The sequence below is a fragment of the Vibrio sp. 2-Bac 85 genome, assembly GCF_037546705.1.
GTDB lineage: Bacteria > Pseudomonadota > Gammaproteobacteria > Enterobacterales > Psychromonadaceae > Psychromonas.
Window position 1 is genome coordinate 115,344 of the sequence record NZ_JALAAB010000002.1, and the last position, 115,343, is coordinate 230,686.

General features: G+C 36.9%; 87 protein-coding genes, 2 pseudogenes and 1 riboswitch (1 of these 90 only partly in view). Of the genes and pseudogenes, 49 read left to right on the forward strand and 40 right to left on the reverse strand.

The genetic code is table 11. The features are described 5' to 3' along the window. Positions 1-118, forward strand: partial view of an alternative ribosome-rescue factor A gene (locus tag MT390_RS03455; RefSeq protein ID WP_166371401.1) — the 3' portion only. It extends 101 nt beyond the left edge of the window; the window shows 118 of its 219 coding nt (coding positions 102-219); the start codon falls outside the window, past its left edge; the stop codon is at positions 116-118. Between the two features lie 421 nt (positions 119-539). Beyond that, positions 540-1,184, forward strand: coding sequence for a pyrimidine 5'-nucleotidase (locus MT390_RS03460; protein ID WP_499439626.1), 645 nt, complete (start codon positions 540-542; stop codon positions 1,182-1,184). A 1,157-nt stretch (positions 1,185-2,341) separates the two neighbouring features. Here the strand turns inward: MT390_RS03460 and MT390_RS03465 are convergent. Together MT390_RS03465 and MT390_RS03470 are read right to left on the reverse strand one after the other, a co-directional pair. Further along, positions 2,342-2,620, reverse strand: a complete 279-nt coding sequence (locus tag MT390_RS03465) for a hypothetical protein (RefSeq protein WP_166371398.1) — start codon at positions 2,618-2,620, stop codon at positions 2,342-2,344. Between the two features lie 138 nt (positions 2,621-2,758). Further along, positions 2,759-3,235 (reverse strand): hypothetical protein, encoded by a 477-nt coding sequence (locus tag MT390_RS03470; protein ID WP_499439628.1) that lies wholly within the window; start codon positions 3,233-3,235, stop codon positions 2,759-2,761. A 461-nt stretch (positions 3,236-3,696) separates the two neighbouring features. Here MT390_RS03470 and MT390_RS03475 point away from each other — a divergent pair, with 461 nt between their 5' ends. Then, positions 3,697-4,098, forward strand: a complete 402-nt coding sequence (locus MT390_RS03475) for a hypothetical protein (RefSeq protein WP_499439629.1) — start codon at positions 3,697-3,699, stop codon at positions 4,096-4,098. Positions 4,099-4,356: 258 nt separating this feature from the next. Here the strand turns inward: MT390_RS03475 and MT390_RS03480 are convergent, their stop codons facing one another. The 3 genes from MT390_RS03480 to MT390_RS03490 all read right to left on the reverse strand — a co-directional run bounded on the left by MT390_RS03480 (position 4,357) and on the right by MT390_RS03490 (position 7,501). Further along, a complete protein-coding gene (locus MT390_RS03480; protein WP_299662173.1) occupies positions 4,357-4,929 on the reverse strand; it encodes a TRAP transporter small permease in 573 nt (190 codons plus the stop codon). Beyond that, on the reverse strand, positions 4,929-6,227 hold the full coding sequence (locus tag MT390_RS03485) for a TRAP transporter large permease (RefSeq protein ID WP_166371393.1): 1,299 nt from the start codon (positions 6,225-6,227) through the stop codon (positions 4,929-4,931). The genes MT390_RS03480 and MT390_RS03485 overlap by 1 nt, the downstream gene beginning before the upstream one ends. Positions 6,228-6,517: 290 nt before the next feature. Next, entirely contained in the window at positions 6,518-7,501 is a 984-nt protein-coding gene (locus tag MT390_RS03490; RefSeq protein ID WP_299662176.1) for a TRAP transporter substrate-binding protein, read from the reverse strand. A gap of 852 nt (positions 7,502-8,353) precedes the next feature. Here MT390_RS03490 and MT390_RS03495 point away from each other — a divergent pair. Continuing rightward, the gene (locus tag MT390_RS03495) at positions 8,354-9,304 is read left to right on the forward strand and encodes a DMT family transporter (protein ID WP_499439630.1); all 951 of its coding nucleotides are present in this window, start codon (positions 8,354-8,356) and stop codon (positions 9,302-9,304) included. A gap of 516 nt (positions 9,305-9,820) precedes the next feature. Then, on the forward strand, positions 9,821-10,633 hold the full coding sequence (locus tag MT390_RS03500; RefSeq protein WP_166371389.1) for a mechanosensitive ion channel family protein: 813 nt from the start codon (positions 9,821-9,823) through the stop codon (positions 10,631-10,633). A gap of 390 nt (positions 10,634-11,023) precedes the next feature. Here the strand turns inward: MT390_RS03500 and MT390_RS03505 are convergent, their stop codons facing one another. Further along, on the reverse strand, positions 11,024-13,189 hold the full coding sequence (locus MT390_RS03505; protein WP_499439631.1) for a sensor domain-containing protein: 2,166 nt from the start codon (positions 13,187-13,189) through the stop codon (positions 11,024-11,026). Between the two features lie 864 nt (positions 13,190-14,053). On the opposite strand from MT390_RS03505, the gene MT390_RS03510 reads away from it, so the two are divergent. The 3 genes from MT390_RS03510 (at position 14,054) to MT390_RS03520 (ending at position 18,765) form a co-directional block, all read left to right on the forward strand. Beyond that, on the forward strand, positions 14,054-14,662 hold the full coding sequence (locus MT390_RS03510) for a 3'-5' exonuclease (protein ID WP_166371385.1): 609 nt from the start codon (positions 14,054-14,056) through the stop codon (positions 14,660-14,662). Positions 14,663-14,785: 123 nt separating this feature from the next. Further along, positions 14,786-16,129 carry a DEAD/DEAH box helicase gene (locus tag MT390_RS03515; protein WP_499439634.1) on the forward strand — a complete coding sequence of 448 codons (1,344 nt, stop codon included), beginning with the start codon at positions 14,786-14,788 and terminating at the stop codon, positions 16,127-16,129. A 767-nt stretch (positions 16,130-16,896) separates the two neighbouring features. After that, positions 16,897-18,765, forward strand: a complete 1,869-nt coding sequence (locus MT390_RS03520) for a methyl-accepting chemotaxis protein (RefSeq protein ID WP_499439636.1) — start codon at positions 16,897-16,899, stop codon at positions 18,763-18,765. Between the two features lie 235 nt (positions 18,766-19,000). On the opposite strand, the gene MT390_RS03525 is transcribed toward MT390_RS03520, so the two are convergent. The 4 genes from MT390_RS03525 to MT390_RS03540 form a co-directional block, all read right to left on the reverse strand. Continuing rightward, positions 19,001-19,459 carry a hypothetical protein gene (locus MT390_RS03525; protein WP_166371379.1) on the reverse strand — a complete coding sequence of 153 codons (459 nt, stop codon included), beginning with the start codon at positions 19,457-19,459 and terminating at the stop codon, positions 19,001-19,003. A gap of 263 nt (positions 19,460-19,722) precedes the next feature. Next, complete coding sequence (locus MT390_RS03530) at positions 19,723-21,108, reverse strand: class II fumarate hydratase (RefSeq protein ID WP_499439637.1); 1,386 nt, start codon at positions 21,106-21,108, stop codon at positions 19,723-19,725. A gap of 623 nt (positions 21,109-21,731) precedes the next feature. Further along, positions 21,732-23,201, reverse strand: coding sequence for a fibronectin type III domain-containing protein (locus tag MT390_RS03535; RefSeq protein WP_499439638.1), 1,470 nt, complete (start codon positions 23,199-23,201; stop codon positions 21,732-21,734). Positions 23,202-23,284: 83 nt separating this feature from the next. Next, positions 23,285-23,373: riboswitch (cyclic di-GMP riboswitch) on the reverse strand. 405 nt (positions 23,374-23,778) lie between these two features. Next, positions 23,779-24,648, reverse strand: a complete 870-nt coding sequence (locus MT390_RS03540; protein WP_499439640.1) for an MYG1 family protein — start codon at positions 24,646-24,648, stop codon at positions 23,779-23,781. A gap of 379 nt (positions 24,649-25,027) precedes the next feature. On the opposite strand from MT390_RS03540, the gene MT390_RS03545 reads away from it, so the two are divergent. Beyond that, on the forward strand, positions 25,028-25,612 hold the full coding sequence (locus tag MT390_RS03545) for a hypothetical protein (RefSeq protein WP_166371371.1): 585 nt from the start codon (positions 25,028-25,030) through the stop codon (positions 25,610-25,612). Positions 25,613-25,870: 258 nt separating this feature from the next. On the opposite strand, the gene MT390_RS03550 is transcribed toward MT390_RS03545, so the two are convergent. Continuing rightward, entirely contained in the window at positions 25,871-26,338 is a 468-nt protein-coding gene (locus tag MT390_RS03550) for a hypothetical protein (protein WP_166371369.1), read from the reverse strand. A gap of 547 nt (positions 26,339-26,885) precedes the next feature. Here MT390_RS03550 and MT390_RS03555 point away from each other — a divergent pair. Next, a complete protein-coding gene (locus MT390_RS03555; protein WP_299662224.1) occupies positions 26,886-27,674 on the forward strand; it encodes an LEA/WHy family protein in 789 nt (262 codons plus the stop codon). 145 nt (positions 27,675-27,819) lie between these two features. Here MT390_RS03555 and MT390_RS03560 read toward each other — a convergent pair whose 3' ends face one another. Continuing rightward, complete coding sequence (locus tag MT390_RS03560; protein WP_499439642.1) at positions 27,820-29,313, reverse strand: MATE family efflux transporter; 1,494 nt, start codon at positions 29,311-29,313, stop codon at positions 27,820-27,822. A gap of 588 nt (positions 29,314-29,901) precedes the next feature. Next, positions 29,902-31,485, reverse strand: coding sequence for a polysaccharide lyase family 7 protein (locus MT390_RS03565; RefSeq protein ID WP_166371363.1), 1,584 nt, complete (start codon positions 31,483-31,485; stop codon positions 29,902-29,904). 890 nt (positions 31,486-32,375) lie between these two features. Between MT390_RS03565 and MT390_RS03570 the strand changes: the two genes are divergently transcribed. From MT390_RS03570 to MT390_RS03595, 6 genes are all read left to right on the forward strand, one after another. Beyond that, positions 32,376-34,427 carry a bifunctional 2',3'-cyclic-nucleotide 2'-phosphodiesterase/3'-nucleotidase gene (locus MT390_RS03570; RefSeq protein WP_499439643.1) on the forward strand — a complete coding sequence of 684 codons (2,052 nt, stop codon included), beginning with the start codon at positions 32,376-32,378 and terminating at the stop codon, positions 34,425-34,427. A 694-nt stretch (positions 34,428-35,121) separates the two neighbouring features. Continuing rightward, entirely contained in the window at positions 35,122-38,331 is a 3,210-nt protein-coding gene (gene pulA / locus MT390_RS03575; protein WP_499439644.1) for a pullulanase-type alpha-1,6-glucosidase, read from the forward strand. 553 nt (positions 38,332-38,884) lie between these two features. After that, the gene (locus tag MT390_RS03580; protein WP_499439810.1) at positions 38,885-40,309 is read left to right on the forward strand and encodes an alpha-amylase family glycosyl hydrolase; all 1,425 of its coding nucleotides are present in this window, start codon (positions 38,885-38,887) and stop codon (positions 40,307-40,309) included. A gap of 699 nt (positions 40,310-41,008) precedes the next feature. Next, positions 41,009-42,307: a maltoporin gene (locus MT390_RS03585; RefSeq protein WP_499439645.1), complete on the forward strand. Its 1,299-nt coding sequence runs from the start codon at positions 41,009-41,011 to the stop codon at positions 42,305-42,307. A gap of 282 nt (positions 42,308-42,589) precedes the next feature. Continuing rightward, on the forward strand, positions 42,590-43,402 hold the full coding sequence (locus MT390_RS03590; protein ID WP_499439647.1) for a MalM family protein: 813 nt from the start codon (positions 42,590-42,592) through the stop codon (positions 43,400-43,402). 64 nt (positions 43,403-43,466) lie between these two features. Then, complete coding sequence (locus MT390_RS03595; RefSeq protein WP_499439649.1) at positions 43,467-44,426, forward strand: glucokinase; 960 nt, start codon at positions 43,467-43,469, stop codon at positions 44,424-44,426. A 125-nt stretch (positions 44,427-44,551) separates the two neighbouring features. On the opposite strand, the gene MT390_RS03600 is transcribed toward MT390_RS03595, so the two are convergent. Further along, positions 44,552-45,127: a hypothetical protein gene (locus tag MT390_RS03600; RefSeq protein ID WP_166371352.1), complete on the reverse strand. Its 576-nt coding sequence runs from the start codon at positions 45,125-45,127 to the stop codon at positions 44,552-44,554. Between the two features lie 235 nt (positions 45,128-45,362). Between MT390_RS03600 and MT390_RS03605 the strand changes: the two genes are divergently transcribed. After that, entirely contained in the window at positions 45,363-47,423 is a 2,061-nt protein-coding gene (locus MT390_RS03605; protein WP_499439651.1) for an alpha-amylase, read from the forward strand. A 706-nt stretch (positions 47,424-48,129) separates the two neighbouring features. On the opposite strand, the gene malG is transcribed toward MT390_RS03605, so the two are convergent. The 3 genes from malG to malE all read right to left on the reverse strand — a co-directional run bounded on the left by malG (position 48,130) and on the right by malE (position 51,946). After that, positions 48,130-49,020, reverse strand: coding sequence for a maltose ABC transporter permease MalG (gene malG, locus MT390_RS03610; protein ID WP_166371348.1), 891 nt, complete (start codon positions 49,018-49,020; stop codon positions 48,130-48,132). Positions 49,021-49,031: 11 nt separating this feature from the next. Further along, positions 49,032-50,600 carry a maltose ABC transporter permease MalF gene (gene malF / locus MT390_RS03615; protein WP_499439653.1) on the reverse strand — a complete coding sequence of 523 codons (1,569 nt, stop codon included), beginning with the start codon at positions 50,598-50,600 and terminating at the stop codon, positions 49,032-49,034. A 164-nt stretch (positions 50,601-50,764) separates the two neighbouring features. Continuing rightward, on the reverse strand, positions 50,765-51,946 hold the full coding sequence (gene malE / locus MT390_RS03620; RefSeq protein ID WP_499439654.1) for a maltose/maltodextrin ABC transporter substrate-binding protein MalE: 1,182 nt from the start codon (positions 51,944-51,946) through the stop codon (positions 50,765-50,767). Positions 51,947-52,627: 681 nt separating this feature from the next. Here malE and malK point away from each other — a divergent pair. Continuing rightward, positions 52,628-53,764 carry a maltose/maltodextrin ABC transporter ATP-binding protein MalK gene (gene malK, locus MT390_RS03625; RefSeq protein WP_166371342.1) on the forward strand — a complete coding sequence of 379 codons (1,137 nt, stop codon included), beginning with the start codon at positions 52,628-52,630 and terminating at the stop codon, positions 53,762-53,764. A 723-nt stretch (positions 53,765-54,487) separates the two neighbouring features. Here the strand turns inward: malK and malQ are convergent. Both malQ and MT390_RS03635 read right to left on the reverse strand, forming a co-directional pair. Continuing rightward, complete coding sequence (gene malQ, locus MT390_RS03630) at positions 54,488-56,665, reverse strand: 4-alpha-glucanotransferase (protein WP_499439656.1); 2,178 nt, start codon at positions 56,663-56,665, stop codon at positions 54,488-54,490. A 402-nt stretch (positions 56,666-57,067) separates the two neighbouring features. Beyond that, positions 57,068-59,521 (reverse strand): glycogen/starch/alpha-glucan phosphorylase, encoded by a 2,454-nt coding sequence (locus tag MT390_RS03635; RefSeq protein ID WP_499439657.1) that lies wholly within the window; start codon positions 59,519-59,521, stop codon positions 57,068-57,070. A gap of 605 nt (positions 59,522-60,126) precedes the next feature. Here MT390_RS03635 and malT point away from each other — a divergent pair. Next, on the forward strand, positions 60,127-62,835 hold the full coding sequence (gene malT / locus MT390_RS03640; protein WP_499439658.1) for an HTH-type transcriptional regulator MalT: 2,709 nt from the start codon (positions 60,127-60,129) through the stop codon (positions 62,833-62,835). Positions 62,836-63,029: 194 nt separating this feature from the next. On the opposite strand, the gene torD is transcribed toward malT, so the two are convergent. Genes torD through torE form a run of 4 tightly spaced genes read right to left on the reverse strand, consistent with a single transcriptional unit; the run spans position 63,030 to position 67,589 of the window. Further along, positions 63,030-63,698, reverse strand: a complete 669-nt coding sequence (torD, locus tag MT390_RS03645; protein WP_499439659.1) for a molecular chaperone TorD — start codon at positions 63,696-63,698, stop codon at positions 63,030-63,032. After that, positions 63,695-66,187 (reverse strand): trimethylamine-N-oxide reductase TorA, encoded by a 2,493-nt coding sequence (gene torA / locus MT390_RS03650; RefSeq protein WP_499439660.1) that lies wholly within the window; start codon positions 66,185-66,187, stop codon positions 63,695-63,697. The genes torD and torA overlap by 4 nt, the downstream gene beginning before the upstream one ends. A 15-nt stretch (positions 66,188-66,202) precedes the next feature. Then, the gene (gene torC, locus MT390_RS03655; protein WP_028870297.1) at positions 66,203-67,381 is read right to left on the reverse strand and encodes a pentaheme c-type cytochrome TorC; all 1,179 of its coding nucleotides are present in this window, start codon (positions 67,379-67,381) and stop codon (positions 66,203-66,205) included. A gap of 34 nt (positions 67,382-67,415) precedes the next feature. Then, positions 67,416-67,589, reverse strand: a complete 174-nt coding sequence (gene torE, locus MT390_RS03660) for a trimethylamine N-oxide reductase system protein TorE (protein ID WP_028870298.1) — start codon at positions 67,587-67,589, stop codon at positions 67,416-67,418. Between the two features lie 481 nt (positions 67,590-68,070). On the opposite strand from torE, the gene torR reads away from it, so the two are divergent. Next, positions 68,071-68,787, forward strand: a complete 717-nt coding sequence (torR, locus tag MT390_RS03665; protein ID WP_240923602.1) for a two-component system response regulator TorR — start codon at positions 68,071-68,073, stop codon at positions 68,785-68,787. Between the two features lie 60 nt (positions 68,788-68,847). Here the strand turns inward: torR and torT are convergent, their stop codons facing one another. Next, positions 68,848-69,867, reverse strand: coding sequence for a TMAO reductase system periplasmic protein TorT (gene torT, locus MT390_RS03670; RefSeq protein WP_499439661.1), 1,020 nt, complete (start codon positions 69,865-69,867; stop codon positions 68,848-68,850). Positions 69,868-69,913: 46 nt separating this feature from the next. Here torT and torS point away from each other — a divergent pair, with 46 nt between their 5' ends. Continuing rightward, positions 69,914-72,844, forward strand: coding sequence for a TMAO reductase system sensor histidine kinase/response regulator TorS (torS, locus tag MT390_RS03675; RefSeq protein ID WP_499439663.1), 2,931 nt, complete (start codon positions 69,914-69,916; stop codon positions 72,842-72,844). A 225-nt stretch (positions 72,845-73,069) separates the two neighbouring features. Here torS and MT390_RS03680 read toward each other — a convergent pair whose 3' ends face one another. Further along, entirely contained in the window at positions 73,070-73,720 is a 651-nt protein-coding gene (locus MT390_RS03680; RefSeq protein WP_499439664.1) for a GntR family transcriptional regulator, read from the reverse strand. Between the two features lie 150 nt (positions 73,721-73,870). Between MT390_RS03680 and MT390_RS03685 the strand changes: the two genes are divergently transcribed. The 11 genes from MT390_RS03685 (at position 73,871) to cdd (ending at position 85,950) form a co-directional block, all read left to right on the forward strand. Beyond that, on the forward strand, positions 73,871-75,229 hold the full coding sequence (locus tag MT390_RS03685; protein WP_499439665.1) for an FAD-dependent oxidoreductase: 1,359 nt from the start codon (positions 73,871-73,873) through the stop codon (positions 75,227-75,229). 58 nt (positions 75,230-75,287) lie between these two features. Further along, positions 75,288-76,415: a mandelate racemase/muconate lactonizing enzyme family protein gene (locus MT390_RS03690; RefSeq protein WP_499439666.1), complete on the forward strand. Its 1,128-nt coding sequence runs from the start codon at positions 75,288-75,290 to the stop codon at positions 76,413-76,415. Between the two features lie 64 nt (positions 76,416-76,479). Further along, positions 76,480-78,093 (forward strand): BCCT family transporter, encoded by a 1,614-nt coding sequence (locus tag MT390_RS03695; protein ID WP_499439668.1) that lies wholly within the window; start codon positions 76,480-76,482, stop codon positions 78,091-78,093. 119 nt (positions 78,094-78,212) lie between these two features. Then, a complete protein-coding gene (locus tag MT390_RS03700; RefSeq protein ID WP_499439669.1) occupies positions 78,213-78,527 on the forward strand; it encodes a DUF3861 domain-containing protein in 315 nt (104 codons plus the stop codon). A gap of 68 nt (positions 78,528-78,595) precedes the next feature. Then, positions 78,596-79,084, forward strand: a complete 489-nt coding sequence (locus tag MT390_RS03705) for a DUF4405 domain-containing protein (protein ID WP_499439670.1) — start codon at positions 78,596-78,598, stop codon at positions 79,082-79,084. Then, positions 79,081-80,397 carry an FAD-binding oxidoreductase gene (locus MT390_RS03710; RefSeq protein ID WP_499439672.1) on the forward strand — a complete coding sequence of 439 codons (1,317 nt, stop codon included), beginning with the start codon at positions 79,081-79,083 and terminating at the stop codon, positions 80,395-80,397. The genes MT390_RS03705 and MT390_RS03710 overlap by 4 nt, the downstream gene beginning before the upstream one ends. 306 nt (positions 80,398-80,703) lie before the next feature. After that, entirely contained in the window at positions 80,704-81,642 is a 939-nt protein-coding gene (locus MT390_RS03715; protein ID WP_499439673.1) for a LysR family transcriptional regulator, read from the forward strand. A 343-nt stretch (positions 81,643-81,985) separates the two neighbouring features. Further along, a complete protein-coding gene (gene deoC / locus MT390_RS03720) occupies positions 81,986-82,762 on the forward strand; it encodes a deoxyribose-phosphate aldolase (protein WP_499439674.1) in 777 nt (258 codons plus the stop codon). A gap of 91 nt (positions 82,763-82,853) precedes the next feature. Next, entirely contained in the window at positions 82,854-84,185 is a 1,332-nt protein-coding gene (deoA, locus tag MT390_RS03725) for a thymidine phosphorylase (RefSeq protein ID WP_499439675.1), read from the forward strand. Between the two features lie 319 nt (positions 84,186-84,504). Then, a complete protein-coding gene (locus tag MT390_RS03730) occupies positions 84,505-85,035 on the forward strand; it encodes a DUF1097 domain-containing protein (protein WP_166371310.1) in 531 nt (176 codons plus the stop codon). A 27-nt stretch (positions 85,036-85,062) separates the two neighbouring features. Beyond that, positions 85,063-85,950, forward strand: coding sequence for a cytidine deaminase (cdd, locus tag MT390_RS03735; RefSeq protein ID WP_499439676.1), 888 nt, complete (start codon positions 85,063-85,065; stop codon positions 85,948-85,950). A gap of 204 nt (positions 85,951-86,154) precedes the next feature. On the opposite strand, the gene MT390_RS03740 is transcribed toward cdd, so the two are convergent. Both MT390_RS03740 and MT390_RS03745 read right to left on the reverse strand, forming a co-directional pair. Continuing rightward, positions 86,155-86,616 carry a lysozyme inhibitor LprI family protein gene (locus MT390_RS03740; RefSeq protein ID WP_499439677.1) on the reverse strand — a complete coding sequence of 154 codons (462 nt, stop codon included), beginning with the start codon at positions 86,614-86,616 and terminating at the stop codon, positions 86,155-86,157. Further along, positions 86,610-87,374 carry a glycoside hydrolase family protein gene (locus MT390_RS03745; protein ID WP_499439678.1) on the reverse strand — a complete coding sequence of 255 codons (765 nt, stop codon included), beginning with the start codon at positions 87,372-87,374 and terminating at the stop codon, positions 86,610-86,612. Before MT390_RS03745 ends, MT390_RS03740 begins: the two co-directional genes overlap by 7 nt. 490 nt (positions 87,375-87,864) lie before the next feature. Between MT390_RS03745 and MT390_RS03750 the strand changes: the two genes are divergently transcribed. Further along, positions 87,865-88,689, forward strand: coding sequence for a Cof-type HAD-IIB family hydrolase (locus tag MT390_RS03750; protein WP_499439680.1), 825 nt, complete (start codon positions 87,865-87,867; stop codon positions 88,687-88,689). A gap of 306 nt (positions 88,690-88,995) precedes the next feature. On the opposite strand, the gene MT390_RS03755 is transcribed toward MT390_RS03750, so the two are convergent. Both MT390_RS03755 and MT390_RS03760 read right to left on the reverse strand, forming a co-directional pair. Beyond that, on the reverse strand, positions 88,996-90,405 hold the full coding sequence (locus MT390_RS03755; protein WP_499439681.1) for an amidohydrolase: 1,410 nt from the start codon (positions 90,403-90,405) through the stop codon (positions 88,996-88,998). A gap of 405 nt (positions 90,406-90,810) precedes the next feature. After that, on the reverse strand, positions 90,811-91,398 hold the full coding sequence (locus tag MT390_RS03760; protein WP_499439682.1) for a uracil-DNA glycosylase family protein: 588 nt from the start codon (positions 91,396-91,398) through the stop codon (positions 90,811-90,813). Between the two features lie 276 nt (positions 91,399-91,674). Between MT390_RS03760 and MT390_RS03765 the strand changes: the two genes are divergently transcribed. Continuing rightward, positions 91,675-91,998 carry a hypothetical protein gene (locus MT390_RS03765; RefSeq protein ID WP_499439683.1) on the forward strand — a complete coding sequence of 108 codons (324 nt, stop codon included), beginning with the start codon at positions 91,675-91,677 and terminating at the stop codon, positions 91,996-91,998. A gap of 221 nt (positions 91,999-92,219) precedes the next feature. Here the strand turns inward: MT390_RS03765 and MT390_RS03770 are convergent, their stop codons facing one another. From MT390_RS03770 to MT390_RS03790, 5 genes and pseudogenes are all read right to left on the reverse strand, one after another. Beyond that, entirely contained in the window at positions 92,220-92,600 is a 381-nt protein-coding gene (locus MT390_RS03770) for a VOC family protein (RefSeq protein ID WP_499439685.1), read from the reverse strand. 206 nt (positions 92,601-92,806) lie between these two features. After that, a pseudogene (locus MT390_RS03775) lies at positions 92,807-92,926 on the reverse strand (IS982 family transposase); the annotation flags it as partial. 519 nt (positions 92,927-93,445) lie between these two features. Further along, positions 93,446-94,081 carry a DsbA family oxidoreductase gene (locus tag MT390_RS03780; RefSeq protein WP_499439686.1) on the reverse strand — a complete coding sequence of 212 codons (636 nt, stop codon included), beginning with the start codon at positions 94,079-94,081 and terminating at the stop codon, positions 93,446-93,448. Positions 94,082-94,194: 113 nt separating this feature from the next. Beyond that, complete coding sequence (locus MT390_RS03785; RefSeq protein ID WP_499439687.1) at positions 94,195-95,049, reverse strand: hypothetical protein; 855 nt, start codon at positions 95,047-95,049, stop codon at positions 94,195-94,197. 145 nt (positions 95,050-95,194) lie between these two features. After that, positions 95,195-96,052: an SMP-30/gluconolactonase/LRE family protein gene (locus MT390_RS03790; RefSeq protein ID WP_499439688.1), complete on the reverse strand. Its 858-nt coding sequence runs from the start codon at positions 96,050-96,052 to the stop codon at positions 95,195-95,197. Between the two features lie 223 nt (positions 96,053-96,275). Here MT390_RS03790 and MT390_RS03795 point away from each other — a divergent pair, with 223 nt between their 5' ends. The 4 genes from MT390_RS03795 to MT390_RS03810 all read left to right on the forward strand — a co-directional run bounded on the left by MT390_RS03795 (position 96,276) and on the right by MT390_RS03810 (position 99,849). Then, on the forward strand, positions 96,276-97,253 hold the full coding sequence (locus MT390_RS03795) for an alpha/beta fold hydrolase (protein WP_499439689.1): 978 nt from the start codon (positions 96,276-96,278) through the stop codon (positions 97,251-97,253). A 43-nt stretch (positions 97,254-97,296) separates the two neighbouring features. Next, the gene (locus MT390_RS03800; RefSeq protein WP_499439690.1) at positions 97,297-97,956 is read left to right on the forward strand and encodes a nitroreductase family protein; all 660 of its coding nucleotides are present in this window, start codon (positions 97,297-97,299) and stop codon (positions 97,954-97,956) included. 95 nt (positions 97,957-98,051) lie between these two features. Continuing rightward, complete coding sequence (locus tag MT390_RS03805) at positions 98,052-98,999, forward strand: LysR family transcriptional regulator (protein ID WP_299662385.1); 948 nt, start codon at positions 98,052-98,054, stop codon at positions 98,997-98,999. Positions 99,000-99,240: 241 nt separating this feature from the next. Beyond that, the gene (locus tag MT390_RS03810) at positions 99,241-99,849 is read left to right on the forward strand and encodes a copper homeostasis protein CutC (protein ID WP_499439691.1); all 609 of its coding nucleotides are present in this window, start codon (positions 99,241-99,243) and stop codon (positions 99,847-99,849) included. 381 nt (positions 99,850-100,230) lie between these two features. Here MT390_RS03810 and MT390_RS03815 read toward each other — a convergent pair whose 3' ends face one another. Further along, positions 100,231-102,018 carry a TRAP transporter permease gene (locus MT390_RS03815; protein ID WP_499439693.1) on the reverse strand — a complete coding sequence of 596 codons (1,788 nt, stop codon included), beginning with the start codon at positions 102,016-102,018 and terminating at the stop codon, positions 100,231-100,233. 69 nt (positions 102,019-102,087) lie between these two features. Beyond that, on the reverse strand, positions 102,088-103,047 hold the full coding sequence (locus MT390_RS03820; RefSeq protein ID WP_499439694.1) for a TAXI family TRAP transporter solute-binding subunit: 960 nt from the start codon (positions 103,045-103,047) through the stop codon (positions 102,088-102,090). A 573-nt stretch (positions 103,048-103,620) separates the two neighbouring features. Between MT390_RS03820 and iscR the strand changes: the two genes are divergently transcribed. The 8 genes from iscR to MT390_RS03860 all read left to right on the forward strand — a co-directional run bounded on the left by iscR (position 103,621) and on the right by MT390_RS03860 (position 110,299). After that, positions 103,621-104,070 (forward strand): Fe-S cluster assembly transcriptional regulator IscR, encoded by a 450-nt coding sequence (iscR, locus tag MT390_RS03825; protein ID WP_166371275.1) that lies wholly within the window; start codon positions 103,621-103,623, stop codon positions 104,068-104,070. A 71-nt stretch (positions 104,071-104,141) separates the two neighbouring features. After that, positions 104,142-105,584: a Fe-S cluster assembly protein SufB gene (sufB, locus tag MT390_RS03830; protein ID WP_166371273.1), complete on the forward strand. Its 1,443-nt coding sequence runs from the start codon at positions 104,142-104,144 to the stop codon at positions 105,582-105,584. 12 nt (positions 105,585-105,596) lie between these two features. Beyond that, a complete protein-coding gene (sufC, locus tag MT390_RS03835) occupies positions 105,597-106,382 on the forward strand; it encodes a Fe-S cluster assembly ATPase SufC (RefSeq protein ID WP_499439697.1) in 786 nt (261 codons plus the stop codon). 3 nt (positions 106,383-106,385) lie between these two features. Continuing rightward, positions 106,386-107,648: a Fe-S cluster assembly protein SufD gene (gene sufD / locus MT390_RS03840; protein ID WP_499439698.1), complete on the forward strand. Its 1,263-nt coding sequence runs from the start codon at positions 106,386-106,388 to the stop codon at positions 107,646-107,648. Continuing rightward, the gene (locus MT390_RS03845; RefSeq protein WP_499439699.1) at positions 107,648-108,865 is read left to right on the forward strand and encodes an aminotransferase class V-fold PLP-dependent enzyme; all 1,218 of its coding nucleotides are present in this window, start codon (positions 107,648-107,650) and stop codon (positions 108,863-108,865) included. The genes sufD and MT390_RS03845 overlap by 1 nt, the downstream gene beginning before the upstream one ends. Positions 108,866-108,874: 9 nt before the next feature. After that, on the forward strand, positions 108,875-109,225 hold the full coding sequence (locus MT390_RS03850) for a HesB/IscA family protein (protein WP_166371265.1): 351 nt from the start codon (positions 108,875-108,877) through the stop codon (positions 109,223-109,225). 3 nt (positions 109,226-109,228) lie between these two features. Then, complete coding sequence (gene sufT, locus MT390_RS03855; protein ID WP_499439701.1) at positions 109,229-109,762, forward strand: putative Fe-S cluster assembly protein SufT; 534 nt, start codon at positions 109,229-109,231, stop codon at positions 109,760-109,762. A gap of 126 nt (positions 109,763-109,888) precedes the next feature. Next, on the forward strand, positions 109,889-110,299 hold the full coding sequence (locus tag MT390_RS03860) for a SufE family protein (RefSeq protein ID WP_166371261.1): 411 nt from the start codon (positions 109,889-109,891) through the stop codon (positions 110,297-110,299). A gap of 180 nt (positions 110,300-110,479) precedes the next feature. On the opposite strand, the gene MT390_RS03865 is transcribed toward MT390_RS03860, so the two are convergent. The 3 genes from MT390_RS03865 to MT390_RS03875 all read right to left on the reverse strand — a co-directional run bounded on the left by MT390_RS03865 (position 110,480) and on the right by MT390_RS03875 (position 112,586). Continuing rightward, the gene (locus tag MT390_RS03865) at positions 110,480-110,707 is read right to left on the reverse strand and encodes a HipA N-terminal domain-containing protein (protein WP_499439703.1); all 228 of its coding nucleotides are present in this window, start codon (positions 110,705-110,707) and stop codon (positions 110,480-110,482) included. Between the two features lie 9 nt (positions 110,708-110,716). Then, positions 110,717-111,007 carry a helix-turn-helix transcriptional regulator gene (locus MT390_RS03870; protein ID WP_499439705.1) on the reverse strand — a complete coding sequence of 97 codons (291 nt, stop codon included), beginning with the start codon at positions 111,005-111,007 and terminating at the stop codon, positions 110,717-110,719. Positions 111,008-111,659: 652 nt separating this feature from the next. Further along, a complete protein-coding gene (locus MT390_RS03875) occupies positions 111,660-112,586 on the reverse strand; it encodes a DMT family transporter (RefSeq protein WP_166371259.1) in 927 nt (308 codons plus the stop codon). Positions 112,587-112,670: 84 nt separating this feature from the next. Here MT390_RS03875 and MT390_RS03880 point away from each other — a divergent pair. After that, positions 112,671-112,841: pseudogene (locus MT390_RS03880) on the forward strand (LysR family transcriptional regulator); the annotation flags it as partial. Positions 112,842-112,889: 48 nt separating this feature from the next. After that, positions 112,890-113,561 (forward strand): LysR family transcriptional regulator substrate-binding protein, encoded by a 672-nt coding sequence (locus tag MT390_RS03885; RefSeq protein ID WP_499439811.1) that lies wholly within the window; start codon positions 112,890-112,892, stop codon positions 113,559-113,561. A 193-nt stretch (positions 113,562-113,754) separates the two neighbouring features. On the opposite strand, the gene MT390_RS03890 is transcribed toward MT390_RS03885, so the two are convergent. After that, a complete protein-coding gene (locus tag MT390_RS03890; RefSeq protein WP_166371255.1) occupies positions 113,755-113,931 on the reverse strand; it encodes a hypothetical protein in 177 nt (58 codons plus the stop codon). A gap of 593 nt (positions 113,932-114,524) precedes the next feature. Here MT390_RS03890 and MT390_RS03895 point away from each other — a divergent pair. Further along, positions 114,525-115,244: a PHP-associated domain-containing protein gene (locus MT390_RS03895; RefSeq protein ID WP_499439708.1), complete on the forward strand. Its 720-nt coding sequence runs from the start codon at positions 114,525-114,527 to the stop codon at positions 115,242-115,244. Positions 115,245-115,343 lie beyond the last annotated feature (99 nt).

Sequence of the window (115,343 nt, forward strand, 5' to 3'; positions counted from 1 at the left end):
TGCGTTAGTAACAAGTAAAGTATTTAGCATGCGAGTAGAAAAAGCGAAAAAGGGAAAAGGTTCATTTAGCCGTAAAGGTAAACATACTGGTAAAGAGTGTTATCAAATAGCGGCTTAATTTGCGAGTTTTTACATTAACTCATTCGCTCTTATCTGATAGCATTCTTTAACTCAGTAACATGAACAGCTAAATCTTAAACATAGCTAAACAGCTACATAAATACGTACGACCATAGCTACCTAGCTACTACCTAAATAAGTTGAGTTGCTCTTAATGACCCATAAGAGCAGCATTATTTAAATACTCGCTAATAAGTTGCGTATATATCTACTTAGTTATCACCCATATGAAAACCTAAGCATGACAATCAAAAAATACATTTAAAAGCATCTAAATAAGAAAATAGCTTGTTACTGTAGCATTTCATACTCAAGCAACAGTGGTTATTTCACATAACGACAATGCTAATCGCACTACATTTTGCTTTTAAAAAATAGTGATAGTATCCCCATTTATAGATAAATAAAAAGGTATCAATTTGACCCCATTATTAGAGCGAGATGTCCATCTGTTTGACCTTGATAATACCTTGTATGCTCCTGAAAACGGCATTTTGGAGCAAATCGCACCTAGAATGCGTCATTTTATCAGTGATGCGTTAGGTATTTCTCTTGAAGAGTCTAATACGTTATGTGATCTTTATTATCAACAATATGGCGGGACAATACGTGGAATTCAATTACATTACCCTAATGTCGACCTGAACAAATTTTCTGAGTTCTCTCATCAAGTAAACTTGGATAAAGTAGCAAAGGCAACAAAGCTCAAAGATGCGTTACATGCCTTTAAAAAATCACGCTATGTATTTACTAACTCCCCATTATCTTATGCAACAAGAGTTTTAAAACATATTGATTTGTATGACTGTTTCGATGGAATTTTTAGTGTGGAGCTAACAGGTTATAAAATGAAACCTGATCCGCATGCATTTAATACTATTTGTAAACACTTTGGTTTCAAAGCCAATGAAGCAGCCTTTTACGATGATCAAGTTGCAAATATTACTACTGCAAAATCCTTAGGTATGCGCACTATTTTAGTTAACAGAAGCGATGTTGATAAACACGATGCTTGTTATAAAACAGAAGATTTACCAAGCTTTGTTACATCATTGGTAAAATAACTCCAACACTAAGCGACACGTTAGGGATTTGACAGTGCCGTTTAGTTTAGATTGCACCTGTTTGTTGTATAGCCTTTGCGATCAAGTAGTGAAAAAGTAGATTTTTCAGTTAATTAATGAGGCATAAATAGCTATTAAACATACTATTAGCAATAGTTTGCTCTACTATTATCTAAGTTAATAGGTTTTCACTTCAAATAACTTTAATATAAAAACATTCACAGACTCAGCTAACATTTGCGCCATAAGTTTTGATACTTTAATACTTGGCATAAATATTTTCTATAATTGAATAAACGACTAAGTGTAAGACGCGACTTAATACCAATGTAAGGATAGGCATAAGGAAATAAGAAAATAAGAAAAACAGGTTAGATTTTCTCCCCCGTTTTCGAATTTAATCCTTAAATCGATTATCTATTAGCAATTACCTTTTTTGGCTTGTCCTGGAGGACAAAAAGAACCTTTATTCTTCTCGGAAACTTTCCCCTTTGAGCTATCATCAACAATAACTTCTGGGCCAGATACTGTTATTGAAGGGCCTCTTAATGTACATCCTGTTAATAAAATTAATGTTGCAGCGAAGCTATTATCGATATTTTCATTTTTATACCTATTTCTGTTTAAGTAATTAACATCATAAATGACTCTATTTAGTTATTATTGATATTAGAGTTTTATAGTATTGGTCATGGATAAAATTGGATTTTGATCTTTCATTGTAACACCAATGACAAGTGCAGAAGTATTTAGAACCTGATAAATAACCATCATTGATTTATGTTAACCCTGTGACAAATATAACTAAGATTTGTTCATTTTTATTAGGGGCTGTTCATGTTTCAAGTTTTTTTTGCAACGAGTTTTGCTGGCTTTATATACAAGGCTAAGCTTATGATGTGTGGTTATTCCCATAAATAAGCGAAAACGCAGTAGAAATAGTCAGCAAACGTTGCCCTAATATTCTTTAACAATTGAGGTTAAATTTCTTACAGGATTTTCGAGTTGATGACTCACAGGGTAGTTTGTAAAATAAGCATCAACACAGGTCTTAAATAAAGCGATGTTTACTTCAATATCAAGAGTAGTTAATAAATATATCAAGCACAATTTACTAGCTTTGATGACAAAATATTTTAATTGTTTTTCTAATAAGATTAAATTATTTTCAATAAACCAATCAATAGAATCGTTCCAGACAAAGCCATTGCGATCAATGATAAGCGCTTAGTGTTTTTCGTTTTCGCATTGATAAAAGCAAAAACAGCCCAGAATAAAGATAAGGGTACAGTTAATATTCCGGAAGCCACGTACGCGTAACGTGCAGTACTATCAGGTAATGTGAAATTTACGCCTATATAAAATAAAGCTTCACCAATCACTAATAATAAAATACTTAATATAACTGCCCTATTGTACTTATTAGGTTCTTCCATAAACCAGCCTCCGTTGTGAAAAACTAACCAGACAGTAAACTTTATAGATTTTCTATCCACATTTGTAATGCGCTTTAATGATCAATAACTTTTAATGCTCATTGAGCATAAAGGTAATTAAAACTTGATAATAACCAACTATCTGCGCAGGTCAAATGCTAAATAATTGACAGATCCGTAATGGGCATCCTGTTTTCTCTTATGTTGGTTAATTTTTTGTTGTTTATGTCTGTTTTTATGGTGCTGAACACTATGATTTTGACGTTTAATAATATTATTCTTTGAAACAATAATAGACAACAATGGTATATAGCTTGTATTAATTTCAATAAAGCTGACGACTGGTTTATGTTTCGTCTTTAGTTTTGCATGCTGCTGGTTATTGTTGTGATGCGGTTTTTTATAATTACTGTTGTTGAGATGGTGGTTAATGTTTTGGTGACCGCCACGATGAATTACATTCTTAACCTGTTCCCGTTTATGTTCAATTCTTTGAATATTGTGTCCTTTATGATTTTTAATATCATTGCGTTGTTCGTTTGCGACAGCAGGCGCTGCTACTGCAAAGTTAAAAGCAAATAATGCACTTAGTAATCCCATTATTTTATTTTTCATATTGTTCTCCTAGCTTATAAAGCACAAAAACTCTAACAATTTGAATTGTTGTGGTATTACCTTTATGTGTTGTTCATGTAGTCCATATACTGACTCTGCTTTGAATGCCACTTGGTTTGAATAACTAAACTATAAAGATAAAATGTGCAGAAAATTTGTAGAGAATATGAAGATTGTCATTTTAGACTGATATTTGAAAAATGACGCGAATATTAAAAGTGATAAATAATACTTTAACTGAGTGACATTTAGAGTTGATACTGTTTGTAGTTAATAATGTGTGTGGTTAACTATAAAATTGAATTCAGTTAGGCCCAACTTATTCCATCTGGTAAATATCGATTCAATCTGTTTAGATTAGAGCCATGTAACACACTTACTGCTTGGCAGTATGTAATATCAGCCTAAGCTTTTTTTATTAAATCATTATTAACATAATCAAAACATAACAAGGATAGTTTATGAAACAGTTAATTTTCGTATTTGTTATCTCCTTTTTGCTTCAAGGCTGCGCAGGAGAAAGACACAGTTATACAGAGTTAGTTGAAAATGATAATGGCATTTTGGTTATAAAGTTACACCAGGGCGATGTTAGAGAAGTACTAGCAATTGGTGATGGATTTCCAGGCAGGTGGGGATATTACCCTTGGATAATGTCGTCTTCTCCAGACGTTGCCAGTATAAGTTGTGAAGCATCTAGAAGTTTAGTTCCATTTCGGGAACCAGGGATTATATTTGGTGGTGAAGTTTGTAAGCTCACGGCACATAAGCAAGGACAAACAACTCTCTATTTTGGTAATAAGTACCCACTTAATGAAGAAAACTACCGTGATAAAGTTGATGTAATTGTTAACGAGAAATAAACAAGATAAACGGTGATGGAAAGTGAATGTGGAACAAGTAGTTGTTGTATTTAGAGTGATCTATTAGGACACCCAAAAGTGCTAGCTATAGACTAATTTGTTGTTTATAAGATGCTTTTATGAAAAATGGCTTCAATTGCTGTTTAAATTATTGCTTAAATTGTTACTTAAATTCTCGTTACAATTGGCATAGCTCAAACACAATCGAGGCCATTTTCTACATATACAGAACTAATTCATAAATAGCGATACAAACAGTTATGCTTCTTCAACCGTTCCTTTTACCCACCTTTTAGCGGCAATAATAACGTCAGCGATTGAGTAAGTGAGCATAATTGCTGAAGAAATTGGTATACACGAATAAAGTATCCACTGCTTTATCTGAAATGCTGTGGTTACTTGATTTGTTTTTAAAGTTAATTTCAGGGAATACCAAAACAATATTGCCATAAAAGTGGCAGAAATTAACAAGATCAATAAGGTATAGAAGTGTTTCAAGCGAACATTTTTGATTCTAGGACTTATCCAATCACCCACAGAAAAGTGCAGTTTTGCACACCACAGTGCGGCAGCACCATAAAATACCAGTGCAGCAAAACTTAACTCGATCACTTCATCAAACCAATAAAAAGAGTTAATCGTCACTATACTTTGAATTACGTTGGCGACTCCTTCCATCCCATGCTCAATTAAAAACTGAACAAAATCGTTGATCAAACGTAACCCTATATTAGCAATCAACAAAACAGCGAGTACCGTAAACATAGTCATCGCAATATAGCGAAGAATGCGTTGAACCCAGATATCAACTGTTTTTATTAAGTTAATCATTACATTTCTCCCATGATAAGATTAGGTAAAAACAGCGAAATACTTGGTACAAATGCAATTAATACTGTAATTAAAAATATCATTAATAAATATGGCCACACCCGTTTAGCTAACGCAGGCATCCCTACTTTTGCGAAGCTATCCACGGCAAATAAACACATTCCCACAGGTGGCGTTAAATTCCCAATCATGATCAATAAGACCATTACAACACCGAAGTTAACTAGGTCTATATCAAACATTGTTGCTATCGGCATAAACAATGGAAGCGTGATCAAGAAGATCGCATTTCCTTCCAAAAATAGCCCCATGGTTAATACAACACCGATAACAATCCACATTACAATTGACTGCGTTGCACCGTAACCAACTAGTGTTTCTATGACACTATCTGGAATTTTTTGATGGATAATTAACCATCCGAAAAAATTTGCCGATGAAATAATAAATAACAGGCTAACCGATTGAGTAATTGATTTATAAACGATCCCTGGTATTGCTTTTAGTTTTAAATCTTTATAATAAAAACCAAGTAAAGCAGCATAAACACATACAACAACTGAAGCTTCTGTCGGCGTAAAAAAACCACTCATAATCCCACCAACAATGATGACAGGTGCCATCAAAGGCCAAAAGGCACCATTGAATGAAGCAAGGCGTTCTTTAAAAGGAGCCTTATGTTCGGCGCGAGGATAATTTCTGCGTTTAGCTAAAATACCCAACGCAATCATCATGCCGATCGCCATCAACAGGCCTGGAATAAAACCCGCCAAGAATAAACGAGCTACAGATACGCTAGTAATGGATCCATATAAAACAAAAGGAATACTAGGAGGTATAACAGGCCCTATAACGGAAGAAGCTGCAACCAGAGTTGCTGAGTCAGCAGGATCATAACCTTGGTCAACCATCGCTTTGTGTTCTATCTGTCCAAGCCCAGCCGCATCTGCAACTGCAGAACCAGACATACCTGAAAAAATAACACTCGCAACGATATTAACTTGACCAATACCTCCTGCAATATGCCCCACCATTGATTGCGCAAAACGGAATATACGATCGGTGATCCCGCCCGTATTCATTAAATTCCCCGCTAAAATGAAAAATGGAATAGCCAGTAGTGTAAAACCAGTTGTTCCGTAATACATACGATGTGGAAGCATCGCGAGTAAACGTGCATCACCAAGGCCAACAAAAAAAGCTACTGATGTTAGGCCAATTGCAACAACAACTGGCACATTAATTAAGAGGAGGAAAATAAGAACGCCGAATATCGCTAAGGTCAACATACCTGTCATTACCTATCAATAAAACAACTGAATAAAAGTTAATGCTTTTAGGTCAAAGCCCATGACAATGTATTGTACTCAACACATTGTAATTAAGAGCCGAGTAATAAATTTTCTCAAATCCTAATAATCCGCGAATATGACAGATTCTTAGCGAATCAAAATTCTACTCTATCTTCGGCCGCATTATTAATTCAATTGTTGTAAAAAGAAAGATTTCGCCTTTAAAAGACGAAATCAAAGAGGTTAGTACATCTAAACATTGGATTATTTAACAGACTGATTTTAAACTAACTGAGCTATTTAACAGACTTCGTCATTTCAATCCATTTATCAAAATTAGCTGCACCCACTTTCTTTTTAATTTGCTCATAGGCAGGTCCCATCATTGCTTGGAAAGGTGCAAGATCAGGCTCGTCAATTACAATGCCTTTAGCACGCATATCTTCAATTTGTTTCAACTCTTCAGCGCGCATTAATTTACGCATTAACAAACGAGCTGAATCTGACTCTTCACGAACAATAACTTGCTGCTCCTCAGTTAAACGGTCCCAAGCGTCTTGAGAAACAACGTGAACCATTGAACTGTACAAGTAATTAATAATTGAAATAAATTTTTGTGATTCATACAGTTTCAAATTGTAAATAACACCAATGGGATTTTCTTGTCCATCAACAACACCTTGACGCATTGCCATCACAAGTTCACTAAACGAAATAGTTTGAACATTTGCGCCAATTGCTTGCATTGCAGCTTGATAAGTCATTGCAGGTGGAGTACGAATTTTTAGCCCTTTAACATCTGCAGGAGTCAAAATAGGACGAACAGAGTTAGTCAACTGGCGGAAGCCCCAATCCCAACTAGATAAGTAAACAAGCCCTACTTTTTCAAGTTCTGGTGCCGCCCACTCTTTAAATGGCCCATCTAAAACACGGTCTGCATGAGCAGAGTTACTAAGAGAAAAAGGAATACTTACGGTGTCGAACAATGGTACATGTTTAGCTAATTGATCTTGCCCAGACAGGCTCATATCAACAACTCCCATGACTACTTGCTCTAATACTTCTGGTGGGCTGCCTAATGCATTATTAGGATAAAGCTCAACGGTTACTTCGCCTTTTGTTCGATCCTCAACTTGCTTAGCAAATTGCATCGCGGCAATGTGTGAAGGATGATTTTCAGAACCGAAGTGGCCAAGCTTGAACTCTACAGCTGAATACGCTGAAGATGCCCAAACAAGACACAAAGCTGATACTAACTTCTTTTTAAAACTAGAACGCATAGTTAACTCCTAATATATTATAAAAATCCATTTCAATTATCAGGCATTCAATTGTACGGCTTAAAATAAATGACCAAGTCAGACCCCTTTTCATATAAAAAGTATGTCTCTAGGTTATCTATTAATTTGCGTTGCACGACTGAACAAATGATTAACTGTTTTGGCTTAAGTTTTCTTGTTTTGAATGTTTATTAAATGAAAAACATTCTCCTTGAACATTGTTATTGGAACTAGGTAAAACACTTCAAATATACTTCCATGTATAAATATGCCGAGCATCTAAAACTTAAAGGGTAATATATTGTTGAAGTCAACAAAAACGCATTGATTAAATTAACCATGGGCTAATAATTTAATATTGTATTTACAGTTTAATTAATAAAGTGCTTTTTGTATTACAATAACATAACAAAAATACCGCCTATAATGCATGCTGTTATGTCTCATTTTGAACCTAAATATTAATACACATGTATCAAAAATTGACATTACAATAAAAAACAAGGGCAATATATAGCATCTATTTAAGTTGATTTCATTACTCAACTGGCTCAATTAATAAACAACAGTTGGGTTTCCTATGAAAAATAACTTAAGTATTTTTGCTTATAGCAATTATCGAAACAGTTATTTTTTAATTAATTTTTTGGCTATAAAGTATCGTTAGTTTTGCGTAGTTCAAGACGAATTCTCCTTGTTATTACTACGCTAATATTTTAGCCTTCTCTCAGCGTCAGGCTAGTATTCTAAGTGCGCTCTCTTAAACAAGTTATGTGTCTTTTGTGCAACGTAAGTATTTTGTTTTATTTATATAAGCTATCCTATCTACGCTATTAACGAACGAGTTATAAAATGCCAGTGAATACAATCTCAAGATTTCGATTATCAAACAATAATGCAGCCAAAGGCCAAACAGCTATTTTATTCGCAGCGGTGCTCTGGGGAACAACAGGTACCGTCGCAAGTTTTGCATCGCAATTAAGTGCTTTAGCAATAGGTGCTTTTGCTATGGGTATAGGTGGAGTGTTACTTGCGACGATGGCGAGAAAGAAACTGCTCAGTGATGCGGGGAAATTAACTTTCCTGAAAAAAGAATTAATAATTGGCGCGCTAGCTGTAGCAACTTATCCGCTTGCATTTTATAGTTCGATGCAATTTGCTGGTGTGGCGATCGGAACCGTTGTATCGATTGGTTCAGCACCCTTTGCAACAGCGCTACTTGAACGTCTTTTTAGCAAAAACTCCACGCTTGATAAACGTTGGTTTTTAAGTGTTGTCATTGGTTTAATAGGCATCATTTTACTAACCTACTCCGAGGATGCTGGCTCTCTACAAGATGGATCTAATTCAGTTAAAATCATAGGTGTTTTACTTGGGATGCTCGCTGGGGTTACCTATGCTGTATATTCTTGGGTAGCCAGATCTATGATTGAAAAAGGGATTCAGTCTGAATCTGCAATGGGCAGTTTAATTGCTCTTAGTGCCTTAATATTACTCCCTTCTTTATTATTTACCGGGGAACATTTATTTTCAAATATGACCAATATTATGGTGGTTTGTTATATGGCCGTTATACCAATGTTTATAGGGTATCTAGCCTTTGGTTTTGGTTTACGTTACGTTCACGCCAGTAAGGCAACGTTATTAACATTGTTTGAACCCGTTGTGGCCGCTCTGTTAGCTGTTCTGATTGTTGGAGAGTCGATTTCTTTGGTTGGATGGTTTGGAATAGTGCTAGTTATTACCTGTCTTTTTTTACAGTCACAGAACAAAACTAAGATGATTAAAGTAAACAGAAGTTAATAGATACGAAATATTAAAAAATAGCTCTCTGAATAAACCGTTATCTAAATGCACTGCTATCTAAAAACGGCAGTAAACTAAAAATATAAACTTTAAAAATAAACCGCTTCTCATTTTATTGTCAAATAATATAGTTAAAGAGACTGTAATAAACACCATCATTTTGTATATAAGCCATTAGTCATCTCATCTAAACCTTTGATAACGATATTGAACTGAACCAATCTTATCTATCCTTGAATCCAAGTAATAGATTATATTATCTCCCCTAACTGTCTTTGTTATGTTGCTTTCCTAAGCACTTCTACTTCTTATAAAAGTGTTATTTTTCTCATTTCTTAATTAAATACAAATTTTCAGTATTAATCCGTTACAAATTTAATGTAAAATATCGAAGCTTGTTTAATGGTCAAATATTAATCAAAGGACTGGTACGGGTATAACTATTTACAAATTTAAACTTTGTTTAGTTAAACCGAGTAATTAATACTATTTTAAAACTAAAGGAATAAAATTATGACGGCAGAAGAAGTAATTACGATGGCGCAAACAATGGCGCTTGAATATGGCCCTAAATTAATCGGTGCAATTGTTGTATGGATTATCGGTAGCTGGTTGATCAAAATTTTGGTCAAGACTTTCGGTAAAATCTTAGACAAAAGCAATATGGATGTGTCACTCAAACCTTTCCTATGCAGTATAGTGGGCACATTACTTAAGGTTATGTTAGTTATATCTGTATTAGGTATGCTTAGCATTGAAATGACATCGTTTGTTGCTATTTTAGCTGCTGCTGGCTTAGCTGTTGGTATGGCACTTTCAGGTACATTACAAAACTTTGCTGGTGGTGTAATGTTATTAATCTTCAAACCATTTAAAGTTGGCCAAGTCATTGATGCACAAGGTCATGTTGGTACGGTAAATGAAATCCAAATTTTTAATACTATTTTAAAAACACCTGATAACAAAACAATCATTTTACCTAATGCTGCATTGTCTTCTGGTTCAATGGTTAACTTTTCAACTGAAGCAAAACGTCGCGTAGATTGGACTGTTGGTGTTGCTTATGGTGATGACCTTGATGTTGCTCGTGCTGCAATTAAAGCACTTTGCGATGCAGATACTCGTATCTTACAAGATACACCTGTCGTTATTGCTGTTGCAGAGTTAGCAGACAGCTCAGTTAACTTCACGGTTCGCGCATGGGTTAATGCTGCAGATTATTGGGGAGTATTCTTTGATATGAATGAAAATATATACAAAACATTCCCTAAACAAGGATTAAATATTCCTTTCCCACAAATGGATGTTCACCTACACAAAGATTAATTTTTGTGGTGTATCTATTTGTCAAAGCCAGGTTTTTTAAGCCTGGCTTTTTTGTATGTAAAGATCTTGGTTAAAATAAAGAGTAGTAAAAACATTGCTATTTACCCATTGATAATTGCTGGCTGGGATTGAGAAAAGCTTTATTGATTTTATTATGAGAGTAATTGATTCTATTATGAAAATAGGTTGTTGAATCTATCTTTTACTATGCTCTATTCCCACTTATCTGAATGAAGATAAAGGCATTTAAGTAATGTACTCCGTCGTGATGAAAATCACTCAGAAATGATGAGGAAGCCACTAACAAGTGCTGCTGGAATGAGCAACACATTACAACTATCTATTACCTCTACAAACAAAATCTAGTGATACCACTAAATCACATAAACCTCACTTAAGCTTCCAAGCAATGTCAGGTTTCCATTCATTTACCCATTTAGGTATTTCGCTCTCAGGCATCGGTTTCGCTATGCCATAACCTTGTGCAAGTTCACAACCTAATTTTAGCAATGCAGTACCATGTTCAATAGATTCAACGCCTTCGGCAATCACTTCTCGTTTAAAAGATTTTGCTAAAGCTATCACACCTTCTACGATCGCCAAATCATCTGGATCATCAAGCATATCTCGAATAAAACTTTGATCTATTTTGATTAAATTAACGGGTAATCGTCTCAAATAGGTTAACGAAGAATAACCCGTACCAAAATCATCTAAAGCAAAATTAACACCTAGCTTAATGCAGGCATTCATTATTTTCGAAACATGCATCACATCATCTATAGCGCTTGTTTCTAATACTTCAAGTTCTAAATAACTAGGATCAACATCGGAGTGTCGCGCTAATAACTCAGATAATCTTGTAGTAAACATTGATTGCTGTAATTGCACTGCTGCAATATTAACACTGGTGCTAATCGGTAAGTTCAACCCCATTTTTTGCCATTCACTGATTTGTGATAATGCAGTGTCAATAACCCACTCACCCATTTCTATGCTCATGGGGTTATTTTCAATAACAGGTAAAAATTCCATTGGATTGAGTAAACCACGAGTAGGATGTTGCCAACGGATCAGTGCTTCTACTCCCATAACCTTGCCACTACGCATGTTAACTTTAGGCTGATAATATAGGACAAATTGTTGCTCATCTAAGGCAATCCTAATTGCTTCTAAGCTTTCCCTTTGCACTTTTACTGCATCATCTTGCGTTGTATCAAATAAGTGATAACAATTTTTACCCGATCCTTTTGCTACATACATCGCTTGATCTGCATGACGCATTAATTGATCGGCATCTACATTATCTTGCGGGTAGATAGTCACGCCAATACTTGCCGATACTTTGAAAATAACATCATTAATAGTAACGGCTTCAGATGAAGCTAAAAGTAATCGATCTAGAATGACCTTACAATCTTCCGGTTTTACCAAATCCGCTAATACTGCAACAAATTCATCACCACCGATACGGGCTAAACTATCTCCCTCGCGTAATGCTTGCTTCATTCTCATCGACAGCGCGATCAACAATTGATCACCAACATCATGTCCGTAGGCATCATTAACAGCTTTGAAACCATCTAAATCAATAAAGGTGACGGCCAATGATTGTTTATGGCGATGGCATTGCAACATGGCTTGCGTTAATCGATCAGCTAACAGTGAACGATTAGGCAAGTTCGTCAACATATCGTAATGTGCAATATGCTCTAGCTGGTCTTGTTGGGTTTTGATCGGCGTAATATCATTACCTAAAGAAACATAATGTGTGGTTACTCCGTTATCGTCATAAATTGCACTAATTGTTTTCATTAGCACATAGGTTTCGCCATTTTTACGTCGGTGCCACACTTCACCATGCCAGGCGCCTTCTTCGTGCAATAGATCCCACATTTCTTTGTTAGATTCTGACGAATGTCTTTTTGACTGTAAAAAACTTAAATGCTGGCCAAACACTTCTTTTCGGCTAAACCCAGTCACCCGTGTAAAAGCATTATTAACTTCTATTATTCTGGCATTGTGATCGGTTATGCATATTTCTTCACCTGAATGAGAAAAAACACTGGCTGCAAGTTTGAGATGTTCTTCGATTTTTTTACGTTCGCTGATGTCGTGGGTCATTCCTACTAAAAAGTAATTACCTTTGGAATCTACAAATCGATTTTTTTTAGTAAGAACGGTTTTGGTTAGACAGCCGCCAATGGTTAATGTTTCTTCACTTAATACCTCTTGACCACTTTCCAATACTTGTTTGTCTATCGATAAAAAATGCTCACGCTCATTGGTGGGAACCCTTTCTGCTAATGTTTTCCCAATAATTTGATCTCGGGGTAAGTTAAACATGTTACAAAAAGCATCATTAACTAATAATAATCGGCATGATTCGTCTTTAACAAAAATGGGATCGCCCATGTTATTAAAAACAGCATCAAGATACCCCTCAATATCGTGTAAGGATTCTTCAAAGCGTTTACTTGAATCATCATTATCTGAGCCTTTGCTGTCAGATTTATCTGAATCAGAATTGTCATCACTATTACTTATTCGGGTCATATTAAAACATTCCTTGTTAGATATTACTTAATCATTCAAGCAAGCGATAAATATGTGAGTTGAATAAACTCAATTAAAAACATCTTAGCTAAACCTTAACTGTATATTTAAGATGATTGTTTAGAGTTAATCTACTTTTAAAATCCATTTTTTAATAAATTAATATGTGAATGATAAGTGTTATTATCCCAATCATTACACATAACCTATATCAAATGATTCATAGTTGGACTAAAACTAATGTATCAGATACAAGTCAAGATGAGGGAATAGGATATTCCTTTTATGATTGCTGTCATTGCGTTTAGTCTGAATATCTACTGAGCCAAGCATATGCAGGAGTCAACAAGTTCTGATTAATTTCAGTAATTGCATGAAATGACAACTTTAACCTTAGAGAATAAAACCTGAGGAATCCCCTCGAATATTAAGAAATAATGAATGTGGGGAGATCTACTTCCATGGCAATTTATGATCAAATAATTTCACCACAAAAAAACAAATCAGTCATCACCATGAAAGTCATCTAAATCATACAGAATGAAATATCACTTGCCCACCCTGAAATGCATAAAACCAGGTTAAATAGCTTATTTACTTTTGTTCACTCCGGGTTAAAAGACCAAAGGCTCACAGAAACATTCCCAATATTCTTTGTCATAGCTGATTGTTCATCTGTTATAACCGCACAAAAACTATATATCCTTTATTCAAGACTCAAACTATCGGCTGCTAATTGTTATGGATTTATACTAAGTATGTGTTTTATGTTAATTTAACTCCCTTTATAATTAAGGAAAGTGCCATATCTCAATAAGGCGATCCACAATTTCTATTTATACAGCAAAAGGAAGATTTTTAGATATGCGAGCAGATACTGTGGTTATCTTTGACTTTGAAACAACAGGGTTATCGCCAAATGAAGGCGATAGAGCCATTGAGATTGGAGCAGTCCGCCTCGTGAACGGCGAAGTAAAAGATCAATTCCAATCATTGATGAATCCAGGTTTTGCAGTTAATTCATTTATTGAGCAATACACAGGCATCACTAATAATATGTTATCTCAAGCAGCGTCATGCCGCCAAGTTATGACAGAGTTTTCTGATTATATTGGAAATGATAATTTGATTGCACATAACGCTTCTTTTGATAAACGTTTTTTATCATCAGAATTGGCGCAAATAAACCGACAACATTTAGGTGATATAGGCTGTTCACTACTGTTATCTCGTCGTATTTTTCAAGAAGCGCCTAGCCATAAACTTGGCGAGTTAATCCGCTTTGCTAATATAGCCAATACTGGCGACTTTCATCGCGCATTATACGATGCTCAAATGACTAGCCACCTCTGGTTAGCAATGCTTGATAATATAGGTGAAAGATACAATTTATTTGATTTAAGTTTTCAACAAATACAGCTGCTTTGTAGAACCCCAAAAAAATCAGTGCACCGACTACTCGCTAGTTGGTGATCTATTAACTACAAGTTTAATGTAAATTGTAGTGTGATTATTTTTATTCTATTTAATTCACTTCTAACGTACTAAATACGTTAAAATGGATGGTTATTATTTAGCAACGAGTCTTTTATATTAATGAGCAATGATACAAACCCAGTGATAACGATCAATACTGCAACCAACTTTCTTGAACTTGGTCTTATTTCACCTTTGTTAGGGCGCTTAACAGAGTTGAATTATGAGCATCCTACACCTATCCAAGCGCAAGTCATTCCAAGCATATTAGATGGCCAGGATTTAATTGCAGGAGCCAATACCGGATCCGGTAAAACGGCAGCTTTTGCATTGCCATTACTACAAAAGATTCATAAGTTACAACTTCAACAACAATTACCTGCTTACAAAAAAGTATCAAAAAATACGAACCAAGTACGAAGTAATGATGTTACTGGGCTCATTTTAGTGCCAACACGTGAACTTGCAAAACAAGTTGCAGATAGTATTAAATCTTATGCAGTGCATTTTAACGGAGCAATTAAAACTGTTGCTGTATTTGGTGGCGTCTCTGCTAACACACAAATGCTTGCATTAAGAGGTGGTGCAGACATTCTTGTTGCTACACCAGGTAGACTACTAGACCTAATTTCAAGCAATGCGCTCAAACTTGATAATGTACAATGTTTAATTCTTGATGAAGCAGACCGCATGTTAAGTTTAGGTTTTACTGAAGAACTAGAAAAGATATTAGCTCTTCTTCCAAAAACTAAACAAACCTTATTGTTTTCAGCAACCTTCCCAGATCAAGTCACCTCATTGACTAAAACCTTGTTAAACAACCCCGCTGAAATACAGTTACAAAGTGCCGATGCCAGTACATTGGTGCAACGTGTATTTACCGTTGATAAGGGACAAAAAACAGCATTATTAGCACATTTAATTAAACAACATCAATGGCAGCAATCTTTAATTTTTGTTAATGCTAAGAATGCATGTAACCACCTAGCAGACAAACTTGCTAAGCGAGGTATCAAGGCAGAGGTGTTTCACGGGGACAAAGGTCAAGGTGCACGAACACGAGTACTAAAAGCTTTTAAAGACGGTGAAATCCAAGTGTTAATTGCAACTGACATCGCCGCGCGTGGCTTAGATATTGAAAAATTGCCAGTAGTGATTAATTTTGACTTACCAAGAAGTCCATCTGATTATATGCATCGTATTGGTCGAAGTGGTCGAGCAGGAGAAATTGGATTAGCATTATCAATTATTGACCATGACGATTACCACCATTTTAATGTCATCGAGAAAAAGAACAAATTGCGTTTGGATAGAGAGCAAGTTGCAGGTTTTGAAACAACTGAATTTATCAACAATGTATTTGGCAGCGCTGAAAAACCGAAGGCTAAACCCGCAGGCACCGGTAAGAAAAAACACAAAAAAGAACCACAGATTAATGCAGATATATGGTTAGGTAACGTTTAATTAATTTGAATTTATATTAATGACAACAGGATCATATTTATTAACGCTTATAAGTTGCCAATATTTATGATCGCTTTCATTCAATCATCGACCTAATAAGCTGTATTGTGTCGATGACTAAATTCCAAACGAAAAGCTTTCTGTTATTCTAAATTTATAATGGGCCTCAGTTTACTCAAAAATTATTTCTTTCTTTGATACAATAAGTTAGATGTAATACCCTTCAGGAAAAGTTACCAGTTATTATTTAATAGCGCCATTTAGTGGCACCACTAAAATTTAACTCTTAGTGGCGCGACTAAGCAGCGACATTTAAGGCCAAGCTCAAGTGCAGCATTCCGCGCTCAATTAACCTTTTTAAAATGGGTAACATTGATCCATTATTTAATGTGTTCTTCTTTATTCACCTTTATTTACTTCATCTTTAATACTCAATTTTGTGAGATTTAGAGATAAAGACACGCTATAAATTGTCAATTTATCTTACTTTCAGATGTACTTAACCGAGCTGATAATCAGTTAAGTTAATGTAAATAATACAGGATAAAATACCTATAATTTTCTTAAAAAAAATATTAATAAAAATATCTTCAATTAATGGTTAACTATTTACTAAGTGCTACACTTCTACCTCTATTGAGCAATTCTATTGATATTTATAGTAATTTTAATGCTACGAATGTTACTTTACCTGCTCTTTTTAAGTCCTAATATCTATATAAATTAAGGTTTTTATGCGCTCACTTTCTATCAAAAATAGATTAATATTGACGATTTTACTTGCCGTCATTGTATCGACCAGTGTGATTGCATTTGTTGCTCAAATGAAATCACGAGACCAATTGCTTAATCGTTTGGAAAACTCTGAACTTCCTAACTTAGTACAACGAGTTGAGGAAGCCGTTAATGGTGAAATATCCCAAATGAAAGCGTTAACCAAAGCAATTGCCAGTAATGCTTTTATTGCCTCTTGGGTAGATAACGGTGAAGATGCGGCAGGTGAAAAAATGTTGGTTAAGTATTTAGGAGACGTAGCCAAAGCTAATGGATTAAGTAATGCCTCATACATCGACCTCAATACAGCTAAATATTGGAATCAAGAAGGTTTTTTACGTCAATTACAAAATAACGATCATGACAGTTGGTTTTTCAAATTTAAGCAAAGTGGTATAGAAGAGTCTGCAAGTAGTTATACTAACTCTGACGGTTCTATCGATATCTTTGTTAACTATCAGCAGGTTAATGGCCGTGGATCTTCAGGTGTTTCTAAATCCTTTGATGAAATCGCTAAATTCTTAACAAACTTCAAGATTGAACAAAGTGGTTTTGTCTACTTAGCGGATCAAGATGGCTTAGTTAAAGTTCATAGAAACAGAGACTATGCTGAGAATAAAAATATCCAGGATATATATGCAAATATTGACAAGGATAAACTATTTAACAAGCAAAATTTTGCTTTCCAAGAAGTAGGTGATTTTGTTATTTCGACCAGTTATATAAACAGTTTAGGTTGGTATGTAATAGCCGAAGTACCTAAATCTGAACTGTATGCAGGCTTGGATGAGTCTCGAAACTATATGCTAATGATGTTTGTTATCGTGACCATATTATTTGTGTTAATAAGTATTGTTATAGGCAACCGTTTAGTACTGCCAATTAAAGAAATGGCTGTTACCTTTCGTGAATTAGGTGAAGGAGAAGGAGATCTCACCTATAAAATTAACGAAAATGGTGCTTATGAGATATCCGAGTTGGCAAAAGGCTTTAATGCATTTGTAGCTAATATCCGCACTGTTGTTCAAGATGTTAAGTCAACATCAACTGACATAAAGAATGCTTCTGAGAATGTTTATCAAGATGCTAACGCCTCTAAAGTATCATTAGACAAACAACGTGATGAAGCACATCAGGTGTCCGTTGCTATTAACGAAATGGGCAGTACTATCGCGGAGATAGCTAATAATGCAGGTGTAGCGGCGCAAACAACCAATGAAGCTACTAACATGACAGCCCAAGCACAGATAGTTGTTAATGAATCGACAGCTACCATAAGCCATATGGCTGACGATATGGAAAGTGTAACCTCTAGTATTGAAAATTTAGCTAAACGCAGTGATTCGATCAGCGGTATTCTTGATGTGATACGTGGTCTATCAGATCAAACTAATCTACTAGCACTAAATGCCGCAATTGAAGCAGCACGAGCAGGAGAACACGGTCGAGGTTTCTCTGTAGTAGCCGATGAAGTCAGAAATCTTGCTAAGAAAACGAACGAATCAACCGATGAAATTCATAAAATGATATCTGAATTACAAGATGGTTCGAAAATGGCAGTGGATTCAGTGCATAAAAGTAGAGAGCAAGCAATTCTTGGACTAAAAGCGACACATAAAACAAATGAAGTCTTGGGTGAAATTGTTATAAATGTTCAACATATTTCAGATCTTAATATGCAAATTGCGACCGCTACTGAAGAGCAATCTGCCGTGATCAATGAAATTAATATCCATGTGGTGAATATCAGTGACAGTACAGAACAAAGTGCGCAAGCCTCTCAGAATATTGAATCATCAACGGACTCATTAAAATGTATGGCGTCAAGTTTAGATGATTTAGTAAAACGTTTTAAATCGTAAACGTACTAGATTATAAACAGAGGTCAATAGTACTTAACTCGCAGTTCATTGATAGTGGTATTTACCTATAAGTCACTTACAATTTACTGCGTATTTTATATTTTCAGTAGATAACAAAAAGCCTTCAAAACTTAATGGGGTCACTTCAGACCTATTAAATTTTGAAGGCTTTTTTACTATGTCGTTGAATAATTTCTAGATTTATTTTTTTAAGCTGTAATAACTAATTAAATATTTATTTTTGTTTATCAGTTAAATACAAGAAAAGGGCCAGTGATGATAAAAGCAATGCAGTGCTGGTAATGATCGCTACGGGATAATACAAGTTACCAGCTAAATCTAGTTGGCTATATTTAATAACCATGATCAAACCTTCTAAAGATAATGCCACGCATACAGTACCAATGAACCTTGGTAAGGTACCACGTAAAGTTTCAATTGCATTTTTATTATCATCTTCACCAGGCTCTGAGTACTCTTTATTAATAATGAGCGCAAGTTCAAATACGGCCAAAGCAATGATCCCAGTGTTAATACTTTTGAGCAGGATTTCAGTTAAATCAGATTGTGCTATCAAACCTTGTACTGCGTTCGTAAATAGTGAAATAACAAGAATAATAGCTAAACCAAAAAAGATGATGGTTAACGCTCTTGAGAAAAAGTTTCTCATAAAAGATGTAATTGAACTGTTCATTCGTTCCTCTAAAAATTATAAAAAAATGCTACATATACCCGTTGTAACCCAAGGTGCAAAAAACAGCAAATCATGAGGTAAACAGGTTCTAGGCATAAAAATGACGTATAAAGGACATTACTCGATACGTTTATGCGGCCATAACCAAAATTAGGTTAGCATATTTACGTTGAGTTATTACAAATACACTTCAAATATGATTTGGTTTTATTTAACAATTAACAATTAACAATTAACAATTAACAATTAATTTTTATCATTGCTTAATGAGGGATACCACCTTCGGTTAACTTGATAGGATTAAGTAAAACCTCCAATTTATCTCTGGTAAGATCGGTGTGTTGTTCTGCTACATCAATAATTGGCCGCCCTTCTTGATAGGCTATTTTTGCAATCACAGCAGCTTTTTCGTAACCAATTAGCGAGTTTAACGCAGTTACCAATATTGGGTTTCGAGCTAATGTGTCGTTTATTTTTTGTGTATTAACCGTGAAGGTTTTAATCGCTTTATCTGCTAATAACACACTGACATTGGATAAAAGGTCGATACTCGACATTAGATTATGAGCAATTAGGGGTAACATTACATTTAATTCAAAATTCCCCGATTGCCCAGCAATGGTTATAGCTGCATCATGGCCGATCACTTGCGCACCGACCATACATGCAGATTCAGGGATCACAGGGTTAACTTTACCGGGCATAATAGAAGAACCAGGCTGTAATGCTTCGAGTTTAATTTCACCCAATCCAGCTAAAGGTCCCGAATTCATCCAGCGCAAATCATTGGAAATTTTAATAATAGATACCGCGGTTGTTTTAAGTTGTCCTGATAATGCGACGGCAGTATCCTGAGTACCGATTGCAGCAAAAAAATCATTGCTAGGTTTAAATGTAATTCCAGTTATATCTGACAGAGCGGTATTAAATACTTTAGCAAAAGCAGGATCAGCATTGATACCCGTTCCGACGGCCGTTCCACCTTGAGCTAAACGTTGAATACTCGGTTGTAACAACTCTAAGTGCTTAATGTTTTGCTCTATTTGCGTTGCCCAGCTATTTAAGCTTTGGCTAAAACGTATCGGCATTGCATCCATTAAATGCGTGCGTCCATTCTTAGTGTAAGCATCAAGTTCTTGCGCTTTAATATGAATAGTACTAGATAATGATTTTAACGCAGGAATAAGGTTATTATGCAATGCAATTGATGCACTAACATGGATAGCTGTTGGTATCACATCATTACTACTTTGGCCAAAATTAACATGGTCATTTGCATGTATTTTTTCGCCACAAATTTGACTCGCTACATTTGCAATGACTTCATTAGCATTCATATTAGTACTAGTACCAGACCCTGTTTGATAAATATCAACGGGAAAATGGTCCATTAGATTTGCATCTGCTAATAACTTATCAATAGCGAGATTAATCGCTTTCCCTTTCTCTTTAGATAAATGTGCTAACGTCATATTTGCAGTCGCGGCCGCTGACTTAATTAATAACAAAGCACTAATAAATGATTCCGGTAATTTAAGGCCACTTACAGGGAAGTTATTAATTGCTCGTTGTGTTTGCGCTCCATATAAAGCATTAATGTCAACTTCAAGCTCTCCCATACTGTCAGATTCTGTGCGCGTTTTTTTCATGTTCTATCCCCCTATTAGTTAACTGTGTCATCTATATAAGCAATCAAAACTAGTTAAACACTATCATAATGCGGTTAGTGAGTAACAACAAAAATTCTACCGCTATAAAAAAGGGTTTATTTGACATTGAAGGGCTGAATTATCATAAATTTTTAATCTTTAGAATGGTTAGTAGGATGTACAACATTAAATATGGATATGTTTAATTTTTTTATCACTACGAATAACTAGTTTTTTTGAGCAATTCCATTCCGCTTAATTACATGGTCAAAAATTGCGAAGTAAAAAATAATGAGGGCAAGGCGTTTGATTGAATAATAGTTAGTAATTGGGATTGAGAACAAGGAGTTTTTATTGATTTTGACCAGCAATATTGTTCAGATGTTTATATGGTTCGGAATAAATATTGTGAAATTAGTTTTATAACGTTAAAGGTAAATTAACCAATCAAGAGTAGATATTGCTAGTGAGGGTTTAACACTGCCACACATTTTTATTACAGTCTCTTTTTATTACAGGGCAATTAAGGAGCTGTATCAATTCTCGAATACTTGATGAGTTCATAAAACAAAAAAACCGAAGCTATTAAGCTTCGGTTTTTAATGTTGGGTTTTAAACTTTGATTAGTTCAATGTAACACCAGCAAAGTTGAAGGCGCTGTAACCACCTATCGTACCTACTGGATGAATATCAATATCTAACTCACCTTCAAATTCAACGTCTACCTGCATATATTTCCAAGAATAACCTGAACTTAACTCGATAATCTCGCTTACCCCGTTAATCACAACTTCAACAGCAGCAGTTTCTCTAGTCCAAGCACCCGCTGAAAAGTATAGAGAAGCTACATTAACTTGAGACTCACCACTTTTAAGTTTAAGTGCAACACCATTCTCTTCCTTCCAGCTCATACCTTTATAGCCGACGAAGTCATTACCATTCTGGTCAGTGAAGGTGTAACGTTTCGTAACATCATAAGTTTTGCCAGAAAATGAGATTGATTCAACTTGTGCATCTGTAAGATCATGATTTCCTGATTGCATATCGTGTGTCATAAACTCTGCGTCTGCAACATCAATTGTATAGCCGGCTTTGGCATCAACAGAAAGAAGCGCCGCATATTTTACAGCCTCTACAGCTTCAACTTCTTCTACAGCTGTTATTGCATTGTTTAATACAATACCAGCAAACATTACTGAACTATAACCACCTACGTCGCTATCGGTGCTAATAGAAACGGGTGTTGAACCGTCATATGCAATAGAAACAGAAAAGTAGGTCCAAGCGTAACCTCTTGGTAACGTAATAGTCTCTACTTCATTACCTACAGTGACAATAACGCTTGATGCATTGTGGCTCCATGCACCTGCTTGCATATACAAAGTTGCATTTTGTTCTTGGCCATTTCCTACTAAATCAAATGATAATTTATTACCTGTATTAAATTTCATTGACGCATAACCATTAGTCAACTCAGTTCCATTCTCCTGAAAACTAAAGTAGTTACGGTCCTTATAACCGACGTTACCTGCATTAACTGAAAATTGACTATTTGCAATACTATCGTCGCTATATCCTTCGTTATAAGCAGCTTCACTTCTAAATGAATATAACTCTTTTTCACCCACTTCAATGATACTTGGTTTACTTGTAAACTCATGTGAGATGGCGATGTCAGTCGCTGTGTAAATGATACCTGTATCTGCTGGAGTATCTGTTTCAATTGGAGTTGTAGTATCTGCTGGTGTAGTTGGTTCTACTGGCGTTTCTGAGCTTGCAACTTCATAGACTTCTAAACATGATTCATCAGAAGTACTTTGTCCTGCTTGATTAAATGCAGCAATGCGGTAGCAGTAAGTTTGATTAACAATAACGTTAGAATCTGTAAAATTGCTAGCGTTAGCTGGAAGAGTAGAAACAATCTCAAATAGGTCACTTTCTTGAATTCTTTTTTCAATAATGAAGCCATCTTCATTAGTAGAGTTATCGGTCCAATTTATTTTTAGGTTTTCAGCAGAAGCCATTGAGCTACCTGCTAAAAGTGAAAATAAAACAAGAGATGATTTTTTTACGCTAAAAAGGTGCTGATTCATTTTTGCCTCCACAAAAGTGATCATTCAGCGTCCAGTGACATTGTATTATATGTTTAAAAAAGTGGAGGGATAATATTTACCGCCTCGGTAACCCCGCTGCCATAGACAATTAATTGTCCACAGGCCGGTGGTTTTGCGTCCTAAAGTTTCCCTTAGTTTGCCTTTTTCTAGCTACAATATGTAAACATCTAAATGAGAAAAGTTTATAAGTATTCGGTAAATCTTTACCGCCCAGAAAATATAGAACAGAAAAAAAATAATACCAAAGGAATAGACAAATATTTTCAACTTTTATTTTATTTATCGCAAAATCAATATGTTAACATTTAATTTATTTTTGGATTAAAAATCAACTAATCAAATATGTAGTAAATAAAATGATACAAATCAATTTACCGCCTTGGAGCAACCAATTCGTTTTTCGTGATGCGCATATATATTTGCTTCATTTAAGGAACTTCGATCAAAGAATGGAGTTGAATAGAACAATTAAAGAAGGTGTTGAAGGGCTAAATTGAAATCTTAAGCAGTTAACAAGCGAGACAAATACTCAGCTTGTTAACTTATGGCTAAAAAACTATTCAGAAAGTGCCATTGATGCCATTTTCATGGTGTTTTCAAAAGATTCACAACCAGCAATGAATAAACCATTATGGCAAAACATAGCGTCTGTCAGGCCTGTTTCTTGTTGTAATGCTTCATCCGATAAACCAGCCCATGACTTAGGTAGCGACTTCCTATCTTCAAAAGAACCAAGTTCAACAGGAACAGTTTGAATTCTCCAATGTCCCGATTGAGATGGATAAACCATAAACAATGCTTCTTTAGACAAATTAAGCACCGTTCTTTTCCATGGCGTATATTGTTGCAGTACAATAAGGCGGGGATCTGCTGCTTCGGTAATAGCTTTCGCAACAATAGCTTTAGCGCTTATTCCACCATTAGCAGAGGCAATAAAACGAGATAGAACGACGTGAGCAAACTCTACCGCTTGGTCAAAACAGCTATCAAAATCACCATCTTCTTGCCAGGTAGGGTTAAACATCGAAATAGTTTGGCTTAAACTAATGCCTTGAGCAACCCCTTCTACATGTCCACAATCTATTGCATCAATGGTAGAAACTAAACCGGCATCCACTGAATTTGCAACATCTTGATCATTATTACAAATCGTTAGCCCATACTTTTTCCAAATTAGGCCAAATGATGAATATGGAATACCATTTTCACGCTCCCCGGCTCCACCGCGTTGATGATGGTCAAAGCGCCCTTCTTCTGGGTCATATTCGTCACCCACATCAATCACTAAATCAGCCTCTTGAATAACATCTAAGTTACGTGTTCTTACTAGTTCAAAAGTTGGAAAGATATATTTAAGGGCTGCGATACTGAACACATCGTCCGCATGAAAGTTACCATTGTGCGTTGCTATCGTTATATTTTTCATAGTTGTTTTCATTATTTGTTATAGAAGAAAAAGGATAAGAAAGCATCAAATAATAACGCTTTAAATTCTGATATTTTTATTGCAAGTTATTCAAAAATAAAGGCGGGATTCTACACTAAACTCGCTCATAAAAATAGGTTGAAATCTTTTTATTAACCCTGCGCAGATAGTATCTGCTGTTCCTTGATTCCCAAAAGCAATTGTAACCATGAGATTAAATTGTTATCGATTTTAATAAGTAAAATACCACGATCAAAACTGCTACTTACATTTGTCATACAAAATATAGTAAAAACGAGAAGTGAAGTATATTTTTAGCCTGTATATACCTGTTAAACCTAGGTAAGATAGGTACCTTAATTTTATCAAGGAGTTACAAATGAACATGTTGGATGAAGTAATAAATATTTTGACTTATTACCATGGTGAAAATAATTTTAATATGAATCCTCTTGTGCCACAAGAAATCGAGCATTATGCACGCGCTGTTTTAGATATTCCTGACCAAGAATATATCTTAGCCGCAATGCGTACCTCATTTACTCAGTTTCATAGGGGGTTAATCATTGGTAAAGATGCAATATATTGGCGCAATGACCATAAAATACTTACCACCGTTAATCAATTAAGTTGGAAAGAACTCAGCCAGCAAAGAAAAGATTTCCGTGCCCGTAGGCGGATTGTGGAATTAGGTAATGGTGCAGTGTTTGATAATATAGGTTCACTCAATAAAACCAGTACTATCATCAATATACTGGATTTATTAATCGATAAATATGATCAGCAAGAGAATGATAGTAATGGGTTCATTTTTGACGAAGACAGTTTATCAAAATTGATAAAATCTATTCCAGACAATAAAGCCGCCATTAAAGCTGAAAGTGCAGATAGCGCCTCAAATGCTGAAACAATTAGTTTTGCCTCCATCATTTCAAGCATGTTTAAAAAACTACTAGGTCGTTAGTACATAACTTAATAGTCCGCCTACTATTTCCACTATGTCTAATATAGATAGGAACGCGTTAAACACGGTTCCTTAACGGTTATTAGTTTGCTAAAAATAGCGGTCATGTCAACGTAATGCATGCTTTAAATCGCATTGACTCAATATAAACCTTACATTTTTCCTTATACTGAATATCCACAGTACTAGGAATGCACGCACTGTAATATTTGCTTTTATTAAATAATAAATGTGTTGTTATTACTTGAATTCAATAAATTAAAAAAATAAACCATGTGCGCCAGCTACACCACAAAAAACAGCAATTAAACTAACTGAAAGCAATATAGTATGCATCAACTGTAAATAGAAAAATGCTTTTTCAGTATTCTTTTCAGCTTGTTGATGAAACCACCGATGTAAAATAAGCGGCTCCAAGAGAAACAATACTAAGGTAAAAATAAACCAGACAAAAATCATAATATGAATCCACCAGTTCATTGTTGACCATGCATTCATCACATCTAGCATGTAAAAACCGGAAATACCTGTTATAACCGTTGTTAATTTAGCCTGAAAGCCAAACTTACCCTCAAGCATTTCAAATAGATGCAATTTATTATCGATAGACTTTGCACTACGGATAGATGGAATCAAAACCGTAGTAACAAATGCAACACCACCAATCCACATTACAATTGCAACAATATGCAATGCTCTTGCAATGATAAAATTATTGTACTCCATGACGATCTCCTAAAAGCTGTAAGTTATAATCGTTTTTATTTAGGCAACAATAACAAAAACTGCTTTTTAATCAATTGACTAAGTAACGTATCATTGATTAAAAACAAACTTATGGTCAATACAGGATCTGAACTCAAGTAATAAGATAAATGAAGTTTTATTTTTATACTTGGTTAGGCTCTATTGACCATCAGGTTTATTTGTAAAGAACGATAGGTTTCCCGGACACAAGTGAGCATATAAAGTTGACCTTATATCGCAAGTCAATCACTTAAGTGGACAAAGATTCTATATAAGTAATGAAGAAATTATTATTTTTCATAACAATTGTTTATAACTAGGTTGAGCTTTTGACTTGTTTAATTCATGCAATATTTTTATCTTGTTCTTATTTCAATTCAAAGAACTAACTATTGATTCTGTTATAATAAATGTTGAAAACTATAAATAATAAGTTGTAACTCATGATATGGGGTATCAACATTGCGCTATTCAACAACGAGTTGTAAATACTGCTTTACTAGAACTTAAATTAACAGGAAAAATTATGATTAAAAATTTAATAGTTGTTGCCATGATAACTTTGGTATCAGGATGTTCAACATTAACAGAAGGTCTTTTTAAACAACCACAAGTAGGTTACAAATCAATTGCACTAGGTGAAGTATCAATGGATCGTATTGAACTGAACCCTACATTTACTATTACCAACGAGAATGGTTATCCTATTCCTGTGAATTCAATTAGCTATGAACTTTCACTGAATAATGAAAAAATGTTGAATGGTGAAACCGATGCCATAGGCACTTTACCTGCAAATGGAGATAAAGATGTCAGTCTTTCGATTGCACTTACTCAAGAAACGCTAACATCCTTACAGCAGTTATTATTTAAAAATAGAAAATTAGATTATCAAGTGAAGGGTAATGTAAATACTCTCGGTCTACCAATTCCATTTGAAAAATCTGCGACTTTATATATACCAGAATTAACTATCGCAGATATGAAAGTGGTTAACGCTAGCTTTTCACAATTAGACATTGTTTTAAGTGTTGATGTAGACAACCAAAATGATTTCAATTTACCACTTGATGACCTAACATATTCAGTGTCTTCAAAGGGTAATGATCTTTTTAAAGGCGCACTAACGAGTCAAAAAATTAGTACTGGTAAAAGCAGCTTACAACTACCACTAAGTATCAAACCAAGTGATATGTTTAGCAATGTATTTTCTATGCTGACGAATCCAGATTTACCGTTACACTTTGAAATTAGCTCGCCATTGTTTACTAAATCTTATGATCAGACAATCAACCTTAGTAGTCTTTTAAAGTAGCAGCCTTTTAAATTAATTTAGAAGATTGGGGTCATTTTTGATGACACCTTATAAAAAGGTATTGATCATTAATATTCATCGTAGATCCTTGCGATGAATATTATTTTTAACGGATTTTATTTTTCAAATAGCAAATTAATCTTAATCAGCTTTTAGTTGTTTCTTTTCCCTCAATAACTTCGATATCCTTTAATTGCTGTTCAGTTAGGCATTCATCAGTATCGGAACACAGATAGATACGGCTAGAAGAAAATGGGGTTAAAGGGAGTACAGAATTAAGACTTATATCATCCTCTTGCTCACATTGCATTTTCGGATCATCACCTAATTTATTTAATATACGTAATGACCAACACCATGCAATTAAACCGAACAATATAGACCCAACGGCCTGCCCAGCAACAACACCTAACGCACCAAACCATTGTCCTCCAAAATAAACAAATGGAATAGTACCTATTGTTGCCTTGCCTATATTCATCATTGTCGATGTACTAGGAAAGCCTAAATTATTAAATGTTGCATTAGCAATAAAGATTAGGCCGTTAAAAACAAACACAATAGATAGCCATGTACAATAGAAACGAATCATCTCTTCGGCATCGCCCTGCGCACCAAAAATAGAGATTATTTGATTTTGTATCAGAAAAATAATCAAGGCGACAATAATTACGTATGCAGCTGTAAACTCGATAGCTCGTTTGCTAGTTAGGCGAACTCTATCATATAACAAGGCACCAAAATTTTGTCCGATAATCGGGCCAACAGCACCGGAAATGGAAAAGATCATTCCAAATGCAACCGGTAATAAACGCCCTATTACTGCCCATCCAGCAACAAATCCATCTCCGAATCCAGCAATCATCATAGTGACATAAGCATTACCAATAGGCGTGGCAATATTGGTACTCATTGCAGGAATGGCGACATTGAAAATTTCTTTTTGATCCGCTAACCAATGTTTAACATTAAATGTGCCCATTAGTTTATGTACTTTAGTCACCCCATAAATGGCAACAAAAGCAACAGCAAAGCGAGCGATAACTGAAGCAATTGCCGCACCGTGTAAGCCAAGATCAAAGGTAAATATAAATAACGGATCTAACAGTGCATTAACACCCCCACCAGCTAACGTTGTATACATTGCAAGTTTTGCATCTCCTACCGAACGTAAAGCAGCACCAGCATTCATGCCCAAACATAAAATAGGCAGTGACGGTAATAATATGCGTAAATATTCAACCGCTAGTTGATGTGTTTCTCCCTTTGCGCCAATTAAACTGACTAATTCAGGCGTGAAGTACCAAGTTACTGCTGCCACTAATGCACTGATAATGAACCCTGTACCGAGTATGTTAATGACTAATCGTCGTGCCTTTTCTCGATCTTGCTGCCCGATAGCTTTTGATACCAAAGCCGACATTGCAATTGATAAACCAATACTGATAGAAGTTGTGAAAAATGCAATTGTGCCGGCATAACCAACCGCTGCAGCTAGTTCGGTTTCACCTAACAAACTGATAAAGAAAAGGTCCGCTAAATCGACCAAAAATAATGCTGTTAATCCAATTGCATTAGTCGATGACATAACAATAATATGGTTAAAAATATTACCTGTAACAAACTTACCTTTTACCATTTGCGCACTACCATTTAAGAATGAATTTAATAAAACAATTTGAAGAAATGCTATTACAGCACTTTTAATGTTGTATTTGAATGAATAGATAACAATTAAAATGCTGAGCATAGAAGACAAAGACGGTAATTATCGCAATTTAATTAAATATTAGAGCAAATACTGGACATAAAAAACTGAATTTATTTAACGCATAAATAGTGTAGGATCTTTATTTTTTATATAAAAACATTAATGCAGAAGTGATAAATTTAAGCAACAAAATTGATAAGATCTTTAACGGATTTGATATAACTTATAAGTACACTTTTATTCAGAATCTTAGATTCAAATAATAAGTAACAAGTATCTAAATCATCTATAAAGAGTGAAATGAAGAATGAGAAATTATCGTAGCTAGTCCAAAGCAATTTAAAATATAAAGCCAGTAAAGGTACTGGCTTTATGTTCATTATTAGTAAAATATTCAATATTAGTTAAATAATCAATAGTTAAATAATCAATAGTTAAACGTTATCAAAAATTAAGACCCTGTAATGATTAATAGGGTCTTATTTACAGATTCATTATTTACAAAGTCGATTGTTACTATTTATATTGATCATGTGATGCTTTAATTTTGTAGAATGTTGCTTGAACATAATCTTCTGGGTCACCACTATTATTTTGGTTATATGCCCCTACTTTAAAGTACATGTAACGACCACCTTGGTCATAACCACTTTTGCTCATATCAACAACTTGAACTGCATCTTCTTTTCCATCACGTTTTACTGTCACCGTCATGGTATTACCTTCAACTTTGATTTGGTACGAGAATACTTCACCTAACGCAATACCATCGTCAACTTCACCACTTAAATCACCTACTAAACTAAAGTAATTATCTGAACCTTCCAAGGTATTTTCATGTGCAAAGTAAACAGAACCAGTATCTCTGTTTGGTAATTTACGGTAGTAAAGACGAATAGGTTCATCATCTTGATCATGGATTTGACCGATAATAAAACGACCTACTTGGCCTAATTCACCTGTTGAAGTGGTACTATCAACTTTCATTGTGACATCTAACACACCGTCTACACCGCCAGCGGCTTTAAGATCAGCTTCTGGTGCACTGCCAAATACCCAGTTGTTTTTGTTAACACCTTTGGTAGAAATAGATTTATCTCCTCGGCGTAACATTTCGCGCAACTCTGTACGAGTGTATTTAGTATTTTTAGACGTACGAGTACCTTTAACAAAAGTTTTAATCACTAAACCGCCATCATCCGCAGTATAAAAAAGTTCAGGTTGTTCATAACCTTGGTTTAAATACCACTCATTAACGTCGTCAGGTTTTCCATTTTTATCATGGTCAAAGGGTTGTGATAAATACCAAGTGGTTAAATCGAAGTTTTCTCCAGGTTTGTTACCCGCTAATGGCACGGCTGGAATAGTCGGTGATTTTAACGGTACATCCCACCATACTTTTTTACTACAATCAGAGATGGCTGAATCACATTTTAATGGCACGTGCGTACCAAAATCTCCCAATCGTAATGCTTTCATTTTTGCTTTTTCTTTCGCTTTTTTGGCTTTTGCAGCCTTATCTAAAATTTTGTTTTCAGCTTCATTAGCAGCAATTACATCAGGTGTAATAAACTCATTAGCAAGACATGTATTCACAGCACAATTTACCGCATAAAATTCAGTAACGCTGTTCCACATGTTTTTAGTATTACCATGGCCAACATACTTAACATAACGGGCTTTTACTGCTGTAAATGGAAAACGCTCTATCGAAGTAACTTTACCCGATGATTTAACACCTTCTAGCACCGTTTTCCATGTACTCCCATCTTCACTGACCAAAATATCGAAGTTACTAGAACGCTGATGGCCTTTAGAAAAAGCAATACGCACTGCATCAAATTCTGCCACTTGACCATAATCAAGCACAGCCCAAGAATTATCACCACTAGCAGACCAACGCGTTGAAATATCACCATCAATTAAACGATCTGGGCCGTTGCCATCATGCACACTTGATTCAGTTGCTACCACAGATAGCGGTGCCTGTGTACCAGCAAGGTTAATTGGACCTGTTAGTGCATTATCCGTTGTCGCACAACCAGACAATGCGATAGCAATAGAAGTACTTAGTACAAAACTCAATTTTCCGTTTTTCATTGTATCCCTCATTTTCTTATCTTTTAATAATTAAATAATACTTTTAAATTAGATTATGTATTTACTCTGCCATACTTAAAGTTGATCAATCTATTGGATTTTATTTTTCAACAACTAGCGTACCGCAAGATTTTATACACAGCATTGTTGTTTGTTAGAAAGTCTTAACTAGATCTCAATTTAGAGATTCAAAGGGTAAAGAAGTTAGACTAGCACCTCACAAAAACTCAATAAATACAGCATTCCACATAAGATAAAAACAAATTTTCAAATATTATCACTTGAAAAGTGATCATTAAAATTACATTAATTATAAACAATTTATGAATTTAAAATAGATAATATCTATCATTCAATAAGGAGTAATAATTAATATGATAATCCATAAAATGATACTTTAGTTGATACAACTGTCATCTAATGCGAATCAAAAAACCCTTATTTGTAGTACTAATAAGGTTTTTTGTTTGTAATTAATTATTGAAGGTAAGTATTAAAGTTAAGTACTAAGGTTAACTAATGAGGGTAAGTAATAAAGTTATTAAACGAGGTTGGTTGTACATTAACGGCTATTGAGAATTACATTATTATTAAATATATGCCCTGACTTTACCTACCAAGGAACATTGAGTTGAAAAATTTACCCACATATTTTGTTATGCTTTGTAATTAAAAAGATAGCAAAATTCATTAATATAAACTTCCTCACGTTTTATCTTGTATTGCTAGTGAACAATCACCTGCAGCGATAAACGATCAAAAGTAACCGATTAACAATCACAATTTAATAATGAATCGGTAATAAAAAGAAACGTATCATTCTTCGACTTTCTACGAACTAATAACCGTTTAGTAACAGGCCCTTATCTTTCAATAAAAAGGAATATACTTTGAACAAAACACTTCTCGCCGTAATGATTTCATCAGCATTTGCAATGTCAGGATGTCAGTCTTTAGATAATACCTATTCTGCACAATTACGTGTACTTGAAACCTCCGATATTCATGCCAATGTCATGGATTATGATTACTATCAAACCAAACAAGATATCACCATTGGTTTAGCTCGCACAGCAAGCCTAATCAAAGTCGCACGTGCAGAGTCTGAAAATACCTTGCTTGTGGATAATGGAGACCTTTTACAAGGCAGCCCGATGGGGGATTATATTGCCAGTGAATTTAAAAAAGGTAATGAGTTCTCCACCCACCCTACTCACAAAGCTATGAATTTATTGAATTACGAGGTCGGTAATATTGGTAACCATGAGTTTAACTACGGTCTCAACTTTCTAAACAAAGCAATTAACAAAGCAAATTTCCCTTACATTAACGCTAACGTTTATTGTGAATCCGATTGTTGGGAGGGTAAAAAAACAGGTGATAACCTTTTTACTCCTTTCATAATCAAAAAGACTCCTATTATCGATGATCAAGATATTGAAAGAACTATTAACATCGGTTACATCGGCTTTGTTCCACCTCAAATATTACAATGGGATAAACAAAATCTTGAAGGTAAAGTAACAGTAAAAGGGATCGTAGAATCGGCTGAAAAGTTCATTCCCGAAATGAAAGCACAAGGTGCTGACATTATTATCGCTATTCCTCACTCAGGTATTGGTTCCAGCGAAAATCCAAGTGATATTCATGCTGAAAATGCAACCTACGCATTAACCACCGTAAAAGGCATTGATGCAATTATGTTTGGGCATAGTCACTCTGTTTTTCCAAGTCAACAATTTGCTGATTTACCTAACGTAGACATTGCTAAAGGCCTCATTAATGGTGTACCTGCGGTAATGCCTGGTCGATGGGGTGATAACCTAGGGGTGATTGATTTTGATCTACAATACAGTAATCAAACTTGGTCAATTAAAAGTGCTAAATCAGAATCACGCCAAATCTATCAACGTAATGAAGCGGGGAGTAAAGTAGCAGTTGTAGAGGCTGATAAAGCTATCCATGATGCTGTTGCTGATGAACATAAAGGTACTTTAGCCTTTGTAAATGCACCCATTGGTAAAGCCACCAGTGATATGTATAGCTTTCTAACCTTGGTGCAAGATGATCCAACAGTGCAAATTGTATCAAATGCGCAACTACAATATGTTAAGGATCAAGTCGCTGCATCAGATAACAGTTCGCTTAAAGGATTGCCTATATTATCTGCGGCGGCACCATTTAAAGCCGGTGGCCGTCATAGTGCTGCTTCAGATGGTGATGCTTTTGTACAAGTGCCAAAGGGAGCATTGACCTATAAAAATGCAGCGGATTTATATCTGTATCCTAATACCGTGGTAGCACTTAAAATTACAGGGGCTCAATTAAAAGATTGGTTAGAATGCAGCGCCAATCAATTTAATCAAATCGACAAACACAGTAGCTCGCCGCAATATTTAATTAACTGGAAAGATCACCGTACCTATAACTTCGACGTGATCGATGGTGTCACCTACAAAATAGATGTCACCCAAGCCAGTAAGTTTGACAGTAATTGTACAGTGATTGACCCTACGGCAGAAAGAATTGTTGGGCTGACTTACACGGATCAGCAAGGCAAAAAGATAACGGGTGAGCAATTAGAAAAACAACAGTTTATTGTCGGTACCAATAACTACAGAGCCTTTGGTGGGAAATTTGCTGGTACAGGTGCTAACTATGTTGTAATGGAACAACCCGATACCAACCGCGATGTGCTTGCCGCTTATATCACTTCACAAACCAATACTCAGGGTGCGGTTAATCCTTCAGCTGACAATAACTGGGATTTTGTAGATATTATAACGCCTACAAAACTTGATATTCGCTTTGAAACTCAAGACAGTGAAACGGCGGATCACTTCATCAAAACCTATGCTCAACGTTCACTCACTAAAAGAGCAAAGCAAGACGAACTAGGTTTTGCGGTCTACAATATCCAACTGAGTAAAAAAGCGCAGTAAAGTATCAGCTATAGCAATTACTATTTAAGGTACTAAATCATGCTCTAACTGAGTAATGGCTTTAGGTTGATAAGTCATTAGATGAGTAACGGAAAGTCATTTCCGTTACTCATTCTATTAAATCTTCTATTAAGTGTCTGAGTAAACATTGCAGAGTACAAATTCAATTGATTTATATCTGGATACTCCTGAATTGATAGCGCCCTTTCCACAGCGTCTAACTCCAATAAATTCATTAAAAGCAATAATCAATTATAAATAGCAATCACCTATTTCAAGTAATAATCTATTGTAGATAGCGATCTATTATTAGTACAAACCACCTTCGGCCTTTTATTCGTCATTCCACCTACCATATAAATGTTTATCGATGGGAGATGACTTACATGTTTAAAAAATAGTAAAGCTCACATATTTACTTGTTCCTAAGCCTTCAATAAGTGATACAAACAACATTTTCAATTTTTTGCATCATATATCCCCCCTTCTACACCTCCTCAATATTAGCTAACAATGGAGGAGGTCCACCAATTAAAATCCCAATAACATAATGCCTGATACAAGGAAGATGAAGTAACAGTACTTATGACTTGATCCACTTCACTAAGGGAGCTAATCAGCGCTTTCTTTACGATCAAAAAAAGTCGTTATCTTTACTTCATTCAATATTTATTTATGCCAATGGGACATCTATATGAAATTTAAACTCAGTACGTTAGCACGCTATACCATGCCTTTATTAATAGCTTCAACACTGACAGCATGTATCGAGAGTAGTAACTCCACGGATAAAATACCTATTGAAAAAGATCCAATTGATCAAACGTCTATAGATGCAATTAAAGCAAAGGAAAATGAGGCGGTAATCTATGTCATGTCGGACGCAGTAAATCGCTTAGAGACCACGCTACACGTCTGGAATAATGAGGCTTGTAGTGCCCTTGATGGTGAGAAAATTAAAGGATTTGAAATTTGGGATCAAGGTGTTGCTGCAACCGGTGAAGATGAAAACGGTGTCTATTGGGTTTTGCCATTATCAAAACAAACCGCACAAGATTGCGTTAATTTTATTGTCAGAGCGAATGGTAGCCAATCAGCTGACTTAACATTATCTTTTGCCAATATTGCAGATCGTCAAGGTTTTGTAAGCGCAGATTTAACCACAATTTTAGATGATCCCAACGATACTATTACCGCAAAATTAGAAGATCTAAAAGGTGCATTGATTAATGCTAACACTATCGCATGGGAAGTCGGTGAAGCCGCTTCTTATGAATTGCATTACCTCGCCGATGGTGGCTTTAGCATCGACAATGCGAGTGGTGAAATAAAGTCATCAACCATCGCCATGACATTAACAGAAAATGCGCAGCTACCTGCTAATGCAAGTAAACGCTATAACAATTACCGTGCATTTGAATTTACTATTCCAGATGAGATAACTTTGCCCATTGACACATTAGTGTCAGGTCAATTAGTGCTCGTTGCTAAAAATACCAAAGGCACAATCCTTGAAGTTACAGGCGTACAACTTGCACCTGCATTAGATGGAATTTATGCCACGGGCGATACTGGTGCACAAACCGAACAATTAGGTGCCATCGTCAATGGTGATAGTACAACATTTAAACTATGGGCTCCAACAGCAAAAGAAGTATCACTCTACCTCTATGATCAAAATTTCGTTCAAGTCGGTCAAGCTATATCAATGACACGAAAAGCCAATGGCACATGGAATACAGATGACATCTCCAATACCCTTGGCCTTTATTATCGTTATCAAGTCAGTGTTTATCATGCTGCGTTAAATAACGTTGAAACATTACAAGTGACGGACCCGTATTCACTGAGTTTATCGGCTAACAGCCACTATTCACAGATAGTTGATTTAGAAAACCAAGCTAAACCTAGCGGTTGGGATGCTCAATCTATTACATCTGTTGCAGAGCCAGAGCAGTTACTCATTTATGAAACACACCTTCGTGATTTAACCTCAGCAGTTGATGATGGCGGCACTGATGCATTAGACGGTAAATACCTTGCCATCACAGAGCAAGATAGAGCGAGTTATAAACAATTAGTATCACTGGCTGATAATGGAATGAATGTTATTCACTTGATGAATATGTTCGATATCGCCACGGTCAATGAAGATCCGGCACAGCAAGTTCAATTAGATGACACAGTCGCTAAATTATGTGAAATAAATGACTCTGCAGCGATTTGTAATCAAGGAATAAGCGGTTCAACAATACGTGATGTGCTTGCAGGATATGATCCTTCGACAGGAGATGCGCAAGCTTTACTCAACGACTTAAGGGCTTATGACAGTTTTAACTGGGGGTATGATCCTTTTCATTACACAACACCTGAAGGCAGTTATGCAACAAATGCAAACGGCATCACAAGGGTCAAAGAATATCGCACGTTGATTATGCAACTACATGAAATGGGTTATCGAGTAGTGATGGATGTTGTTTACAATCATACCAACTCAGCAGGCACTAATGATAAATCAGTATTGGATAAAATAGTGCCTGGCTATTATCAACGCCTTAATGCAGCTGGCGCAATTGAAACCTCAACCTGTTGTTCGAATACAGCCACAGAACATATCATGATGGGCAAGCTAATGACTGACTCATTAGTTACTTGGGCAACGCAATACAAAATTGATGGTTTCCGTTTCGACTTAATGGGACATCAACCAAAACAGTTAATGATTGATTCACTTAATGCTGTTCAAGCCGTTGATCAAGATAATTACTTTTATGGTGAAGGTTGGAACTTTGGGGAGGTAGCTAATGATGCTTTATTCGTACAAGCTACACAGTCAAATATGGCGAGTACCGGCATTGGCACATTTTCAGACCGCTTACGTGATGCAGTTCGAGGAGGAGGCCCCTTCGATAGCGGAAATGATCTACGTAAAAACCAGGGATTTACCACCGCAGGATTATGGAATGAACTTCAAGAAGATCTTACTGCAGCTTCACTCAAGGTTAGAAAAGACGGAGATATGATCCGTTTAGGTATGGCAGGCAACCTCGCTAACTTTAAATTGATAGATCAAACGGGCGCAGTTAAACAAGGTAAAGAGATTGATTACAACGGTCAGCAAGCAGGTTATACCTTAGATCCGCAAGAAAACATATCCTATGTTTCAAAGCATGATAACCAAACACTTTGGGATAATAATATGTACAAAGTAGCATCACAGGTAACTTCTGAGCAACGAGCACAAATGCAAATATTATCACTCAGTATCAATGTGTTGGGTCAAGGAATTCCGTTTCTACACATGGGGTCTGAATTATTGCGCTCAAAATCAATGCAACGCGATAGTTATGATTCAGGCGACTGGTTTAATACAGTCAATTTCGATATGAGTAATAATAATTGGAATGTGGGTTTACCAAGACAAGATAAAGATGGTGATAACTGGCCATTAATCCAAACAATTATTGAAGATCCACAGGCTCAACCTACCAGTGCTGATATAAAATGGACCGATACACGATTTAAAGAACTTTTGAAAATTCGTACTAGTTCCCCTTTATTTAGCTTGACCACTGAAGAAGAAATACAAGCACGCGTTGATTTCCAAAATACAGGTTCAGATTCAATAACAGGATTAATAGTAATGAGTATTGATGATGGGACAACAGCAGGCATAGATTTAGACCCTAATATAGAAGCTATCGTGACTATTATTAATGCGACTAATGAACAACAGGTATTTCCCATTTCAGACGCGAATAGCTTTACATTACATCCTAACTTAGTCGACAGTAGTGCATCATTTATAGAAGGTACATTTACTGTACCGGCCTTATCGACTGCGGTATATATTAAACCACAGGACGAATCTCAAGGGTTGGGACTTTCTGTTAAACAAAAGTAGAAAACGCATTATTTCAATTACGAATTTAAGCTTTTATTAAAAAATAGCCGCTTAGATCAGAAAATATTAATTAAATTAAAAGGAGTAAATAATAATATTTTATAACCTATGCGAGTAGGTTATAAAGTATTGATAATAAATAAATTAAGCCTTCACCACCTTAACGATGAGTTAATGATTATTTAATATTAAGTACTTTTTCACTGGTTAAAAATAGTTAAAATATCAACTAAAAATTACTTAACATCATACTCCCTCTACTTCTACGCCCGCTTATTCAACCTACTAATATCAATCTCAGGTGGATTGCTTCCGTTGTGCAGTGTTTATAATAAGACATATTCTAATAAAAAAATGTACTTAAAAATAATTGTACTGTTGTTCTGAAAATTATTTATGATGAACGGGAGTAAAACAAACTACATTAGATTTTTTGTTTATATAAAAATAAAAAAATTAAGTGATTGAGTCTAGGTAGAGTTGAATTTTATTTAGGTTTTATTGCAATTAACTGCAATAGCCAAGGAGAACTAAAATGATGTATCAATCTAACATGAACACTATTGAACTGGATATATCAACACCCGAAGTATCAACCAATACAGACAGTTCTAAACAGGTAAATAATAAAAGTAACCAGCTAGGCAATGAAAATGTCATTTTACATGCCTTTGATTGGTCATACGCAGAGGTTGCTAAGCAGGCAAAAATTATCAGCCAAATGGGTTATCACTCAGTCTTAGTATCACCACCACTAAAATCTTTTAAACATGAAAATGGAACAGAATGGTGGCAACGCTATCAACCACAGGATTACCGTATTATCGATAATCAGCTTGGTAATACCCTCGATTTTTCTAATATGATCAAAAAACTCGCTAAATATGACCTTCATGTTTATGCTGATATTGTATTTAATCACATGGCCAATGAAGCCTATCTTCGCAATGATCTTCAGTATCCAAGTCAGGAAGATCTTCAAGACTATGCTGACAATCAATCTTACTATCAATCTTTGCTTCTTTTTGGTGATTTAAGTAAACCCTTGTTTAACAGCACACACTTTGTTGATGGTTTTGGCATTACAGACTGGAAAAATTGCTGGGAAGTACAAAATGGGAGAATAACCGGCGGCGCAGAAGACCCAGGATTACCCACACTTAAAGTATGTGACTATGTGATTAAACAACAACAGTCATACTTAAAAGCACTTAAAGGGTTAGGCGTAAAAGGCTTTAGGATCGATGCAGCAAAACACATGACACTCGAACACTTGCAACGCGTTTGGAGTAAAGATATCACCGAAAATATGCATGTATTTGGTGAAATCATAACCGACGGCGGTGCGACGGAAGAAGAGTATGAGTTATTTCTGCAACCCTATCTTGAAAAAACAAGCTTAGGATCCTACGACTTTCCATTATTTAACACTATTTTTGACGTGTTTCAGGAAAATGGCAATATCGAATCACTGATCGACCCCTATTGCTTTGGGCAAGCGTTAGTAAACTTTAGAGCAATTACCTTTGTAATAACCCATGATATTCCCAATAACGATAGCTTCAAGGATTTGATTTTATCAGAACAAAACGAATACTTAGCCTATGCCTATATATTAGGTAGAGATGGTGGCGTGCCATTGATTTATGCTGATTTAAATACCAGCGGTATCGAAGGTGAAAATCATCAACCACGTTGGGTAAACGCTTGGAAAAATAAACGCATGCAACAAATGATTAAATTTCATAATTATGTCCATGGGGAGAAAATGATCCCTATTTTATCTAATCAAGATCTGCTGATTTTTGCACGAGGCGATAAAGGGATCGTTGCCATAAACAAATCCGATGCTGATACCTGTATCGATTTTCAATGGCATCGAACAATGCAAGATATATTAACTGAGCAGCAGTTTAAAATTGAATCAGAAAAACTACACTTAATCTTAGAAGGAAATTCTTATTTAATGTTAATTTAATACCATCAAAGGTTATCTTGATAACCCCGTTAGCTTTCAAGGCTAAAGGGGTTATCTACTTAGCAACTTAACTAACTACTAACTACTAACTACTAACTACTAACTACTAACTACTAACTACTAACTACTAACTATCATGCTAACCGCTAACCGCTAACCATTAGAAGTCTTTACCTAGAGGCTTGCAACGTAAATTTTCATATAAGTACTTTCCAATTTTGTACTCTTATTTTAGGATTAATTTCAATCTAGTTTGCTCAGTCCATTTTAGCAATTTCATCTGCTTTGATTTAACGCAATATTATCGTCATTAGCAAATTATTAGTCTTCTAAATCGTCATAAATTAGTTACAAATTTCGCTCAAATTTAAGAATCGGAGGCGCATTAATATTACCTTGATCACTATTTTTTAACTGTCTCCTCCCTAAATCCGTGACCCCTTCTGCATTTTTATTTTAATGGCGTAACTCTACTCCTTTCTCCCCCCCCCTAAATAAAATAAAGGTGGAGGAAGTCAGCCATCTTTATCTCACCTAACATAGTCAACGTTGAGTCACCTTGAAGGGAGGAAACTCCTAAACACTAACCTGTTGTTGCTTAAACTTTTTACAGTCTATCTAACAAGTTAAAGGAATAACGGAGGAATAATAAATAACCAATCGTTTTAAAATTAGCGAGTTAAAAATGGAGTTGATAACATGAAAAAAATAAGTTTAATCGCAGCAGCAGTATCCACCGCATTGCTTTCTAGCTCAGCATTTGCAGTAGATTTTCACGGTTATGCTCGTGCAGGTGTTGGCATGAACGCAGATGGCGGACAACAAATTGCTCACGAGAAAAATAAAATTGGTCGTTTAGGTAATGAGGACGATGTTTATGGTGAAATTCAGCTAGGGTCTGAAGTTTATAATGATAATGGCAAAACTTTTTATCTCGATTCAATGGTTGCGATGACCTCTAACGGATCAAATGATTGGGAAAGTACTGGTACTTCTTGTGAGCTTGTCACTTCAGGCACCCCTCCTGAAGACGCAGTAAAATGTAAAGATGATGCTCAATTTGCCTTACGTCAGTTTAACGTACAAGCAAAAGGTTTAATTTCTGCTGCTCCGGAAGCAACGTTATGGGCCGGTAAGCGTTTTTACCAACGCCATGATGTGCACCATACGGATTTTTACTACTGGGATATTTCAGGTGCGGGTGCGGGTGTTGAAAACATTCAAGTAGGACCAGGTAAATTATCTTTAGCTTGGGTACGTAACGACCGTAGTCATATCGAGTCTGACAATAATCTTAACGATAGTGGTAATAATGGTGGATCAGTAAACGTTAATACTTTTGATGTTCGTTATGCTGGGATTTCATTATGGGAAAAAGCGAGCTTAGAAGTTGGTCTTGATTATGCGATGGTCAATGACACCGATGATATCGTTGGAGATCCTCAAGACGGAGTCATGACTACTTTTGAGTTAACACAAGGTTTAGATAATGGCTTCAACAAAACAGTATTCCAATATGGTACTGAAGGCTACAGTAAATCTTTAGCCTTTTACGGTAGTGGTAACTGGTATGGTGCTGAAGCAAAAGACGGTGCTTCTGGCTACCGTATAATCAACTGGGGTGTACTTGGTTTTGGTGAAAACATTGAGATGTTGCATCAGTTAGTTTATGCCGTTGGTGAAGATATGTGGAAAGGTCATGATAAAACAAAAACCATGTCCGCGGTTATTCGTCCAGTCTACAAATGGGATGAAAATCATAAAACTATCCTAGAGCTAGGTTATAACATTGATGACACAGACGGTGATAAAACCAAAAATAGTAAAGTAACTATTGCGCAAGCATGGACAGCCGGTTCAAGCATCTGGGCTCGTCCTGAAATCCGTGTTTATGCAAGCTACATTAACCAAGACGCAGATAGTGGTGCGAATGCCTTTAACGGTGGTCGTGACGACAGTACTATGCAGTTTGGTGTACAAGCTGAAGCTTGGTGGTAAGCCACTAACTTCTTAATCTACAACACAGTCGATGTCTGGCTGTGTTGTTTACTTGCTTGACTGAGCATTATTTTTTAAAGCAATATTATTTTTAAACCAACCAATTTTGCAATCCAGCTATCAATTTTCAATCCAAGTAGATGGATGGTTTAAAAATAATATACAAGAATAAAGACAAATCACCTTTTAAAATACAGGTATAATTAACACTTATTTTTCTCATTTTTAATCAGTAAAGATATAAAGTGGCAGAAATGATACTCACAATTAGGATAATCAATTATGAAAAAATGGATAGCACCAATTATTTTATCAACTTTAATTGTAGGTTGTGCAAAAACACAAACAGTAACTCTCGACGTTCCTCAAGAAAATCAAGTTGCCATGAATATATCAGAGATCACATGGTCAGCCCTGGATATCCCTACTAACATTAAATTTTCTATTGATAAATCAAACCAATTATTACTAAACGGAGAAAGTGCAGGTCCTATTGCCAGCTTCACGTTACCCGGCAATAAAGGTTCATTAGATATAGAAATTGAAAGTTTTGTCGATAGCAAAAATACTTTTTATGCACCTACTGTTGTGATCCTAAATAAAGCCGGTGACCTTATTGACCAAAAGTCCTTCAGTGACTTTACCTACGAGCCAGCAAAATTGTTAGATAACGATAAATTTACCATCGCGTTTAATGTCATGCCTGATATGAGTGGTGATAACCTTAAATTATTGGTATATACCACTGCAAAAGATTTAGTTGGTTCAACACCAATTTTACACCCTGCAAAAGCCTTTGCTATTGCTAAGCATACAGTACAACCTATTATCGACGATCCGCTTGCTAAACATGTTGCCTACGGTAATTTCAGCTTAACGCTTACTAGCAATCAAGTTGTGACTACACGCATCATTAACACCACTGATAATATTCCTGCAGGAACTGACCTTGAAAGTTTCTATAAAAAATCAATCCAAAATGCCGTTGCAAACGAAGATATCCCAAAAGCATTAAAGCTTTTGGAAGAAGCTAAAAATCTGCAAGTAGAAGGCGCACAAACAATTTTTGTTGATGCTATCAATAGTTATAAATAACAAATTATAAAGAAAAGATAAACGTAAATTAAAGTTGAAAGTTAACAATTATTTAGGAGAAAAAATGTCAGCTGTTGTAGTCGACCTTGGCGGCACAAATATTAGATTTTCAGTTTGTGATCTTGAAACGGGTAAATTGAGCAAACTGGTCGAGTATGTTTGTGCGGACTTTGACTCTATAGAACAAGCTTTGTTAGCTTATTTTTCAACATTGGACAGTGCAGTTAATGATCTTTGTATCGGTATTGCCTGCCCCGTGGAAAATGATCAAGTAACCATGACCAACTTAAGTTGGTCATTTTCACAAAAAGCACTTAAAGAACAATTAAACTTAAACACTTTGTATGTAATAAATGATTATACTGCGATCTCTTTGGCAGTGCCTTTCTTAGCTGCATCAGATAAGTTTCAAATCGGTACAGGTACTGTTCAGGAAAATGCTAACACTGCTGTTTTTGGACCTGGTACCGGATTAGGTGTATCACATATCATAAAAGTAATTGATAAGTGGATCAGCCTAGAAGGTGAAGCGGGTCATGTTAGCTTTACAGCAAACACTCGCCAACAATCGGATATTTTATTTCAATTACAAGCTAAGTTTGGCCATGTTTCTGCAGAACAAGTGATGTCAGGACAAGGTATCGTTAATTTATATCAAAGTCTCTGCAACTTTTCGCAACAAGCCCCTCAATTTATTCAGCCTAAACAAATAACACAAGCAGCACTGAATAATGAATGTGTGATAGCACGACAAACTTTAGATATCTTTTGTCAAATAATGGGCAGCTTTGCCGGTAATCTCGCGATGAGTTTGAACTGTACTGGTGGTGTTTATATTGCTGGTGGCATCGTGCCGCGTTTTCTTGATTTTTTTGAAGCGAGTGAATTCAGACAATATTTTGAAGAGAAAGGACGTTTAAAAGACTATTTAACTAAAATACCTACTTTTGTTATTACTCACAAGAACCCAGGTTTACTAGGTGCAGCAACTTACCTACGCCAAGAGTTAAAATACATTCACTAATCACTTAAAAAGGTGCTAGTTCTAGAACAAAATCAACGTCAGCGCATATTTTTTCTGACGTTGATAGCAATCGCATCAGCCTTACAATTGGTAGTTCAGTTGATGGTTCGCTCCTGTCATCAAGCTTAAAGCTTAAAAAAGTTAACATTTATTACTACACCATCACTTACAAACTCAACGTATCGGCTTGGGTTGGCTTGTTGTTGTTGCGTCTCAGGGTACCATAGCAACCTCCTAGGCGAAGAGATTCTGCCCTTATTCATAAACATCATCACCTCTCTATCAACGATATGAAACGGCTTTGTCTTAAGTTGCTCTGTGATATCAATATGCTTGCCTGCTATTTCAACCCAAACTAAAACATAGCCATCCTTACGAATATTGAGTTGAAGTTGGGAATAATTGCTGGCCGTAAATGGCGCGTTTAATTGTATTTTGTTTACATTTTCCTTTGCTAACCATAAATAGCCCTGTACAGGCGTTGTATAATAATTAACAACATCAGAGCAAAATTCTTTCCCTTCTTCTTTTTCGCCGCAATCAAATAGCTCCTGACTTTTGTTTAATAGATCAACAGACCATGCCGGAATATCGTCATCTAACATAGGCGATAACCAAGGCAAGCTTAAAGCATTCGGATAAGCTATTAACGTAGAACAAAATAGGCTACAGATTAGCGAAGTAAAAACATTTTTTTTCATAAATGACTCGTGCGTCCTTTATTGTTGGATAAGTTAATAGCTGAATAATTGAATAGCTGTATAACTAAATGATCAAGATGATATTAGTTTACCTGTTTACATAAACAGAAGTATCATCCTTAAAAAATTGACAATAGAGGTCTACGTTGAAAGCAAGGGGCGTAGATGTACGGTTGATGTATCGAGGGAAACTATTTTATATGATGTCTGAAGGTAATTAAAAGAAGGTAAAATAATGAAACTCAATACTCTTTTTCTCACATTATTAATTGGTGCTCCGAACGTTTTTGCGGCCAATATTGCAATTTCTACCACGACAAATAGTCGACAGTTTGCACTCGATGATGAGCGCCCCTTGATTGTCCAGCTTTCTAAAGATAATTACACCATAACTATCTCTGAGATTGATGGTAAATGTGCTCCTGACAGCGTGAAAAAAGTAAAATTTAATAAACCCTTAGCATTAAATTGTGGTTCACCGACAGAACTTGATTTACAGATCCGTTTTAGCGGGGATTATGCATTCACATTTAATGAAAGCCCCCCTTCTTTAAGAATTAATCGGCAACCTAAAACGGCTCAAAAGACTACGTTTAAACGCCCTCTTCCCAATGTGCAATGCGAAGCCTATTCAGGTGGCGAAGTTACTATTAATCTGAACAATCTATACAAAGAATCCACAAAATTACGAGATGCTTACTCAGGCCGTGTTGTCGAGGTTAAGAATAATAAGGTAACACTTACACCTTCACCCGATAGCAGTGGATTAGTTTTACTTGAAAAGTTACCCGCAGCAGGCGCGACTCAACAACAAGCTCCATTAAATTGGAAAAACGCAAATATTTACTTTGTAATGATTGACCGCTTTAATAATGCAGATACCAGTAATGATCAATCCTATGGACGCGATAAGGATAGCCTAGATGAAGTCGGTACATTTCATGGTGGCGATATTAAAGGTGTCACTCAAAAACTGGATTACATCAAAAGTTTAGGCACTGACGCCATTTGGCTATCTCCGATTGTTGAGCAGGTACATGGGTTTGTAGGCGGTGGAGATAAAGGCAGTTTTCCCTTTTATGCATACCATGGTTACTGGACACGGGACTTTACTAAAATTGACCAAAATTTTGGAGATGACGAAGACTTAAATGAGTTAGTCAAACAGGCGCATAAACGCGGAATGAAAATACTACTAGACGTAGTCATTAACCATGCTGGTTATGCTACCTTAGCCGATCTTCAATTCGATAAAATCGATGTTGTGACACCTCAGCCCAATTGGCCGCCTCAATGGTCTGCTTGGAAGCCCATGTCAGGACAAAACTGGCATAGCTTTCACCAGCAAATAAATTATAAAAGTTCACAATGGCAACATTGGTGGGGAAAAGATTGGATAAGAGCAACATTTCCCGGTTATCAGTCACCAGGGAATAGTGATATCACATCCTCTTTAGCAGGGTTACCCGATATGATAACAGAGTCCACCAAAGCGGTAACACCTCCTGAATGGCTACTCAATAACCCAGGTACGCGTGTTGCTAAACGCGCTAATTTTACTGTTTCAGATTATTTAATCGAATGGCAAACCGATTGGGTGAAACGATTTGGTATCGATGGATTTAGGATCGACACCCTCAAGCATGTTCAACCTAGTGTTTGGAAAAAGTTGAAATCAGAAAGTATTAACAGCCTAGAAACTTGGCGTAACAATAATGATGAATCTGGTTTACCCTTTTTTATGATGGGTGAAGTGTGGGGACATACAGCTTATCGTAGTCCTTACTTTGATGATGGATTTGATGCTTTGATTAATTTCGATTTGCAAAAGAAAATGGATAAAGGCGCAGCTTGTTTCAGCCAAATGAATGCTACCTATCAAAACTATGCTAATACTATACAAGAAAACAAAGACTTCAATCCTGTCAGTTATATGTCGTCACATGATACTGAGCTATTTTTCAGTCGCTTTAACTCTCTAGATATGCAAAGAAATGCTGCAAACGCATTGCTGCTGACTCCCGGCGCGATACAAATTTATTATGGAGATGAAGTGGCGAGAAAAATTGGTCCATATGCTGATGATTTTCATCAAGGCACACGCTCTGACATGGTGTGGGATTTAGATAAAGACCGTCAATCCTTGCTAACTCATTGGAAAACTATTGCTAAATTCAGAAAGGATCATTCTGCAATAGGAGCAGGAAAACATAACGTAATCAAACATGACAATGCTTACGTATTTAGTAGAATTTTGAAAGACGATACCGTTGTGGTTGCTTTTTTCGGCCATTAACCGATTACATCAATTGTCTCAATGAAGTAAAAAGACTGACAATATTGAGACAATTCACTTCTTTGTTTATAAGCAACTGCTTATAAACAAAGAGCCCTCTATAATTAATAGTCATAAATCAAGGCCTATTAATGCCCTCATGATGCTAAAGCCACTGCAATAACGCCATCAAGATAGTGTGAGTGTGTAAATGAGTAACAATACAATCGAACTGTTCTAGTTCATTTAGAGATTAATAAAAGCCAACCTTGAATCTAGTTCTATCAATAGCCTTAATACCAATCCTAAACCAATCTCAACATACCAAACCTTTCCATAACTTGACGAAGAAATCTTCACTTTCAATAGTATTTTCTTTTAGCGCCTTTAGTACAGCGATATATATACATTCAGAACTACTCTGAACGAGGCTATTTACGTTTTTTTTCTTAAAAAAGCATTCATTCACACTACCAATAAAATAAATTGTATAGATAAAAAAGAAGGGAAATATACAACTGTTTAGTTTATAGCTGCGCAGAAAAGCAATTATAAGGTTAATAAGCTCGTACAATTAAAAATTAAGAGGGAGTACCGCCATTTATAAAATCAATTAGTAAGTGAGTCAATCAATGATGATTAAAGTAGGCTTAAAATAGTTAAAAAAAACGCAATTTACAAGGTGGGATAAATTGCGTTTATTAAATCGTTCTAAAAGTTAAGAATACTACCCTTTAACACCTCCAGCCGTTAATCCGCCCACTAACCAACGCTGTGCTAGTAAAAACACACCAGTAATAGGTAATGCCGAGAGTACCGCTGCTGCTGCAAAATCACCCCATAAATAGTTTTGAGGATATAAGTACTGTTGCATGCCGACTGCTAACGTATAGTTATCAACATCGGATAATAAGAGTGAAGCTACAGGCACCTCACCAACTACAGCAATAAACGAAAGGATAAACACAACTGCTAATATCGGAACCGATAAAGGCAACAACACTAAGCGGAACGCTTGCCAAGGTGTAGCACCATCTAAAGCGGCCGCTTCTTCAAGTGAGTTATCGATGGTCTCAAAGTATCCTTTGATGGTCCAAACATGCAGAGCAATCCCGCCTAAATAAGCAAAAATCAATCCACCATGGGTATTTAATCCAAGAAATGGAATGTATTGTCCTAATTTATCGAATAAGGCATACAGAGCAACTAATGCCAATACTGCGGGAAACATTTGGAAAATCATCATCGCTTTCAAAATGGCACTTTTACCACCAAACTTCATACGCGCAAAAGCATAAGCAGAAGTTGTTGAAAGAGCGACAATTAAAATTGAAGAGATACTCGCAATTTTAATTGAATTCCACAACCAGGTTAATACTGGAAACGGAGGCGGCGTGATACTACCATCGGCATTAGTAACAGAAAAACCTAACGCCAGCTTCCAGTGCTCTAGTGATGGATTTTCGGGGATCAAGCTGCCTGTTGCAAAGTTGCCTTCACGTAATGAGATCGCGACTACCATTAATAATGGGAAGATAATAAATGATAGAAAAACCCAAAGTCCTATATGTGTTGCCCATACTCTGTATTTTAAATTTTTGCCTTGTACTATAGCCATCGAAAGTCCCCTTAATCTTGTTCGAGTTTTGTGAAGCGAAGATTTAGCAATGCTAAGCCGCCCACTAATAGGAAAATAATTGTTGCAATGGCACTTGCTAGACCAAAGTCTTGTCCGCCAGTTCCTTCAAATGCAATACGGTAGGTATAGCTCACTAATAAGTCTGTATAACCTGCTGGCTCAGTAGTGCCAATCATATTCGGTCCACCACCCGTTAATAGGTAAATCATTACAAAGTTATTAAAGTTAAAAGCAAAACTTGCAATTAATAACGGTGTTAATGGTTTAATCATTAGAGGGAAAGTAATCTTAGTAAAGTTTTTTAATGGTCCAGCACCATCGATTGCAGACGCCTCATAAAGATCTTGCGGTATAGCTTTTAAAAGCCCCATACACAGGATCATCATATAAGGGAAACCAAGCCAAGTATTAACAATTACTACCATGGTTCTTGCGGTTATTGGGTCTGAAAACCAAGCTGGACTGATGCCGAATAAGGCTTCTAATACCATATTTATTTCACCAAAACTTTGGTTAAATAACCCTTTAAAAATAAGAATAGAGATAAAGGCAGGAACTGCATAAGGCAATATCAATAATACTCGATATACTGCACGCCCTTTTAGTGCTTCCCATTGCACTACACTCGCTAACACCAAACCGATAATTAAGGTCAAAAAAACTGACAATGCTGAAAATACAACGGTCCAAATAAAGATCCCTATAAAAGGTTCTTTAATCCCTTCATCTTTCCATACCTTCTCAAAATTTGCAGTACTGACATTAACTACAAAACCAGGTGAAATAGGGTCACCTATAAACGCATTATTTTCATTAACGACTTGATAGAATCCTATTTCCATATTCGCTTTAAGTCGCTGCTCGGTTTCATTGTTTAATAATGTTTCGCCATCGGATTGCATACTATAAAGAGGTTGTATCGCGGCAAATTTTCGTAGCCCACTCATGCCCACCACTTTGCCGTCTGGCAAAGTTAAATTGATGTTGTTGAGCTTCGCCCTATTCTTGATGATCGATTTTATTTTTTGTTTTTTACCATCAACTTTTTGTACAGCCTTAAGATCAACATTTTGTCCGGCAGCAACATCCATTGAAAAATCATCTGTCGCCAGTGTTTCGCCATTAACAATGACCGCTATACGGAAACCTTGCTCTGTCTGATAGAGATTAAATGGATAACTTTGACCGCTCTGAAATGTTCTATCCAACAAGACACTTTGTGCCCGCTCTATAGTTAATTGGTTTTTTGCACTGTAGTTAGTAAATGCGAGGCTAGTGGTATAAACCAATGGAAACAAAATAAATAGGATCATGCCCGCAATACCAGGATATATATAGCGATGAGCATAGGTTTTTTTACTACCAAAAATATACAGTGCCAATGACGTTAATATGACCGTAAGTAATGCAAATGCAAGCTCTCCACGAGAGTACATTACAATCGACGCATAACCGTTTACGATAGCAACTGAAACTAGAATGGCCCATTTTATTATCACTCCCCAACTGATAGGAAGTGGAGATGGTGCAATGGCACCAGAACCTTGAACTGACTGCATATAGAACCCTGTTAACTAAAATCAACTCCATCACTAACTATTTTTCATCATTATTCATTAGTGATGCATTATTGATGGTGTCGATAAAAAATTAAAATGAGGAGAAAGCAATGCTTTCTCCAGTGTTAAGGAATAAACTTGATGTTCACTCCTTAACAACGTCATTATTTGACCATTCGTTTTTCTGCATCTGCAAGCGCTGCATCTACTGCTTGACGACCATCAACGATATTGATAATTGCATTTTTTGCACTTTCCCAGAAAGCACCCATTTGTGGAATATTTGGCATTATTTCACCATTTTTTGCATTATTCATGGTTGCCGCAATGCGAGCATCTGTAGCTAACTCTTTTTGAAATGAATTCAATGCAACAGCACCAAGCGGTTTATCATTATTAATATTACGTAAACCCTCGTTAGTAAGTAGGTAGTTTTCTATAAACTCAACAGCAAGGTCTTTATTAGGTGAAGCAGTACTAATACCCGCGGTCAATACACCAACAAATGGTTTAGAATCTTTACCATTAAATTTAGGTAACGTAGTCACACCATAATTAATGCCGGCTTTCTCAATATTTCCCCAAGACCAAGGACCGTTAATGGTCATTGCTACATTGCCTTTGGTAAATTCAGATTCAGACACGGAATAATCCATATCAGGAGAAATAACCTTGTTATCGATCAATTTTTTAACAAACGTCATTGCTCCTTTTACACCCGCATTATTAATACCAGCGTTTTTAATATCATAACCGGTAGACGTTGGCTTAAAAGCATAGCCCCCATCAGCTGCCATTAAAGGCCAAGTAAAGTAAGGTTCTTTTAAGTTCCACATAATCGCAGATTTACCATCTTTTTGAAGTTTAGTATTCAGCGCGGTGATGTCTTCCCAATTCTCTGGAGGTGTAGCAATTAAATCTTTATTATAAATAAGTGATAACGCTTCAATAGCCACAGGGTAACCAATGAATTTACCTTTATACTGCACAGCATCCCATGCAAAATCGACAATACCGTTTTTCACTTCTTTAGAAGGGGTAACTTCAACTAGCAAACCTGCTTCTGCGTATCCACCAAAACGGTCATGAGCCCAAAAAACGATATCAGGACCATCGCCCGTTGATGCCGTTTGTGGAAATTTTTCTTGTAGTGCATCAGGGTGAGCAACAGTAACTTTAATACCAGTATCTTCTTCAAAACGTTGGCCGACTTCAGCAAGTCCATTGTACCCTTTGTCACCGTTGATCCAGATAGTAAGCTGCCCCTCTTCAATCGCCGCGTTGGCATTAAAAGAACCCAATGCAGCCATGGTGCAAAGCGCAACGATACTTAGATTTTTTTTCATGTTAATATCCTTTTTAGTTGTGATGAAGGGCTAGCCGTTGGGTAAGCCATATTTCGAACTTTATTATCTAGAAGTTAAAACGCTTAATCATCCTCCTATCCACTACGCCCCATGGGTTCGACTCTATTTTCGTGACACAGCTCCACCTATAACCTCGATCAAGATCTCAAATTCCATGTTTATGTGATAGCAATCATCATAATTAATACAATTTATTGGAATGACATCTGTATTTTGTTGAACAAGATTTGTCAGCCCCCTCCTCCCTCCTCCTCCTATAAATTATTGCACTAGGATGATGTGTAGGTGGTCTAAAATAAGCAAACTATCAACCACTAGTAATAGATTGTAATCGTGTTATTTACATTTTTGTTTTAACGATTCCTAACAGCGGTCATAAATAGCCAATAAAATCTATTTATCGCTAATATTTAGACTTTTTTACTACCATTTACATAACAAATTATGCAACCTAGGTATTTATAAAGTGTATTTAGTTAGTTCGTTGTTAATAAAAAGAAATGTTGTAATAAGGATACATCAACGGCAGCAATTATTTATTAATATAAAACACAATTAATGATTTCAAATTTCAGAAATAAAAAATTCCGAAATAAGAGTTCAGGAATAAACAACAGAAATCATGAGCGTAAACATAAAAATTAATCGAGGACAAACTACATGACCAGTGTCACCTTAAAAAATGTATGTAAAGCTTACGACAAGCTACTTATCTCTAAAAATGTCGATCTTGAAATAAAAGAAGGCGAACTGGTCGTCTTTGTTGGTCCATCGGGTTGTGGTAAATCCACACTTTTACGATGTATAGCAGGCCTTGAAGAAATTACTTCTGGTGATTTATACATCGGTGAAGAACGTATGAATGATGTTGAACCATCAAAACGTGGTGTTGGTATGGTATTTCAATCCTACGCACTCTATCCGCATCTCAACCTCTACGACAACATGTCCTTTGGTTTAAAGTTAGCTAAAGCCAAAAAATCTGAAATAGATACACGTGTTCATCATGTGGCGGATATTTTACAATTAACTCACTTACTTGAACGTCAACCTAAAGCACTTTCAGGTGGGCAACGACAACGTGTTGCCATTGGCAGAACACTGGTATCACAGCCAAACGTCTTTTTGCTTGATGAACCGCTGTCTAATTTGGATGCCGCATTGCGTGTCAATATGCGCAGTGAAATTACTAAACTGCAACGTAAACTTGGTTGCACCATGATCTACGTGACTCATGATCAAGTAGAAGCAATGACAATGGCCGATAAAATCGTAGTATTAGATGCGGGTTCAGTATCACAAGTGGGTCGCCCTCTTGAACTATATCACTATCCAATCAATCGTTTTGTAGCCGGCTTTATTGGGTCGCCTAAAATGAACTTCATGAGCGTATCGATTGAAGATACTGAGGATGAACGGGTCAAAGTCAAACTAGCAAATAATGAAAGCTTTTGGATATCTGTCGAAGGTAAAACCGTGAATATAGGCGATCGAATGTCACTGGGTATTCGCCCTGAACATTTACTCAATGCAGAACAAGCCGATGCCACTATCGAGGGTAAAGTACAGATTGTAGAAAAGTTAGGTAATGAAACCCAAATTTACATGAACCTTGCCAGTGCAGATGCCGATGTCATATATAGAGCAGCAGATACACTGGATGTGGAAGTAGGCCAAAAATACAATGTTGGTTTAACTGCACATCGCTGTCATTTATTCCATAGAGATGGCATAGCCTGTCGCCGTCTGCACCGTGAAAGCGGTGTTGATTATGATGCGATGATCGCTGAAAAATAAAGACAAGATTAACAATAATATAAATTCAATAGTAAATGCTCACAGATACTGAGCAAATAGTGCAGCATTTACTATTCCAACACCTTTTGTTCCAACATTGGCAATTCAATATATATTAATAACTTACAACTGATGATTTCACCCTTCCCGCACACAAAAGCCAATAACCCATAACCGACACACTCTATAAACAATCAGAAACTCGATATCGCTTATAATTCAACAATTACCTTTATTACAACAGACTCTATTTACAACGCTTATGTTATTTATTCTGTAGGAAATGACTAGATAGAATGACGACATCAAATTATTTGATGAAGCCACTTATTATACGAATCTAGGCTTGCACTTAAGTAATTGCACTTAAGCTGCTGTATTAATTAAGTATTTAAGTGGCTGAATACTGACCCAGCTTAATGATAATGTGAATTAAGGAACTGGATGTGTTGAATGATTAATGTTGAAAATTGAATTGATAGCTAAATTGATAGCTAAATTGATAGCTAAATTGATAGCTAAATTGATAACTAAGTTGATAGTTAAGTTGATAGTTAAGTTGATAGTTAAGTGAATATTTAAATAAGGGCTTAAATTGATAGGAAAATCCCAAACGAATAGCAATTTTAAACGGGTAATAAAGCTTTGCTAAGCAAGGCTTTATTACCGATTATATTGATCTGCGATGACAGCTAGAGAGAATATGCTCTCCAGCACAAACAATTAATGGCTAGCTTTTAAGCGCAATTGGGTCATTTGTTTAGCTAAGCGATTTACCGACTGTTTTTGAAAAATATCATCGATGTTAACTGATAATTTACGTCGCCAATTAGGATATTCATTGACCGTTCCAGGTATATTGACAGGCATATCCATTTCTAACAAATCTTCAAGTTGCACACTAAACAACGCAGATGAACCGGCAGCGAGGTGCAAATGTAGTGCTTCACTCAAGTAGCTGTCCATTGGAACAAAGGCAGCGTCTCTGCCCACACCCTCAGGTAGAAAGCCATGCCAGGCAAGACTATTTAATATTTCTTGTTTAGACCGTAGTCGTTCATCATATAAAGCTTTTAATTGTACAGGATCTGGATACAAGCCAAGTTCTTTACCCATACGTAGGTCTTCACAATGCCAGAACCCTCTAACCGTTGGCATATCGTGCGTGCAAAGTGCTGACATTGATTGTTCTGTATAATGAGTAGGCGAAAAAAAACCGCCGTCTTCAGCGAATTCGAAAAAAAACAATTTATAAGAGTGGATACCTGCGCTTGCCAGTATATCGACAATTTCGTCTGGCACTGTACCTAAATCCTCACCAATGACAGCACATTGATGACGATGCGACTCAAGCGCTAAAATAGCTAATAAATCTTCAACGGGATAATAAATATATGCCCCTTCTGCCGCAGTTTTATTTTTAGGAACCCACCATAAGCGTAATAAACCCAAAACATGATCAATTCTTAAGGCTCCACAATGTTTCATATTAGCCCTTAATAACGCAATGAAAGGAGCATAACCTGAATCCTTAAGTACTTGAGGATTCAGAGGTGGTAGCCCCCAATTTTGCCCTAATGGCCCAAACACATCCGGTGGCGCACCAATGCTTGCATCAAGGACTAACGATCCATTGTCCGCCCAACTTGCCGAACCTGAACTTGCTTCTCCTACTGCCAAATCACGGTATAAGCCGACCGACATTCCACATTCTTCTGCAAACTGTTGAGCTTCATTAATCTGTGTATCTGCAATCCATTGATAATATAAATAAGACTCAACCAGTGATCTATTTTGTGTAATGAACTGATGTACTTCGATATTATTGAACTTACTATATTTATTTGGAAATACTGGGCAACCCCAAATAGAAGGATCCTGTTGATACAAGTGAGCATGTAGCGCATCAAATACCGCTTGATGCTGTAAGCTTTCTCCCCCCTGCGCGACAAAATCATTAAAAGCCTCCGCACGTTCTGTTTCTTTAGCAAGATGTCTAATTTCAAATTCTTTAAATAAAAGGGGCAATACACTTAATTTTAATGCCGCTACTTCGCTGTAGTTAACCCATTCATCTTTACGCACACTTTTGAGACGTTGCTGAAATTCGATACAACCCACTTTCTGCTGCGCCGCACTACTCAATACAAACTCGGGGATGGCTGTCACATCAATATACATAATGTTCAACCAATGACGAGAAGAAGGACTATATGGACTGGCTCCCTCTGGATTGGCAGGAAAAAGTGCATGAATCGGGTTTAGGCCAATAAAATCTCCACCACGGGAAGCGACTTCTGTTATTAGTTGCTTGAGATCGCCAAAATCTCCTATTCCCCAGTTATACGCAGTACGAACAGTATAAAGTTGAATGCTTGGTCCCCATAATTTTTCACCTTTATGTAAACTCGACTGCTTGTAACAAGATTCGGGCGTAATGATGATAGTCATTTGATACGGGTTTTTACGGCGTTTACGAGTAACCGTTAACTGGTGATACCCTAAAGGTAATTTAGGCAATTGAAAAATAAGCGCTCCACCATTTATGCGCTCATCTTTGATCACCTGTGACTGTAAATAACCTTCTAAAACATCGCCACTTTCGGTAATAACTTGCCAACTAAATTCGCTTTCTCGAACAGTTAAACCAAGGTTTAATTCAATTTCAATAGGTTGTTGTAGATCCTTAATCACTTTGACCGGGGCTAATATTTTACTTTTATGCCTTTTCTGTGCAGATTTCAACAACGTTTTATCATCAGTCGTATCGTAGCCTAACGCACTTAACAGTTGTTCGATGGTTTCATCTTTAACATAAGCCTCATTTCCCCAAGCACTAATATAGTGGTCTGAGATTTTAGCCATTTTGGCTACTTTTTTTAATACTGATTGTTCGTTCATTGCTCTCTCCGTGGGTATAATATCAAGACTCGTTAATAAAAATCATGACCAACCATTAGCTCGTTGCTGTTAATAAGGATATTGAAGGGTATTCTCTCTATCCAAATGTAAAAACACTCAGCAAAAACCGATTATAAAAAATAATTATAAAAACCGATTGTAAAAACTAATTGCAAAACCATGGCCAATTTATTGACTAAAAGACTATCAACCCTACTCAATCTTGATGCGTAATATCAATGCATGTCAGCTAATCAATATCACTGTTTAATGTGAGCCCATTACTTTTTGATCCTTTTTTATAAATGAATTAAGCATTTATAATGGCGACTATTATGAAATGGGCATATAAATTAATAAAAAATAAAAGTGAAGCGTGACAACATACTTCACTCAATGGGACTAACGATGCACTGCTGATAACTTCCAAATATTATTAGCATAGTCACGAATAGAACGGTCTGAGCTAAACTTACCTACCAAGGCAGTATTCATAATCGCTTTACGCGCCCAGCCTTTTTTATCTCGGTATTGTTTATCCATCGCTTCATGCGCATGAATATAAGATGCAAAGTCCGCTAAACACAGGTAAGGATCACCGCCATCCAACAACGCATCATAAATAGTACGCAATCTTCCTGGCTCTTTAGGTGTAAATATATCTCCAAGTAACAAGTCCAATGACGCTTTTAATAACGGGTTAGTATGATAGTAATCGAAGGGGTTATAACCTCGTCTTAATACCGCTTCAACGCCATCAACATCGAGCCCAAAAATATAAATATTATCGTCGCCTACTTCTTCACGAATTTCTACATTTGCACCATCCATTGTGCCGATAGTGAGTGCACCATTTAATGCCATTTTCATGTTCCCGGTGCCTGATGCTTCTTTACCTGCCGTTGATATTTGCTCAGAAACATCTGCCGCCGGAATAATGATTTCTGCGATGCTGACACGATAATCAGGGATAAATACCACTTTCAACTTACCGTCGATGCGCTGATCATTATTAATAGTTTCAGCAATTTTATTTATTGCAAATATGATCTCTTTTGCAAGGTGGTAACCCGGTGCTGCTTTTGCAGCAAAGAATACAACGCGAGGTACCATGTCAAAGGTAGGCTCGTTTAATAAACGATAATAAAGCGACAAAATATGTAATAAGTTTAAATGCTGGCGCTTATATTCATGTAAACGTTTAATTTGCACATCGAAAATAGCATCACTATCTAGCTCAATATCCATATGTTGCTTAACCCAACTAGCTAAACGTTGTTTATTCAATTTTTTTACATTCATATAATCATTTTGGAATTGACTATCTTCAGCAAACTCAGCGATTTGGTTAAGTTGACTTAAGTCCGCAGGCCATTGATCACCTATTTTATCGGTGATTAAATTAGACAATGCAGGATTACAGAACTTCAACCAACGACGAGGGGTAATGCCATTAGTGATATTTTGTAAACGGTTAGGATACAACTCATCAAACTCAGGAAATAAATCACGTTTGACTAAGGCTGAATGTAAAGCGGCAACACCATTAACCGCATAAGAACCGACTACACATAGATTTGCCATACGAACATTACGATGAAAACCATCTTGAATAATGGATAATTTACGTTGTTTCTCAACATCACCCGGCCATTTTTCTCGTACTTCTTGCATAAATAAGTGATTGATATGGAATATAATTTCCATATGTCGAGGTAATAAGCTTTGAATCAATGATTCAGACCAAGTTTCTAGCGCTTCAGGCAGTAGCGTATGATTGGTATAGGCAAATGTTTTGCTACAGATAGCCCAAGCATCGTCCCAACTCATGTCTCTTTCATCAATCAAAATACGCATTAATTCTGGAATAGCGATGGTTGGATGAGTATCGTTGAGCTGTATGGATTCATATTGAGCAAGGTCTTGAAGTTTAAGCCCAGATTCATCGTGACGACGTAAAATGTCTTTGATTGACGCGGCACTATGAAAGTATTGCTGCATTAAACGCAGTGTTTTACCTTTTTCGTGATTATCATTTGGATATAGAATTTTGGTGATATTACCAGCATCGATGAGTGCATGTTGTGCTTCAAAATAATGTCCATTATTAAAACTTTCTAATGAGAATGGTGCAATCGCCTGACATTCCCATAAACGTAACGGATAAACAGTATTGCTTTGGTAACCAACAATCGGGAGATCCCATGGCATGCCTTTTACGAACATACCGGGTACCCAGCGGCGCTTTTCTTTGCCATTTTCTACGACAGGCTGTACATGCCCGTAAAATCCTATTTCCTGTGCATATTCTGGACGTGCAACTTCCCATGGGTAACCCTCTACTCCTCGCCATGCATCTGGTGCTTCTTTTTGATGGCAGTGCTCAAAGGATTGTTTGAAAAGCCCATACTCGTAATGTAGCCCATAGCCAATTGCAGGAAATTCTTGGGCAGCACATGAATCCATAAAACAAGCTGCTAAACGACCAAGACCACCATTTCCTAATGAAGGGTCACGCTCTTCTTCAAGTAAATCCGATAGGCTATGCCCCATTTCTTGCATCGCATCGTTAATTTGATCGTAAATACCCATGCTAATTAGGTTATTACCTGTCAGTCGGCCAATCAAAAACTCTAAAGATAAGTAATTAACACTTTTTGCATTTTTTATTTTAGGATCTTGCTCAGTCGCTAATAAATCAAACGTGGTTAGCCCTGCTAATGCACGTCCTAAGGCAAGATACCAGTCACGCGTTGTCGCAGTCTCTTCGGTTTTTGCATAAGTTGTATTTAAGTGATTTAACAGATCAGCTTTAAATAACTTTTTATCAAATTCTCTTTGTTGAACAGGTTTCATGGCAAAGCCCCTTTATTAAGTTTTATTTAACTGAGGCATATTCTGGATTCATATTAAATGCAAAACATCCTCCCAATTTAGGGTTAAATAAGGAGGAGTATTAAGGGCGTAGAAAGTTAAGTTAATGCTTAGGCCGATCAATGCAGAAGTGATTACCTTTTATAATAAAAGGAATGGATAGCACTAGCGTGATAATGAGTGCCAAGTCGCTTTATTAAGTAACGATAACCAAGTAGCTCTCGAGATATTGATAGCTAATAAATTAATCTCAATACTGTTCAAAATACAAACAGTCACTTTAAAAATGAAAATAAGCTTTATTATTCATATCATTAGGTGTAAATACTGACGTACGTCATCATTTTTAAAATGCCTTTAGATATACTTTATATTAGATAATTTATGATTGATGTTTTGGAAGCAGTACTATGGCCGAGCATTAGGCATTCAATACAGTACGTGATTGGAGTCACATCGCTATTACACCAAACACTAAAAAATGTGTGTAATGTCATGCAATGTAAAGCCTCACAGTAGTCAATTCTAGTCACTATAGCGTACCCTCGCTCCTTATAATAAAAATAACTAATAACACGAGAAAGCAAATGTGGCTCCCATCAAAACTAACAAGACCAGGCAGATTGCATAACGCAATCCTTAGACCTCGAGTGCTAGAGTTATTACAACAAGCGCCATTTTATAAGCTGGTTCTATTTCGCTCGCCAGCTGGTTATGGAAAAACCACCATGACCGCACAATGGTTAACGGATAAGCCCTACGTTGGTTGGTACAGTATTGATGAAAATGACAATGATATTTTTCATTTTATCAACTATTTTATTCAAGCGATCAACAAGGCAACCAACGAATCCTGCCCCAATGCGCAAACATTAGTTGAGAAACGTCAATTTTCATCGCTACAATCATTATTTGGAGAGGTATTTAGTGAACTATCCAACTATCACCAAGAATGTTATGTAGTGTTGGATGACTATCATTTGATTAAAGAAAATGAAATTCATGAAGGGATACGTTTTTTCCTTAAACATATGCCAGATAATATAACATTGATTGTAACCAGTCGTTCTGCCCCCCCTATTGGCACTGCTAACCTGAGAGTGCGAGACTTAATGATCGAAATAGACAATGATCTACTCGCTTTTGATGCAGATGAAACAGCCCGTTTTTTCAATCAACGTTTTTCCGAGGGCGTAGATGATACTACTGTAGATAACCTTCGAACTTATGTCGAAGGTTGGCCTTCAGCATTACAACTTATCGCGTTACAAGCCCAACATAACAAAAAAACATTAGCGCAATCAGTTGAATCAGTTTCAAGTTTTAGTAATGGCCACCTTTGGGAATACCTTGTCGAGGAAGTTTTTGACTTTTTAGATAATGATACTCGTCACTTTTTAATGCAATGTTCTGTATTGAGCACTTTCAACGATACACTGATTAGTGAGTTAACAGAAAGAGATGATGCACTGAGTATGCTTGAATACCTAAATCGCTATGGCTTATTTATTTATCCCTTAGAAGGCGAGCAAAACTGGTTCAGGTTTCATAATTTATTTGCTGAGTTTCTAGCGCATGAACGTCAAGCGCGGATCCCACAGGAAGAAAATTCGCTTCATCACAAAGCGGCAAAAGCATGGTTAAAACTAGATATTCCCCACCAAGCTATGTTCCATGCACAGAAAGTTAATGATGGTGAACTACTGACAAAAATCATTTCTGCACATGGTTGGAGAATGTTTAATCACGGTGAATTAACTAAGTTAGAAAGTGCCATTAACAGTTTGTCCCCTGACAAGTTATACGAAAATATCAAACTACCATTGATAAGAGCTTGGCTTGCACAAAGCCAACATAGCTATAGCGCAGTGGAGAATATGCTTGCTGAGGCTAAGCAAGAGATAGACAAGCGAAATATTACGTTAACAACAAACGATCAAGGTCAAGTTAATGCACTCCTTGCACAAGTTGCTATCAATAGAAGTGAGCCTGAAAAAGCCTTTGAACTTGCTGAGCTCGCATTAACCCAGTTAGATTCTAATGCTTATCGAAATCGAATTATCACAACTTCTATAGTAGGTGAAGTAAATCATGTATTGGGACAGTTAGACAGAGCCCTGCCTTTAATGCAACAAACAGAGAAATTAGCGAGACAACATAAGCTCTTTCACCAAGCATTATGGGCAATATTACAGCAGGGTGAAATACTCTTGGCACAAGGTTTTGTGCAAGCAGCATTTGAGTTACAAGATAGTGCTTTTAAACTTATTGCAGAACAAAAATTGCAGCAATTACCGCTACATGAATTTTTATTGCGTAACAGAGCGCAAATATTATGGTGCTGGAATCGCTTAGATGAAGCTGAAGAATGTGCTTATAAAGGGATCAACGTACTTGGAAACATAGAGCCTAGTAAACACCTGCACTGTTATTCAATGCTTGCAATGATAGCAATAAGTCGCGGAGAGCTAGATAAAGCTATGCGCTTTATTGAAAAAATACAACACCTTGTACAACAGTCAACTTATCATGATGATTGGTCGGCACATGCGTCACAATCATTGCTTTTATACTGGCAAGCTCGTAATGACTTAGACGCAATAAAAAACTGGTTAGATACCGCGATTCGCCCGAAGCAAGCAAATAACCACTTTTTGCAACTGCAAGTTCGTAACATTGCCAGAGCTGAAATAGCCCTTGAACAATATGAGCAAGCAACAATAACAATAAATTTTTTACAGTTAGAAGCCAAAGCCTCACATTTAATTACGGATAATAATCGTAATCTGATTATTGAAGCGATTATAGCGACAAAAATAGGTAATGAAGTATTGGCATTAGAAACATTAAAACAAGCACTAAGCTTAACTAACCAAACAGGCATGGTCAGCAACTTCTTGGTCGATGGTGTGCATATTGAACATTTACTGCAAAAACTTAGTAGCTCCGCTAGCTTAAACGAGCTTGAAAAACACCGTACATTACAATTGTTAAAAGATATTTCTATCAAGCAAAAGAGCCGATCTACCCATTTTGATGAAAATTTTGTAGATCAATTAGTGAATCATCCTGATATACCAGAGCTCGTACGAACGAGTCCGCTAACGCAAAGAGAGTGGCAAGTATTAGGTTTGATTTATTCTGGATTAAGCAATGAGCAAGTTGCACTGGAGTTGGATGTGGCAGGTACAACGATAAAAACACACATTCGGAACTTGTACCAAAAACTTAATATTGCAAACCGTAAAGAAGCGATAAAAACAGCAGAGAATTTGCTAAGGCTTATTGGTTATTAATACCAATCTCACTAAAGGCGAACAATATTATTGGTACTGAAAAAGCCAGTGACACGTTAACGTTTCAAACAAACATTAACGGGTCACTGGTTTTTTATTGGCTAAAAGTGAAATAAATTAAGCTGTCTATTATTCAATATCTCTTTCTTAATATTTATTACTTAACATTCATTACTTAATAGATTGCTTAATATCTATTGCTCAATATCTAACGTTACCCACTGCAGTGTTAATTCTGCCACCGCAGTGTAAAAACCGCTTGGGTCATGCAGTTTCACTTGCTCAGTAAAGTCACCTAACCAACTTAATACATAAACATTAATAAAGTTTACTTGATTAACGTGGCTTGCATGTAAGCTAAGATGTGCAAGATAGGCGAGTATTACCGCAATATGATCAGCAGGCTCAGGAAAATCACTACTGATTTGTATATTACTTTTTTCTAAATAGGTCATCATTAACTGGTGTAATTCGCCAAATACTAATGCTCTATCAGATTTTTTAATATTTTCGCCAGTATCTACTTTACTCAAATCATCTTTTATATACTGCCCTGCATAGGGGGAAGCACAGGTTTTGCTATCAATTAAAAATAATCCACAAAAATCAGCGGCTAACTCAAGTCGAGCTTGCTCTGTATTAAGCGCCATTAACTTATTAACAATGGTGTTAATACTTGCTGCTAATGTCGGCTCAAGGGCAACAGAGCTTAAAAACTCTCGTCCCTGTACAGAGGTCAATTGATTGATCAAACTTTCATCTAGCTCTGTTGCAAAAAGTGATGAAAGAAACTCATAGATAACCGCCCTCGCCTGATTTTCAATCGCAATTTCGGTGACTTCTTGTTTTGTTAATTGGCTCATACTGCAATCTCTGTCGGTCCATTAAATGACGTCACTGGTGGTAAGTGCCCTACAAATTTCTCATAGTCCACCGAACAAGTATAGGCAGAACAAGCTTGTGCTAGCTTAGAAGAACCTATGTCTTGAGTTAACGTATTTGGATCGCCATAACTACATATTGCACCAACTTCAGCACCTGCGGCAGTACTACCATCATCACCAACGGGACCGTACCATGCACCTTCATGGATACGAATAACCCCTTTCGGGAAATTATCACTGATAACTGCACCAGCAAGTAGTTGCCCACGATCATTAAATACTCTGACTACGTCACCATCTTTAATACCGCGATGTTTAGCGTCTTCAGGATTCAGATAAACAGGCTCTCTGTCTTGAACAGAATAGGTTTCTCGATAGGATTTTGATTCACACATTTGAGAATGCAAACGTTTATCAGGGTGACAAGATTGCATCCAAATTGGGTGTTTATCTGAACCTGGGCCACCATGGCTTCGCTCACTTTTTTCCATCCACGTAGGATGACCTTTACAATCATCATATTGATAACGTTCAATTTTTCTGCTGTGAATTTCAATCATACCAGACGGTGTTCCAAGCGGATTTATTTCCGGATCAGCTCTAAAATCTGCGTGTCGAGTCCATAATTCCCCCTCACCAAAGTGGACATAACCATCTTGCCAAAATTGATCAAACTCTGGCATCTCGAATTGACCGCTATTCGCATCTTTACAATCGTGATAAAGCTTCTTCAACCAGTCAAATTCGGTCATGCCACGTGTATATTCTTGCTCTTTACCTAATAATTTTGCAAAGCGCGTAAATATTTCGTAATCAGATAAGCTGTTGTACAAAGGATCGACCATTTTTTGCATAGCAAGCACACCACGCTTAGCGTAACTACCATAGATATCAATATCATTACGTTCATAGGTGGTACAGGCTGGTAATACAATATCTGAAAAACGACAAGTCGCAGTCCAATTAATATCGATCGACACAACACACTCCAACTTATGGAATGCTTTTTTCATTTGATTACGATTTTGATGATGACTCCAAGGATTGTTCCCAGAAAAAACCATCATTTTAATATCAGGGTAAGTAACCTTACTACCATTTGCATCGATCACTTTACCCGGAGATAAAATGGCATCAATCCAACGTGCGACTGGTATCGTACTACTTGCACCTTTAAAATCCGTACTATCAAAAATTGGTTTTTGACCTTCATCTAAGTTACGCGGAAAAGCACCAGGCGCAGAAGCTTTTGTTGCAGGCACACCAATACTTGAGTAATGATGACCGTAACTAATACCACCACCAGGCAAACCAATTTGTCCGATCATAGTGGCTAACACAGCCCCCATCCAATAAGGTTGTTCACCGTGTTGTTGACGCTGAATACACCAGCCCATTAATATTTGAGTGCGACCCGCAACCATCGTTTTAGCTAGTTGTTTAATAACGTCAGCAGGTACTGCTGTTATTTTTTCAGCCCATTGTACTGTTTTAGGAATTCCATCCTCTTCCCCTGTAAGGTAAGGAACAAAACGATCAAATCCTAAACTGTAACCTTCAATAAATGCTTTATCATGTAAATCATTAGTATAAATCTCGTAGGCAATAGCCAACATTAACGCGACGTCGGTTTGTGGATTAACGTATATTTTTTCACAACCTAAATAATTCTGTGTTTTTGACGCCACTGGATCAATACTGATCACACGTATCTTGCCTTGTTTAATTTTTTCTTTTAATTGAGCTAGGTACTCGAAACTTTCATGAGTTTCTGCATTCCATCCAACTTGTAAATTTTTATAGGGATCATTTGCCCAAAGAATAATGGTGTTTGCATTATCTAAAATAAGTGGCCAAGAAGTCCCCTGAGCATACACTTCGGTCGACCCTAACACATAAGGTAAAATAGTTTGACCGGCACCTGTTGAGTAATCACCAATTTTTTTAACAAAATTACCATGCATCCCAACAGCTCGCTGCATATGGTTGATACTAGAATGTAATTGTCCCGTTGCTCGCCAACCCGTTTGCCCTGCATGTAAACCCGATGGACCGTAATTGGTTTGTATATTATCCAATGAGTTTTTAAATAATGTTAATGCTTGATCCCATGTCACACGAACAAAACGGTAATCCCCACGCTGAGTGGTATCGCTTTTATGACCTTTTAATAAAAAGTCTAAGCGAACCATTGGGTAACGAACTCGCGAAGGGTTATAAACCATCCCTTTAATACCATTGATCATATCCGTTGGATATTTATCTAAATCAAAAGGTTTGACTTGGTCAATGACACCATTTTTTCGCTTAATTTTGAAAGCGCCAAAATGAGAACCTGTCGTTAACCAATCATCACGTTTTGCTGCACCTGTTTTTGCTAAAGCACTTAAAGGTGTTAATACTGAAGTGGCAGTAGCAATAGTGTAAGAGGCGGCTAATATACCCTTTAAAAAGCTTCTTCTTTTCATGATCTTTAACTCCAATTAATGTTCTTTTTTAACAAAAGTAGATGAATGTGTTTGTAAATATTTTTGTACTAAAGCTTGGGTATCGTCATCCATATTCACAAACGCTATCATGCCTTGGAACATGCCTGGCCATGTATTCGCATCAAAATGTGCTTCATCTGGTTGCGTATGACATACACTACAACTTTTTCTAAACGTAGTACGCGCATAATCCCAAAGGGGTTGTTGCTCCGTAAGCAAGTATTCTTTCTCTGTCCATAAAGTTGTTTCGACACGTTGCCATTTTAGACCGGTTAACTCATCTTCTTTTTCTTCAAAGGGAGTGATCACACCTTCCGTTTTAGCTGCTTCTATTGATAACTGAGCCGTCAACATATTGATACCAAAATCAAAATATATAACGCGGCTTGCACCAATTTTTTTACGCCAACCTGCAATCGTCACTTTCACTCGATTACCATTGGTTTCTAATACTTTAACTTTGGTCGCGACATTTAACGTACCTGCTTCAACATCGCCCGTTGGACTAAAGAAAAGTGGTTTTGTTAACGCACTAAAATAGTACTCATCATTACTAAACTGACTTTCTCCGCTTCCTACTTCAGCAATCAATTGCGGTGCTCTTGCATCGCCCATATCAGGCAATTTATGCGCAATACCTTTATGGCAATCAACACAACTTTGATCTTTTTCCGCCGCTCTTTTCATCTGTTTTTGGGCTAAAGTGGACATTTCATCCCACTTCATTGAGTCATACTCGTGACAATTCTTACAGGCTAGAGAGTCATCTCGATCGAAACGAGCCCACTCACGAGAAGCCATTTCTAAACGTTTATCTTCAAATTTTTCACTAGTGTTGACGGTATTAAAAATCCACCCCCAAACATCACTTGATGCTTCCATTTTACGCGCTATTTTACGGCTCCAATCATGTGGCACATGACAATCAGGGCAAGTAGCACGGACACCCGCATGATTAGACCAATGAACTGTTTGTTGTAATTCTTGGTAAGGTTTACTTTCCATACTATGACAACTGATACAGAACTCTTCGGTATTAGTTGCTTCTAACGCGGTGTTAAATCCTCCCCAAAAAAGTATTCCCATCACAAAAGCGGTAAGACTGATTGAACCCAATGTTAGGTATTTGGCAGGTTTATTCAGTGTCTTCCAAATGTTGATTAACCATTTCATTTTCTATTCCTTATATGTTATTTCTTATCGCAAATTAATGAGGAACTACGCCGCCAAATATTTGAATTAACCAAATAATCAGACCATAGCCCCCGATAGCGAAAATACTTAATATTGGAAATAAAAAAACAATGATAAAACCGAGTGCTTTTAGTTCCTCGTGTTTGCCTTTTTTACTATCCGATTCTTCTATCTGTTTCGTTGTCATAGTGAAACACCTTTCATTAATTAAAAAATTATCTCTATTGCACTAGTGTAAAGAGAAGATGTGAATGACGTTGACGGTAAAAAAGACAACTTATTTAAAAATGTGAAAGAATATGAACAGAAATGAAATGAGTCGAATAGTGAAGAGTAGAGTAAGTTGTATTTTATTAGGATAATAAGCATTCAATCCTTATATCAAAAAACATTTACACTCAATCAAGAGTGAAAAAGCAAATCACTTAAAGATAATATTTTTAGATGCTTTTAGATAACTTTAGATAATTTTAAATAACATTAGCTAACATTATTGATATTAATCAGCATCATTTTTACTGCATGCATTATCATAACCATCATTAATGAACGTCCCATGATGTGCCCTACAACAACCAATGTGCTGTTCATTATTACTTGTTAAGGCATATGTTAGCTAAACATATGATTAATATTCAGCTCAATAAAAAATTTAGATGGAGTATGGCTTGTATAATAAGCACATTTTAGTCGTTGAAGATGAAGCAATAACACGCGCAAAATTAGTTGGGTATTTTCAACACTCCGGCTACCAAGTTAGTGAAGCTGAAAATAAAACTCAAATGAATGAAATACTCGAAAAACACCACATTGATCTCGTTATGTTGGATATTAATCTACCAGGTGAAGATGGCTTAATGATAACTCGCTGTTTACGTAGTCAATCTACTATCGGGATCATATTAGTGACCGGTCGCTGTGATTCAATTGATAAGATTATTGGTTTAGAAATGGGTGCAGATGATTATGTGACAAAACCATTTGAATTAAGAGAACTGTTGGCTAGAGTCAAAAATGTTTTGTGGAGAATATCCTTAACGAAACAACAAGAAACATTACCAGAAAGCAGTGTTGAGTCTGATGATGAACTGTTTCGGTTCGGGGAATGTAGTTTTGATATTGGTAAGCGTAAGTTACTTAAAAATAATATTCCAATAAAATTAACCAAAGCTGAATACGATATGTTAGTGGCTTTTGTTGCCAACCCAAGCCGAGTAATGACGCGTGAACGGCTACTTAACCTTATTGATCACCGCGTTGAGACACCAAATGATAGGACCATTGATGTGCTCGTTCGTAGGCTTCGAAATAAAATTGAAAACAACGCTAAAGACCCGCAAATTTTCATTACTGTGCATGGCGAAGGTTATTTTTTTGTTTCATAAGTACAGTTTATAATGATGGTCAAAAAGCCCCGAAAGTTAGAGTGATTAATGACTATAACGCTATTCAATACCCACTTCATAAACAGGTTTAAAATGACTTGGCGATAAAGACAAATCAGCATCAAACTCGTTAATATTATGTTGATCAATATAAATAATATTTGGTGCTTGCTGCGCGTTAAAATGACCTATTTGTAAAAAATCAGCCACTTGATTAATCGCCATTTGGCCTTGTAAAACCATTTGATCTGAGTTTGCCATTAATATTTTTTTACGCTTAATACCTCTGTAAACGCCATGGCTGAAATAATGACTTAGAATTTTAGGTCGTTTATTTTCAGGCAACTGAGCAACTTCACTGACCGCGATTTCAGCCATTACTGCACTGCCAGCTAAATAGTCAATATTGGGATAATTAATTAATGTGTTTTTTAATAAAGTAAATTGAATTATTTTGTCGTTAAGTCCTGCTTGAATAGTGGCAATTTTGACATTGCTATTTGTTAATGCATCTTCTAATCCAGCCGTTAAGTTTGGACTACCACCAGCATTATTAGGCCCAGGAAACCAGGCTAGCTGTCCTATTTTTTGTGGATTGTGCTGTTGATGATATTCGGCCAAATATTGACCTAATTGATACCCCATTTGATACCAAGCTACGCCAGTAGAACCTGTAATTTTTTTAGTGGCAATTTCATTCACCAGTGAAAATACAGGTATCTGCTTATTTACCTGTTCAATACGTTCATTTAAGCGATCAAAATTAACAGAGCCAATCAGGATAGCATCAGCTTTCCAAGTAATACATTGTTCAATTTGTTTTAATTGCACCTCTATATTTCCATAACCACCCGCTTCAAGTACTTTTAATCGAATTCCTCTTTGTTTTGCTTGCTCGGTCATGCCAAAATTAATACTTAACCAATAAGAATCTTTGAGATGCGGATAGATGGTACAAACTTTAAATTGACTCTGCGTGTTATCATCTTCATTCGTTATCTGCTGCTCAGCATGAATAAAAGGTGAAAAATAAAATAAAGCAGTAAACATTGTTGTTAGCAGAACGGGTAGTATTTTCAAAATTAACTCAATCTTAATTAATTAGTCATCGTATAAGGACGCAAGCGTGCACTTTAGACACAGCATAGGTAACAAACTGCTATTTGCTTTTAGTTTTGTAGCGGGCTTATTACTTTTTATCAGTGTAGTGGCTTGGAATGGCCTTACCCTTATTGCAAATACGGGTAATACCATAACACAACAAACCTTGCCCATACTATCTAGTGCTCGTGAGTTAGCGAATATTAGTTTACAGATCACCCATACTGCGACTTTATTAAAAAACACCGTCGATGAAGAGCAACGTCAACTTTATAGTCAACAACTTGAGCGACTTAATTTATCCATTGAAAACGAATTTATCGAACTTGAATCACTTCAGATCAATAATAAAAAGTTGATACAGTTACAAGCTCTTAAAAATGAAATTAGTGACAATATTGTTCTGCTCGATAAATTTGCACAAGACAAGATTGACAATACCCAACACTTGAACCAAAACTTCAATACAGTAAAAGCCTCCGTTCATGATATTGCCACTTTATCTCGTTCACAAGTAGCGAACGCAAGTACCTTTGCGATAGTCCATCTGTCAGGACTTTATGATTTGATAGAACAAAAAAACAAACTGTCACAAGCACAACAAGAAATCGATTTAATCATTGAAGAAGATCTAGATTTACTCGATAAAATGTCCGCCTTAGAGCGCCACTCTTTAGAACTCGAACAAATAGCTAATCTAATAAAAACCACATCGGAATATCAACCATTAAATAAGCTTATTAAAGAAAAAAATATACATTTATCATTTATCATGGCTCTCGTAGAAAAGATATCAGACCCCTACCGACTTAATTTAGCGCAAGCAGCGTTAAGTAAAATGACACAGTTTGATAACTTTATCCTGCAACAACAACGTTTCATTCACCTCAATAATGAACAGAATAAACTCCACTATCATATTTCTAATCAGCTCAAACATCTGAATCAAGAGATATTAAACTTAGTCCAACAACAAGGTGAGTTAGCTAAACAAACCAGTTCCCAGCATAAACATTTAGTATATTGGTCTAAGAATATTTTTTTAATAAGCGCGTTGTTATCTCTCATTGTAATTATATTGGTGATGTGGAGAGTTGTTTATCAAGGCATTATCTTTAAATTAAGAAAGCACACTGATGCCATTGAAAAGTTGGCTGCAGGTAATCTTGAAATAACCGTTGAACCCTCGAAGGATGAAGAGTTTAAGCATATGGCTTATGCCTTGGATGTGTTCCGTGAACAAGCCATTAAAAAACAAGCTCTTGAATTTAAACAACAACAAATAGAGAAAGAGCTACGCTTACATAAAGACAACCTTGAACAACTTATCTGCGTTCGAACCAATGAACTACTCCTCACCAATAATAAATTAAATGAAGAATCTAAAGCACACGCAGTCGCTAAACAGCAAGCCGAGCAAGCAAATCGAGCAAAGTCTGTTTTTTTAGCCAGTATGAGCCATGAAATACGTACCCCAATGAGCGGTATGATTGGCACTCTAGAATTACTAGCAGACACAACTCTTACAGCACAACAACAAAAGTATGTTCAAACCATACTTTATTCTGGTGAACGTTTGCTGGAAATTCTTAATGATATTCTTGATTATTCTAAAATAGAAGCGGGCCATATTGAGCTTTCTCTTCGTGCCATAGATTTAGTAAAACTGGGACAAGATGTAATTGAGTTAATGCAAGCAAGGGCCATGAAAAAATCATTATCATTGGATTTTGATATTAATTTTGATAGCAACATCCAGTACTATGCAGACCTAGGTAAATTACGACAAATACTCATAAATTTAATGAGTAACGCCATTAAATATACGCAGCAAGGTAGTATCGTTTTAGCAATATCATCAAAGGGTAATGAAAGCGCTGAATCATCAGAAATTACATTCTCAGTAACAGACACAGGATGTGGTATCGCCAAAAACAAACAAGCCGCTGTATTTCAAGCGTTTACTCAAATAGAAAATATGCAAACAGCAACCGGCACTGGCTTAGGTTTAGCCATATGCCAGCGTTTAGTCGCAGCGATGCAGGGAGAGTTATCAATAATAAGTGAGGAGCATAAAGGCAGTTGTTTCTCTTTCAAAATAGAGTTAGATAAAGGGCCAATGATGAACAGCCTATTACAGAGTCTCAACTCGACTTCATTACATCTCCCATCGCAAAAATATAACGTGTTAATAGTAGAAGATAATGCAATTAACCTTGATGTAGCCTGTGCTTTAATGAGTAAACTTGGCCATCAGGTATCTAGCGCAACAACTGGATCAGAAGCATTAAAGCAAATGCATAGTGGAGATTATCATTTAGCATTATTGGACATCAATTTACCTGATATTGATGGCGTAACACTTTCAAAACGACTAAAAAGCATCGCACAAGAAAAAAACATTCCCTTTAAAACCATTGCGGTTTCCGCCCATGTATTTACTGAAGATATTGCCACCTACATTGAATCAGGTTTTGATGGGTTTATTACGAAACCTATGCAAATGAAAAAACTTAAGCCCACACTACATAAAGTCATGGAAAATAGTGAGCACGATAAAACTTTACCTTTAACTAATATCGGCAATGAAAATAATAATACTTCTTTAAACAGTAATGATGATAAACCACTCTTTAATAGCAATACATTACAAGAAGATATTCACTACCTAGGCCGTGAAAAAATAATTCAATTGGCTGAGCTATTTTGCCAACAGGTTAACAGTGAATATAACGATTTTCATCAGTTATCTGCCGAACACCAGCAACAAAAGTTACATAAATTAAAAGGTGCTGCGATTTCATTGGGACTCATTAAATTACATCATATATGTGAGACATTAGAATCTTATTGTCAGAATAAACCACTACAAGCAGAGCAATTACAGCTATTAGATGAATTGATGGAAAGATCCTGTGTAGAGTTAGAGCGATTTATCAAAGAATACTTAAAATAAAAATCGTTTATAACCGAGATGATGCAAGATACAAAGAGCTTCTAATCGTTTACTATCTAGAATAAAGAGGTATTTTTTATTCTTATAGGTACCAATAGGTAATAGACAATAGGAAACAGGCTATTAAGGTATAAGTCGTAAGTAAGATCATTAACTCGAACACCTTGTATTAGTGTTCGAGTTAATGACGTAGTAATCCATGATGGTAGTCATGGATATAATTCTCTATCTTGACCCGATCACTCTATAAGCCATATCGGTGAGATAGTTATTTAGGCGATGAGAAGCCGCAATCGCTTCTTCAATATCGGTATGACATACCGCTCTTAATACCGCAGCGTGTAATGATGAAGCTTCAGCCAAGTCAGTTTTTTCATCTTTATAAGCGAACCAAAATCGTCGCGATAATCCCTGTAATGGCCCCATTGCTAATTGTAAATATTCATTTCTTGCTGCACTAACGAGCACTTTATGGATATTTTTCAGCAAAATTGAATATTCCAACTCATCTCCTCTATTCGCACAACTTTCTAGACGAGTCGCTAACGCTTGCATCTCCTGTTTTTCCTCCATGGAAGCTCTGGAACATGCATATTTCACACATAACGCTTCTATATCTCGGCGAACTTCTAAAATTTTGAGTTGATTTTCGATCGATATAATAGGGATTTGTATGCCACGTCTTGCATGTATCTCTACCATTTTCTCATAGGATAAACGCTGTAATGCTTCCCTCACTGGCGTTCTACCTAAATCTAAGCTTTCCGCAAGTTGTTTTTCACTGACCATACTACCTGGCTCAAGCTCTCGGAAAATAATCATTCTTTCCAATTGGTTATAAGCCACTTCTGTTTTATTTGTCTGATTATTATGCATCGGCAGAATATTTCCTAAAAGCTTATTTAGTGAGCAATTTCACGAATTCAGATTGTCTCCATTGTACAGCCAAAAAACAAGGGTATATTCATAACATATTACTGATATATCAGTTACACATCAGATGAGCGCAACGAGAGAGATTAAATTATGAACAATTGGAAACTCAACAACACACTTTCACACCCACAACAACAACTCCCTATTTTGCGTGAAGTCGACGTTATTGTTGTCGGAGGTGGCGCGGCAGGTGTAGCAGCCGCAACGACCTGTGGTCGAAATGGTTTGGATACCATAGTGATAGAAAAATATGGTTTTTGCGGTGGTGCAGCAGTAGCTGGTATGTCCGGAACAATTTGTGGTCTATACATGGCAACCGACGATCAAAAAGCATCTCCTGAACAAGTCGTATTTGGTTTTTCTGAAGAGTTTCGTCAAGCGCTACTCGCCAAAAATGGTGTAACTGGCCCACAGAAATATGGAAAAACGTTTACCGTGACCCACGATCCTCTGGTTTGGCGTGAAGTTGCCGATGACTTCTTAGAAGATGCAGGCGTAGAAACTTTATTCCATACGGCCGTTGATGGTGTGATCATGGATGGAGATAATTATCGTGGCGTCGTGGTTGAGTCTAACGCAGGTAAAAGCGTTATTTTAGCGAAGCGTATTATTGATGCATCGGGAGATGCTGCTGTTGTTGCTCGCGCAGGAGGAGAATATTTCTTTGGTGATAACGGCATCATTCAAAACCCTTCAATGTTTTTCCGTTTAGGTGGCATCGATATGCCACGCTACTTAGATTACTACGGAGACAATACTATTTGCCCTCCTAAAGTAACAGAGCAGATCCTTGCCTGTAATGTGTCGGGTGAATATCAACTCCCGCGTCATAAGATCTGGATCTTCCCTACCACACGTCCTGGCGAATTGATGGTTAATGCAACTCGTTTAGCCGGGCAAGATGGCCGTGTACTGAATGTCATTGATCCCGTTGATTTTACCGAAGCTGAAATTTTTGGTCGCCGTCAAGTTCGAGAATACGCTAAATTTTTAATCAACTTCGTGCCAGGCTGCGAAGAAGGTTATGTCGTTGATACAGGAGTAGAAGTCGGAATTCGCCAGACTCGATCTATTGAGGGCGTCAGCAAACTGAGTAACCAAGATGTTGTGGAGTGTCGCAAAAATGTAGATTCAATCTGTCGCAGTCCATGGCCGATAGAACTTCATTCAGGTACTGCGCCTAAATTACATTGGTTACTGAATGATTATTACGATGTGCCTTACAACACCCTAGTGCCGATAGTTGGAGAAGATATTATTGTTGCAGGACGTTGCTTAAGCGCTGAACACGAAGCACTCGCTTCAGCGCGCGTTACTGCACAAACTTTTGAATATGGTCATGCCGCTGGTAGCGCATGCATATTGTCATTAAAACACAACAGAGCATTTCGTGAATTACAGGGTCGCGAAGTAGCCGCAATGATGAAAGAAGCGGGAAGTGCTCTGTAATTAACCAAACAAATTAGTCCTGATGTTGGACTCAACTAAATAAATAAGGAAAATAACTATGGCAATTGAAGCCAAAATAAAACGAATCGAACTTTATGCCGTTGCCGATGAGAATGCAGATTCATTACCATGGGCAGCGGATCAAATGCCGCTAATGTATACCAATAACATTGTTCGTATTATCTGTGATGATGGTACTGAAGGTGTTGGCGCCACCATTAGCTATACAGAAAATGATTTCGACAAGTGTATTGTCGAAGCAATGCGTAATATTGCGCCAGGTATGATCGGGAAAAATGCAATTAATACTGGCGAAATTAATACCTGGTTAGCAAACCGTTGTAACTGGGGCGGATTGGTTGCTAAATCTCCCTTTGATATCGCCTGTTGGGATATTAAGGGCCGTAAAGCAAACATGCCTATCTACCAAATGCTTGGTGGGTGTCGCGATAAAATGTTGTCTTACGCGTCAACCCCTATGTTTGAAACCGTTGAAGAATATATTCCATTTATTGATGGTTGCATCAAACACGGTTTTAAGGCCGTTAAAATGCACTGTCCATGCGTATTTGAACGTGACTATAAACTCGTTGAAGCAGTACAAAAACATTATGGCGATAGTGGTATTGAATTCATGTTGGATACTGCAATGTACTACAACCAACAAGATGCGTTAAAGATGGCTAAACGACTAGATGAATATGGTTGGATGTGGTTTGAAGCGCCACTTTCTGACTACGATTTTAAAGGCTACCAACGATTAGTACGTGAAACAAATTTAGAAATATCTAGTCACGGTAATTGCTTAGTAACATTACCCGAGGTTGCCTTCGCTCTGTCTAACGATCTTTGGTCTGATGTACGTCAAGATGCCACTGTTTGTGGTGGTATAACGCCACTAGTTAAATGCTTTAGCTTAGCAGAGGCTTTTGGTAAAACACTAGAGATTCAGAGCTGGGGTTATACCATTACTCAAGCAGCTAACCTACATGTAGCACTAGCACATAACAACGGAAAATATTTCGAACAAGCTTACCCTTATGAAAACTTTGAATATGGTGCGAAGAATGTGATCCGTACTAACAAAGAAGGTTATGTCACTGTTTCCGATGCACCAGGGCTTGGTGTCGAAATGGACTGGGAACAAGTTCGTGCAGCCTCGATTCTAAGTTACATCATTGAATAACTGAGCTCCAATACATCACTGTCACGTCCAATTGCGCTTATGATTGGACGAATAGGAACCTGACATGGAAAATAATAATCTGAACAACTTTGACCGTACCACGGTGATCATATCTTTAGTCATCGTAAGTGCATTATCTACCTTCTTCTTAACTGATACCGAACGTGCTATTGGCATCGCCGGTGATATATTTACATTAATAGCTTACTATTTTGGTACCCCCATTCTGTGGTTTGGTTTTGCGATGGTATTAATTGGTGCATTCTTAATGGTAAGCAAATACGGCAATATCCGTATGGGTAACGAAAAACCTGAATATTCAACCTTCGCTTATATTACTATGATGGCCTTGGCGGGTGTTGGTTCAGGAACTGTTTATTGGGCTTTCCTTGAGTGGTCTTATTACATTAAAACACCTCCCTTTGCTATCGAAGCAGGTTCGACACTAGCACATGAATGGGCTGTTACTTACTCTTTACATCATTGGGGAGTAACGGCTTGGGCTTTATATGCAATAAGCGCTGTGCCAATCATGTACTCTTATTATGTTCGTAAAAATCCATCGTTGAAACTCAGCGATATAATAAAGGTAATGATAAAAAATAAAGCCATTGGTAAAGTTGTTGGACGTACCATCGACATCACATACCCTATTGCTATCGTATTTGGACTGATCATTGTACTTGCGCTTGGTGTCCCTATTGTTTCTGCCTCTGTTGCTCAATTATTTGGTTTGACTGATACCCTATTACTTAAACTATTAATGTTAGGGGTGGTTGCAGCATTACTTATTATTAGTTCTTTTGTCGGGCTTGAGAAAGGAATGAAAAATATATCCAGCTACGGTACTTATTCTCTAATCGCACTGGTTGCTTATATTCTTGTTTTTGGTCCAACTCTATTTATTTTAGAAAATACCAGTACATCAATCAGCATGTGGGCTTCTAACTTCATTCATATGAGCCTATACACCGACGCAATTAACCAAGATAAATTTCCACAAAACTGGACCGCTTATTTCTGGGCTTACTGGATGATTTTCATTCCAATGATGTGTATCTTTGTTACCAAGGTATCTAAAGGACGCACACTTCGTGACGTTATCGCTTGTATGCTAGGCGGCGGGACAGCAGGAACAGCAATACTATTCTCCGTTGCTGGCTCTTTTATGATGAAAACCCAACTGGATGGAAAAATAGATATCAGTAAAATGGTTTCTGATGGACAAGCAAGTCAATCGATCGTGGCAGCATTAAACACACTTCCCTTTTCTTCAGTTATTTTGGCTGTATTTATTGTTGCAACCTTTTTGTTATTAGTTACCACCTTAGACGGTTCGGTATTCACCGTTGCTTGTCAAACTCAACGCGTTTTAGATAGAGACAAGAACCCAGCAACCTTATTTAAGATCTTTTGGTGTTTGGTCATTATCGCTATCCCTGCTGTGTTTATCATCGTTAATGCACCCGTCGGGTCAATGCAGTCTGCTATCTTAATATTTGCCGCACCACTGTTAATACTGATAAGTTATATGTTGATGAAAACGTTCAAATATATGCGTGAAGATTACGGCCATCTTAGCGCGACTGAAATAATTGATATGCACAAAGTTGAGGAAAAACTGACTACAAAACCAGAAATGGCACAGTCATTACATAAATCGACCACTGCTGTTTAACATCGTTTAATTAACTTAATAGGGTCAGCACTATTGATGGCCCTATTTATCTAGTAAACTCCCCCTAACAACTAATCAGACTTGTTTTTAAAATTAAAGACCATATTGGAGAAATAATCATGATCCCTAAAAGCAAAAAAGGTAATAGCTATAAGATCACTGTTGAAGAAATTGATTCGGAAACTGTTGAATGTCAAAAATTACAGTTTGAGTTTGAAGATAGAGAAGATTTGTTTAATCTTGTAGAAAATCTGAAAAAAGGCAGCGGTTTGGAAGCATCAGATGTCCCTAAAGTGGCCGTTGCGCTGCGCTTATTAGGTCCGGTTATGATGCAGCAACGCAAACATGCATTATTTGCTGATTTTATGCCCCACTTTAAGACCTTTATGCAGCACCTTAAAAATACAGTAAAAGATACAATACAAAACAAATAACACAGCGACATAATGACCACTTTAAGCACAAAATAGTAATTAACTATTTATTTACATGGTGAGATAACATGCCCCAAAGCACGTGGAAAAATGATTTTTTAAAAATGCGTTATGTCATGGATATTTGGCTTTTTATTTCGTTTATTCTAGTTTGCGTTCCTAAATTCACAGGCGTTGCAATACACGAATGGTTAAGCTTCTTCTTCTTCATCCCTTTCATGACCCACTTACTATTGCATTGGGATTGGATTAAAAACTTCCCTAAATTATTGATCAATAATCTGAAAGGACAAGCTCGCTTTAATGCAATATGGGATCTAATTATTTACCTGACCATGATGATAGTAATACTGAGTGGCGTTATTGTTTCCGAAGTTGTATTGCCTTTGTTAGGACTTGGGTTACCGCTATCCCCTTTCTGGTTTATGATCCACGACACTTCAAGTAACTTATTAATACCAATGCTCGGGATACACTTAGCCTTACATTGGGACTGGATCAAGACAATGACTGTAAAAATGAAAAACAAAGCCGCTTCAGTCAAGGAAGTAAAATGAAGTACCTGACTCATCAATGGAAAAAACGTAGTGCCATCATTTTAACCATCTCTAGCTTAGTTTGTGCTGCATTATGGTTATTAACTTTGACTGATTGGGCGACAGAAATTAATGCTGTTCCATTACCGCTTAATGACACTAACGAGAACCCGATGTGGGTAATGATCATCGTACCGTTTGTAAAAGTCGCAGTATTTATTATCGTCCCAGCTTTTTTGTGTTTGCGAATACTTTGGCTTATTAAATTCATTGGCAAACTGATTAATGGCCGGTCTAACAACGCAGAATCGACCTCCAATAACCCGATCGACACATCCAACATTGCTCTTATTTGCGAACAACGTATTCAAGAAACCCATGATACTGTCACCTTTTGTTTTAAATCACCTGCTCTGGAGTACCATTCAGGCCAATATATTTCTATACAAGTGAATGTGAATGGTATTATCACTCGTCGTGCTTATACTCTGTCTTCCAGTCCAACAAGGCCAGAAAACTGGATGCTAACGGTTAAACGAGTTCAAGAAGGTAAGGTTTCCAATTACTTGCATGACAAACTACAACCAGGTATGCAATTGCAAGCTACCTCTCCGCGTGGACAATTCAATCTCATAGATGCAACCCAAAGTGACGATTATGTATTTATTAGTGCCGGTAGTGGTATCACACCAATGATAGCGATGACGCGTTATTTGGTAGATACTCAATCTCCTTCACAAATTCACTTCATCTATTTTACACGTAGTGTCGATGACATTATATTCGCTGACGAACTCAAAAAGTTAAATGAGCAACATGCAAATATCAATGTAGATATCATACTTTCAGACATTCCTGCCAAAGGATATAAAACCGGATTAATTAGAGAGTCGTTGTTAAATGAATTGATTCCTAAACTGTCGAATCATGCGGTATATACATGTGGTCCGGCCCCTTTCATGAACATTCTTGAAGCGTACTTAATACAGCAAAGTTTTGACATGCAACATTTCTATAAAGAGAGTTTCGGTGAACGGTCATCTCATTCAATTGACACTACCAACCAAAATTTATTCACCATCAGTGTACCAGCTTCAAACACTTCTATTGAAATGAGCGGTTGCGCGACACTACTTGATGCCATTGAGGAAATGAATTTACCCATCATTCAAGATTGTCGTTCCGGTGTTTGCGGCTCTTGCAAATGCCAAATCACCAAGGGTAACGTAGAAAGTAGCAGTCAAGTTGGTCTCAGTGATGACGATGTGGCTCAAGGTTATGTATTAGCATGTAGTACGCACCTCAAAAGTGATGTTGAGATATCATTGGTTTGAGCCTGCAAATAAAGCTTCAAATTAATTTTCATTCACTGAAAAATATAAAATAGATAATCGAAAAACACAATTCACGCGAAGTAATAAGCTGGACGTGAATTGCACTTATTTCCAGCTTCTAAAAAATACTCAGCCTACTAGTGAATGCCCTTAAGAATGAGGGATTACCCTCGCATCGCGACAATAGATATTGATCAATAGCAGGTTAATTTAAATTATTCACTTCACTTATCTACCATTCGGCTCTTTTACTGGCATTGCATTTACTATCTTTGTAAGATGCTTTTTTAAAACTTGGAAATTGAAATGAAAAATCGTGCTAATCAAATGTATTTATTACATATATTGAAAATGAGTGGCAGCTTTACTAAAGCGGCTGAACGATTGGATGTATCAATTTCCTATGTTAGTAAACAATTAACTCAATTAGAGTCAGAACTCAATGTGCAACTTGTGCAAAGAACCACGCGCAATTTAACCTTAACCGATGCTGGTATTGAGTTTGCTGAACATTGTGCTCAACTCTATGCCAATATTCAAAATGCAGAAGCGGCAATGATGGATGCAACGGAACAAATGTCAGGCACCATCCGTTTGGCACTATCACGAAGTTTTGGCGCACTGCACGTCATTCCAGTATTAGATAAAATGCAAAAACAGTATCCAGAGATCAATTTTGACATCACTTTCTCAGATCAAAAGATCGACATGCTAAATGAAGGTATTCATTTATGGATAACAACCCATGCAGATATTAATGAGGGTTATATAGCCCAAAGAGTCGCCGATGGTAATTTTGTGCTTGCCGCTTCACCGGGATACCTAGAAAGAAGCCCGAAACCTATTCACCCAGATGATTTATTGCATCATAACTGCGTGACTTATCATAGTAATACCCGTGACTATAGTTATTGGCCATTTAGTAAAGGTGAGCAATTGTGCTGTAACCATGTGACGGGCAACTATCGTGTCAACCTTTCTGAAGCGGTAAGAGACGCAGTTATCGGAGACCACGGCGTTGGCTATATTGCGACCTATTTATTATCCAATGAATTTGAAACAGGTAAACTTATCCAACTCCTGCCAGATTGGAAAGCTAATTTAGATATGCCGGTTTATGCCGTCTACCCACGAAAAAAGCACCTTCCAAAAAGACTCAATGCAGTGATCACGTTTTTGAAGGAGCATATTGGTACGCCTCCCTATTGGGATATTGCATTAGGTCCTTGGGTTAAGAACATCTAACCGTACTAAATATACCTATCTTTTAATTTTTGACTGCCAGTGTTTTTTATTATGACGGTTCGCTTAAAATGCCTCCTAATAACAGAGCTTCGTCTATGCTCTGTTATGTCTTTTATATCCAATTTTTATAAACCTAATTTTATAAAATTACTTGTATAGTCTAGTTGTATAACTTTACTGCATAACCTAACTGTTAAAAAACCTCCAAGGACTTTAATCAACCCATCACTTTTTCCATACGTAAAAAGTGCTTTGCCAATATCGTATATATCAATGCTTTTATTAGATGTAATCTCAAGCACATAAACTTCTTTCAACTTACGATAAAACCGGAGCCAACCCTATGTCTGATATTAAAAAAGCTGCTTTACGTGCACTCAAGCTAATGGATTTAACTACATTGAATGACGATGATACTGATCAAAAAGTAATCGAGCTTTGTCATAATGCTAAAACGGCCGTTGGTAATACTGCTGCAATTTGTATTTATCCTCGTTTTATCCCTATTGCTAAGAAAACCCTACTTGAACAAGGTACGCCTGAAGTGCGTATCGCAACCGTGACTAATTTTCCACACGGCAACGATGATATTGAGATTGCAGTTGCAGAAACTAAAGCTGCGATTGCTTATGGAGCCGATGAAGTTGATGTGGTTTTTCCGTACCGCGCCCTGATCGCCGGTAATGAAAATGTTGGTTATGAGTTAGTAAAACAATGTAAAGCAGCATGTGGTGACACTTTACTTAAAGTGATCATTGAAACTGGAGAACTTAAAACTGAAGCATTAATTAAGCGTGCGTCAGAGTTAAGCATTGAAGCTGGTACAAATTTCATCAAAACCTCCACTGGTAAAGTTGCAGTTAATGCCACACCAGAATCAGCTGAAATTATGCTTAAAGTGATCCGCGATATGGGTGTTACTCAGCGCGTTGGTTTCAAGCCGGCAGGTGGCGTGAAAACAGCACAAGATGCGGCTCAATATCTAGCAATGGCAGATCAAATTTTAGGTGAGCAATGGGCCGATAACATGCATTACCGTTTTGGTGCATCAAGCCTACTGACTAATTTATTGAATACATTAGAAGTGACGAATCAAACAGCCGATGCAACAGCATACTAGGCATCGTTTTCGATACAGCTAGCCCTTCTATTTATTTCAGAGGGGCAGACAAACAATTAATTAAAACTCGTTAAAGAGTATGGAGAGATTAATGTTTTTACCTCAAGAAATTATCCGTAAAAAACGTGATGGACAAGTGCTAAGCACTGAAGAAATCAATTTTTTCATTCAAGGTGTGGCAGACGATACTATTTCAGAAAGCCAAATTGGCGCATTTGCTATGACTATTTTCTTTAATGAAATGGATATGTCAGAGCGAATTGCCCTTACCTGTGCAATGCGTGATTCAGGTATGGTTATGAATTGGGATCACATGAATTTTGGTGGCCCTATTGTTGATAAACATTCAACGGGTGGCGTTGGTGATGTTACCTCGCTTATGTTAGGTCCAATGGTTGCAGCCTGTGGCGGTTTTGTACCAATGATCTCCGGCCGTGGCCTTGGCCATACAGGTGGCACACTAGATAAATTAGAATCAATTCCTGGTTACAACATTACTCCAAGTAATGATGTTTTTGGTGAAGTAACCAAACAAGCAGGTGTGGCGATAATTGGCCAAACTGGCAACCTTGCACCAGCCGATAAACGTGTTTACGCTATTCGAGATATCACTGCTACGGTAGATAATATTAGTTTGATCACCGCCTCTATTTTATCTAAAAAACTAGCTGCTGGTTTGGATTCATTAGTGATGGATGTAAAAGTAGGTTCCGGCGCATTTATGCCAACCTATCAGGCATCTGAAGAACTGGCTAAATCTATTGTTGCTGTAGCAAATGGTGCTGGCACAAAAACAACGGCTATTTTAACTGATATGAATCAGGTATTAGCCTCGTCGGCAGGTAATGCACTCGAAGTACGTGAAGCTGTCCAATTCTTAACAGGTGAATACCGTAATCCTCGCCTCTATGAAGTCACCATGGCACTTTGTGCAGAAATGCTAGTATTGGGTAAATTAGCCAAAGACAGCGAGCAAGCACACCAACAGTTGCAAACCGTACTCGACAACGGCACTGCTGCTGCTTGTTTCAGTAAGATGGTTGCCGGTTTAGGCGGACCTAAAGACTTTGTTGAACACTACGACAAATACCTAGAAAAAGCACAAATTAGCAAACCTGTTTACGCAGAAAAAAGTGGCATTGTTTCGGCGATGGATACCAGAGCAATTGGTATGGCCGTAGTAAGTATGGGTGGTGGACGTCGCGTTTCTACCGATACAATTGACTATGCAGTTGGTTTTGATAATTTCATTTGTTTAGGTGAAACTGCAAACGATCAAAAACCACTCGCAGTGATTCATGCACGTAGTGAAGAACAATGGCAAGAAGCTGCAACAGCACTACTTCAGGCTATTAAAGTAGGCGACCAAGCTTATCAACCAACACCAAATGTTTACGGACAAATCCGCGCGGAAGATATTTAAAGCAAAGCCTATAAAAAGGCACAAGAAACGAGAGTAAGAGTTATTGAAGCAGTATTTGATGCTCATAGCTTAATGTAAGAAATAATGATATTGCCTTTGAATATGATGATTAATCTATTCATTTGTTAGTTTATTATCAGATAGCATTGAACAAAAGTGCTGCCTAATATCGGTTAACGTTTAACAAAGGGTTATGTAACGCAACCAATCAATTATTACCTCTCTTTTCTATAAAGATAAGCACATGTTTTACTCAAAGCATGTGCTTTCTTTTCATGTTTTTTATACCATTTTAATTTACAAAGGTTAGGAATATTCAATGAGTTTACTGTTAGCATTGTCAATCAGCACGGGCATTTTATCCGGCTTGTTAGTTTGGTTTACTAATTTTTTTGATATTGCAAGTTGGTTAGTTTTCTTAGGGGCAACCAGTTATTTCGCTTCTACTGATAAAGGCATGAAAGGATTGGTTCAAGTCTGGTTGACTAATTTCAGTGGTGCAATCTGGGCAATTTTAATTATTCTTCTCTCCACTTACCTTGCAGCTGATTTTGCTTCGTATGCTACAACGGCTATCTTCGCCTTTGCTATGTGTTTTCAAGCTAAATTTAATGTGCTTAAATTTATCCCTGGCACATTCATCGGTGCCGCCGCCATTTTTTCTGCCAATGGAGAATGGATGGTTACGATTATTGCCTTATTTGTTGGTGCTATTGTTGGCTTTCTGATGACTTATACCGGAGAACAATTGCATAAATGGAGCGAGCGTCGCTCAAGCGATAAAAAATCCCTACATTCAGAAAGCATTAGATCAGAAGCCAGTTGTTCAGAAAGCCTAGGAATAAAATAATAGAAATTAAATAATGGGAATAAAATAATGAATAAATTGTTAGTAAACGCATTAAATGAACTACCTATAATTTTAGCCGATTACTTAAAACCTATCGTTGAAGATAAAAACTTTTCTGCCACTATTTCAGTAGCCCAATTTAATGAGTTAATGACTTTAACAGCATTAAGCGACAGTGAGTTACGTATTGCACTGCTTCCACTTGCTGCAAGTTACTCCTATTCTCCTATCTCCAATTTCTGTGTCGGAGCGATTGCACGCGGCCTTTCAGGAATATTATACTTTGGGGCTAATATTGAACTACCAGGGTCACCATTGGCACAAGCGGTACATGCTGAACAATCTGCCATTTCCCATGCTTGGATGAAAGGAGAAAAAGGCATACAAGATATCACCATAAACTACAGTCCCTGCGGACATTGCCGACAGTTTATGAATGAACTAAGTAGTGCGGATAAAATGATGGTACAACTGCCAAATCGACAGGCAAAAACGTTACAAGAATATCTACCAGAATCATTTGGTCCTAAAAATCTCAATATAAAGACCTTGTTAATGGAAGATAAACCACAAAAATATGCCATTTCTGATAATGATTTATTGCTCACTAATGCCGTTGCTGCTTTAAATATCAGTCATGCCCCCTATTCAGAAAACTATTGTGGCATCGCTGTTCAACTTGATGATCAATCAATCTATATAGGTGCTTATGCTGAAAATGCAGCTTTTAATCCAAGTTTGCCACCACTTCAAGTTGCGTTAATACAAATACTTTTAGCGGGTAAAGACTTTGCACAAATTTCAGCCGTAGCATTGGTCGAACTTGAAGTCGGTAAAATAAGTCATAAATCAACGACACAATCTGTTTTAGATACCTTGGAACTTGGTATTCAACTTAATTATCTAACTATTTAAAATGATGAGCTGTTAATTGAAAAATACAGCATTATTTACAGGGTCCAGAAATACGTGCTGTGAGCTTTTTTTTGTTTTAATCATTTAAATAAAGCTAAACATCTCAAGTAGCAATATATTTTGGTATTAGAAGCTAGTGTCATAGTCTAACGCTAAATGCTTTTTAAATAATTCAACGTTGAAGACTATTTGTATAATTCGCCGTTAAAGACTTTTTGCATAATGTAACAACTGAATAATACGATCTTTAACTATCCGCGTTCGATAATCACCACGAGATATTCCCGCTGAAGTGCCAAAATCGTCACGAGTCCAAGTACTTTTAATTAACTCAAATTCTGCATCACGGTACTTTAACCAGAATCGCTGCGCGGCTATCAAATCTGAATACCTTGCCTTGGGTAATTTCGACTTAATACTTGTAAAAGCGTTATTCAATTCTTTGTCTAAAAATAGCAGATAGTTATCATAGGCAACTAAATACTCTCTGCTGTTATTGTTGGGGTCATCGATTGCTATCACATAAACAACTTCTCGTTTTTCAAATTCGCCAATCAGATCTGGAGTATCAGGGTTATCAATTGCAGACGCTGCAAAAATAACGCTAATAGATAACAAACAACTAAGAACAAACTGACAGGGATAAATAAACCAACTTTTTACCATTTTTCATAAACTCCTTTCTGATAGATATTCCACTCAGCCTGTCTTCTATTTTCTAAACCACGGTTAACTTTACCTTGTGATTTATTCCAAGCTTTCCAAGCTTTTTCTAGTGTAGAGTAAGCGGTTATAACTTCAGGATCATTGATCATTTTTAACACAGATGACTGAGAGAAACCTGTTTGACCGATATTAAAAGCGAATATGACCATTGCATCGAATTCATGTTGCATCACATCACCCCTCACTTTACTTTTTACTGTGTTAATAAAAGGATTGAGATCTGCTTGTAATAATCTAATCGCTTGATCCTCGTTCAAACCGGCTTGGTATTTAGACCAATCTGATTTAGCAATCAAATGACCATAACCAATCGTTGCACCTTCTACCCAAACTTTAATATCTTTGCCAGTTTGATCGTCATAGGGAGTTATCGCCAACCCTTCGATCTCTTTCAAAAGGTTGATTCCTTTATCACCAAAAAATAGCGAACTACTCGATGTAACTATTTCTTTAGTTACCTGCAAACGCTTCAAGGTTTCACCATTAACTTCGACCAAACCGTCTGGTTGAAGCATATTCATCATTACTTCTTGGAAAGCGTTTATTCGTTTAATCGTAAAAGGCCCTGATTGCCCATCTATTTTCAAAGGCTTTGTAAAGGCAGCTAACTTATGTTGATTGAGCAAGCCTTGTACTATTTTAACGTCTTCAACGTTGTTTTCGCCTTTATCTCCCACTGATGCAGTTATTATTTTCATAGTAATTCTCCTTCCTTTATGGAGCGCCCTTCTTGACACCGATAAGGACAAAAAAGAATAAATTTCTGGAACGATTGTTATAATTTACTAATGACTGCTGGTGATGCATGAACATCTAACTATTTCAAAAGTTAAACTAACGGTCATTTTTATTGCTCAACATTTAACCACATTAATTCATATTTAATTGATGCTCAACTAGTTATTCTCTTTTCTATCATCGATTGAATAAATTGAGTGATGGGCGTTTTTAAAAGGAATTTATTATTTAGTACAATAGCTGGCTAAAAATCAAACCAAGAAGTAATACTTTATTTAGGATGAGACCAAAAACGCGATCTAGATGATTTTTAACAGAGCATGAAACGTCACTTCTAAATTGTTTCTTTTAATAATAGTCACATGGTTTTTATCCATTTGCTAAAGCATAACTAAAAATCATATAATCATTCTATTATCAATCCCTTACAAAATAAGCGAGCATTCATCAATGGCACAACATAATATTAAATTCATTGCTACCGATATGGATGGCACTTTGTTAGATAAAGATGGTCGTTTACCACCTGATTTTTTTGAGGTGTTCCAACAATTAGAGCAAAGAGATATTATGTTTGCAGCTGCTTCTGGACGCCAATATTATAGCTTATTACAAACCTTTTCTTCGGTTAAAGACCGCATGATGTTCATTGCTGAAAATGGCACCTTAGTTATGCATCAAGGCAAAGAGCTCTACAGTTGTACTATTGATATCGACTCAATACATAGCATTATCAAAGAGGCTCGAAAAATCGAAGCGGCACATATTGTCTTATGTGGTAAAAAGTCCGCATACATTGAAACACAAGTACCTGAAGCACTGGAAGAAATAAAAAAATACTACCATCGTTGTAATTATGTAAAAGATTTACTCGAAGTTGAAGATGAGTTTATTAAGGTGGCTATTTGCCATTTTGATGGCTCGCAAGAATTTATATATCCGTCAATTAATGCAAAATTCGATGTCGACCACAAAGTAGTGGTAAGCGCCAAGATTTGGCTTGATGTGATGAATATAAATGCTTCAAAAGGCGATGCCATCAAATATTTACAAGACAAATTAAAATTTAGTTTCGAACAAACAATGAGTTTTGGTGATTACTTTAACGATATCGAAATGTTACAAGCAAGCTTTCATTCTTATGCAGTAGAAAATGCACATGAAAAAGTAAAAACATATGCCCGTTTTAGTGCGCCGAGTAATCTTGAGTATGGTGTGATGAAAGTAATCAGAGATCATCTTGATCTTGTCGATTTATCAGATCCGATTGATTAAAATTTCGGTAAAATACCATTATGTGGCTCTTTAAGCTTTACTGTTCCTAAATTAATGTTTGGCTGTAAAACTAATCCATTGCACATATACCTAGCGTTTTATTAGATTGTACTTTTTGCTCATCACTAAGCACTTTTAAGCTAGAAATGAGTCCTTGGGCTTATAAACTAAAATGATTAAAAGTTGAGGTGTAATGGTTTGATCGTAAATCACAAGAGGAATTGAATAGTAAAACTACAGGTATGCCTCTGTTCTAGATAAATAGAACGGGCAAACTGGATAATTTAGCCCGTTATGTCTCACTTTTTATTGCACAATTTCCCCACTTTCGATAATAGTTTTTCTAACAATATCGGTAAATTTCAATGCTTCTTCACGAATTTTATTTTCATCTACTGTCAAAATCTTTTTATCTTCCATGAGTAATTTTCCGTCAACGATAGCATGACGGACATTGGTCGGATAAGCAGAGTAGACTAAAGCTGAATATGGGTTGTACATGGGAACCATATTCACCGCTTTAGTATCGATAACAATGATATCAGCAAGTTTGCCTACTTCTAATGATCCTATCTTATCTTCCATATGTAAGGCTCTGGCCGCCCCCATGGTGGACATATCAATCACTTTCACTGGCGGCATTGCAGCGCGATCGTGATTAACTAACTTGTGTACTTTTGCTACTTGTCCAAATTCTGCAATGGTACTTAAGTTGTTACCTGACATTGGCCCATCAGTTCCTAAGCCAATGCGAACTCCTTGATCATACATTTTGAGTGCCGGTGAGACACCTTTTGCTGATTTTATATTTGCACTCATGTTATGTGCAACGCCCATATCGCTTGCTTTAACCAAAGCGATATCTTCGTCGTCAACTAAGATCATATGTGCACCAACAAGCTGACTATTTAACGCACCGATATCATGCATATATTGAACAGGACTTTTACCTCCGCTGATTTCTGCAATTTTCTCTTCTTCGCGTACTGATTCTGCTAAATGAATCAATACTGGCACACCTTTTTCTTCGGATAATTTTGCAACTTGTTGCAATACTTCTGTTGTATTAGTGTAAGGAGCATGTGGTGCAAATGCAGGTGTGATACGAGGATGATCTTTATATTCTTCGATAAATTTAAGCGCATAGGCAATGCCTTCCTGTGCATTTTTTGCATCCGCCACAGGGAATTTTATGACTGTTTCACCTAATACTGCACGCATACCGATTTTATCAACGGTTTTTGCCACTTCATCTTCAAAATAGTACATATCTGCATAAGTGGTTACACCGCCCTTTAGCATCTCTACGTTACCCAAGTTAGCTCCGATACGGACCATATCACGAGAAACCAGATTTGATTCGAGCGGGAAGATATAACGGTGTAAGCGATCTGGCACATCATCGGCAAGTGAACGGAAGACGGTCATTGAAACATGTGTATGCGTATTAATAAGCCCTGGCATAACGATGTCGCCAGCAACATTCATTATTTTATCTGCTTGGTATTGTTCTGCTAAATTTTTATCGCCGACAGCAATAATTTTATTATCTTTAATGGCAACAGTGCCTGATTCATAAATAGTTTTTTCTGCATTCATAGTCAGTACAGTTGCATCGGTGATCAGTATGTCAATATTTTCTACTGCGAAAGCTGAAGTAGAGAATAAAGATGTCGTCGTTAATGCAGCTGCGATTAAATTTTTTTTAAAACCCATAGGTGATCCCTTTTTTGAAAAATAAAGTGCCGATGCGGTAAAGCAAGATGTAACTAATATGAATAGAACGCAGTTGATTTATAATCAAATATTAAAATAAAAGCAGTAGATTAGCTATTTATTTAATGTAAATACAAGACACTTGAGGGAGCAATTTCTATTGGTAGCTTTTGATAGTAGTTATTATAGTCAGGCATAAGTTATTTCCCCTTTTCTTTAGAACGAGCAAAGAAGATACAACACAGTAGTTACTGTCAAACCTACACACCCCCAGCTTAGGTAGAGGTTTAGCAATGTTTAATTAAGTTACCAGTATCTAATCAGCCCTAGATTCGCATAATAAGAAAAATATAATAGCTTTAAATAGGAAATAACTTTCTCAAGACCAAACAAACCATTAAAAATTTATGATAACAGTATTTTATCTACTCTACTTTTTAGCACAGTCAAAACATCTGCTTCAAACCATGGATTCTTTTTTAACCAGATATTATTGCGCGGACTTGGGTGTGGAAGAGGCATAACATGTTCCCCATAAGCCGCCCAGTTTCTGACTGTTTCAGTAAGGTTTTTTTCTCTATTTTTTAAATGCCATGCCAAAGCATATTGCCCGATGACAAGCGTAAGTTGAATCTCAGGCATCGCTTCCAATAATTGATTGCGCCATGTCTTCGCACATATTGGTGGTGGAGGTAGATCACCTGATTTCCCTTTTCCTGGGTAACAAAACGCCATAGGTAATATTGCAATTTTTTGTGAGTTATAAAAAGTTTCTTTATCAATCCCCATCCATTCTCTTAAACGATCCCCACTCGGGTCATCAAATGGAATACCTGTTGCATGAACCTTTGAGCCAGGCGCTTGCCCTGCTATAAGAATTTTTGCGTGCTTATTAACTTGCAAAACAGGGCGAACACCGTCTTTTAAAATAGGTTCACAAATTTTGCAAGAACGAACCTCTGTTAATAATTGATTGAAAGACCTTGTTTTCATAGCTTCCTAGATTTGTTTAATAACTGTAATTTATTCGATTAGATGGTTATCAATCACTACAGATCTATTAATAAAATATAATTGACCTTAATTTTACATTTATTTTTTGTAAATGATATGCTGCTTAGTGATTATGATTGCGTCTTTTTTGTGAATTAAATTTATGAATTGTGGTGATCTAAATTGGGATTATAAATAAAACGTTATGTGATGAAGCATTATGTACATATAACAAATTTATTAAATGCAATAATCTACAATAATGAGGAAAACAAAATGATTCAAGGTCAACTTTACAGTGGTCAAATAACCGAAACAATAGCTATTTCAGATATAAATCAAGGTAGAGATATTAATCTGAATTTACATCATAGTGATAGTGGCGGTTCTATAAAGGTTTACGTACTAGGTGCTGATGAAGCAACCTTTAAAGTTAAACATGTTTTAACGGTTGTTCCAGGAGGAACAGATGTGTCTTTAAATTTCACGGCTAATTATAACTACATTCAATTGGAAGCAGTTGATGCGGAACAAGGCGCTAGTGAGCATGAACGCCCTTCAGTTAGATATGATCTCGACAAACAAACTCTTCCTGTATAACTGCGTTTTGATACGTACTCCAGCAAGCACCTGTCTTAATGATGGGTGTTTTATAACGAAGTATTAGAATAGCTTATTTTAAGCCTACTTAGTTTTATGAAACAACCACCATAACTTCCTAAAATCGATTCCACTATTTACTGTCATAAGTCGAGCTACCGGCCTTGTGCAACAATCAGATAATGTGTCGATTGTGAAACACCTCCCCCTATTTTAGGTTGCTATTCACCTATATTCTCTTTTAAAAAAATCGCCTCTAAGCCTACACCAGATGGTGTTTTGAAAAAAACTTGTGTCATATCTCTTTCAGCAGAATATTTAATAGAGTATTCCGTTGAAAGTATTTTTAAAGTTTTTATTAGTTTATTAAGACCACTAAGTCGAAAGGCAATATGATCTAAGTAACCTTGTTTTTCATTTCTATAATGCTCATTACTTTCAATCAAATGAATGAGTACTTTATCTTTATAATATAACCAGTAGCCATTTTGGGATAATTTAGGTCTCCACCCTTCAACTAAATCAAAAACTTCACACAGAAATTTTTTATCTTCTGTCAGTATTTTTGCTGGTGCACTGATATTAAAATGATCGATATGCATAAGTCCCCTAACGAGGCTGTAGAATTTATTCATTCTCAGCCCGAATTTTATTTATAAAAACACAGTATTTTATATTTACCCGAAATTCAAATAGATTATTGAATTTTCAATAAATTATTGAATTTTCAATAAATTATTGAATTTTCAATAGTTGTAAAAGTATTTACTAGGCTTAATAATCTGATATATTTTAGCTTTTTAGCTTTTTAGCTTTTTAGCTTTTTTAAACAATAATCGACTAAACTTGATATCAAATTGAGCATTAAACCATTTAAATTTCTATGCCTACAGAGCTCAATTTGAGAAATATTTTTAAGCTGGTCATTGAACTTTTTGTTATGGGTGGCTAATTCATTTCAACCACTACTTTGAAATACATTAACAACATTTATTATCTCGTGATATGGCCAAAACTAAGCTAAAAATGCTAAGAAGAATATGCCCAAATACGACTTACAGAAGTAAAAATAAATGACTAGAATAATACTCGATTTCGGGAGTTACCGAGCGTCACCTCATATAGATTGGAATATAGCAAAATACAGTTGGATAGCTGAATTATCCATCTCAACTATCTGAACCTAATTGATTTTGGTAAAAATTTAGATCAAGCTATATTTTACGGTTCTTAAATGACAATGCATGAAAACGCTCAATAATAAACAGTAATGCTCTTTCTAATACGAAAGGAGGTAGGAAATAGCCGAAGGGATTTGTTTTATTATTCTATTTTATTGAAATGGATCCTCAATCTTTGTTCGTCAGTCGTACTGCCGCAGTACGACTGAAGATTAATACCTATTTCCAGAGTTCTGGTTTTATTAATTCCCTCATATTATTGAAGATTAAGGTTGTTCACTCGCTTGCTGTAGAATTGCTTTTAATGCATCTACCTTGTGTAAACCGTACACTGGTATATTGCCATTGATCAGATAAAATGGAATACCGTTTATCCCTTTTGTCATCGCCTCTGTAATGTCTGAATGAGCCGCATTGAGGTATGTTTTTTCTTCAAATGCTTTTGCGAGTTTATACGCATCCAAACCAATCTCGCCAGCAAGATCTAATAACGTTTGTTTATCGCCGATATCCTTGCCTTCTTCAAAGGTAGCTTGATATATACGCTCAATCATCAGCTCTTTTTTACCTTCTGCATCAGCAAATTTAGTGGCCTGATGTGCAAGAATAGTATTATTGATAGTTTGAGCAGCCAGGTTCAACTGTAAACCAAAACCAGCGGCCATTTGAGTGTGTTGTTCGTTATGGGCTTTGCCCCATTCGTATGATTTACCGTATCTTTTTGCCACAAGATCATTGAGATCTTCGCCAGCGTGACAAGCTTCATTTGGCTCCAGCTGAAAACTCTTATGTACAATTTCTATCTCTTCATTCAATGCAAGTCCGTCAAGCGCTTGATCAAGGCTGGCTTGTCCCATGTAACAGTAAGGACAGGTATAATCTGCCCACATTTCAATTTTCATCGTATTTTTCCTTTTGAGCACATAAAGTGCGCATAATTAGTTTAAAAGTATTTCGAGTTGCTGGCTCTATTGCCCGTTGGGCTGATAAAAAACAATAGCCTATTTGCTTTGTATTACTTGGCACCAAAATAGGTAATGTCATAAATAGCTTCTTTACGTTCACCTGTTGGGGATACATGATCAAAAACGGTCATACTATTTCGGTTAACGACGATATGGTCGCTCTCTGCCCCTTTTTCCCATGAGATAAAGTAGATACCATCCGCAATCTTAGTGGCTGCGGTAAAAACATCTTTTATATCCTGATTATTTTTACTGACGTAGGTGCGATCACCATCTACTTCGATTTCTATCACGCCATCAGGCGTATCATATTTTATAGAAAGCCCTGTTAGCTCCTTTCTGCCCGCTATATCTTCAGGGAAATTCGATATTTTGGCTGTGAAGGCAAACGGTGGTAGATTCTTCTCAGCGATGTTTTTCTTTAATATTTTGCCAATATCTTTAATAGGGGTAAGTTGTGAATGTGGGAAAACACTTTCCGGGCTGTTTATATTGTAAACATCACCGTGAATCTGCCACAAAGCATCTTTTACTTGGGACTCCGACAAGTGAGCATTTACCCTCATAGTGTTATAATTATGAACGACATTGTCTCCGCTACTCCCTGTAGACCAAGAAAAGAAATAAATATTGTCAGCAACCTTTGATATCTGTGGCACAACCTCAGTAGCAACGCCCTGAAAGTATCCTTTTTGACCAAGCCATTTGATTTTATTGTTATAAATAGCTAGGTTAAAATCATCAAAACCATCGTAACCGTAATTGATCACGGCGCCTCTTAATGACTCATAACCAGAGCCGGAAATACTCTTTTCTGGCGTATAGCTAGTCAGCTTATTGGTATCAATAGCTGAGCATGCTGACAATACGAATAGACTTACTGCGATTGTTAATACTCTCTTCATTTTTCAGTTCCTTTTCCTAGAATTTTTATTATTTCTGTCGGCTTTAGGAATCGTTACACAATAACTTGCGCTAAATTGTTTCCAAAAAGTCCCAAATGACTGACTATTTTGAAAACAAAACCGCAAGTAATTTTGAAGCCGATCCTTAATCGTTGATGATCTTGTAAGCAGCCACTTTGCTCTTAAGTAAGAATGGAACAAACAGCGTATCAGTACTGTCATCAACACTAATATCCGCAGTACTAATATCTAACGTGCCTAACAGCGTTCGTTCTTTGTCTGTGATCTGATAAATTTCACCCGCAGGGAAGTGACTGACAACCAGTGAATTATTCAATTCAGTTAGACCATCCAAACCACCAAGTCTGTAGCTTGAATTGATCATTTGTAGCGATTTGTCAGCGATATTAATTTTATAAATTGAGCCATACTCTTCAGGCTCAAATTGCTGAGCTAACTTACTCGCCATATTGGCGACAACAAGTGTATTACCTTGTGCCAACAAGCCGTTTGGATGTGGGAGGTTTGTATCTTCCAACCAAACAACTAATTCATTATTGATCAGGGTGTAGATTTTTCCTGCCGCGATATCTCCAACAAATACTTGTCCTTTATCAGTAATCGTCAGGTCATTAAGCATGACAGCACCATTAGCCTTTACGCTCTTAGTAATACTGCCTGTTTCGGTGTTGATGATATGGACCTGATTTCTATCTACAACATAGAGATCGCTGCCAAACATACCCATACCCGTAGGCATGCCTAATCCATCAATCCATTTTAGTTGCTCGATAACACCACCTTTAGAAAGCTTGCTGATAAAACCGGGTTCTTGACCGTTTACATTAGAAACATAGATCCATTGATGTTCAGGTGAAACATAAATAGATTCTGGTTGCGAGAATCCTGTTAGTTCCCATTGTCGTGCTAATGAGGCGGCTTGAGTCGCGTTAGCAAACAATAAAGACAGACCGATAAAGGCCGATGCAATGGTAGATTTCAATGTTGTTAACTCCGTCAGTGTAAATACTTAATCAAGGTGGTCGATTGCATTGGATTATCGCGCGACTCGAAGCAATGATATAGAGGCATATATTCAATTTATTATTGATTATTAAGAAATAATAAATTGGGTATATAGTGATATCATTCGTTTTATGGTTAATTAGTCAACTAATTCAGCGGTTAGTCCGGTGATCGTTTTTTTACCCTTTTAGGAGGAATACATGTCTGTAGAAGCATTAAAAAAACTTGTTGCTAAACCTTCACAACCAATCAGCTATCAAGTAGAACCAGATCCAATAATCAACAACGCGGATGTGACCAATAAAAAGCAACGCCCTTTTATAGTCGATAAGGAAGAGTACCCGTTTAAGAGCCACTGGTATGAACGTAATGGTGCATCGATGCATTACGTCGATGATGGTGAAGGCATTCCCATTGTGCTGACGCACGGCAACCCTGATTGGTCCTTTTTAAATCGCAATATAATCAAAGACATGTCAAAGGAAGCTCGGGTCATTGCCTATGATTTACCCGGGTTTGGCTTTTCAGATACCCCTGCTGATTTCGGTTTTACGCCACAAGAGCATTCACAGTGGATTGAATCTCTGATTTTTGAACATCTTAAGTTAGACAAATTCATCATGGTTGTTCAGGACTGGGGTGGACCGACCGGACTAAACGTGGCAACTAATCATCCGGATAAAGTACTTGGTGTGGTAATTTCCAATACCTGGGCGTGGAAAGTGGATGGTGGTATTGAAGCGTTTTCCATGTTGTTCAGAACACCGAAGATGGAACAGCGAGTACTGGACGAGAACTTCTTTGTTACTAAGCTAATGCTGGCAAATATCAATGAAGAGTCCAGCAGTAATAAAGCCATCGTTGATGCTTACACCATGGCATTCCCGACACCAGAGTCAAGAAGAGCAACCGCTATTTTTCCTCAGCAGATAACCCTTGCGGGAGCATGGCTGGAGAAAATTGAAGCAAGGCTAACAACACTTGCGAATAAACCAGTAGAATTTATTTTTGGGCAAAAGGACTTCAATCATGGCACGCCTGAAGCCATTGCAAAATGGCGCTCTCACTTTCCCAATGCTGGCGTACAACTTGTACCTGACGCCTGCCATTTTGTTCAGGAAGATAGCCCAGAGAGCTTTAGTATTGCACTCAGAAAAATGCTAAAAAATGTAATTTAGGAATTGTTTCACAATCCTTAAATAATTAACGAAAGAGAAACCTATGACTCACTCGATTATAAAAGACTTAAGCAATCGCTATACAACAAAAAAATACGATGCCAGCAAACGTATTTCAGAGAAAAATATTGAAATAATTAAAGAAGCTATTCGATTGTCGGCTTCATCGATTAATTCACAGCCCTGGAAATTTATTTTAATAGAAAGTGATGAAGCAAAAAATCGTCTCGACGCTACCTTTGCTAATAAGTATCAGCCTAATCGTCACCATGCTAAAGAAGCGTCGCATATTATCCTTTTTGCACATAATCCAAATTACCAGAAAGAGGATTACAAAAAAGTGCTGAATATCAATGTTGCATTAGGTCGCTTAAAAGAAGAAAAGTATGATGCGTCTTTAAATGGCGGGTTTCATTTTGCAGACCTTCTCAGAGACGAACATGGATCTAACGAGAGCTGGACTAAAGCACAAACTTATATAGCGCTGGGTAATGCACTACATGTTATGGCTCGATTAGGTATTGATTCAACGCCGATGGAAGGTATTGATTCAGAACTCATCAGTGAGTTTTTTGCACATGAATTAAACGGCTACGTCTGCCACGTTGCCTTAGCAATGGGCTATCATTCAGATGCTGAAGATTTCAATTACGGACTGCCAAAATCTCGACTTGCTACCGAAGATGTTTTCACCGTCGTTTAGTTTACTTAGGCGCATTCGATTTAAGTTACTTATCGCTTTCAATACATTAGAATTGAGTTTCAGATTCATTTTTTTAATTAACTAGCGGATATAATATGGATATAGCGACTCGCCTTGACCTGTTCCTAGATATTGTTTATCAGGGTTCCTTTGCTAAAGCCGCTGAGCTCAGGCACATGGATCGAGCGGTCGTCACTAAGCAATTTAAAATACTGGAAGAAACACTAGGCGTCAGGTTGCTCAACCGCACTACTCGTTCTTTATCCCTAACGGATGCCGGACGAGAGATTCTGGAGCAAGCCAAGGTTATCCGCAATGAGATCAATAAAACTCAACACTTAGCGGAGACTTTTCATACTGAACCCAGGGGATTATTACGCATAACCAGCTACGTTTCTTTTGGTCATCCATATCTACAGAACGCCATCAATATTTTTATGAAAAAATACCCAGAAACCTATATCGAGCTTTCATTAGACGATAGACTGACGGATATTATAGGTGAAAAATTCGATATTGCTTTTCGCTTGAACTCCCCCAAAGACTCAACCAATATAGCGAAGAAACTCGCGCCAACTAAGTTGGTTATTCTCGCCTCAGAAAACTTTATTCAAGAGCACGGTAATCCTCAAACGCTTAAAGAGCTTGTTTCCTTACCTGCGATTACCTACTCAAATAGCTCTTTTACTTTTGACAAACTGGAAATGGCAGCTTCAGGACAGAGTAAAATGGAGAAGTACAGCATAAACGGAAGATTTAAAGCAAACAGCGTGGATTCGCTTATTAGTGCCACACAGGCAGGATTGGGCTATTCAATTGCGGATTTGTCTGTGCTTAAGTCAAATCTTAAAGACCTCGGACTCGTTCCTATACTGCAAAACTACCGGTTTCCAAGTGATTTTGGTGCATTATACGCAGTTTACCCGCACAGAAATCAAACGCCATTAGTCAAAAAATTTATCGAAACAGTACAAGATGTGATTGGTACACCTCCAGTGTGGGAAGACTATGTAGAGAATTATTCTTCTATGTATGTTGAGTGAGGCGAAATAGCCCCCAAGCGTCTTAAACACTTATAAAGATATGCCCCAAATAATTCAGCCACAACATAGCAAAGATGAACCGTAATTTATCTTATTAACCTATTAACCTATTAACCTATTAACTTATTAACCCCTAGATTCATATAATAAGTACAATGTCTTAGATTAGATGGTCAACTGTTATAGTTCGCCATTTTATCGCCAAAGGAAATTGCTAATAGTTTTTCAAAAGGAGTAGAACATGGTCAAAGAGTGTTGTGTAGGAAGTTACATAGAGGCGAAACAAGCTTATAAAAATGGCGCTGATAGGATAGAGCTATGTGATAACTTGTTAGAAGGAGGAACAACACCAAGTTATGGGACAATAAAAAATGCTGTTTCTAACATATCAATACCTATTAATGTGATTATAAGGCCTAGAGGCGGTAACTTTATATACTCAGATGAAGAAATTGAAATAATGTTAGATGATATAAAAATATGTAAAGACCTGAAGGTGAACGGGATCGTATATGGGGTATTAAATAGTGAAAATAAAATAGATGTGGAAAAATTAAAAATAATAATGGCGGCAGCAAGTGATCTGAAACAAACATTTCATATGGCATTTGATGAGATAGAAAACAAGAAAGAAGCGATAGATATTTTAGTATCGTTAAAGGTAGATAGCATACTTACCAAAGGAGGGAAAAATAGCGCTTTAGAGAACCTTCAATGTTTACAAAATCTAATTGCCTATGCTCAAGATAAAATCATCATCATTCCGGGTGGTGGTGTAAATAAAGATAACTTAGTGCACGTTATAAAAGAGACAGATGCAAAGGAAGTGCATGGAAGTAAAATAGTATAAGCGTAATTGCCACAAGCCTATTTTAAGCTAGTGTAGTTGCTAACCAACTAATGCAAGAGCTCAAAACATGTCAAAAAAGTACATTGCCTCAATGCCGTGATTCTGCCCGCTATCCTAGAATAAAACAGCAACAGGCTTATGTAGATTTGTTACCCATTGCAAGTTCGAAAGCCAAGTAGAAAGCTAAGCCGTAAATGCCTCCATTACGACTTATAAAGCTAATTATCTATACACACTGTTATGCTAGTTTGCGGTAATTTTCGAGCTTGAATATTATTACCAGTTGAATCACTTTTGAGTTCATAACACTTCAGATTAATTATACTAATACTTCTAAAAACTGACCAAATTTACAGTTCCATTATAAAGTAAAACTGTTTACTAAAACTGACCAAAGCCAAATGCAAAAATAACAACAAAACCTGCAACAAGTGCTATGGCTGGCTGCCAGTAATTTTTAGATTGGCCTGTTACTGCGTAACTCACAAGCCATAAACCACTACCAATCTTTACAGCTGCAAGCAGAGCCATTACCGGATTGGCAATGAGCTGAATCAAAGCAGGATTAGCAACCAGGGCAAGAGGCACAATATAAAGTCCAACCCCAATACGCATCGCTCTGTTGGCAACAGAGAGCCACGGAGCACCACACATACCTGCTGCAATAAACACAGTTCCACACACTGGCGGAGTTATTGTTGAAAGTAAAGCATACCAAAAAACAAAAAGGTGAGCATAAAGAGCAGGAAGACCAAGTTGCTCAAGAGCAGGCCCTGCAACAGATATACAAATAGCATAGGCAGCTGTTGTAGGTACTTCCATTCCAAGTATCAAACAGGCAATAGCGGTAAGACAAAGAGCAATATAAAGATTACCACCAGAAAACCCTAAAATAGCAGAAGTAACCTTTATTCCAAGGCCTGTCATATTAAGTACACCAATAATAACACCAGCACAAATAACAATAGCAGCCACTGTACTCATCTGCTTAGCAGCACCAAGAAATGCCTGTTCTAAACGAGCAAGAATCGCAGGAAGCTTCGAAACACCTTTTCGATCTGCGATAAGCATAATCGCAGTCATTATAGTCGCAACAGCCGCGCCATACTGAGCGGTATAGTCAGTACAAAAAAGCATGAGTAAGAGCACACCAAAAGGCAAAATGAAGAATATAGCTAGACGCCCTACCTCACCCCAACGTGGCAACTCTTCTTCAGAAAGACCTTTTAGATTATTACGCTTTGCAAAGTGATCAACACTTACCCAAACACAAAAGAAAAAGAGCAGTGCTGGCAAAATCGCAGCGGCCATAACCTCGCTATAATTAATACGAAGTAGCTCTACCATCATGAAAGCGCCGGCGCCCATAAGAGGAGGCATAATTTGCCCACCCGTAGATGCCACGGCCTCAACTGCTCCTGCAAAAGATGCGGGGTACCCAAGTCGTTTCATCGTTGGCATAGTAAACGCGCCAGTTGATGCAACATTTGCTGAAGCTGAACCCGAAATTGAACCAAAAAATGCCGAAGCTAAAACAGAAACCTTTGCTGGTCCTGCTCTATGTTTACCTGCAATACGAGTTGCAAGGCTCATAAAAGCATTACCCCCTTCTCCAGCACTGACAAACGCACCAAGAATAATAAATACAGCAATCACATTAAGCGATATACCAGTAAGCGGTCCCCAAACTCCACCTTCGGTAAGTACTAATGTTCCCCAAAAGGCATCCGCAGGAATACCAGGGTGACCAAATTCACCGGGTAAATATTGCCCGAAAACACCGTAACTAATAGCAATGAGGGCGACTAGCGGAAGCGATAGCTTTACGTGGCGACGAGCCATTTCAAGAACAATAAGAACAAGAGCAACACTCCAAACATACTGACCGGTTGTTTCAAGTGAGCCATATTGATCCATTAAATCAACACGATTAAAAGCAACCCACATACAGATGCCAATACCTGTAGAGGCAAGTATCCAGCCTGTTATATTCTGAAATGTACTTTTTTGTCCAACCAAAAAGACCCACGGCAAAGCAAGCGCCAAGTGGATAGGACGTGTAACAAGATTTGGCAGAAGACCAGCAAACACAAGCCAGAGGTGAAAGAAGACGGAGCTTACCGCTAAAGTGAGTAAGATCGAACGGCAGATTTTTTGTTTCATAGACATCGTACTACAACCTAAAAAGGGAAAAGCTTCTCAACCTTCCCCTGTAAATAACTTTATTTCTGAAGAAAACTACTGAACTGCAACCAAGTGAGCAGGGAGAGTGATACCTTCTTCTTTATAATAACGGATTGCGCCTGGATGAAGTGGTCCTGCAAGCTCACCTAAAAGATCAACTGTTACAGATCCCCACCATGGAGCAACTTTAGCCATACGTTTTTTAGCATCCCAAAAAGCCTTGGTCAGCTGATATGCAGTCTCTTCATCAAGACTCTTCATGGTGTAAGCGCCAACAGGAAGAGAAATTGTTTGGGTATCAGTATCAACGCCAGGATAGGTCCCTGCAGGAATTGTAATTGGAGTTCCTTTAACTTTACCGTAATCTTCCTCAGAAAGACTAAGGAGCTGGATTGGCGTAGAAGACGCGGCCTCAAGCACATTTGGTGCGGGGAAAGATGAAGAAGTCGCAAAACCTTGAACTTGTCGATTCTTAAGTGCAGAGACAGCGCCACTCACTTCAACATCAATCGCATTAACCTTACCTTCAAGGCCGAGAACTTTGAAAAGTTCGATAGTTTGACGAGCCGAAAAGTTACCACGACCTACAATAAAATCTTTACCATCAAGTTCTTGAAAGTTTGCAATTTTAGAGTCTTCTCGAACAACCCAGTGCATTACAAGCGATGGAATTGGATATAAAGCACGGATATCTTGATACGTTTGCTTAGCCTTTTTAAATGGCTTTACACCACCTCGCGCTTTAACGATAAGAGATGGAGGAGTGGTAAATACATAGTTTGCACGATTTTTACCCGCTTCTTTTACGTTTTGTACAGAACCTTGGCTCTCCTCAACGGTGAGAATCATATTACTATTAGAGGCATACTTCACACCCTCTGCAACCTGAACGGCCATTTGATAATATGAAGTGGTTGATTTGGCACTTTTATATGTTACACGGGTCTCAGCGATGGCAGTATTGGCCATGGAAAGACTTAAGGTAGCAATAACAACTAGGGCTCGTTTTAACATGTATTCTCTCTCTTTTTCTAAAGCTTACGCGCTTATTACAAAGGATATTCTGATTTAACTAAGCGACTATAAAAGATCAAACAGGGATCGGCTAGCGAAAAACACAATTGTTCTATGTTTATGAGGTACGAAGTTCTTTTCACCGTTTTATGGACGCCAACGCCAGTCAAAGACTTTACTTTCAACAGGAGCAAGTGTTGTGGTTGAATTAGCTAGACACCTCAATAAAGGATTATAACCCCACCATTGTAGTGTTTTGGGTAATTTATTTGGGCCCCTATTCAAAATTGTGGCTAATATTAGTTGGGCACTACCCCCCTAAATCTTGTAATAAATGAAATATTCATAATTATTTACAAGGTCTATTCATCAAGTGCATTAGTAACCATAATTTAATACTCCCTCTGTCATTAGTGACACTTGATACGCAAACTAATTATTCATAAATTCAATTTGTAATACTCTTTTGTATGAAAACAAATACCCCATGAAAACAGTCAAGTAAATACTTGACTAATTTAGTCAACTTTCTATATCATGCCCTCCTTAAAGAATAACTTTATCGGAGCTCTTATGCGTTTAACAACAAAAGGCCGTTATGCAGTAACTGCAATGCTTGATCTTGCATTAAACCCTAAACAAGGGCCAATGTCTTTAGCCGAAATTTCGAGTCGACAAGGTATCTCTTTATCTTATCTTGAGCAGTTATTCTCTAAACTTCGCAGGAAGTCTTTAGTGAAAAGTGTAAGAGGGCCTGGTGGTGGTTATCAATTAGGCCGAGCAAGTGAAGAGATTTTTGTTGCGCAAATAATGGATGCTGTTAATGAAGTAATTGATGCAACTGGATGTAAAAAAACAGCAAACTGTCAAAATGGTATTACTTGCCTAACCCATTATTTATGGTGTGACTTAAGCGATCAGATCCATGAATTTTTGAGTCAAATCAGTTTAGGTGATTTAATGGACCAAAATAACGTGCAACAAGATATAGACGAAAAGTTATTAAAAATATTGAAGTTTTAATTGATACACATATTAAATACAATATACACGACTACTAGTGTCGTTCCCCCCTATTTAAAAGTGAGTTTTATATGACAGTGCAAGTAGAAATTAATGAAGCACTAGGAAGAGAATACGAAGCTGGTTTTATTTCTGATATTGAATCAGAAACGTTTGAACCGGGTTTGGATGAAAGTGTTATCGAGCGCATTTCTAAAATGAAAAATGAACCAGAATGGATGCTGGAATGGCGTTTAGGTGCATTTAGAGAATGGTTAAAAATGGAAGAACCAGATTGGGCACTGGTTGATTACCCTAAAATTGATTTCCAAGCGATTGCCTACTATTCCGCGCCTAAAAGTATGAAGGACAAACCTAAATCTTTAGATGAGGTTGATCCTGAATTAATACGTACTTATGAAAAACTAGGTATCCCGCTTATAGAGCAACAAATGTTAGCGGGTATTGCGGTTGATGCTGTATTCGACTCTGTTTCTGTTGTGACTACTTTTCGTGAAAAGTTATATGAAGCAGGCGTTATTTTCTGTCCTATATCAGAGGCGATTGTTGAATACCCAGAACTTGTGAAAAAATATCTTGGTAGTGTTGTTGGTCGTAAAGATAACTACTACTCAGCATTAAACTGTGCTGTTTTTACTGATGGTTCTTTTGTGTATATTCCTAAAGGTGTACGCTGCCCAATGGAATTATCAACTTACTTCCGTATCAATGAACAGAACACAGGTCAGTTTGAACGTACTCTCATTATTGCTGATGAAGGCAGCCATGTTAGTTACCTTGAAGGTTGTACTGCACCACAACGTGATGAAAACCAATTACATGCAGCCGTTGTTGAATTAATTGCAATGGATAACGCTGAGATTAAATACTCAACAGTACAAAATTGGTATCCGGGTGATGAAAATGGCAAAGGCGGTATTTACAACTTCGTAACTAAACGTGGTATATGCCATACCAGTGCAAAAATATCTTGGACACAAGTTGAAACTGGTTCAGCTGTTACTTGGAAATATCCGAGTTGTATTTTAAAAGGTGATAACAGTGTTGGAGAGTTTTACTCTGTTGCACTTACTCGTGGCCGCCAACAAGCCGATACCGGCACTAAAATGATTCACATAGGCAAAAATACCAAGTCTACGATCATTACCAAAGGTATTTCTGCTGGTCGCAGTAACAATAGTTATCGAGGCCTCGTTAAAATGATGGCGAGTGCTGATGGTGCGCGTAACTTCACTGAATGTGATTCATTATTAATTGGTGACAAATGTGGTGCACATACTTTCCCTTATATAGAAAGTCGCAACCCTTCTGCCATTGTTGAACATGAAGCAACCACATCAAAAGTAAGTGACGAACAACTGTTCTTATGTCGTCAACGCGGACTTGATCCTGAAAAAGCGGTTTCTATGATTGTGAACGGTTTCTGTAAAGAAGTATTTAAAGAGCTGCCAATGGAATTTGCCGTTGAAGCAAGTAAATTATTAGAAATTAGCCTTGAAGGCTCTGTAGGTTAAGGAATTATTAAAATGTCGAACACTAAAAGTTTATTAACAATAAAAGATTTATATGCGGGTATAGAAGAAAAACAAATCATTAAAGGTTTTAATTTAGATATTAAGCCAGGTGAAGTTCACGCAATTATGGGCCCGAACGGCGCTGGAAAAAGTACGATGGGTTATGTCCTATCGGGTCGTGACGGTTATGAAGTTGAAAGTGGCAGTGTAACATTCAACGGTCAAAATTTACTTGAAATGGAAATAGAAGAACGTGCCAATGCAGGCCTATTTTTAGCTTTCCAATACCCTGTAGAAATCCCAGGTGTTAGTAATTTAGAATTTTTAAAAGCATCTGTTGATGCAGTACGTGCAGCAAACGGAGAAGAAGCAATAAGCTCTTCTGAGTTATTGAAGCAAGCAAAAGCGGCTTGTAAGCAAGTTGATTTACCATTGGCCTTTTTAAAGCGTGGTGTAAACGAAGGTTTTTCTGGTGGTGAAAAGAAACGTAATGAATTAATGCAGATGTTATTGCTGAAACCAAAACTATGTATTCTTGATGAGACCGATTCAGGATTAGATATTGATGCTTTGCAATTAGTAGCTAAAGGTGTAAATAGCCAGCGTTCAGAAGATCGTAGTTTTATCATTGTTACCCATTACCAACGTTTACTTGATTATATTAAGCCTGATTTTGTACATGTTCTAGCCGATGGAAAAATAGTAAAAAGTGGTGATGCTTCCCTTGCTCTAGAGTTAGAATCTCAAGGTTATGCTTGGTTAGAGAATGGTAATGTTGAAGCTAAGATTGAGGAGTAACTCATGAGCGAATGGTTAGAAAGTGCCATCAGTAGAGGGCACCAAATAGATGATTGGCTGGCTCCTAAACGGATTCAGGCTATTGACTTATTATCAACAACACCATGGCCAACACGTAAAACAGAAGCATGGCGTTATACGTCGCTACGTGCGATTCAAAACTCAAAAGCAAAAAACATTGAGACAAGTGCTAATTTATTACCACAAAATATTACTGATTTATCAGCAATAGAATTAGTGTTTATAAATGGACAATGGGATAAAACACAATTACCTGATGTTTTACCAAAAGGTCTATCAATTTCTCTAGGCTCTGATTTAAATAAAGAACAGCAATCGCAAGCTTTAGCTAACTTTTCAGACATCAAACCTAAACGTCACTTATTTGGTTTAGTGAATGATGCGCTAGCGCAAGATGTAGTGATTGTGAACGTTGAAGATGGATTTAATATTAAGCAGCCACTACGCATTAGTTCGCTATTGAGTTTAGGTGCTGAATCTCATACACGTGTACAAGTGACATTAGGAAAAGAATCTCACTTAGCCGTTATTGAAGACGTACAAGCTGAAGGTGATAGCCTATGTACTGCATTTGTTGAATATCAAGTATCTGCAAAAGCACATTTAGATCATTATCGTTTCGCACTTCAAACGGGCAGTAATGTCGCGGTTGGTGGTTGTCATTTCAATTTGTTAGATCATTCTTCAATGCACAGTACGATTGTTGCTTTTGGTAGTGATTTATCACGTTTAGATACCGATATTATTCATTCTGGTCAGTTCGTTGATGCAAAATTAAATGCTATTTACCTGCTTGATGGTAATGAATTATTTGATCTTCACGCAACGGTTGAACATGCAGTACCAAACGGTACAACAGAAGAAAATGTACGTTGTATCGTTGCAGGTCGTGCTAAAGCAGTGTTTAACGGTCGTATTCATATACACCGCGACGCTCAAAAAACATTAGCTGAATTAAATAATCGTAATTTATTGATGTCAAAGACAGCTGAAATTAATACTAAACCTGAATTAGAAATTTATGCGGATGATGTTCGTTGTGCACATGGTGCAACTTCAGCTCAAGTCGATGATAAAGCGTTGTATTATTTACAAACTCGTGGCATTGATCGCGCTAAAGCAAATGTCATGTTAAATTTTGGTTTTATTAATGAACTGATTGATTTAATGCCAAACGCAGTATTATCAGAATGGATACGCCCTATTATCCGTCAACGATTTTCTGAAATGGAAGTGAGAGTTTAATGAGTTTTGATGTAGACGCGATTCGAGAACAATTTCCAATTTTAAAACGCATTGTAAATGGAAAACCTTTAATCTATCTAGACAACGCAGCAACCACACAAAAACCACAATGTGTGATTGATGCATTAGTTGATTATTATTCAAATAGTAATTCAAATGTTCATCGTGGCGCACATTTTCTTGCTGATGAAGCAACACAACACTTTGAACACGCACGCGATACTATCCAGAAATTTATTAACGCACCTAAACGCGAAGAAGTTATTTGGACAACCGGAACGACAGAAAGCATCAATATTGTTGCCAATGGTTTGAGCACTTTATTATCTGCGGATGATGAAGTGATAGCAACTGAAATGGATCATCACGCTAACCTCGTTACTTGGCAAGAGGCATGTAGAAAATCAGGTGCAACATTAAAGATAATTCCGGTGACAGATGCAGGTGAATTAGACCAAGATGTGTTTGATAACCTATTATCTGAAAAGACTAAATTTGTCGCTTTTCCGCATGTTTCAAATGCACTAGGTACTATTAACCCTGTTAAGTCTATGACGGCTAAAGCAAAGCGTTTTAATGCTTGGGTCTTAGTGGATGGCGCACAAGGTGCGGCACATGGTTGGGCCGATGTACAAGAAATTGGTTGTGATTTTTATGTGTTTTCAGGGCATAAAGTTTATGGACCAATGGGTGTTGGTATACTTTGGGGTCAAGCTTCACTTCTTGAAAGTTGGCCTGTATGGCGCACCGGTGGAGAAATGATTTCTACCGTTACGCTTCAAGAGTCAACATGGAACGTACTGCCTTATCGCTTTGAAGCAGGAACGCCAAATGTAGGTGCTGCCATCGCGCTTGGTAAAGCGGTTGAGTGGTTTACTAATTTAGATCATAAAGCCGTTATAGAACATGAAATGGCCTTATTAGCCTACGCTACAAAACTAGCCAACGAGTTTGAAGGCTTAACTATTATAGGTAATGCCGATCATAAAATATCAGTGTTAAGTTTTGTTCTCGATGTTGGCCACCCTGCTGATATAGGTTTTTTATTAGATAAACAAGGGATTGCTATTCGTACTGGCGATCATTGTGCACAACCCTTAATGGCAAGGTTTAATGTGCCAGGGACAGCACGTGTTTCCTTTGCCCTCTATAATACATTCGACGAAATTGATGCATTATTTACCGCACTAAAAAAAGTAAAAGTAATGTTATCTTAGGAGTTTTAAATGACAGTATCAGTATTCGACCCTAGTGCAATCGTCTCTTTAACAGATTCGGCACAAAAATATTTTTCTGAAAAAGTGGCAAAAAAACCAGATCACTTCATTCGCTTAAGTACTAAAGTGAGTGGCTGTACTGGATTCGCCTACGTATTAGATATCACTGATAGCCCTTTAGAAAATGACACTATTGTTAACTTTGATAATATCAATTTTGCAGTCGCTTCTGAATCGATGGCGATGCTTTCAGGCATTGAAATTGACTTAGTCAAAGAAGGTGTTAATCAGGTAGTTAAATATAATAATCCAAATGTTGCAGCTGAATGTGGCTGTGGCGAAAGCTTTAATGTGAGTTAAGTAATGCAACAAAAAATGGTAGTAACACAGCGTGCTTGTGCTGCACGTAGAGTCCCAACAGGCGAACCTTCAATTATCCCTGAAGGTGAGTTTATTTCAATTAATCAGAGTCTTGGTGGTAATTATACGGTTACATGGATGGGCAACATGTTGCGTATAGATGGTACCGATGCGTCCGCTATTGGCCAGAAGTCAGAAGTATTAGATTTTGAAGACCACGGTAGAGGCGACATTGATGATAGCCAAGTATGGCAAGCATTAGATGGTATTTATGATCCAGAGATCCCGATCAGCTTAGTATCATTAGGTTTAATCTATAAAGTCACTGTAGATCAAGAAAATAAAAAGGTATTAATCGACATGACGTTAACTGCACCAGGATGTGGTATGGGTCCAGTGCTAGTCAGCGATGTTAAATATCGAGTTGCTAAAGTACCTAATGTAGAAATAGTTGAAGTTGAGCTACTGTTTGATCCTCCTTGGTCAAGAGAAATGATGAGTGAAGAAGCACAATTAGAATCAGGGCTTTTCTTCTAATCACTTTCGTCAATTCAGATAATAAAATACAATACAAAATCGCATTTAACTATCTTGTTAGCTAGTTCATTAGTTAGACTAGTTAATTAAATGCGATTTTTATCTATACAGCACATAAGGGATACAATGTTATTACCAACTACTGAAGAAATCATTGACGACTTATCATTCTTTGACGACTGGGAAGAAAAATATAAATATATTATCGATTTAGGGAAATTACTCCCCGCTTTTGATGATAAATGGCATACGGCAGAGCGGCTTGTAAAAGGCTGCCAGAGTAATGTTTGGATTCAACCCGATGTTGACGGTAAATTACTTATTTTTTCAGTAGATAGCGATGCAATTATAGTAAGAGGTCTACTTGGGATAGTGCTTGCAGCTTTCAATAATAAAACAGCAAGCGAAATAATTGAATTTGATATCAACGCTTATTTTGAAGCCTTAGATCTTGAAAAACACCTTAGCCCTACACGTGGTAATGGCTTACGCTCTATCGTTGATCGTATTAAAAATATCGCTCAAGCGTCACTTTAATTAAACCACTAAAATAATTTATTACGACAACTTCTAGTCGTTATCATTAATAGTTAAGAGCTTGAAACCTTCACTAGGCCTCAAGCTCTTTTTTATCGTTACCTTTCACAAGCCCTAACGTTACTGCGCTGTTGATTTAGTTTTTGTACTACATTCATACTGTGTTGATAATACAACGATTTAAGCCTCATCTTCCAAGCTGAAATATAGAAACGCTAATACTGTTAAATCATTACTGCCATAATGTTTTGCGGTTGCTTTCTCAATAGCTAAACGTAACCCACCTTCTGGCATATTCATCTGAAAGAATGGATGTAATCCTTCGTATGTATAGGTTTCTAATCGTATAGGCATAGTAAGGGATAATGCAGTTTTTGCATTTAAGTCATACGAATAATTGTGGACCACATTTTCTTTCTACAGCCTGCCTACTCTCTTGTCATGAGTGTATACATCAACGTTAGAATTATTAGTCTCTTTCAATTGGTCTAAAGTAGGTAAGCCTGAATCTGTTACCATTAACGATTTATTAAATAGATTAAGGATACGCTCTATTTTCCTTAATCCTACATCATCGTAATCCCCACGCTCAATTTTGCCAATAGTTGTCCTATTAAGCCCTGCATAATCGGCTAATAACTGTTGGCTCCATTTTCGTTTTTTTCTTTCAGATAAAATAGTTTCAGATATTTTAAGTAATGAATTCACATGTCGCACCTAATTTTTGTTCACTATAGTCACCTAAATAAAACAAAGAATCAATAATGGTGATTAAGATCACCATGAAAAGGATTTTTATTCAAAATATCTGGACGAACTTATTAGGAAAAATAAATTTCCATAAAAATAGGCCATTAATTAAGTCATTCGAGTTAGTTAGATAGTTACCTAGTGACGTAAGTATGCATAAAAAATCAGAAAATAAGGCATTTTATAAAGTTAATACTTTATCAAGAGTATTCGTACAAAATAAGTGCATGTCTGGGTAACAGTATTAACTATATTTATAGGCAACTCATATTATATTAGGGTGACAATGAATTAAGACCAGAGGTATTAGCAACTATTTATGAGTAAGATTGCTCAGTTTAGTCTTTGTAGTTGAGTTACCCGGACACTTCAATAAAAAATTATAAACTCATCATTGAAGTGTTGTGGATAATTGATTTCGGGCAATGGCGGTCCACTTTAAAATACATTAACGGTTAACAACATTTATTATCTTGTGATGTGCGCATAATTGGGCTAGAAATGCTAAGGATAAAATGTTTCATATACGCCTCAGAAACTAAAATAAGCAGTCAATATTATTTAGCTAAAGCTGGATATCTCAACTTTTAGAGTTTTTCTTAGTTCACTATTAACGTCGATTTGTCAAAATAACTCCCATGATCACCAGCGCACCACCGAGTAACATCGAAGAGGAAATCTGCTCATTTAATATTAAAGCCCCGAGCAACACACCAAATAAAGGGACAAAGTTAGTAAAAACTGAGGTTTGCGCGGCACCAATTGTTTTTATTCCTTGGTAATACCAAATAAAAGGAATGACGGTCCCAAATACCGCCAAATAACCAATAGCGGCACCAATTTGCCAATTTAACTCAGGCAGTACCTGCACGTTTGGGTTGAAAAACCATACCATTAACAACAATATCAATCCCCAAATAGCAGCATAAGTCGTTGATGCTAATGGTGATAAACCAAGCAGTGCTTTTCGCCCCACAACGGTATAGATAGCCCAACTGAGTACTGCGCACAGCATTGACAATTCTCCACGTCCAAAAGTCTGACTAATATTTTGGATCACGGTCAGTAGATGACCATTACTGATCACGGTCAGTGCACCTAATACTGCCACAAAAATCCCAAGTAACTTCTGAAATGAAAATTTTTCTCGGTATAAGAGGGAAACCAGTAACGCAGTAGCGATAGGATTAAACGCAACAAATAGAGCCGTACGGGAAGCAGGCATTTCAGAGAGCGCAGTAAAAAAACATAAATTATAGGTAAATATGCCAGTAAGACCGAGAGCGAAAGTGATAGCAACCTGTCTGAGTGATAGTGTTGGTAGCCGACCTTCAAATTTTATAGTGAGTAAAATGAGTATAAATACCGCCAGCCCAAAACGGCCTATCGCCGACATTAACGGTGAAAGCGACTCCGCAAGTAAGCGTCCGGCGATAAAAGTCCCCCCCCACAGTAAGGCGACTAAGATAAGTTTGAAATAGGTTGGCCAGATGGAGGATAAAGCCAAGTCGTTAGATGTATTGTTAATTGGTTGCATGATGTCGCTCGATATAAAAAGGTAACTTGATATGTGATATAGTATTTCACTAATGTTAAATCATAGTAAAATGAGCAATAGATCATGACGTTTAGCCAACTTGAAATATTTGTAGTCGTTGCAGAGCTGTGTGGATTTACCTTGGCAGCCCAACAGTTAGGTATCAGTCAGTCAGCTGTTTCGCACGCGCTGAAAAAACTCGAAGAGGATTTAGAGGTAAGCCTTATCGAGCGTAATAAGTCACAAGCAGAACTGACTGTTGCTGGCGTTCGATTACTTCCCCGCGCTCGAGAAATACTGGGATTGTCTGAGACCATACGCCAAGAGTCGGCAGATATTAAGGGATTGCAACTAGGGAGCCTTCGTATTGGCTCTTTCGGTCCAACTTCCTCCTTGCGCTTACTCCCTATGATCCTAGATGGTTACCGTAAGCAATTTCCCAATATTGAGGTGCGAATTGATGAAGGAAATGACCAACAGGTCGTACAATGGTTACAAGAGCGCCGTGTCGATGTTGGCTTTGTGGTGCTTCCTGATGAGCGTTTTGATACCTTTGCATTGATTGAAGATCAAATGGTTGCCCTTATTCCTAAATCACATTCATTGGCGGATAAAGATAAAATTCTACTTAAGGATTTATCCCGTGTTCCTTTTATTCTTACGGAAGCCGGATCAGCGCAACTCATTTCCAAGCTATTTGCAGCCGAGGATCTTATCCCTGACATTCGCTATAGAACTACACAACTGATGACTACAATTGCATTGGTTGCAAAAGGCGAAGGCGTTGCCCTCGTTGCTGAATTAGCACTCCCACAAGCTTTGCAAACCGATGGCTATGTGGTTCGACACCTATCGCCGCAGTACAAGCGAACAATTGGTTTAGCACTGCACAGTACCCGACAAGCCTCTCCTGCCACACAGGCATTTATCAAAATGGCAGTACAAATATTAAAAAAGAGAAACCGGTCGAATTAAAAGAGGAATAGGACGACTGCCTGTTTTATAAGCTACTAATTGCAAGACGGTTACTTTGAGATTGGAGGCTCAGAAACTGGACAATTGTTTTCATCCAGCTATTTGAGGGATGTTGTTAACTTATCGACTAGAGATGAATAAAGTCAGTAATTTCAGGTTTAAAGTGAATTTCGGATGCTACTAACTGAATCGATTAATAGAAAGAACGATAACTGAGTGCTGGATAATGTTTAGCTTGCATTAAATGACGACCAAAATGAAACAGATTACGTGAGAAACTGTTGCAACTTAAAAGCCGTTCAGGTTGACCAGTTATTTCAATTCGCTCATCTACTTTTCTTGCCACCAGTAGCTCGATGTTAAAGCTCACATCCGTTACTTTTATAATCACTAGTTGAGTGTTTAACACTTGGTATTAATACATTTTAGCTGCTGAATAACTTGTCAATTTCACTGTCAGTTCTGTAACACTTTTATTCCTTGTCCCTTTAAAAATAGCTTAAAGAGCCTCATAGTAGCTTATTTGTCTTTTCGTTTCTGAACTAAAATATCTATTTCATCTTCAATTTAATCTACCGTTCGTCAGACATAATTTAAATACAGTTTTAACTTTTATAAAGACCACATCGTGATACCAAGTATCATCGAGTCGGTCGCAATTTTTTTGATCTGACTATATTAAATATTCCTGTTATTTTTCACTCTACTGTCGAATATTTTCATAAGTCACAACAATACTGTTAACGTAAATAAATTTAGAAATTGACAACACCTTGCAATATTATGTGATTAAAAAAATTTCCAATGATCGCTTAACTAATAAATATTATTCTATTCTACCCACTATTTAACTAATCGGATTCAAATATAAGAAAGAAATTGATTTATATCTAATAATTTATCAATGCGTAGGTGTATAAATCACTAAAATAAAATAAATTTAAAATGAAAACTCACTGCATAATGCCTGAAATACTTGGAGAAACCATAATGTACTCTGCTTTCCCATATAAATATGAAACTCACTGTCATACATCGGAAGTAAGTGCATGCGCCTCCAATACAGCTGAGGAGATTGTAAAGAGCTACGCTAAAGCCGGTTATAGTGGAGTAATCATCACAGATCATTTTTTTAATGGAAACTGCAACATTGATGCTGCTTTACCTTGGAAAGATAAAGTAGATTTATTCTGCATAGGATATGAAAATGCCAAAAAAGTAGGAGATAGATTAAATATAGACATTTTTTTCGGCTGGGAGTACAACTATAAAGGAACAGAGTTTCTAACTTATGGTCTAGATAAAAAATTTCTACTAGATAATCCTGATTTACTAGAATGGCCGCTTGAACTCTATTTTGATAAAGTACATGAAGCGAATGGATTTTTAACACATGCACATCCCTTTAGAGAGCGCTCTTATATTAAGAAAATAAGATTATTCGGTAAAAAGATTGATGCAATTGAAGTATTCAATTCTGGAAACGATAAGCAGATCTTTAATGAAAGAGCGTTGGCTTACGCCCAAGAGTTCGGTTTACCCCAAACCGCTGGCTCTGATACCCATAATGTAGAAAATTTAGCAGGGCAAGGTACATATTTCCCCGAAAGATTAAAATCTATTAATGAATTTATTAAATATGTTAAAAACGGTAAGTCTTATATATCAATCCCTGAAGATTAATTTCCGAAATCTGATGCAATAATAATTGAACAATATATTAACGCTGAGAGTAAAAGACTTCATCTATTGTTAAAGATATATCCATTTATTCATAATATT

What these genes read in the sequence shown, in the direction of transcription:
- MT390_RS03465 (WP_166371398.1), bottom strand. Translation starts at nt 2,620, where the DNA reads ATGGAAGAACCTAATAAGTACAATAGGGCAGTTATATTAAGTATTTTA.
- MT390_RS03470 (WP_499439628.1), bottom strand. Translation starts at nt 3,235, where the DNA reads ATGAAAAATAAAATAATGGGATTACTAAGTGCATTATTTGCTTTTAAC.
- MT390_RS03475 (WP_499439629.1), top strand. Translation starts at nt 3,697, where the DNA reads ATGAAACAGTTAATTTTCGTATTTGTTATCTCCTTTTTGCTTCAAGGC.
- MT390_RS03480 (WP_299662173.1), bottom strand. Translation starts at nt 4,929, where the DNA reads ATGATTAACTTAATAAAAACAGTTGATATCTGGGTTCAACGCATTCTT.
- MT390_RS03485 (WP_166371393.1), bottom strand. Translation starts at nt 6,227, where the DNA reads ATGACAGGTATGTTGACCTTAGCGATATTCGGCGTTCTTATTTTCCTC.
- MT390_RS03490 (WP_299662176.1), bottom strand. Translation starts at nt 7,501, where the DNA reads ATGCGTTCTAGTTTTAAAAAGAAGTTAGTATCAGCTTTGTGTCTTGTT.
- MT390_RS03495 (WP_499439630.1), top strand. Translation starts at nt 8,354, where the DNA reads ATGCCAGTGAATACAATCTCAAGATTTCGATTATCAAACAATAATGCA.
- MT390_RS03500 (WP_166371389.1), top strand. Translation starts at nt 9,821, where the DNA reads ATGACGGCAGAAGAAGTAATTACGATGGCGCAAACAATGGCGCTTGAA.
- MT390_RS03505 (WP_499439631.1), bottom strand. Translation starts at nt 13,189, where the DNA reads ATGACCCGAATAAGTAATAGTGATGACAATTCTGATTCAGATAAATCT.
- MT390_RS03510 (WP_166371385.1), top strand. Translation starts at nt 14,054, where the DNA reads ATGCGAGCAGATACTGTGGTTATCTTTGACTTTGAAACAACAGGGTTA.
- MT390_RS03515 (WP_499439634.1), top strand. Translation starts at nt 14,786, where the DNA reads ATGAGCAATGATACAAACCCAGTGATAACGATCAATACTGCAACCAAC.
- MT390_RS03525 (WP_166371379.1), bottom strand. Translation starts at nt 19,459, where the DNA reads ATGAACAGTTCAATTACATCTTTTATGAGAAACTTTTTCTCAAGAGCG.
- MT390_RS03530 (WP_499439637.1), bottom strand. Translation starts at nt 21,108, where the DNA reads ATGAAAAAAACGCGCACAGAATCTGACAGTATGGGAGAGCTTGAAGTT.
- MT390_RS03535 (WP_499439638.1), bottom strand. Translation starts at nt 23,201, where the DNA reads ATGAATCAGCACCTTTTTAGCGTAAAAAAATCATCTCTTGTTTTATTT.
- MT390_RS03540 (WP_499439640.1), bottom strand. Translation starts at nt 24,648, where the DNA reads ATGAAAAATATAACGATAGCAACGCACAATGGTAACTTTCATGCGGAC.
- MT390_RS03545 (WP_166371371.1), top strand. Translation starts at nt 25,028, where the DNA reads ATGAACATGTTGGATGAAGTAATAAATATTTTGACTTATTACCATGGT.
- MT390_RS03550 (WP_166371369.1), bottom strand. Translation starts at nt 26,338, where the DNA reads ATGGAGTACAATAATTTTATCATTGCAAGAGCATTGCATATTGTTGCA.
- MT390_RS03555 (WP_299662224.1), top strand. Translation starts at nt 26,886, where the DNA reads ATGATTAAAAATTTAATAGTTGTTGCCATGATAACTTTGGTATCAGGA.
- MT390_RS03560 (WP_499439642.1), bottom strand. Translation starts at nt 29,313, where the DNA reads ATGGTAAAAGGTAAGTTTGTTACAGGTAATATTTTTAACCATATTATT.
- MT390_RS03565 (WP_166371363.1), bottom strand. Translation starts at nt 31,485, where the DNA reads ATGAAAAACGGAAAATTGAGTTTTGTACTAAGTACTTCTATTGCTATC.
- pulA (WP_499439644.1), top strand. Translation starts at nt 35,122, where the DNA reads ATGAAATTTAAACTCAGTACGTTAGCACGCTATACCATGCCTTTATTA.
- MT390_RS03580 (WP_499439810.1), top strand. Translation starts at nt 38,885, where the DNA reads ATGAACACTATTGAACTGGATATATCAACACCCGAAGTATCAACCAAT.
- MT390_RS03585 (WP_499439645.1), top strand. Translation starts at nt 41,009, where the DNA reads ATGAAAAAAATAAGTTTAATCGCAGCAGCAGTATCCACCGCATTGCTT.
- MT390_RS03590 (WP_499439647.1), top strand. Translation starts at nt 42,590, where the DNA reads ATGAAAAAATGGATAGCACCAATTATTTTATCAACTTTAATTGTAGGT.
- MT390_RS03595 (WP_499439649.1), top strand. Translation starts at nt 43,467, where the DNA reads ATGTCAGCTGTTGTAGTCGACCTTGGCGGCACAAATATTAGATTTTCA.
- MT390_RS03600 (WP_166371352.1), bottom strand. Translation starts at nt 45,127, where the DNA reads ATGAAAAAAAATGTTTTTACTTCGCTAATCTGTAGCCTATTTTGTTCT.
- MT390_RS03605 (WP_499439651.1), top strand. Translation starts at nt 45,363, where the DNA reads ATGAAACTCAATACTCTTTTTCTCACATTATTAATTGGTGCTCCGAAC.
- malG (WP_166371348.1), bottom strand. Translation starts at nt 49,020, where the DNA reads ATGGCTATAGTACAAGGCAAAAATTTAAAATACAGAGTATGGGCAACA.
- malF (WP_499439653.1), bottom strand. Translation starts at nt 50,600, where the DNA reads ATGCAGTCAGTTCAAGGTTCTGGTGCCATTGCACCATCTCCACTTCCT.
- malE (WP_499439654.1), bottom strand. Translation starts at nt 51,946, where the DNA reads ATGAAAAAAAATCTAAGTATCGTTGCGCTTTGCACCATGGCTGCATTG.
- malK (WP_166371342.1), top strand. Translation starts at nt 52,628, where the DNA reads ATGACCAGTGTCACCTTAAAAAATGTATGTAAAGCTTACGACAAGCTA.
- malQ (WP_499439656.1), bottom strand. Translation starts at nt 56,665, where the DNA reads ATGAACGAACAATCAGTATTAAAAAAAGTAGCCAAAATGGCTAAAATC.
- MT390_RS03635 (WP_499439657.1), bottom strand. Translation starts at nt 59,521, where the DNA reads ATGAAACCTGTTCAACAAAGAGAATTTGATAAAAAGTTATTTAAAGCT.
- malT (WP_499439658.1), top strand. Translation starts at nt 60,127, where the DNA reads ATGTGGCTCCCATCAAAACTAACAAGACCAGGCAGATTGCATAACGCA.
- torD (WP_499439659.1), bottom strand. Translation starts at nt 63,698, where the DNA reads ATGAGCCAATTAACAAAACAAGAAGTCACCGAAATTGCGATTGAAAAT.
- torA (WP_499439660.1), bottom strand. Translation starts at nt 66,187, where the DNA reads ATGAAAAGAAGAAGCTTTTTAAAGGGTATATTAGCCGCCTCTTACACT.
- torC (WP_028870297.1), bottom strand. Translation starts at nt 67,381, where the DNA reads ATGAAATGGTTAATCAACATTTGGAAGACACTGAATAAACCTGCCAAA.
- torE (WP_028870298.1), bottom strand. Translation starts at nt 67,589, where the DNA reads ATGACAACGAAACAGATAGAAGAATCGGATAGTAAAAAAGGCAAACAC.
- MT390_RS03680 (WP_499439664.1), bottom strand. Translation starts at nt 73,720, where the DNA reads ATGCATAATAATCAGACAAATAAAACAGAAGTGGCTTATAACCAATTG.
- MT390_RS03685 (WP_499439665.1), top strand. Translation starts at nt 73,871, where the DNA reads ATGAACAATTGGAAACTCAACAACACACTTTCACACCCACAACAACAA.
- MT390_RS03690 (WP_499439666.1), top strand. Translation starts at nt 75,288, where the DNA reads ATGGCAATTGAAGCCAAAATAAAACGAATCGAACTTTATGCCGTTGCC.
- MT390_RS03695 (WP_499439668.1), top strand. Translation starts at nt 76,480, where the DNA reads ATGGAAAATAATAATCTGAACAACTTTGACCGTACCACGGTGATCATA.
- MT390_RS03700 (WP_499439669.1), top strand. Translation starts at nt 78,213, where the DNA reads ATGATCCCTAAAAGCAAAAAAGGTAATAGCTATAAGATCACTGTTGAA.
- MT390_RS03705 (WP_499439670.1), top strand. Translation starts at nt 78,596, where the DNA reads ATGCCCCAAAGCACGTGGAAAAATGATTTTTTAAAAATGCGTTATGTC.
- MT390_RS03710 (WP_499439672.1), top strand. Translation starts at nt 79,081, where the DNA reads ATGAAGTACCTGACTCATCAATGGAAAAAACGTAGTGCCATCATTTTA.
- MT390_RS03715 (WP_499439673.1), top strand. Translation starts at nt 80,704, where the DNA reads ATGAAAAATCGTGCTAATCAAATGTATTTATTACATATATTGAAAATG.
- deoC (WP_499439674.1), top strand. Translation starts at nt 81,986, where the DNA reads ATGTCTGATATTAAAAAAGCTGCTTTACGTGCACTCAAGCTAATGGAT.
- deoA (WP_499439675.1), top strand. Translation starts at nt 82,854, where the DNA reads ATGTTTTTACCTCAAGAAATTATCCGTAAAAAACGTGATGGACAAGTG.
- MT390_RS03730 (WP_166371310.1), top strand. Translation starts at nt 84,505, where the DNA reads ATGAGTTTACTGTTAGCATTGTCAATCAGCACGGGCATTTTATCCGGC.
- cdd (WP_499439676.1), top strand. Translation starts at nt 85,063, where the DNA reads ATGAATAAATTGTTAGTAAACGCATTAAATGAACTACCTATAATTTTA.
- MT390_RS03740 (WP_499439677.1), bottom strand. Translation starts at nt 86,616, where the DNA reads ATGGTAAAAAGTTGGTTTATTTATCCCTGTCAGTTTGTTCTTAGTTGT.
- MT390_RS03745 (WP_499439678.1), bottom strand. Translation starts at nt 87,374, where the DNA reads ATGAAAATAATAACTGCATCAGTGGGAGATAAAGGCGAAAACAACGTT.
- MT390_RS03750 (WP_499439680.1), top strand. Translation starts at nt 87,865, where the DNA reads ATGGCACAACATAATATTAAATTCATTGCTACCGATATGGATGGCACT.
- MT390_RS03755 (WP_499439681.1), bottom strand. Translation starts at nt 90,405, where the DNA reads ATGGGTTTTAAAAAAAATTTAATCGCAGCTGCATTAACGACGACATCT.
- MT390_RS03760 (WP_499439682.1), bottom strand. Translation starts at nt 91,398, where the DNA reads ATGAAAACAAGGTCTTTCAATCAATTATTAACAGAGGTTCGTTCTTGC.
- MT390_RS03765 (WP_499439683.1), top strand. Translation starts at nt 91,675, where the DNA reads ATGATTCAAGGTCAACTTTACAGTGGTCAAATAACCGAAACAATAGCT.
- MT390_RS03770 (WP_499439685.1), bottom strand. Translation starts at nt 92,600, where the DNA reads ATGCATATCGATCATTTTAATATCAGTGCACCAGCAAAAATACTGACA.
- MT390_RS03780 (WP_499439686.1), bottom strand. Translation starts at nt 94,081, where the DNA reads ATGAAAATTGAAATGTGGGCAGATTATACCTGTCCTTACTGTTACATG.
- MT390_RS03785 (WP_499439687.1), bottom strand. Translation starts at nt 95,049, where the DNA reads ATGAAGAGAGTATTAACAATCGCAGTAAGTCTATTCGTATTGTCAGCA.
- MT390_RS03795 (WP_499439689.1), top strand. Translation starts at nt 96,276, where the DNA reads ATGTCTGTAGAAGCATTAAAAAAACTTGTTGCTAAACCTTCACAACCA.
- MT390_RS03800 (WP_499439690.1), top strand. Translation starts at nt 97,297, where the DNA reads ATGACTCACTCGATTATAAAAGACTTAAGCAATCGCTATACAACAAAA.
- MT390_RS03805 (WP_299662385.1), top strand. Translation starts at nt 98,052, where the DNA reads ATGGATATAGCGACTCGCCTTGACCTGTTCCTAGATATTGTTTATCAG.
- MT390_RS03810 (WP_499439691.1), top strand. Translation starts at nt 99,241, where the DNA reads ATGGTCAAAGAGTGTTGTGTAGGAAGTTACATAGAGGCGAAACAAGCT.
- MT390_RS03815 (WP_499439693.1), bottom strand. Translation starts at nt 102,018, where the DNA reads ATGTCTATGAAACAAAAAATCTGCCGTTCGATCTTACTCACTTTAGCG.
- MT390_RS03820 (WP_499439694.1), bottom strand. Translation starts at nt 103,047, where the DNA reads ATGTTAAAACGAGCCCTAGTTGTTATTGCTACCTTAAGTCTTTCCATG.
- iscR (WP_166371275.1), top strand. Translation starts at nt 103,621, where the DNA reads ATGCGTTTAACAACAAAAGGCCGTTATGCAGTAACTGCAATGCTTGAT.
- sufB (WP_166371273.1), top strand. Translation starts at nt 104,142, where the DNA reads ATGACAGTGCAAGTAGAAATTAATGAAGCACTAGGAAGAGAATACGAA.
- sufC (WP_499439697.1), top strand. Translation starts at nt 105,597, where the DNA reads ATGTCGAACACTAAAAGTTTATTAACAATAAAAGATTTATATGCGGGT.
- sufD (WP_499439698.1), top strand. Translation starts at nt 106,386, where the DNA reads ATGAGCGAATGGTTAGAAAGTGCCATCAGTAGAGGGCACCAAATAGAT.
- MT390_RS03845 (WP_499439699.1), top strand. Translation starts at nt 107,648, where the DNA reads ATGAGTTTTGATGTAGACGCGATTCGAGAACAATTTCCAATTTTAAAA.
- MT390_RS03850 (WP_166371265.1), top strand. Translation starts at nt 108,875, where the DNA reads ATGACAGTATCAGTATTCGACCCTAGTGCAATCGTCTCTTTAACAGAT.
- sufT (WP_499439701.1), top strand. Translation starts at nt 109,229, where the DNA reads ATGCAACAAAAAATGGTAGTAACACAGCGTGCTTGTGCTGCACGTAGA.
- MT390_RS03860 (WP_166371261.1), top strand. Translation starts at nt 109,889, where the DNA reads ATGTTATTACCAACTACTGAAGAAATCATTGACGACTTATCATTCTTT.
- MT390_RS03875 (WP_166371259.1), bottom strand. Translation starts at nt 112,586, where the DNA reads ATGCAACCAATTAACAATACATCTAACGACTTGGCTTTATCCTCCATC.
- MT390_RS03895 (WP_499439708.1), top strand. Translation starts at nt 114,525, where the DNA reads ATGCCTGAAATACTTGGAGAAACCATAATGTACTCTGCTTTCCCATAT.